Source organism: uncultured Paraglaciecola sp., assembly GCF_963977085.1.
GTDB lineage: Bacteria > Pseudomonadota > Gammaproteobacteria > Enterobacterales > Alteromonadaceae > Paraglaciecola.
Genome location: NZ_CAXBNC010000017.1, coordinates 1 through 115,343 on the forward strand (window position 1 = coordinate 1; position 115,343 = coordinate 115,343).

Sequence of the window (115,343 nt, forward strand, 5' to 3'; positions counted from 1 at the left end):
GCGTAAGAAGAGAAATGATTAAAAAGTATTAAAGTAACTCTGACCCCTTTATTCTGAAGTAACTCTGACCCCTTTATTCCTTGACCCCTTTATTCCTTTATTCCTTGACCCCTTTATTCCGACCCCTTTATTCCTATGAAAGATTTAAAAATGAAGTGGTATCACTAACAGGTAGAAGATTATATGTCTTACCTAACGGCAGAAAACCGGGCTGGCGTTAAAGGAATTCGTTTAACGTTGTTCTGACCCCGATATTTCCTTAAGTATTTCCTTAAGCATTAGTCGTCCGGGTTTTTCCTAATAAGATCTTTAATTTTTAGGGCTTGATTGTAAGCAGAAAATTTAACAAAGAAACGGGCATCCTCTTCCGATACTTTTGAAATTTCCTCGCTTGGAGGTATTTTTAACTGTGCACCAGCCCTTACCATATTAATATTGCTGTCAATAAAGTGCTCTTTGTTGTAGTTGTAAAGTGAGTAAGCTATTTGATAAGGGGTGTTACAATCTTTACTGATAAGCGCCATTATTCCCTGTCCATCAATAGGTGTAACATAGGTAGCAGTTTTGAATTTGGGTATGCATTGAGTTATCCGAGTTTCCTCCTGAAGTCTATCATTTACCCAGTCGATTACATCAGGACCAATCACCCACGAGCTTGATAAGATGCCCATAATAGCAGCGGTATTCACCAGAAAATTCGGCTGCGGTTGTAGTGAAGTAGGATTTGTATCGCTTATGTTCGCCTCGTCGTTAATACGAGGCTTGCCAAACACCTTCGAGATCCATTTTATAGAGCCTGAATGGACTAAATATGATTGCAGTATTATGTCGGTGTTCGTCTTTGATGATATGTATTTTGCTAACTCATAGTTAATGTTATCAGCTACTGCGTGCAATGCAGCGATGCGAGAAAAAGAGTTATTGTTCTCCAGTTCAAAATGACTTGAAGTAGCCTCGAGCTCTATCTCCCCTATTTCAACAAAATTCAGGATATTCCAAGTATCCTCCTCTGCTTTGAAGAGGGCTGAACTATGTTCCCTTTGACTTTCTATGATCATGATCGCGTCCTTTTGCGAGAATAAAAAAAGGATAGTTCGCTTCTTTTAAAAGATCTAACAGGCATCGATTTTGCTGATTTAAGTGCCTATATTGTATTGTTCACAGGCTAGCTTTGAAGCGAATCTTTTGGGGAACTGCGGGGTTGGGGAACTGCGTGGTCAGAGCCGCTGATATTGGTGACTTGCAAAATTAACAGGACTGTCCTGCTAATTGCTGAATCAGCAATGGATGTGCATTAGGCTGATCCTTGTGTCTAAGGCTTAGGCCAGCCAATCGGCTTTCCTGTCGATTTGTTGATGCTCACTATAACCTTAACTGCAGCACCGCTAATGCTCACGATACTATTGAGTGCATGACCCAAAACGACCATCATTCTTGGCCATTTTTTAAGAAGTATAATTCTGTAAAACCCATTTTTACAAATTCGGTATCTCTAAAATTTCTTACGGTAGCTTTGTCTTTACTGATTGAGGCAACTTGCTGTTCAGTTTGCAAAAACTGGGTAAGGTCTAGTCCTTCAGCATCGGCCACTGCCTCGTGCATATTTTGATAGCGGCTGTAAGAAAAACTTATTTCCTTTGCCACACCATTAAACTTATAACGTACTTTATGGGCCATCTTCTACTCACGTGGGTGCATCAATTGCGAAAACTATTTGGCCGCCATTATAAACTCCAATAGCAGCGTTTTATCAAGACATATATCCCGAGTTCAATGTCCAAGTACATCAACATCAACAAATTTTCATTTTTTCCGACGCACGAGCTCCCCAAACCACATGCCACAAGTCTCAGGTTTCAATCACTTCCATTAGCGCCGCGCTGCTTTTGTGAGCTGCCCAAAAGCCATCAATCTGAGTGATACGGCCAGAAACAAAAGTTTGTGCGGCCGTGCTGGGAGTAAAAGGGGTCATGGGAGTAAAAGGGGTCAGAGTCAATTTAAGTGAACTATACTTTTATTTATTAATTAAAAGAGGTTGGTTTCATGGCGAGAAGGCTGCGAGTTTCTAGTGCGGGAGTGCCCGAACACATAATACAGAGAGGGAATAATCGTCAGGCGACATTTGCTTGTGAAGAGGATATGCAAGCTTATATTGGTTGGCTCAAAACGTACTCTAAGAAATATAAAGTCAGTGTTCATGCATGGGTGCTGATGACTAATCATGTTCATCTTTTATGTACGCCAAGTAGCGCTAATGGTATTTCGCAGATGATGTAATCTCTTGGGCGAATGTATGTGATGTATTTTAATCGTAGTTACAAACGAACAGGTACGCTATGGGAAGGGCGCTTTAAATCCTGTTTGGTGCAAGAAGAAACCTACCTTATGCAAGTTTATCGTTATATAGAAATGAATCCTGTGAGGGCATCGATGGTTAATGAGCCCGCCGATTATTTTTGGTCAAGTTACCAATGTAATGCACTTGGAAAGAAGAGTGACTTGCTAACACCTCATTCTATTTATACCCGTCTTGGTAGAAACCCAAAGGAGCGTCAGTTGGTATATCGAGGGCTGTTTACAGAGCAAATCGAAGGTAAGTTGTTGGAAGATATCCGTCAAGCCACCAATAAGGGATTAGCTATAGGCAACGATGATTTTTTTGCGGATATTGAAAGCCTTACTGGGAGGCGAGTTGTTGAAGGCAAACGGGGCAGGCCAGTAGGGTGGCGTAAGAAGAGAAATGATTAAAAAGTATTAAAGTAACTCTGACCCCTTTATTCTCAAAGTAACTCTGACCCCTTTATTCTCAAAAGTACCAGTCGATGACCTCGGCACAATGATTTAAACGGGTTTTTGAGATAGAAATAGAAACCTGTGAGCAATGCTGTGGTGCGGTTAAAGTTAAATCGAGCATCGAAGACCCATTAAAGATCAAAAAGATACCAGCGATCGTGAAACCACAATATGCTTTTATCAAACTGAGAAAATAATTTTGATAATCATCTAAGTCCACTCTTGTATAAGACACAAGATATCTGTAGCTTGTTCATTAATTGTTAAAATTTAAATTTTGTAATTATTACTTAAGTAAATGTTTACCGTTTAAAACGAAAACATAATCGAGGTTATATATGTATAAACTTTTAACTATCATATTATTGTTTATATTTAGTGATTCAAATGCTGCTGATAATAGGCCAAACGTGCTGTTTATAATGGTCGATGACCTTAATACCGAACTAGGGTCTTATGGCAATGAAATAGTAAAGTCACCCAATATAGACAAGCTGGCTAAGGATGGAATTCAATTTAACTCAGCGTATGTACAATACCCTGTTTGTGCTCCCAGTCGAGCCAGTTTGCTTACTGGATTATATCCCGAACAAACTGGGGTAATAGGCATAGGAAGTGATTTTCGAGATAATATTCCGAAAGCTGTAACCTTACCTCAGTTGTTTAAAAATGAAGGTTATTATAGTGCGAGAGTCGGCAAGATATTTCATTATAACGTACCTTCACAAATCGGAACTAACGGCCAAGATGATTCTGAATCTTGGGACAAGGTTATTAATCCAATAGGAATAGACAAGGAAGTAGAAAAAAAAGTAGACACTATTAGACCTAATTTCACTGGCGATATAGGCGGTACCTTAACCTGGTTAAATCTTGAAAGTAGTGACAAGCAACATACTGACGAAAAAGTAACATCAGAGGCAATAAATATCCTGAGGCAGAAAAATCCTGAAAAAACAGGAAAACCGCTATTTCTTGCTGTAGGGTATTTCAGACCTCACGTGCCATTAATCGCGCCTAGTAAATATTTCGATTTATACCCTCTAGATTCCATCAATCCCCCCTTTGTCCCTGCAAACGATAGAGAGGATATACCGGAGGCTGCGCTAGCTGATCGCCCTATGCAAGCTAATATGACACTAAAACAAAAAAAAGAAGTGATTCAAGCCTATTACGCTAGTATTAGCTTTATTGACCATCAAGTTGGATTGCTACTCGATGAACTTGAAAGCTTAAATTTAAAAAGAAATACCATTGTTGTTTTCTTATCAGACCATGGGTTCCATTTAGGAGATCATGGATTGTGGCAAAAAGGTGATTTGTTTGAAAACTCTGTACGTTCGCCATTAATATTATCTTTACCAAATCAGAAAGTACGTGGCACAAAGACTGATTCACTGGTTGAGTTTGTTGATATCTATCCAACAATTGCCGAAATAGCTGATATTAACACACCGCCATACCTGTCAGGAAAAAGTCTAATACCAATTATAGACAACCCTAACGCCGTAATAAGAACTAGCGCATTTTCAATGGCAATGAGTACAGCTTGGTGGACCAGATCTGAGTTACAGTCACTAGAGCAAATGGGATATAGTATTCGAACTAAAAATTATAGATATACGGAATGGTCAGAAGGTCATGCGGGAATAGAAATGTATCACCATGAAACTGACCCAAATGAGCACAATAATTTAAATAATAATAGAGAACTAGCCACCAGCAAGTTACGATTAAAAAGGTTGTTAGAAAAAAGAAAATTATCCGCAAAAAAGAGAATTACTACTATAGAAGGTAACGCTGAAGCTCAGGGGCTTTAATTGCCTGATTTGTAGGTAAATAGAATGAACAAAACAACCTCGATAATTAAGTTCTATATAAACAATAGGTTAGACAATTTTATCGTGTTTTTTTGTCGGGGCGTAGGGATGATGACCGACATTGTCAGTGTGAATTTGTATGGCAGATCTGTTACTTCACAGCAGGTATTTTGGTAAACACTAAGCTGTGTTACTCCTCTTTAACTGAGTGATTAATCGCTTTATTGGCAACTGAATATGAGAACCCTTGCCCAATCAAATGTCTCAATGCTTTTTGTTTGATTTTTTCATCTTCAATTGGAAGTTCACCGAATTTTTTAATTTTGAGTGTGAGTGCTTTATCTAAATAGTCATCTTCAGTGTTATTTATTGATTCTAAACATTCATTGATTATTTGGGATGTGAAGCCTTTGGTGTACAGCTTTTGTTTTATTTTGTTGGGGCCAATATTTTTTTCTGAATAACTGAGAGTCAAGCGTTGTGCATACCGAAGATCATCAACAATTCCTCGTTCGATAAGATGGTTAAGGGCATCCTCATTAAAAGAGGTGTTTTCTTTGAATAATAGGTTTGCCTTTTGCAGCAAGGTTTTTGATGTGTAATCGCCATATTTGCCAATTAGCCACAAGAAATAACCTTTTACTCGCTCGTATGTTATCTCTTTAGGTTTTGCATCTTGTGCTTTTTTAAACATGTTTCAGCTCTATAAATTTATCTATTTTCTACTTTTTAAAATTGGTCTCTATAGCGAGTTTCATTTGCTGTTGAGCGTTGTTTTTTTGTCTTCACCCAGAAATCAAGGGGGCAGTTTTGTTAAAAACGGTTGAGTTGCATAAATGTAATTATCAAGCTATCTGCGACCTTGCCACAAATAAGGTATCAGTACTAGGTGATGGGCAGTTTACGAATAGGTTATCCATAAGAGTTAAACCATCAGGCTCAGTGCCTAGTAGAAAGTCCAAGTCGTTTAACTTATCAAAAATCAAATGTCGTATATTTTTCACCTGATCAGACCCTACATATGTTTGCCTCCACAAACTTAATGATAGATTCGACATTTGAGTCATTGGGAATTAAAACCCTACTTCTAAAGTGGTTTGAGTGTTGTTGGGAGATTACTATAAGTCTGCGAAAGTTGAGACGCTAGACTTTTGATTTTGCCACTTAGGACTTTGATTCTAGCTTTACATCTATTTGAATTCTTTGTCTTTTTTAGTATTATATTTTAAATAGGGCTTTTTAATAACGAGTCATTTTAACTAATACTACCTAGGTGTTTTTTTGTACTAAGTAGCCAATTAGTAGATTGAAACTATATCAGATCAAAACGGACGATTTATGATTCATTTAATCTATGTCAGTGATTTTGCTCGAGAACTAAATCAACAAGATTTCGACGATATTCTTGCCGTATCGACAAAAAATAATTACGAGCAAGATATAACTGGTTTTCTTGTGGTCAATGGTCAGAATTTTTTTCAGGTCTTAGAAGGTTCAGAAGAGCAGGTTTATACTCTATTAGAGTCAATCAGGCGTGATCCTCGTCATCAAAATTTGCGTGTTATTATTTCGGAAATAATAGAAAAGCGAGATTACCCCAATTGGAGCATGGGCTTTGTTTGCAACTGGACTAATTACCTTTCCGATGATATTAAATCTGTGTTGATACAATACGGTAAAACCCAAGTGTTCAATCTAAGTCATGGGAAGGGGTTGCGTGGGTTGTTGCAAGGGCTAGGGTAATTCATGGGAGTAATTCGCTCACTTTTCATAGCGTCTGGCACATTAAGACTGCGTTAGCAGTATTTAAAATGTCTCTTTAACCTGTTAATTTGACCCCTTAGGAACCATTAGCAACACAGCCACACTAACTCGCCTTGCTACTGTAGAATAGTCATTATTTACTAAACACTTTACCACCGATCATTTTAAATGCGGGAGTGCCTCTGATTAAAGTATCTCTGGCGAAGATGCTATTGCACTTTGGGCAAGTGCAGGGCGATAAAGTGAAATCTTTTGTGATGCGTTGCTTAAAACATTTAAGTAGCGATCCTTTGCCGCCCTTGCGGTATTTAAATAACTGGGTTTTACACTGGCTGCAGAAGATGTCTACGGATGACTCTGGGGCTTTTTTATTAGGCTTCGCCATTTATTTTCCCGCCCAGTCGATAATTATGCGGCCATGATTATAACATTTGATTGACCTAATGATGATTAATCAAATGACTTATGCTTCATTTTAAGTATATTCCACAACATTATTAATTTACTGGATAGAATTTATGAGAGTTAAACAATGAGCAGTGATAATTTACAACAAGAAGCAATTTTACGTCGTGATTTAGCGGCAGCATACCGACTAGCTGCGATGCTAGGTTGGGAAGATACTTTGTATACTCATTTTTCAGTTCGTTTACCTGGAGACGGAATTCCCCGCTTTTTAATCAATCCTTTTGGACTAATGTTTGATGAAATCTGTGCCAGTGATTTAGTTGTTGTTGATTCACAAGGTAAGATTTTAGAAGGTGACGCAGATTATAATCTCGCTGGTTTTACTATTCATAGTGCTGTGCATATGGCTCGTGATGATGCCCATTGTGTAATGCATACCCATACACTTGCAGGTATGGCTTTAGCGGCTTGTGATGATGGTTTATTGATGTTAAATCAGATCAGTACAGAGTTCTATGATCGTCTTGGTTATCATGACTATGAAGGTGTTGCATGGAACCTTGAAGAGCGTAAACGTATTCAACATTCATTAGGCAATAATATAGGGTTAGTCCTGCGCAGCCATGGTTTATTAACGGTAGGTGAAAGTGTCGCAGATGCATTTCAAATTATGTATTACCTTAATCGCGCCTGTGAAATTCAGTTGGCTGCTTCGCAAATGGGAAGCCTATCAAAAATGTCGACTATTTCTAATGAATTAGCTCAATATGTTAGTTCCCAGTTTAAGAAAGTAGAGCATGAACGTCATATAGTGTGGCAAGCTTGGCTAAGAAAATTGGATCGTATTGATCCTTCTTATAAAAATTAAACCCCCTCTAGTGTAAGAGCAAGATGAATATTGCCTTGACGAAAGTAGAGCGTCCATATGAGTCTAGTTAAGACTGCAATGTTAGTTTAGATTGCAATGAGCTGACCACATATCATGATAGTGTTGCTGTGTTTTATGAAGGCGGGTGTTGAGATGATTTTTGTAATCATCGGCATCCGTAAATGGACCTATTCGACAAAGCGGGCAGCATTTATCTTCACTAAAACTAAATGTTGTGAGACAGCTATTAATCGGGTGTGAATTTTTATCCGAATATACATACACCTCACTTTCTTGATGTTTTAGGTACTTATCTCTGTCTACTTTTCGCACCATGTAGTGTTTAAATAAGGATAAATTAAAGGCTTGATTACCAAGGAATTGGTAAGGCGTGTTAAAGGTTAAACTTGTTTCAATATGCCAATCACTGTAGGGCTTTACTGACTTGCTAGTGATATAACAAAGGCGCAGCCCCTCTGGGATTAATAACGCGGCAAAGCTGTGTTTTAGAAAGTAATAAAGTAAATCACGATTGGCGAGATTAGCGCGTTTATTACGCTCTTTTTGAGGTAAAACAGCGCGATCTTGGCTTGGTACCAAGGGGTGATTAAAAATCACTATGTCGGCAAAGTGTTGTGGAAGGCGCTTTACACTAGCAATATCCTTTATATCCACACTATGTTCAACTATTACCCCTGCATTTAACAAATCATCCAGTGCATTTCGCGTGTATTTGTCTCTTAGCACATTCTCACTATCGTAAGTCGTTGCGATAAGATTGTTTGGAGGAACATGTGCTAATAAGGCTCGCGAGAAACTTAAATCGCCATCGCCAATTGTTATAACACGGCAGTTTTTGGGTAAGTACATGAAGCACAAATGCAGCTGATTTTTCCAAAGTGTAGCAAAATCAACGGCTTGATTACATGGGAACTATAACGCTTTATCAATGGTAGTTCCCTTGATGATAGGCCTTGAAGACTAAAAAGTACCAAGTTGGAATATTAGCCTATGAAGAGTAGGTTATTTAGAGGGGAGTAATAGCTTTGGTGGGTGTTGATGATAAAAAATAGCCCAGCTAATTTCTTAGTGGGCTATTTTTAATTTTTGAAATGATTAAAGTGTGATCACAGTGCCATTCACTGGATTGACTACAAACTCAACAAGTTCAATTTCGCTGTCTTCAGGCATATCGCTTTCACTAGTATTGACACTGGCTTCAGATGCATCAGTTACCAACTGGTCAAGTACTACAGTAAATTGAGTAGGACCATTGGCATACCCCTTCACCCTTAATATGTAGTCCTCACCTGCCACTACAGTGCTGCCGATCTGCTCCGACGCGCCTAAATTACCTGAAGTAGCCAGTACGTTGCCGTCTTGATCTAGCATAGAGAAATCAAGATCCGGATAAGCGCCACCCACGTCAACATCTGCGGTTAAGGTCGCTACTGCACTTTTAGCACTACTCAAGGCGGTAAAGTTAACGTCAACATAATCTACCCCTTCCAGCACTTCGATATCAGTTGTGCCTATGGCCACTAAACCTTTATGTTCAGATATAGCATGGTAAGTTACTTCTCGCTCGGCGGCTGCAGAGCTATCATTTGACACTTGGCTACCATTGGCTGCTCGAGTTTGACCTTCTATTTTTGCGTACACTTTAGCTTTAAAGGTAAACATTTCGGCCAGAGGATTAGTAAAACTCAAGTAACGGGCGCTTGAATCCATGCCCGGTGCTAAAACCTCATCGTAAACAAATCTAGCTTTATTGCCACGTTGACCACTGCCATCATTATCGGCATTGTTTACTGTCACGTTAGGGCTGCTGATGGACACAATATCAAAATTGATTGGACCAAATAATTCCAATGAGCCGTTGTTGGTTAAGGTATTATCAAAGGCAAATTCGCCGATGTTAAAGGAGACATTGCTGATCTTAGCTTGCACTTGCTTAGTCACATTTTTGCTTTTGAGTTTAGTTTTGGCTGTACCAGATAAATTAGAAAAACCCACTTGACCAGAGGCATTGGTAGAAATAGCACGCACCACATATTGGTAGTCAAAGGCATCAATGCCTTGACCTGCACCACGTCCAAACCCTTGCCCTTTATCTAAGTAGCTAGGCTCAGTCACAAATTCCACATGGGTATAACCATTGGAACTGAGATCTCCTTCAACATATTCACGGCCAGGTACCCCAGCAAATAAACGTGCAGGGCTGCCGCCTTTGCGTTTTAGTACTTGGTAACCAATCACATCGTCTACTGCTTCCCAGCTCACATTAATACTGTTTTGATTAACAATATCGGCAACAATTTTTTGTGGCGTCGCAGGTGCATCTTGCGAGGCGGTAAAGTCACTCACCGCTGTCGAAATCATTTGCACGCCACCTATTGGTGCTTGGGCATTTTTGCCTAGTTCACGGGCCGCAAATACACGTTCAATCAGTGCATGGTGCTGACCCAAAGAATCGGCACCTATGGAGTTCGCCGGGTATAACATAGCGTCGGCAACCAATACCGCATCACGTGCCTTTACAAAGGTATCAGGTGCACTTACCCCTAAGACATACATAGAGCCGAGGAAAATGCGCTCCCAGGTTTCTTTGCCTAAACTGGCAAGCTGTGTTGCTTCCCCTGTCACTGGATCAGGACGGGTAAAAGAGTTGGCCGGATACATAGTGACCATTAATTCCCGTAGATCCCACATTGCCCCCGCATAGATCTCACCGTCTCTGTGTTCCTCAAAGGCATTATCTCTTGTGCCTAATTGTGAATAGCGCAGTTGACTTTGACCACTGCGAATATATTCATAAGAATCAGGATCGATATTGGCTTCACGCAATACTTGTCTTAACTTACAGGCATTCACTGGGTAAGTTCCCAGATCCGGTGTTTCACCTATGGTGTAAGCCCATAAATCGGCTTGACCTTCGTTAAGGGCACCACCTTCAGGGCTACCTTCAAAGCCAGCAATTGGGGTAATAGTGGCGTGGGTGCCTTCATGTATAGGCACAGAAAAATCTACCGCCAAATCGTTGAACAGATAGCCATGACCATAAAACGTCGGGTTAACCACCACTTCCTGGCCATTGACATCTTGTGAAAGAGGAATTGCAAAAGCGTTATCTAAGTCGAGTAGTTTGTTTAAAAATTCAGGATCGCTGGTATCTGTAGGCGCATCTAACACATTCGGAATATGCACTATTCCTACTAATGGAGTGGACTCGTTAGGGTATTGATCAGGGAAGCTACCATCACCAAAACCTCGGGCATGTACTGCATCTCCGTCTTTGTGCATGTGATCAAGGTATTCCATTAAGGTCGTAATATAAATAAACTGACTAATACCATCAAAATGTTCTGCTGGCTCGGCGGTGTGATCTTTCTCATCTGGTCGACCATAAATAGGTGCGAAGTCTTCATCAAAATAATAAGTACCTAACCCAGCTTGAGCGAATGGTAGTTTAGTAGGTAAGGCATTTTGGATATGGGCATGTTGACCCGTTAGTATTCCTTCAACACCTGTGACGCGGTTTGTGTCATCAAATTTTCTTAATTTTATCCGCAATAAACCCTCTGGTGTGCCAGTTACGCCGCCATCTGTATCCACAATTTCGCAGTTGTTTTGTAGTTCTGGGGTAATAGGTGGGAAAGTAGGGAAATAGTCAGCGTATTGATCTGTTGGCTCAGATTCTTCTGCGGTGCGCACCTGATCTTCACGATAAAGTACTTCGCCAGTTTGTGCATCAACCATATACTTAAACACACCAAAGGGATTGGTTGAATAATAATAAAACTGCCAAACTAAGCTATGGCCATCAGCGTTTTGTACAAAACGTAATTCTGGCATAGGGGTGGTAAATACGCCCAATTCAGCGGCAATGGTTGCATATGCCGGTGTCAAAACTGCTAAAGCTGACGCTGGGATGTTTTTTTGAAATTGTACTAAGTCTTGGGTGGCGGAAAAAACGGCGTCATCAGCTGATATACCTGCATAACTAGACTCAGTAAAAGTCTTCTGATAAGGCCCCATCACGCCGCGCACGCGGTTGTCGGCATCAATAATCACGCCCAAACCATTACCATCGACTTTAATGCCATTGATAATCTGATCGAAACGCACAAGTTGTCCACCAAGGGCGGCTTTGGAACGATTTGGATTGTATTGCAATTGATCATTGCTTAGTCCGGCAAAAATATCTTGATGATCGGCGATAAAATTACGGGCGATATTTTCATCCGAATCACCCGATACCTGAACGGCCATACCAATCATGGCATCTATGGTACCTGTCATTTCATTCACTGAAATCTGTGCATTGGGATGAGAGGCTTTAAACTGGCTTATGGCTTGAGTTTGTTCGGCATTTAACGCTTTTAGATTGCTTAAAGCAGCACTTTGCAATTGATTAAGAGTTGGCACAGCGGCAACATCAAAGTTTAATATTTTGTCGGCCAAGGCAGTAGCAGCAGTTGTTTGGCTACTGGCTGCTTGAATTTGGTTAGGTAGAACCAACAAAGGTGAAGCAAGTGCGAGTGCAATGGCACTGGATATCAAAGTACTTTTCATTTTAATGACCTTTTATTATTCGCATCCAAGAACTAAAAATGAGACAGCAATATCAATTGTCTTTCGGTTCAAGAACACATATTGGTAAGAAAATTATTTGTTCAATTAGGGGCCCATTGCTTAAGTAAAATATAATTAGGCTTTCCTATTGAGTGACATCAGTGTTGCAAGTTAAGGGCAGTAGGAAAATAGGGGCTTACCCCTAGAAACATAAAGAGGGGCAGAGCCACTTTCACTAAACTAAGTTGTTGAGGAGGTTTCATTTTTTTGGAATTTTTTTAAGGTTAGGATATTAAGAATGTCAGCCACAGGTGCTGCTGAGCAAGTTATTCAAAGAGGAAATAATCGCCAAATAGGGGGGAATTAAGGTTCGTTGAAAGCATAGGCAGATCGCGCCCATGCAGAATGAGGTCGTTACATGAGAGTGACATGGACGGCCTTAGTATCAATGTTTGAGGTAGCGGGTTTTATTACAATAGGTGTTTAGATAAGTCTTTGGTAACAACCAATTCATCCCTTTCCAATCACCTTTAAAAATGAAGCGCTTAGTCACAGGCACTTACCTTTGTTTTTGATGTAGACTGTTTATAAGCCAAGCATTATTCAGAAAGGATATTGAAATTATGCCTTATACCCATGTCAATACTGATTTGCTTTTTTCACTAAAGGTATGCGTTTTAGCGGCTTTGGTGCTTTTGTTGTTATTCTCGGGTTGTGGTGGCTCCATTGATTCTGATGCCACAGAGTCTAACAATGTGGGTGTTGTTCAGCCCCCCGATTCATCTCCAGAAAATCCCACTCCTGAACCAACAGATGTGAAACCTTTTCCTTCTGGTATTTATGAAAGTGCTGCGGCCATTCGCTTGCCTGAAACCGATATTGTGGCAAGTACCCCGCGTTCTGCTGGGCAAGTCGGGGTGTTAGTGAAAGTTGATTGGAATTTATGCGGTGAAGACTTGGCGTGTCTTTTTAATACTATTCAACTTAATCTAGACAGTGCTGCATCGTTGGGGTTGCTGGTGGGATTAGCTGTATCTGATGGCAACAACCTTCCTCAATCAATTAAAGATGGGTGTACGCTTTTTGAGTTCGAGTTTCGAGGTGCGCCGGCCTCAATGTGTTTACCTTGGGATCAGCAGTACCTTGAAGCAAAAGTCGCCTTGATTACTGAATTGGGGCAACGTTTTGATCAGCATCCGGCTTTGGCCTACGTGTATTTTACAGGCGCGTGTTCCACTAATGGTTTGGAAGGACATTGTCGTATCGACCAACAAACATTTACCTCTGTTGGGTATACACCAGACACCTTAAGTGCCGCCTATCTTTCCATTATGAATGCTTATGTGGAACATTTTGCTGCTACTCCAATTGTGTTTGAAGCACATGCCATATTTGACCAAACCCACTTATGGGAGGCAGTGTGGGCAGAAGTGGCATCGTATGACAAAGTCGGAGTTGCGGCATGGTGGTGTGCCGAACGCTTATCATTAAACGGCCGAGAAACCGCAACCATTTGGCCACTTATTCAAACCATTGCCTCTGAAACTTTTGCCATTTGCCAGACAGTGGCAAGTTTTAGCGGCGAACCTTTCCGTTTTTCTGACAGCACCCTAAATCTCGATTACGGCGAGCAAACAGATTGGCATGAAAGTGACGCTCAGGCAGCGTTTCAGGATACCTTCGATTGGTTGCAAGGCGTCACTGTTCATGCCGGTCAAGCACAGCCCATTGTGGCTTTTACAACTGTGGAAATGTGGAGTCAGGACTTAAAAAACCAAGCGTTTGCTTCACATTTAGCCAATTTTTAACAAGTGGGTAGTTAACTTGAATATGGCAAGGTACTGAGTGTTAAACAACAAAGTAATCAACTTACCACAATATTTTAAGTAAAACTGATGAGGCTTCAGTTGCTTTAATTATCACCAAACCATGTGTGTTGAAGCCTTGCATAAACACCATTTTCTTTAAGGGTTACCATTGCTTGGCGAATTTTTCTGAGACTTTCAGGGTTGATGTTTTTGTTTGCGACTATGCCTAATTCGGTTTGTCTGGTTATAAACACTTGTTTAAATTTGTCTGGACTGAACCCAAGCATTTTAGCAGCGACAAAAAATCCAACGTCATTGTTATAATTTAAATCTACTCGGCTTAAATTAAGCATCTTGATGCACTGTTCTTGATGTTCGACTATAAAAGCGCCTTCAGTATGGTCGGGAAAAATATTCAAGGTTGTTACGGATACATCACCCCGAGGCAAGGCGATTGAGTAGTTATAGACATCTTCTAGGGAATTAATAGTGATATCTTTTCTATCATTAAGGGCAAACACTCCTTCATTAACTAAATAAGTGGTGTCCACCCAGGTATACAATTTTTCTCTTTCAGGGGTTTTTGCCATGGTAAATAACACACTATTGGGTTGCTCAGCCACTATGCGTTTTGCTCTTACCCAAGGAACGGCTATATATTCCACCTGAATTTCTGTGAGCTTGACAATTTCCTTAAACAATTCAACAGCAAACCCAGTGTGGCCATTTTTTTCATCTAAAATTTGAAAAGGAGGGTATTCAGCTATGTATACATTTAATGTTGCACTATTTGCGGGGGCACTATTGGCAAAAAAAGTAAAAAAGCAGATAAAATATAAAATGGTACGAGTCAAAACGTTGTGTTTCACCTTTAAAAACGATTCAAAAAACTGAATGATTGGTCACTTTATATTTCCAAAATTAATGGCAGTGAACAACTAACCGACAATTCTACCTGAGTTAACCTTATTAGCAATTAACAAGACACCCTACGCAATAAACGATTAAAGCAAACGGGTGTCATTTCAACTAATATTCGCAACGCTATTATTGACTCAACTGTGTTTTTGGCATTATTGCGTTGGCGCTTCTGCAGGACTTAATGTCAATTGACTAAAGGTGACTTGAGTGTAATCGCCATTTTTCTTGTCAGTTTTCCAATCCCCTGTACCTAAACAACCCGCGTACCAAGTTGTACCAGACTCTTCTTTGGTACTGCACTGATTATAGGCTCCGGCTTTAAAATAATGGGAGTCGGCGGTATAACCAAGGCGGTGATCATGTTTATCAACGTTGCCATAGGCATCTACATTAGTTGCTAGATTAATTGAATACTTCACATCGTCTTTACCTTCAGCACTGAAAGTAAGGTACATAGTATTTTTGTGCACATTAATGGTGTAACTAAATTCTTCACCTAAGGCTATGCCGCTATCACCTGGCTCTGCGGCGTTATCCCAGGTATTTCCCCATACCGGATGGGTAATGTCAGTACGATTAGGATCATCTTTGGGCAAGTTACGTTCATAATTCCAAAATACAGAGCCTTTTTCATGATTTGGCCATTTTTTGTAATATATTTTGATGGGCTCATTTCCCCAGCCAAATCCAAGATTCTTGGCTATCAACTCTTTATCTTTAGTTGCATGAATTTGCCCGACTACTACTGAATAGGCGGCAGGGGTATCAGGTTGTTTGGCTCGAAGTGCAACATGATCCACTTTTAAGGTTGCCTGCATTTTGCCTCCAATCGCACCATACCTTATAGACAGTGGGTGGGCGGCTAAAGCAAAGTTGTTTCCTGCATAATTGGTTTTAATTTTTTTGTTGGCGCCCCGGATCATTTGACGTAATTCACTGCGCGTGTTCGATGAGTTAGCTGTGGTAATGGCTTTGTTAGGTGCCACAAATACCATACCGCCGTTTTCATCTAGATAGAAAAAATCAGGATGAGCATAGTTTTGAATATCTTCTACGCTCACCTCGTCAATTTTACCGTCATTATCTAAATCTAGTGGTACTGTGATCTTCCAATGAGATAAATCAAATTGAGTGGCAGGCATCATCTCTTTGTTTATGGAAGTCGTGCGAGTGCCAATTGTCGAGCAAGCAACTAAAAGTGAAAGTGATAAAGGGTAAATGGCACGGGATAAAATAAACGGTTTGCGACTTACTTGGTTCATTATTTTGCTATCTCTACATATACAGAATGGAAATTTTAGTAATGGAGATTGTAGTAAATTTTCAGTCTAATTAGTAATGCTAATCACTTATAGAGCATGCAGAATTGTGGTGCATAACAATAGTGCGTTTAAAAATACATTGCTGTTAACAGCAAACACAAGAGAACGGTACATTTTTATAAAAAAGTGGTGGGGGTATTTGAAACTAGGACTGAATTTTAGAAGAAGGACACACCAGACACGCTAATTATTGATGCAAATCAATTGGCGATTTCTTAGTGTGTCATTATTGGCACTCAATGGGGTAAGTTCGATAGGCGCATAAGCAACTCTAGGTTTGTTATGCTAATTTCAATCTTATAGGTTTTTGGTAAGTAGTGAAGGTGATAGCAATGAAAGAAGATTCAAGAAATATTGCCGAGTCAGATTTTCCTTTTGCTAAGGGCAGGGCTGAACAACTAAGGTTTCTAGTGAATTATGCGGTATTGGCTCCTTCAAACCATAACAGTCAACCTTGGAAATTTTGCATTCACCATGACCAAATGGATGTATTGATCGATAAAACGAGAATGTTGAGTTTTATTGATCCCCACCTTAGACAGATGAAAATTAGTTGCGGCGCTGCCATAGGTAATGTGGAAGTGGCGGCAAAATATTTTGGATTTGAGCCATTAGTGACACTTTTTAGTCATAGTGCAGACTCAGATGTAGTCGCCACTATTGCCTTAGGTCAGAAAGTGCCTGAAGATCCTCATAATAGCAGTTTGTTCAAGGCTATTTTACGCCGTCAAACCAATCGTCGATTTTTTGCAGATAAAACTGTTGCTAGGCCATTGCTGGAAAAATGTAAAAGCTTAGCTGCCGAATGTGCGGTAGATTTTACTTTTTTAACCACAGATGAAGAAAAAGAAAGGGTGGCAAATTTAAGCGAAATAGCCATTCGTTACCAACATAACCAACCTTGGTTTCGACGAGAATTTTCCTCCCGTTTAAGACGTCATACGTCAGACAAAACAGGGATGTCTAGCTTTGGATTTGCTCCCTTAAATTTACCAACACCTCTAGCTAGATTTATCATGGACTTATTTAACAGCGGTAAGAGTTCAGCCAAGTTTAATCGTCGGAAAATTCTTCAGGGTAGTCCAGCCATTGGTATTTTTACTACAAAAGTGGATGAACAACAAGCATGGTTGAATACAGGCAGAGCACTGTCTTTTGTGCTTTTAGAGTTATGTACTGAGGGGGTCAGTGCATCATTTTTGCATCAAGCTATTGAGGTTGATCATTTAAGGCCGCAGCTTGCAAAAATCATCAGCAGTCGAGGAGTTTCACAAGTGATGTTGCGAATTGGTCAAGCACCTAAAGTGAAGTACTCCAAGCGACGAAAGGTGGAAGACGTTTTTGTGTAAAGACGCCTAAAATCGAACTATTGAACGGCTTATTTAAAATTCTCAGGATGCTTGTTTTTTGTGCTTTTTGGTGGCATTGCCCGTTGCAGAGGCATCCATATGCCAGCCACTTTGAATAGGCGGATAAGTCCACCGTGCCCTCAATACGAATTTTGGTGATGTTTAGGCAATCTTTTTGGTCAATAAATCAGGGGTTAATGGCTGTGTATCTTCTAAGGTAGCTAAGTGTTGAGACTGCGGTAGTGTGGCCAAATAGGTTAGCATGCGTTGTTGTATTGTTTGAAAGTGCAAGGCCTTGGGTTTTTTCCAATCTCCTGGGATCACATAGTCATTCTGCAAAAATTGAACAAAGGCCGTTAACAAGTGTTGGTTTGTTGAAAAATCAGTTAGCGCATTGATTTGCTGTGAGAGTTCTGACGTTGAAGACGCCCTCAGTACCATAGAGTCGATGTTGTAAAAGGCTTCGCCTAAGGTAATCACTTTAGTGCCCAACAGTAGTGACTCTAAACCTACGGTGGAGTTAATGGTAATAACCGCCTCAGCATGGCTAATGATCTCGCTTAATTCACTTTGTTGATCAAAACATAGACGGGGATGTTTAGCCGCTAGTTTATATAATGATGAATACTTGGTTTTAGCGCTAGGGTGTTCTCGAAACACTATATGCAGGTCATCTCTTTGGCTTAATACTAAGGCTTCAACTAATACAGAAAACAACTGATCCATGGATTTTATCCAAGCTGAATTGTCTAATATTTGCGAATCACGGTCTTTCTGAAAAGGTACTAATAGGTATTTTGGGGGGCGCTTAAAACTGATCTTGGGTTTTTTAGTTTTTTTGTATTTACGGCCTTTTATTTTAAATTTTGACTCTAAATCCTGAGATAGTTGGCTGTCATAAAAATGGGCTTGTCGCGGCACACTGTTTAAGGCATTGATGCCGTTAAAATCCATGGTGGTTGATTTAGGCAAGACTCCGTTTTCAAAATAGCAGACGGGAATAGCAAAGTGTTGGTTGACCGCATGAAAGACATTGTCTTGCCATTTGTGGCCGTTCCAAATGGCAACAAGCTTAGGTTTGTTTGCTTGCAGATAATCAAACAGACGGGAATACAAAAGTCTAATTTGTGCCACTAAAATGGGCCGTGACAGTACTTTTATACTCTGCCAAACATCCGCCTTTGCATTGTACAACTCTAATTCGGCCTTGTGTACTATGCCTTGTAAAACATGCTCTGAGAGGACGATTGAAGGGGCATTAGGTAAACCGTGATAGGACTGTACATGGCAACTTAAGGCACTAAGTGACTGTTCTTTGAGTAAATTAAAATAGCGTTTCTTTTTTTTAGTACGATATAAAAATAACACATCAGAATGAGTCACTTGTTTCCCTGTGGCTTGGCTTGTTGTTTTCATCGTTAACCTTTCAATCCAGTTGGCTTATGAATTGGGTGTCTAAGACATCCATCATATTGATGTTGCATGCCTTATGGTGACTAGATCGTTTTACCAAATTATGACAACTGCATTAATTTAACGTTTAACAGCAAAGTGTGTGGTTTTTAGGTTTTGCCCAAAGTGTCGTATCCACGACCAAACGCTGCCTTGGGTATAACGGCCTTTTTCTTGATGTTGAATGCGGTACACACCTTTAATGGGCAGACCTTCGCCTTGTGTGCCTAGAAACCAGCGATAAACGCGATCTTCTAGTGCTTTACACCAGCGACGAGCGGGTTTCTGGTAGATCTCAGACTGTTTGCAATAACCTAAGGCTCTTGCAACATCACCCTTCACAATTTGCAACGGGCCTGTTGCTCGAGTGATGGGCGTGGCCACAAAATCCTCTGGATTTATATCCACTAGGGTGGTGTTCTTTACATCAAAATTTAGCTGATGGTGCTGTGCGGGGAGTGGGGCACTGCGGTTTTCAATTAAAGGAAAAACTAAAGGTGACTGTGTATGCGGTAAACACTGCGCCAGTGAACTGAAACAACTGTGGTGAAAAATAGAATCACAATCCGTAAACCAAATCCAATCAGCCTGAGTCTTTAAGGCCGCATGATTGCGCCCAATGGCACGGCGAAACAAATATTCTTTGGGAAAATTTTGCCAATTCCAGCGGATATGCGCTTTTTTTATTTGCCCAAAATAGCGCAGAATTTGCAGGGTTTTGAGATCACTTTCACAGTAATACACTGTCATAGTGATCATCATGTCTGCGGGAGCATGTAAAACAATAGATGATAATTGATAACGCAACAGGTGAGCGTATTGCCAACAATGGCTCACAATTTCTATTGTGAGTTGCTGATCATTTTTGGGCGACTTTGCTGGTGGTTGTTTGAGTCCTTTGTAAAAAAGTGTGGCGGGCAACAAACCACCGGCAAACTGTTTGATAATAGCGCCCTTTACCCCATCAATTTTAGAATAATAGTTTGGGTGACCGCGGTAATTGTTTTGCAACATCTGAACTTATGCCTAACTCAAAATCCTAAAAGCACTAAGTGTATAGTCTGTTTATGGCACTTTTATGTTATTTGCGGCCCCCACTTCAGGGATAAAAGCAGACACATCAGCCTAGTGTTGCAATATTTCTGTCATGTTAGGTGGTTTACACTGTCGAGATTTTTCGTCAGGAGATGTACTTTGCAACACAAAAAAGTCAAAGCGCCACCATTTGAATGGTCTTTTTTATTACCTTCATATTGGCTGGTATGGTTGAGTATAGTTCTGCTATATAGCATTTCTTGGTTACCCTACAAAGTACAGCGAGGCTTAAGCAAAGGCATGGGGAAATTACTGCAGATCTTTGCTCGCCGGCGCTATCAAATTGCTAAACGCAATCTCGAATTGTGTTTTCCAAATCTAACTCAAGAACAACGGGATAGATTGTTACGGGCCAATTTAGAACATGCTGGTATGGCTATTTTTGAAACTAGCATGGGTTGGTGGTGGCCAAATTGGCGGGTGGCTCAACAAGCCGAATTTGAAAATTATCAGCTGATAGAAGAGATCTTGGCCAAAGGGAAGGGGGTCTTGGCTTTTGCGATCCATAATATGAATCTGGAATTTGCGTGTCGCGTGGTGGGTCTTAAAAATCCATCTGTGGTGTTTTACCGTAAACACAAAAATAAATTAATGGAATACATGCAATACCACGGCCGCACACGTTCGAATAAATACATGATCCCCAGAAAAGATGTATTGGGTTTGCTTAGTGCCCTGAATGATGGCGAAGTGTGTTTTTACTTACCAGACCAAGATTACGGCCGTACTAAGTGTGAATATGCGCCGCTGTTTGCAGTGCCGCAAGTGGCCACAACTACAGGCTCGTTATTGTTTGCCGGCCAAGCAAATTGTGAATCGGTGTTTATGGTTTCTGTGCGTACAACCACAGGTTATAAAATTAAGGTGTTGCCAGGTTTAGAGAATTTCCCCAGTGGTGATGATAATTATGATGTCACACGCGTGAATCAGATGATTGAAAAAATGATCATGCTAGCGCCAGAGCAATATTTATGGATGCATAAACGTTTTAAAACTCGCCCAGATCCTAATGAACCTTCTTTATACCGTTAATCTACTCATGCTGAAGTTAGCGATTAAGTGAAACTCACTCAGTGACACATAAATTACACATGGATGTTTTAGACTGCGAAGCATCAAAATTCTGCCAGTTATCAGGACGCTACATGCAACTACGCTGCACTGACTGTTGTTCAAGGGGCTAGATCGAGTATGTTTAAATGGATAAAAGCCCAAATGGCCTTTAAACGTGCAACTCAAGCTAATGCCAGATCTAACAAATTAATTCGCTATTTAGTCTCAGCGCAGAATTGGTCCATCAACCATGACGGTGAATGTTTAATGGCCAATTTGCCTAAGCCAATTGGCGAGTTAACCATTAGCCACAGTGGCGTTCATCAGGGTATTTTTCACTTTGGTGGCATTGCCGATGCATTGTCTCACGGCAAGGTACGTTGGCCAAATGTTGGTATCGGTTGTGGTCTAACCTGGTTTCATGTGCTTAAAAATGATAAACGCCTCAAACTTGTACCTGCCTTAGATAAACAATTAGATTTTTGGCATTCCTCCTGCCAAAGCACCTTAGATACTTTAATTGCTCATGGTGCTACAGCAACCAAAACTCACTGTATTCCTTTGGGGGTGGACACTGAGGTTTTTACTGTGGCTACCCCTCAGAAAAAGTTGAAATTCAGGCAACAACTGGGTATCGACGAAGATGCGGTTGTTATTGGTTCTTTTCAAAAAGATGGCCGAGGTTGGAATAATGGCCAACAGGCAAAAATGGAAAAAGGCCCAGATGTACTCTGTGACGTACTTGAAACCTTAGCTAAGTCACATAAATTATTTGTGTTACTCAGTGGACCGGCGCGTGGTTATGTTAAAAATCGATTGCGAGGCGCCGGCATCGCGTTTTATCACACGGGTTATCTGCCCCATGCCAATGACGTAGCACCGTATTTTCAAGCACTGGATATTTATCTTATTCCGTCACGCATAGAGGGTGGGCCAAAAGCCTGTTTAGAAGCGCCAGCTTGTGGCATACCTTTGGTGAGTACCAGTGTGGGTATGGTGCCAGACATCATCAAACATGGACGGGACGCCTTAGTGGCCAAAGTAGGTGATACAGATAGTTTAATTGCGTATTGCGAGGCTATCATTCAAGACCCCAATCTAGCGGCAACCCTGGCTCAAAATGGCAGAGTTATTGCAGAAAAGCACAGTTGGAAAAACATTGCGCAGCGCTATTATGATGAGCTCTATCAACCTATGCTCGAAAGGAAAAACAGCTCACTCTAGACAGTCAACCAAGCATAAATACTGTAGCTGAATATAAATGTGTTTAGTGCGCTGGTTTCACTGCAAGCCGGTTAGCCGAAAGACTCAATTAAGCATACTAAGCTGTATTGCACTTTTGGCCTTTAAAGCAATGTCTACAAAGGTATCTACCCTGGCGTTATTGCTGGTTTGTTTATACTGAATTTGTAGTGGAATTTGTGTACTGACATTGTCTAACGCCACAAAGTGGCAGCCTTCACTATACAACTTACTGACGCAATAAGGAGCAATAGCAACACCTAAACCCGCCGCGACTTCAGTGACTAATGTCTGCATGTGTTTTGGTTGGCTGATGATGTTGGGGGAAAATCCTGCTTGCTTGCAAAGTATTATGGTTTCGTCAAAAAGCCCTAGCGCCTCGTTACGATTAAAAATAATAAAGGGTTCTTTTTTAAGTTGCGCTAAATTGATGCTTTGTTTATCTGCAAATTTATGACTTTGGTTTACGATGGCGACGAGTTTATCAATATAAATATCGTGGCTAATAAATTCATCGGCAATTGCGTTAGGCAGCTGCCTTGAAAACCCTATATCAATTTTGTCATTTTTAAGTGCTTCAATTTGTTCGGTCACCGTCATTTCAAATAAGCTCACATGTACTTGGGGAAACTGTGATTTATAAGTGCGTACTAAAGACGCCATAAAAGATAAACATGCTGCACTCAAGTGGGCAATATTAAGCCTACCCACTTTGCCATCATGGGCTCGTCTTGCCTGTGTTTTTGCTTGCTCTGTAAGGGCTAAAATGGCGCTGGCATCTTTTAAAAGTTGTTCACCTGCTTGGGTAATAGCCACATCTCGTGAGTTACGATTAAATAAAACGACTCCAAGTTCGAGCTCTAATGCAGAAATATGACGGCTTATAGCGGGTTGAACCGTATGTAACTCCCGAGCCGCTTCAGAAAAACTTTTATGTTTAGCCACGGTAATAAAGCTTTTTAATACTTTTATATCCACGTTTTCACTCTTAAAATAATAGATGCATACACAATGTGTATAGATTCGGTAATATTTTATCATTTTTGTTATTTATAAATAAGTCTTATGCTCGGCTCATGATTTATTCACTTGATATAAAAGATGTCTAACCCAGAACAGAGCCAGTCGTTAAGTCGATTTATTTTATTACTGATGACAACGGCTATTGCCGCCACTGCTGCCAACCTTTATTACAATCAGCCTATATTGCCGCTTATTGCTGACGAGTTTCATTTAAGTGACGCGGAATTAGGCAGTATTCCGGCACTCACGCAGTTAGGTTATGCCTTTGCACTGTTATTTATTTCGCCTTTGGGGGATTCGGTTGCGCGGCGGCGGGTGATCGGTATTTTATCGTGTCTGTTAGTTGTTTCTTGTGGGGTTGCAGTGATAGCGCCTAACTTGCCGATATTGCTGGTGGCCGTGTTTTTAATAGGTGTGAGCGCCAATATTACCCAACAATTAATTCCCTTTGCCGCTTCACTGGTGTCGGCTAAAAACAAAGGGGCAACCCTTGGTACTTTAATGATGGGGTTAACTATTGGGATCTTACTTTCCAGAACCCTAAGTGGATTTGTGGGTGAGCAGTTTGGTTGGCGCAGCGTCTTTATAATGTCAGCGCTGTTGGCCGCAGTATTTGGCGTTTTGCTGGGTGTGTTTTTACCCACAAACAATCCAGACACTCGCTTACGTTACTGGCCACTTATAAAAAGTACTTTAGCTCTATTTGCTCAACATAAATCCTTGCAGCAGTTCACCCTTGCAGGAGCATGTTGGTTTGCCTCTTTTAATGTACTTTGGGCAACATTGGCAATTTATGTCAGTGAGGCACCTTTTGAATACAACGCTCAGCAGGCAGGACTATTTGGTGTGATTGCATTAGCTGGGGTAATAGGTGCTAAAGTGTCTGGAAGGTGGGTTAATCATTTGGGCTCCAAAACCTTAGTAATGATTGCTCTTGGGCTCGCTGCTGCTGGTTTTGCAATAACAGGGTGGTTTGCGGGCAACCTAGTATCATTAATTGTAGGCATTATTTTAATCGACTTTGCCATCTTCAGTGCCCAAGTGGCAAATCAGGTGCGTGTATTCAGTATTGATCCCAAAGCACAAAGTCGCATAAATGGCATTTATATGTTGGGTTATTATCTGGGTGGGGCGCTGGGCTCTATTGTGGGCGTCAAAGCCTTTTCATTGTACCAATGGCCTGGTGTGGTGGCGGTTAGCATTCTATTTATTTTGCTCAGTGGAATGTTTAATTGGCCCACAAAAAAATAAACACTTTGTTTCGCTGCACTTATTGAACTTAGCTTGTGTACTAACAATCGAAAAATTCACAAATATTAAAGAGAGAACTATGACAAATTCAATAAAACTAACAACAGGTAGTCAATTTCCTACTGTAGAAGCGACGCTACTCGATGGCACTAGTGTCAATCTGGGAAAGGCACACAGTGGTGCAGATTGGCAGATGTTAGTTGTATACAGAGGCAAACATTGTCCACTGTGTGTACGATATCTGAATCTACTCGAAGCACATCAACAATCCTTAAAAGACATTGGTGTCAGTGTCTCTGCCGTTTCCGCTGATTCAAAAGCACAACTTGCTGAAAATATGGAAAAATTAACTATCACTTATCCAATTGCTTACGGCTTAACAGAACAGCAAATGAAGCAGCTAGGACTTTATATCTCGTTGCCTCGCTCTGAAAACGAAACCGATCATAACTTTGCAGAGCCTGGGTTATTTGTGATTAATGAACAGGGGGTATTGCAAGCTGTTAACATCTCTAATACACCGTTTTTGCGCCCAGAATTAGATGTGGTCGTAAGAGGTTTAAGCTTCGTTCGCAGCCAAGATGATTATCCCATTCGCGGTACCCTAGCTTATTAATTTTTAACACATAAGACAGCGATCATACTCTAAAAAGTGGATTGAGCGTTGTTGTGCTTTTAGTGGCTATTCATTTTTAAGAATTGCTGACTGGTTTGCCATCCAAGGTTTTGTAATTGTTTGGCTTGTTCTAGTGGTAAACCCGCGGTGTAGCTCAGGCCTGCGGGTGATTTGCCTTGCAGGGTTGCGTAAAAAACACAGGCAGCTAGGTACGAGCCGGCTAAGCTGGGGTGTTTTTCGAGTGTTTGATAGACTACTTGGCCGTGTTCATCGATGCCTTGTACATCTTTGCTATACAGCTCAATAGTCGGAAACTTTTCCTGACTGGCAGCAAAGGCTAGTCCAACCGGCACCACTAACATATTCAATTTATTGGCTTGTGCCACATAGGCATCACGCAATTGTTGCACCATGGCTTTATTACCTTTATAGGCCCAGGTCATAAAAAATACCGGTGTGCCATGATAGGCGCGAATTAACTTCGCAAGCTGGCCACTGGCCTGTTGAAACTCTGTAGCACTGCTGTTGTTTTTTATGGGGCCATTGCTGTATTCCTGCATTACCACCACATCCCATGACTGAGAGTTAGGTCGCGTCAGTAATTCGCTAAAGCCGGCTAGATGTTCTGCGAGGCGCCCCCCTGAAATGGTTTTCTGGCGGGTGCTAAACTCACTGTTATTCCACAAGCCAGATGATCTAACAAGATTACTGTAAAGCGTTGCGATGCCATTGTTGTAATAACTATAGCTATTACCAATAAACAACACCTTAGAAGGGGCGTCGATATCGACTACTGTTGGCGATAAATTATTTGGGGTTGCCATGCTTTCACAAGAAAATATCAGGACAGCGAACACCCCCCATAAACACTTTAGTCTGAACATATTTTTATCTCTGTTTGATTTTATTCATTGGTGTTTTGACAGCTCGATGAAACAGTGAGTTTTGCCGGATAAGCGGGTAACTTGTGACTATTGGATAAATTAGCCCGAGCAGGATTACTTTGCCATGCATAGCTGACGTGAGTGATCTTATTGGCATTTTCGACCTTTAGTAACACATAATTTTGCTGCAAGTCACCCTCTACCCAGTGATAGTTAAGGTTGTCATTACTGATGGCAAAACCCTGCACTTTATGGTCTGGGCCGCTTATTGCCAATGGTAAAAATACGGATGGTGAAAGTGCACTGTGTACTTTTATCGCATTATCACTCACACGCTCTGCGCAAGTTAATAAGGGGCCCTGATAGACCACATTGGCTTGGTTATAGTGTGTTTTTAATGCCGCATTGGCCAAGCGTTTGCCCACCGAGGCTTTATCTTTAGGATGAATGTCATTCCATTCCCCTAAGTCAATCGCCGACACCATGGCGGTATTGGGCAGAGCGAGGCCGCTGGTTTGTGCGGCGCGAATATCAGCCCAACCAGCGATGCTAGGGTCATCTTGTGCATCTAAAAAATTGGCGAGCTGCACATATAAAAAAGGCAGTTTGGGTTGCGCAAAAAGGGTTCGCCATTGGGTGATCATAGCCGGAAATAAGAGTTGGTAAACAGCTGGGTCTTTAGCATTACTTTCACCCTGATACCAAATCACGCCCTTTAACTGCGTTCGAGCTAATGGTGCTAACATGGCATTGTAAAATACTGAAGGTTGTTCATTGGTTTTGAACTGAGGTTTTGGCAGTGGTCTGGACATGCGGTAACCTACTTGGTATCGCCACAATCCACTGAGTGGGATGTGCGAATCGTCAAAGCGCACTTGATAGGGTTTAGCAGGCACAAAACCGGATTTTTTGGCATTATGAGACACAATGCGTACGCTGATTTGGTTGAGTCCTGGTTTCAGCACGCCGCTGTTTAGTGCATACACACGTTGTGGATATTGATAGGGCGTACTGCCAACTAATTGGCCATTAATGTACACTTCATCTTGATCCACAATACGCCCAAGTTCGAGACTCGCAGACTGAGTTGTTTGCTCAGCAGACACATTAAATGAGCGCCTAAACCACATGCTGCCACTAAAGGTCTCTTGCCCTTGGTTAGTCCAATAACCGGGCATTGAAAGTTGTGGCCATTGGTCGTCTTTTAGCTGTGCAGAAGACCAGCCATTGCGTAAGCCAAGATCATTAGCTGCCAACTCTTGCTGCCATTGTTGCTGTTGGTCTTTATCACTCGCCACTAGCTGCTTTATATTACTTGCTACTTTATTTCGCTGTATTAGTGCTAGTTCTCTGGGGTAGGCCGCTAGCGCTTGCTCACTTAACCAAGCTTGTATACGTGCACCGGCATAAGCGTTGTTAATGATGCCTATAGGTACGCCAGTTTTCTCTTGAAGGTGTTTGGCAAAGAAGTAGCCCACCGCAGAAAACTCTCTTAACGCTTCCCCTTGGGCAATGAGCCATTGCCCTTTAGCGACTCTAGTTAAAGGCTCTTGGTAGGCGGCATGACGCGCCACTCTGAACTGGCGGATTTGCGGCAAGTTAGCAGATGCGATTTCTGACTGGTAGTCACTGCCCAGTGTCCCGAGAGTGTACTCCATATTAGATTGCCCAGAGGCCAGCCACAGATCACCAAACAATATATTGTCTAAAACAATCATTTGGCTTTGGGTTTGCAAGCTTAATGTGTGCGGGCCGCCAGCGGCGGTTACTGGCAAAGTAAACTCGAAAGCACCTTGCTGCACCTCAAGGGATTGCAACTGAACTCCGTCCATGGAGATCTTGATACGCTCATGACTGTCAGCATATCCCTGCACAGTATTAACTGTATCCCTCTGCAACAGCATATTACTGTCAAATTGCGGGGCTAAGGTGAGCTTCGCATCGGCGGAAAATACCGCCAATACCAAACTCAGCTTTACAGCCAGTATGACACTGGCTGCTTTTTTACATTTGCTATTTAACAATGACTTCATAAAGTGCAATGGGGCAATCTTTGTGAGTTTTAAGCAGTTTAATTTGCAGCTGGTCACTGCTAATAGCTGTGGGTAAAACACAATGTACTACCCCTTGATAGTTATCAGTTTTCTCAAATAGGACTGTTCCTTGCGCATCTAGAATTTGAACATGTTCAACACAAAAGGGCACACGATCTTCTGGATGTCCATATAGCGTTGATTCGAGGGCATGATCAAAATCAGCATCCAAGTGCAAAATAATCTCGCTTATGTTTTGCGGTTGTGGCCACTCAAGTGTTAATTCAGCTTCAGTTTGGTTTAATGCTGCACACCAAACATTGCTACGTTGATACGGCCGTGTATAACCATTAGTCAAGTTAGCGGCTGCAAAACAATCCAGTGGTGGATTGATTGTGAGGGCAAGGTTATGCCCACCTGGGCGTCTTTCAGGTGTCCAAAATTCAAATTCATCTACCCCTTTGTCACCTTCTACCACTTGTTTGCCGTTATTAGACACCGCCTTATTAACGCCATTAAATACCGCTACTAAACTAGAAACACGACTCGTTGTGCAGGCAATTTCAATGTCAGGATTGGCTAAAAAGCACAACATGGCGTATTGATCTTCAGCTAATGTCTCAGCAAAGTTCACCTCTAGTTGATGTTCACCGGCGCTCAAAACAAAACTCTGCTGGCCGAGAATGACCTCTGGCGTATAGTTCGTCACTTTTTCACTGTGGCGTAATTGCGCATACAGTATGGTGTCTTTTAGGGCCCGTACCTTGACCCCAAATTGATAGGTTGTGTCTTTTTGTAATGGTAATAACTGACCTGCAGATATCTTTAGAGGTCGCCAAGGGCCATTATCTTGCATTGCATTAAGTTGCAATTCGCTAGAGGCACTGATCTTGGCTTTACTTGCCAAATTGTAGTGGGGCTGCATTGGCACATTGGGAATAAAGTGTCCTTTCTCATTGAGGTTTTGTTGCAAGTTTTTAATATGCGTAGCTTGCAGTAACTGCGCCGGTGTACACGCTTGATTCAAACAATAAGCAACCGCTTCACCTACAGCTTGCCCACCATGGCCACAGGTTGCCATTACCCTAGTGGAGCCAAAGGCGATATGGGAAACACTAATAATGCGCCCCGCAAAAAATAAGTTATCAATGTCTTTACTGATAAAAGAACCCAGAGGAATTTGATACACCCCTTTGGTATGGAATTGGGTACAAGGTGGTTTTTCACTGTATATGCCATCACCGGGATGGTGGTCAATTGCCCAGCCACCAAAAGATATTGCATCATCACAGGGTTGCTGTGTTACCACATCTTGTTGTGTCATAAACGAGTGCCCAATAAAACGTCGGCTTTCACGTTTTCCAGGAATGGTACCTACCCATTCTAATGTGAGGTTTTCTACATTTTCAAATTTACCGCTGTTTTTAATGTAATCCCATACTCCGTAGACGACTTTCCACAACTGCCATTTAATGTCTTCTGATTCACCTACTGTATCGCTGTTGCCACCGTATTCGAGCCACCATAGCCGTGGTCCTACATCTTGGCTACGAATGCGCTTCATTCTGTCTTCGGTCATGCCGTCTATGCTTGCAAATGACGGTGCAACATATTTCACGGGTTTGCCGGCGTCTTTACTATAAAAGTAAATAGAATGACCCAACAATTCTTTATCTGGCAGTTCTGGCGCCATTTTCTCTGAAAACTCGCTGCTGGCTTCTGCGCCCATTCGAAATTCTGCACCTGCCTGAAAAGCGACTATGCCATCCCCGGATACATCACAAAAATAGCTGCCATGCAGAGCATAAAACTTACTATTTTGAGAGCAAAACCCTTCAACTGAAGCAATGTTGTTATCTGCATTTTTGTGGGTGGCAAACACCGAGGTGTTTAATAATAAGGTAATGTTTTTTTCTTCCACCACTTTTTCAAGCATGATGGTATCGAAAATAAGTGCGTTACCTTCTTTATTACGAAACAGGTTTTCCAACAACAATTCGCCAATAATGCCTCCCTCTCGAGACCAGCGATTATTATTGCCCATGTGAGATGTTGCCCCTAAGACCCATAGTCTGACTTCGCTTGATGCATTGCCACCTAATACCGGACGGTCCTGCACTAAAGTGACTTTTACACCTGCTCGTGCGGCTGAAATAGCACAACAAACGCCTGCAATACCGCCCCCGATAACGACGAGATCGGACTTTACCGTTTCTACGGTGGAGGATCTGCCATGAGGTTCGGTCAGTTCGTGATACATGATTACTTTGCTCCTAAAATAACTTTATTAGTTTTTAACAAAAACCACAGCGCAGGCAGCGCAATGATAAGTCCAACACCAAGGGTCTCGGCATTGGCAGAATCGGTTACAGCGCCTAAACATATGAGTAGAATTCCTATGGCAAGAATGCCTATGCTGAGAATTTTTTTGCTGTAGGTGTTGTCACTCGCTTGTACCTCGCTATTCGGTGCATCTTGGGTTTCGCGACTTAATTGGTATTCAATGTAGTTGTCGTAATCAGGATTAGTGCTACGAGACCGGTAGTAATAGACTTCAAATCCAATCAACCATATTACCGGTGTAATAACGCCCAGCATCATTTCCCACTCTCTGCTTAACGACAGGTCAAATAGACTAGGTGTGACAAATTTAAAGAAGGCATTAATCAATAAGCTAAACAGGGTGGTAAGCAATAGGCTTTTGCCGGTTTGACGTTTGGAAAAAATGGCCCAAATAGGCGGTAAATAAAGTGATGCACCAGTGAGTGCCGCAATACTTAATACAACTTCAACAATTCCTCCCATGCTTTGTACCGCCAAAGCAACGGTAATCGCCAAAAAGCCAAAAACAAAAGTAGATATTCTCGCGACTTTCATTAAGCGTTGTGCCGGATAGTTAGGTTTTATGGATTTGAATAAATCATTAGTGAAAACACCCGCTGCAATATTGATGGCGGTGTTGACTGAGCTAGCAGTTGCAAAAACCATGGCCGCCAGTATCAAACCAAGCAGGCCTTCAGGCACCACTAGTTTACTCATAAGCAGGTACGCTTCTTCTGCTTCTGTGCCAGATAAGTCGGGATTAATTACCCGATATATCATAGGCGGTAACATCCAAATTATAGGCGCGACTAAATACAGCCCCCCAAATAATAATCCTACTTTTCTGGCATCTTTAGGTTTTGCAACACTGGTATAACGTTGCACGTACGCCCAATTACCACCGATAAAAACAGTGTTATAAATCACAAAAGCGATGAGAAAAATCCAACTGTAGTTTTCATTTTGCAACGCCATAAAGCCATCGGGTAGTTTACTTAAAAAGGTGTTTACGCCACCCACTTCCCCAAACGCGAGTGGGATAATAATCAGCACAGCGGCTGTCAGTACCACAAATTGCAACACATCAGTTACTAGTACTGCCCAGAGTCCACCTACTGTGGTGTAAGCAATAACAAATAAACCCAGTACCAATATCGCCATATTCAGCGGGATACCTGTGGACACTTCGATAATTTTGCCGACCGGATACAGAAACGCGCCAGCAGTAAATAGGTTGATAAACAGAAAGGCCGAAGAATAGATTTTTTGTACTGACTTGCCTGCTCTGTGGGTAAGATAGTCGGCAACGGTTAACGCCCGTGTTTTATTCCAAGCAGGCGCAATGATGCAACCAATAATAATACCGGCAACGGCCATAGTGGATTGAATAACCACGGCTACCAAACCATCGCTGTAGGCGATAGATCCCCAGACGACAAAAGTCCCAACAGAGAAAAAGCTCATGAACAGCGAAAGCCCGCTTATCCACCATGGAACTGCCCCTCCAGCGGCAAAGAAGGAAGTCATACTCTTACCGCTGCGGGAGAACATTAATCCTAAAAATAAAATAACTAACGCAAATGCGACAGCGACATAATAATCAAATTGGTTCATAACGTTTCTTTCAAATAATGGAGCCAGATACTTAATGATAACGACAATACACTGCAATTTGCTGCGCTATCGGTTTAACCTAAGCAGCAGAGCTTAATGTACTGGTTAGCCATAAAGCGTTAACCTCGATACGAATAATGCAAATATGTATCACTATTAGAAACATGTCAATGTAAATGTATTGTTATTTTTATATTTATAAGAAGCGTTTATAAGTCGTTTTTAACGATATTTGTTCATTTAAGTCTTTCTTGGTGAGGCTTTGGTGGTTTTGGTGACTGCGGGGGTAAAAGTATGCATAAAGTTGTTCAAATGTAAAAAATGTAAAAAATATAAAACAAAAAAGCTTGTATTGTATCTATTATAGACTTATAAATGTCCATGGAATACTAATGACATGTAAAAACCGGCATGACACTAACAAGTGGAATGTCTTGTTAATCAAGGGGGCACAAATGAATAAGTCGACTAAACAGACTCTTAAACTGAATAAAATAACCAAAACATTTATTACTATGGGCACACTGGTATTGGCGTTTTCTGGCTATGCACAGGAACAACAAGACGCAGCACAAGCAAGTGATGAAAATGTAGAACTAATCCAGGTCACTGGCATTAGAAGTCAGCTCACCCAAGCGGTAGCCACTAAACGTGACAGTGTGCAGTTTGTTGATGCCATTTCGGCAGATGATATGGGTAAATTACCTGATGCCAATGTAGCTGAATCTTTGCAACGGGTTTCAGGTGTGCAGTTGGAACGAGGAATTGGAGAAGGTAGTACCATTTCGATTCGGGGGTTAAGTCAAAATGTTATTTTGGTTAATGGCCGTCAGGTAACCACAGCCGGTGGGCGCGGTGATAAAGGTCCAGATACCTTAGAGTCTTCGTCTTATAGTATGTTGTCACTGATCCCTTCTAGTCTGGTTTCCAGTCTGGAAGTTTCAAAATTAGCCAGCGCCAACGAAATTGAAGGCGCCTTGGGTGGCATAGTCAATATCAAAACCCGTCGTCCTTTAGATAACGACGGCCAAAAATTTGTGGCCAGCGCTACCGGTTCTTACAATGATTTATCGGAAGAAGGTGGTTCAGAGATATCTGCTTATTACTCGAATTCCTTTTTAGATAATACCTTGGGTGTACAAGTCGCTGCGTCAAGTGCTAGCCAAACCTTTCAGGAAGAAGGGCTAAATACTTTCTCAGGTTATAGTTATGATACTTCGGTCACTGCTGATCCTACTGAAGAAACCTTAGTGTTTAACGATATACGTTATTGGGAAATCAATGACAAACGCGACAGGGTGGGCTTAAATGCTATGGTTCAGTGGCAAGCTACTGATTCTTTAGAACTGTACTTTGATACTTTTTATAGCAAAGTGGACTCAGATCGGGACCGTTTCTGGACCGGATTTTGGACCTGTTGTGGTTATGAAAACACCGAGATTTCAGACAATGGTGTATTAACCTCAGGTACGGTCAACCGACCAGTGCAAGCCAACACCGAGTATGCGCCTGCTTATATGGAATTTACTAGTAGTGCACTAGGCTTTAAGTGGTTTGCCGATGATTGGGAAGTCGCGGGTGAGTTTGCTTACACAGACTCAACCTCTAATTCGCAACAAGATTTTATGCGTTTTCAAACTGCAGCCAGTGCCGAAGTCGATTTTGATTTGTTAGCAGGTGATGATGCACCTGATGTGACTTTTGGCAATGCGGACTTAACTTCGCCAGAAGGGCTTAACCTAGCCATCGTTTATGACAATACCTCTTACAATGAAACCACAGATGCGGCTGCCAAAGTCGACTTTACGCGTTTTTTTGATGGGGATTTTTTAACCTCAGTGCAGTTTGGTGGACGGGCCAATACCCTTGATACCAGTCATGATTATGTGGCTCGTGCCATTACACCTAATATTGCATTAACCGATTTGCCACAAATTTATACTATGTACAGTAACACCAATTTTTTCTCTGGTGATGGCCCAGCGGTTAATAACCAATATTTGGTTGTGGACAAAAGTAAATGGCAAGGCTGTACCACTTTAAGTGATTATTATGATGCGGCAGGCACTGCAGAATGTGCCACTACTCATGATCTTTCACCTTCCTATAAGATCAAGGAAGATATTGTTGCTTTATACACTCAAGCAAACTTTACCAGTGAGTTAGGCGGTCATGATATTTCCGGTAACTTCGGTGTACGTTATGTTCAAAGGGATTTAACCTCAGAAGGTCACTCTGAAGATGTGGCAACAGGCGTCGCTACTCCTTTTACAACTAAAGTGTCGCATTCTGAATTTTTACCTTCTGCTATGGTAAAAATGGATCTAACGGATGATCTGGTATTACGCTTCGGTGCGGCTCGTACTCTGACGTTTCCTGATACCTCAGATCTAAGCAGCGGTATTTTTGTTCGCGGTGACTTTACGGCCAATGGCGGTAACCCTGAGCTAGACCCTTTTATTATCAATCAGTTAGACTTTTCTGCTGAGTGGTATTTTGGTGAAAGTAGCATTTTGTCTGCGGGCGTATTTTATAAAGACGTTGAATCTTTTATTGTGAATACAATCCAGCCACGTGATTTGCCAAATTATAGTCAGCAAGTCTTTGTTGAACAGCCAATCAATGGTGAAAGCGGCACGATCCAAGGTTTAGAAGTGTTGTATCAACAGGCATTTACAGAACTACCGGGATTTCTTAAAGACACAGGTATTATGGCAACCTATTCATTCATTGACAGTGAAACGCCTTTTGAAGATGGACGCGGAAATAGTTTACCTATTCCAGGTTTGTCAGAAAATAACATTAATTTGGTCGCCTATTATGAAGTTGATTCTTTTGGTATTCGGGTTGCTTATAACTGGCGTGATGACTATTTAGGTTATTTAGGTGCTGGGGATAACGGCGTGTTTTATAAAAGTTATCAAGATTTAGCTGTTACCGCTAACTACAAGATTAACGAGAATGTTAGCTTAAATTTCCAAGCTGTTAACTTACTCGATACCAGACAAAAACAATATGCAGCTTATGAAGAAGCTATTCAGCGTAATGTTGAGTTTGGTACCACTTACAAAATGAGTGTTTCTGTTAACTTTTAATTGCAGTTGTCTATACGCTGTCACTCAGTGACAGCGTCATTTAATTTTTGCAGTATTGCCTAGTGGCATTTCTATGTAGAATGACTGCAAATAACCATAGTTCTACAAAATAAATTATGCTCAATTCCAGCGCAAATCTAAAAAAACACGGTAGTCAGTTAAACCACAGCCTTATTGAAGGTATTAACGTTTTACAAGGCCTCGCATCCTACGATCGTCCAGTAGGTTGTCGTGAATTAGCGCGTTACCTAGAATTGGATACCACTCGTGTCAATCGTTTGTTACGCACCTTAGACTTTATCGGTCTGGTACGTAAAAATGAAGATCGCAAATATGTTACCGGACCAGCTATGTTGGTATTAGCCGCCCAAGGATTGTGTGCGTCTGGTGTCACGACAAAAGCAATTAAACCCTTAGAAGAACTCCGCAAATATGGCTTAGTAGTGGCAATGGGGGTGTTATGGCATGACAAAGTTACCTACCTTTATCACTCGTTGCCTGATATGGGAGAGGAAAGCCCACTCGGTCGTCTAGGGTATTTCCCCGCAACTGAATGTGGTACAGGTATTTCGTTGTTGTCAGATCTTGAAGATGAAGAAGTGCGTGTTTTATATCAAGATCGCGACATTCCTGGTTTTCCCGAAGGAGTGGAAAGTTTGCTAGCTGCTCTAAATCAATATCGTGAGCAAGGTTACGTTAGGATGCAAACGCACTATAAAACCCATTTACCTCACCATTCGGTCACCATAGCCGTTAACGTTAAAGGTAACATGCACAGTGCCATTGCACTCTCAGGTTGGATCCCAGAAGAGGCCACCGAAGAGCTGGTCACCTTATTGAAAAACAAAGCCAAAGAAATTGAGTAACTAACCACTTAGTACAAAGTGGTTCAACTCACTAGCTGATTGACCTTTAGCCACATGACTAAAGATTGGAACCAGTCGTAATCATGATACATACCAAAACCATGACCTCCGTCGGGTAACAACAACAGCTGTACCGGCACCTGAGCTGCCATTAGAGCACGGTAATACCGCAGTGAGTTTTCCACAGGTACATTGATATCGTCATTGGCGTGCATAATAAATGCACGAGGGGAATCTGAATTAACTTGCTTATCATTCGAAAAATATTCAATGTCTTTAGGACTTGCATCTTCACCAATTAACGAGGCTTTAGAACCCCCATGGGTGATTTTCGAGTCCATACTGATGACGGGATAAATTAAAATTTGGAAGGCGGGTTTAACCATAGCAGGACTGAGTGTTGTCAATACAGGGTCTTGATAATGTACTGCAGCACTGCTCGCCACGTGTCCACCCGCCGAAAAACCCATTACCCCTATTTTTGACAAGTCGAGTTGCCACTCAGTCGCATGACTTTTCACTACATGCAGCGCTTGTTGCACGTCTTGTAGAGGACCCCACTGACGTGTTTCCATGGTGCGATCTGCAGGCATACGATATTTAAGCACAAATGCGCTGATGCCTAATTTTACCAAGCGCAGTGCAATGGCTTCGCCTTCTTTATCTATAGATAAACCTCTATAACCACCACCAGGGCATATCACCACTGCGCAACCATTACGTAAATTTTCATCGGGCCAGTAAGCAGTCAGTTGTGGTTGACTCACCTCTATTATAAAACGCCCAGTGGCATCTTGGGACTCAACACTCTCGTTATTCACGGCCTCTTTGGCGCCTGGGATGTTGCCACTATAAAGCGTTAGATTTTCAATTATTTGTGTTTGCATATCACCATCACTGTTTACTGCGTCATGCTTTATTTGCCCCTAAATGGGGTAAATGTAATGTGCACTATTATTACTAAGGTCATTTATCATCGATAACTTCCAAGACTTGGTCGACTAATTCTTTACCACCTACTCTGAAATAAAAGTCAGGCCAAATTGATCGGGCTTTTGCTTGCCAGTCTTGCTTTTCATTGAGGGGCTCAATAAAGATCATCCCCTTACTTTTGGCAAATTGAGTCATTTTAATCTCTTCATTTCTGACTAATTCCCAACTATAGGCTTCGGCCTCTGTTGCGGCTTGTCTGACCAAAATCTGACTGGCTGCATCCAATTGGCGATAAAATGATTCTGACATCATATGAGGTGCGGTAAACATAAAATAACGAATGTTAGTGACATACTTTAATATATCCCAGACTTCTTGGGTTTTATTCACACCATCAAAGATTATATTGATGGGATTTTCTTGGCCTTGAATAATCCCTGATTCTAACGCTGGCCATATTTCAGTCCAAGGTAAGGGGACGGGTTCTACACCCCATGATCTAAAAGCTTCAATCATGAGTTGATTGCGGGGAACACGAATTCTTAGACCTCGAAGGTCAGAGGTTCTTTCGACTATTTTTTGACTATTGGCCAATAATCGATATCCACCGATAAAGAAACTTATTGGTCTAACATTTGATTCCAATCCCGCCCTATCCGCAATTTTTTCTATTAATGGTGAACGGAGTAACTTTTTAATCCCCACCTCATTCGGGAACATATAGGGTAGGGCAAGCACTCCTAACGAAGGGGCAAAAGGCGTCAAGTTATTGGTGGCCACCATTCCCATATGGCTTTTTCCTTCGGCAATATTCATGGCAATGTCATGTTCAGTTGTTAACCCAAATTCGAGTTGTACCGTTAACTTACCGTCAGAAAGACGCTCTAAGATTTCCTTAAACTTTGTCGCATATTTCCAGTACCCGCCGTCTTTGGCGGTTGAGCCTTCGAATATCATGTTAGCGGTATTGATTCTTTTAGATTCTTTATCGTAATGGAAATTTTTTTCGAGGCGTTCAAGGTAATTGCCAGAAAACGGATTTCTATGGGTAGGTGACCACGTTTCCCAGTCTGACAAGCCATAAGTGGTTAATATATTGGCAAGTTCGCCGCTTGTTCTTAGCTCTGAAATTCCCGTTGTTATGAGGTCTGCAAATTCTTGAGCCTGAGTATTGTTTGCTGAAAATCCAATGTATAAGTGGTCTGTGGGGATAGTGCCCCCTTCTTCAAGCTTGGCATCGCCAATATTTTTTGTGTGAAAATCGAGTATGTTTTTATCTTCCAACAAAATATCTATAAACCCGTTTTCTAGTAACTTTATTAAGTTCGCTGTGGAATTTTCTCCATAATGTTGATAGATAATTTGTTGGTCATTAGCATGTCGTTGAATGTAGCTGTCGACTATCCCATAAGATTTACCCACCTCAACGCCTAATACTTGGTCTTTTAGTGAATTTAAGCCGGTATAAAGCCATCCACTGTTTGCAGATGTGTACATTAGGTATTGAACCCGACCTATGCTTTTTTGGGGATAAATAAGTGTGGGTGCATTTCTTTGTAATATTCCGATAACACCGTCGAGCTGATCTTTGTCAAGCATGTGTATTGCACGATTCATCGGAAAGTGTTGAATTTCAACTTGTATCTTTTTTTTATTAAAGATGCTTTTTACTATATCAACCAGTACCCCTTGCTTGGCCGCGTTCTCAGCACAAATATAGGGGCACCTTTCTGTCACAGCTAACTTAATTTTTGTGTTTGCTTTCACATCAAAGGCCATACAAAAAACTGTTGTTAATAAACATGTAGTCAACAATTTTTTAATTGCGCTCATAGTCATTAAAACAGCTCCTGTTGGCAGGCGATTATTTACATTAACAGTTTTAATTTATATACCCTAGTTAAATTAATGGCCAAAAATTTGTGTTTGAAATCTATTATTAAAGCATAAGACTGTATTGTGAAAAGTGTTGTTTAAATGAGCTTTGGAGACAGGTTTTTTGATTTTTAAGTGGCTATGGGCTTAGTTTATTTTCTCGGAGCAGCTGTTGTTGCTGGGTTTATATTGAAATTGTAGAATTATTTTTATATTGGTTTTCCATTATTGGGATCACATAGTTTATGTCTGAATACAGGTGTCAAAATTGTCATCAGCCTATGATTGGTAAGTTTTGTTATCAATGTGGTGAGCAAAAATTTGATAAACAACATAGGCGTATCACTATTTTGTTTAGTGACTTATTTGAGTCTCTATACAGTATCGACAATCGATTTCTAAAATCTACCATTGTGTTTTTTAGCAAACCGGGTTTTTTGGCCCATGAGTTTTGTCGCGGGGTGCGGGTACCCTACGTTAAACCCATTTCATTTTTCCTGATTATTAACTTGCTGTATTTTATTGTTTCTCCCATGACAGATTTTTCCTTACCTCTTAAATCTCAGGCGCTTCAACCATACGCCGCCCTAGTTAATGAGGTAGTTGAAAAATACTTAGTGGTGAATGACGTGAGCTTTGAGGAGTTAGCCGCTCGTTACGATCCTTTGAGTCAAACTTTGGCTAAGTCTTTGGTTATATTAAGTGTCCCATTATTATTGCCCTTTGTTTGGTTGGCCAATCCAAGCCGCAGATTCTATTTAATTGACCACGCAGTTAACGCCCTTTATACCTATGCATTTGTGCTGTTATGGCCAATGATAATTATATGTTTTCTCGAAATACTCGAACTTTTTGATCTAAATGTCAGTAATAGGCAAGGATTTTTGCCCGCCCTGTTGATACCTTATTATTTCTACATAGTGCTGTCGCAACGAAATCAATATCAGGATGGCTGGTGGATGAGTAGCGTCAAAGCAACGGTTATATTTGTCGGGATTATCGTGTCACACTTTGTTTACCGATTTCTGCAATTTGGTATTGTTTGGTGGCAAATAACTTAAGCAGATTAGTAAAAAGTACTTGGGTCACTTAAAAATTAAGCCGCCCATTTATTTACTTCATGCTTGTCTAACATAAATTCGCCATTAAAAATGGGTTGAATCAACAGTGGGAATTAATTAACACTTTAGACAGTCAAGGTTGAATTTATAGTGAGTAATAGTTTTATAAAGCATGACGAACCTTTGATTTTTCCGTATATTTATTGAAATAGTTTCTTTTTAATACAACTTATTGATTGTATGTGTTATTTCCATAGAGTTGGTGAATGCTGCAGAACAAACAAATCGTAATAAAAAGTATAGCGATACAACAGATACAGGAAGTAGTCATGAGTTGGAAAAAATTGTTGCAAATTGTTGGGGTGTTAACTTTTATGAGTTACCAAACCCATGCACAGATGATTTCAAAACAAGGATTACTGCAGCTTCAGTCTAATTTTCATGAGGCTGAAAAGCAATTAGATGCACGCCTTGCCGATACCTCAAGCAATGCGCCTGCCTCAATCGAGCTTAATCTTCAAAAAGCTCAGCTGTATATGTTGTATCAACGGGCCGATTTGCTGCAATCCTTATTGAGTGAAATTCAACAGCAGGTTTTTGCGCAAGATGATGCTGTTGTGCAGAGCCATTGGCATTTACTCAATGGAATTCAATTTTATTTGTTTGGTAAATACGCTCAAGCCGATAACAGTTTTAAGTCATCTTTGGGACTACTTGAGGACCAAAACCTGCAACAAGAAAACGCCTACTTAGAAAATTTTATTTTGATGTATCAAGCCGTTAATCGAGTGTATTTACAGCAATATGAAACCGCACTCAATGCATTAACTGCAGTGTATAAAAATGCAGAAAAAAATAACTGGCCCCTTATTCAGGCCCGTAGTTTGGTTTTTATTGGCGACGTTAATTACGCCTTAAAAAACTACGAGCAGGCACTGGAGTATTATCAGAACGCCTACAATACCTACCCAAAGAATGCGTTAATTTATCGTGCTGAAACACTTATGTATGATGCACAAATGGTTAACATTGTGGGTGAGCGTAGTCTAGCGTTTGCGCAATTAGAACAAGCCATGGACGTTTTCGTTGAGCAGCAAGATGATACTCGGCTCGCCAACGCATATTTATTGAAGTCCTATTTTTACAGTAAAGTACCAGATGATGCTAAAGCGCTAGAGTGGATTGCCAAATCAGTCGAAAAACGCGAAGCATTGGGCAATCCTATTGATATAGCTAATGCCTATGTGCATTACAGTTCACAACTAGGCACAAATGGCCAAATACCTTTGGCTTTGGAGTATGCCAAAAAAGCAGCAGATTTAGCCGAAATGCAAGAGGATATTGCTGGTCAATGGGATGCTTACGGTAATTATGCCAACTTGTTAAATCAAGCAGGGGATTACCAACAGGCATTTCACTTTATGCGCCTAAGTGAGCGAGCCTTATTGAAGAAAGCCCGCTTGGATATTACCTCTCAAACTGCCACATTAAATGCCGAATTTAATCTAAAGCGCGAGCAATTAAAGAGCGAATTTTTAAATGAACAAGGCCTCCTATTAGAAGAGCGTAATACATTGTTAAATGCACAGTTGCTAATGGAGCAGCAACACCAGCGACAACAAAACTGGGTGGTAATGGTGTTGTCCGCTGCCCTAGTATTCTTTTTGATTATGTGTGCCGTTATCTATCGTCTGTATATAAAAAATAAAGTACTGGCGAGTCGCGACCCCTTAACGTCATTGCATAACCGCCGAAGTGTTTTAATGCTTGGGGAGCAGGCAATCAACAGCAGTGATCGCTATCAATATGCTGTGAGTGTGCTGATGTTGGACATCGATAACTTTAAGGCGGTCAACGACAGTTTTGGTCATGAAACCGGTGACAGTGTTATTCAGTATGTCGCTGATATTTGTATTGCTACCCTCAGAAAGCCTGACTATGTTGGCCGCGTAGGTGGTGAAGAATTTTTACTGGTTTTACCCCATACCGATGAAAGTGCAGCTTTGTTGTTGGCTCAGCGTTTGTGCAAACAAGTGGTCACGGCAGATAAAAAAAGTATTGGGCAAGTTAAACAAGTGACTGTCAGTATTGGCATTGCAACTAAGAATATCAACAGTGATCAGCCCCATAACCGTTCTGTAGACAAAGATCTTAACCAACTTATTCGTGAAGCCGATGCGGCTCTGTATGTCGCCAAAGATAAAGGTCGTAATCAGGTGCAGGTTTATCACACCGATTTAGAATTAAAAGACCACGCAGTGAATCTGGAAGCCACTATGCCAGATATGTTACGCACCTAATCTTAATCGTCATCAATTTTCTATGGGGGTGGAAGATTTCGTAGTGCAATACTAAGGCAAACTTACGAGATCGTAAGACCGCGCCTATTGACTCGTTAGTTTATCAGAAATGAAAATTTGACAATTAATTGAATCTTGATGGATGATACTCCAAGGGTAATTTAATTTATCGGTTAACTGAATGTGTAGTGAAACACAAAAACAACAACTACGATAAAAGGTTTCACCATTGCTTCGAAAGATAAAGATGACTGGCCTAGTGTAGAACGTGATTACGTAAAGTAAATGGAGGTTACGATGGCTCAATCAACTGAATCATATGAATTTTTAGAAGAAATACCCCAAGGCACAGAACCATCCAAAAGCCTCGTTAATCATTGGAAAGTACTAAGTGTTGAAGATGATTTAGATTATCAACGCGCCCTTGTTTCCAGCCTAGAAGCATTAATTTTACCCAACCACACTAAGTTGCACATTCTTACGGCGAATTCCGCTTTTGAAGCGTCAGCCATTCTAAGTACTCATAAAGATATCGGCCTCATTTTATTAGATGTGGTGATGGAAGAAGACGATGCGGGTCTGCGTTTGGTCAGTACTATCAGGGAAGAGCTTGGTAACGCACATGTTAGAATTGTATTGTTAACGGGCCAGCCCGGTTTTGCGCCCGAAAAAGAAGTTATGAGTGCCTTAGACATAGACGAATATTGGAACAAGGGCGATTTAAAACTGAATAAATTGCACTCTATTGTTTCCAGTAATATGCGCACTTGGAATTATATATCAGAGCTTGCGGAAGCCACTCAGGGGCTGAAAATAGTACTGGAAGCCGCTAGAAGTATAAATAGCCGTTATGACCTTGCTACTTTTACGCGTACGGTACTAGCTGAAATCGGCAATATTCTTGGTGTCGAAGAAGGGGGCTTATTCTGCATGGGCAATAGCCTGAACCCATTTGAAGATGCTCATGTGCTCACAGCAACAGGTTGTTTTACGCAACTAGAGGGGCTCAAACTTGGCGATTTTCAACTCAATGAGTTGTTTGATGATTTGCAACAAGCACTCAGTGAAAAGCGTCATATCCTCACGCCATTACGTTCAGTGTTTTATTTTGAAACGAATGAAATTAATGAAAAATGTTATTTAATAGTGGTGAACTCCTCTGCGCAAATAACAGATGCTCATATTAATTTACTCAAGGTATTTAGTGAAAATATCAGCAGTGGTTTTACCAATATCGCCCTTCTTAATCGTGTCACCGAACTGGCCTATACCCACAGTGATCTGAACATCCCTAACCGCAACTGGTTAAAAAGAGAAATTCAGAATATGAGCCATTTGGAATGGCAACAAACTCGTTTATTAATGCTAGAAGTGAACTATTTTGATGAAATGAAGTTTACTTTTGGGTATGAATTTACACAAAATGTACTGACTTCTATTTATCATTCATTAGTGCAGATATTACCTACTGGCTCACGGGTATCTTTGTCTGGCCACAAACAATTCGCTGTTTTATTAGGCAGTCATTTTGAATTATCTCCCGAGTTGATCGGTAAACTGACCTATAACGAAGTTGAAGTCGAAGGGGTGGCACATGTCTCTTCCTTTACTTTACTGGATATGCGGCTTGATACCTTGAATCAAAGGTCAGCTGCCATAATAATCAGTATGGCAGAATCAGAACTGAAACAAGCGTCTCTGAAGAATATTTCCTATCTGCAACATTCACAGCAAGAATCAGACTTAATCAAGCGTCGTTATAGCTTAATGGGGGAGTTACGCAATACCATACGTGAAGGCAAATTGAGTGTCATGCTGCAACCTAAAGTGTGTCTATCCACTGGTAAAGTGGTCGGTTTTGAGTCCTTAGCCAGATGGGAGCGTGAAGATGGAAGTTTTGTGTCGCCGGATGAATTCATCGCCATTGCCGAAGCATCTGGACTCATTATTAAACTTGATTGCTTGATATTTGAAAAAACCATGGAAGCCTTAAAGATTTTGGTAGATATGGGATATAGGATCCCTGTTTCTTTTAACGCGTCTTCCTTTGATTTGTTGCATCCAGATTATTATATCTTTGTCGCAAATTGCCTTGCTAGTTTTGATATACCTGCGGAGTTACTCGATTTAGAAGTTACTGAAACTCAGACCATGTCAGACTACGAGCGAATTCAACAATGCTTACAGCGCTTTGTTACCTTAGGCATAAAAATAAGTCTTGATGATTTTGGAACCGGTTATTGTTCTCTTGCTCATATATCCAACATTACTGCCCATAGTATTAAAATTGATCGTAGTTTTGTGAGTAAACTGGAAAAAGATAAGAACAGTGAACATGTCATTAATATGATTTTGAAACTAGGTAAACAATTTAATTTCAGTATTGTGGCTGAAGGAATAGAAACGGAATATCAAAAGCAGTGGTTGAGCGATGCGGGCTGTGATATCGCTCAGGGGTATTTATATTCGAAGCCCTTGGTCATTAAAGATTTAATTGCGTGGTTAACTAAATACAACAAGCTATAGAGTACTAAATTTATGTCATTATCAGTCACCAATTTAGTCAGTCAAAAGCGCAGCCTAGTGATTAAGGCATTGCTCCTGTTGATCTTTTCAGTCTTACTTGCTTGGTTGACCTATCAGCTTCTCTATACCACTAAAGTGGATGAACTAAAGAACATTCAAGCTCAAAAACTATTTATCACCACTAATCTATTTAGTAGAGAGCTTGGGGGGGTAGGCGACTTGTTAACTTTATTGGCAAGTGGTGACGCTCTTTCCAAAGAAAATAATACTAACAGCGAGACGCAAGGCTTATCCCTTAAATCTCAGCAAGAAGTGCAGAATTATTTTACTCAATTTGGCAAAGCGTCGTCTAGGATCTCACAAATGCGCTGGCTTGATAACAGCGGACAAGAAGTTGTCCGTGTTGATTTCACTGCAAATGGGGCTAGAGTATTACAAGGAAACAACCTGCAATCTAAACAGACCCGTAGTTATTTTAAACAAGGCATCCAAGTAGCCGCGCCCAACATGTATTTTTCTCCCATCGATTTGAATATTGAGCGAGGAGAGGTCGTTAAACCTTTCGAACCTACCATCAGAGCCACCATTCAAACCTCCTCTGACACACATTTAATGTCTGGTTTGCTGGTCATTAATTATCGGTTAGATCGTTTGTTGAGAACCATTAAAGATCACAGTAGTCCAGAAGCTCAAATTCATATTATTAATCAAGATGGATACTGGTTGTTAAACCCTCAATCTGAAAAAGAATGGGGCTTTATGTTAAAACAACCAAAGTTAACTCTAAAAACTGAATCTCCAGATTTGTGGCAGTATCAAAATCAACATTCCACTGGCGGCGATCGTATTGTTGATAATGCCCTTATTAGTTTTATGCCTCTCACCACTTTTTTTGGTGAGGATTCAGGGGCCCATACTAATCAATTGATGTTGTATGCCACCAGTACGCAAAAGTTGTTGTCTAAGGCGCATTCCGAGATTTTATTGTTTGCATTAGCCGTTTTTTTGTTTGTGAGTTTTTGTGGTCTATTCATCATCTGGCGAGAGTATCGTTATCAAGACAAACTAATAGAATTTTCGCTAAAGCTACAGGACGAACAGCAAGAATTAAAACGCCTTAACGATACATTAGTTGAAAATATCGCCAGACAACAACTACTGCAAGACGAATTGGTTGAAGCCAATAAGTTATCATCCTTAGGCTTGATGGTGGCGGGTGTTGCCCATGAACTTAACACTCCTATAGGCGGCGCAATTATTTGTGTTTCTAATGCCGATGATGCCAATAGTAAACTCAAAAAAGCCATGGAAGAAGGGATGTCAAAAAGCCAGTTTCGGACCTCTGTGGATTTAATTAACTCTAGCCTTCATCTTGCCACTATTAATTTGGATAAAGCGGTTAATCATATACATCACTTTAAGCGTTTAGCTATTGATAGGGTCAATGAGGATTATATTGATTGCCTGTTAGGAGACATTGTCAGTGACTTGATGATCAGTTTACAGCCCAGAGTTAAGAAGGGAAAAGTGCAGTTGCTTGAAGACATAGAGGCAAACTTAGCGTTGGTAAGTCGTCCTGGTATTATTTCACAAGTATTGGAGAATCTAGTGGTGAACAGTTTAAACCATGGATTTGAGCCTGGACAGCCAGGCAGAATTGAACTCAAAGCCCGTAGGTTTGATGCAAATCAAATATGCATTACAGTCTCTGACAACGGCTCAGGTATCCCAACGGAAATGCAAAAAAATCTTTTTGAACCCTTTGTTACTAGTGGCAGAGGTAAAGGTAATATTGGACTGGGATTGTATATGGTCAATCAATGGGTAACCAAACTCTTGGCTGGAAAACTAAGTTTTATTTCTGAACAAAATAGTAGCAGTGAATTTGCCACGCAATTTACCGTTTTGTTGCCCATCAATTCCTGTGATTCTGAAATCAACAATATAAAATAAGAAATGACAGAGATCCCATTGTAACTATTGAAAAATGATTACGATCGAGATTGGGACTCACGGGAGCAGAGTCACCTAAAGTCACTTTCCTCTGCGTAGCCAAGTGTTCTGTGTTAAACCCATTAGAAGCGAATTATAGTCAAACATCTATCCGTAGATCTGTTTTTGGAAAGGCATCGAAGAATAGATTATGTAAAAAGTGGCATCTTGTAATAACTCGAGACTCATTAGACATGTTTATACTTAATCTCTACACTGCTTCTTTCTTCAATTAAATAAGCAGGTTGCCTAAGAATGCGTGCAAAAATAATAATCTCAATTTTATTAATTATTACTGTTTATTTAGTGTTTAAGCCGACCTCTGAGGCACCTCAATCTATGAATTACACCACTGCCGCTTATGGAGCTTGGCAATCACCTATTACTGCTGCGAGTATTTTTGAAGCGTCAGATAACGTTTCTTATTTGACAGTTGAAAACGATCAACTCTATTTTGTGGAGTCAAAAGCATCTGCAAATGGTAAAAATGTGCTTTTCAAGTTAAGTCCGCAAAATACAGCTATAAAGCTAACGTCAACTGAAGTAAGTGTGAGAACTCGTGTACATGAGTACGGCGGACGTCCTTATCTAGTGGATGGAGACACTATTTATTATTCTCAATTTACAAATCAAAAAATTTACCGCGTCTCACAAAACAGCGCTGCTGAAGCCATCACCAGTGAAAAGCTGCGGTATATGGATTGTATTGCTGATCACAAAAATAACCGACTTATTTGTGTTAGAGAAGATCACCGAGGCATTGGAGAGCCAATTAATACTTTAGTGGCTATTAGCTTAAGCTACTCAAACCAAGAAAGTATTTTATTTGAAGGAACCGATTTTGTCAGTGATCCGCATTTATCACCTGATGGCAACTCAGTAGCTTTTATTACATGGTCGCATCCGAACATGCCATGGGATGATACCCAATTACGGGTGATAAATTTTGATGAAGATGGTTCAGTTGTAGCTGTTGTTGAAATTCCTCAGAGTGGCAATGTGTCAATAAAACAGCCTAATTATGCTCAAGATGGCACACTTTATTTTATCGCTGACTTTGAAAACTGGTGGACACTATATAGTGTCGAAGCACAATCTGAAAAACCTCAAAAAGTGCTCGATCAAGAAATAGAAATTAATAGTTATGGCATTGTAGATAACAGTTTCGCCATTATAGCCTACACAAAAGAGGGAATTGATTACATAGCGAGGGTTAACTTAACAACAGGCGAGATGAACAATATCGGAGAGGCATTTTCATCAGCGGATTCAATCTCGGTGGCAAATGATAGAGTTTATTTCAGAGCGTCAACGCCTCATTCAGGTAACGCCATTTATCAGTTAACTGACAATAGTTATGAAAAAATTTATCAGCCTAGCGGTCCTGTCATCGATGAAGGTTTCCTTTCTGTACCTCAGCCAATTGAATTTCCAACGGGGAGCAATGAAATAGCTTATGGCTTCTATTATCCCCCACAAAATAGTGATTTCACAGGCGCCAAAGATACCTTGCCACCCCTTATTGTTAAAGTTCATGGGGGACCTGTTGGTGCTACCGATTCCAGTCTCAATCCAGGCATTCAATTTTGGACAAGTCGAGGATTTGCGGTTTTTGACGTCAATCATAGAGGTAGCACTGGGTACGGCAGAGCTTTCAGGAAAAAACTCTATCCTAATTGGGGCGTAGTGGATGTTGAAGATGCCTCAAACGGTGTTAAATGGCTTGCTTCTGAAGGTTTGATAGATGCAGATAAGGTCGCTATTAGAGGCGGTAGTGCGGGTGGATATACCACTTTGGCAGCGTTAGCCTTTCAAAATGTTTTTAAAGCGGGTACCAGCTACTATGGCATCAGTGACTTAGGCGTTTTAGCAGGCGACACTCACAAGTTTGAATCTCGATATCTTGATCAGCTTATTGGCCCATACCCTGAAATGAAAAGTGTATACGAGCAACGTTCACCTATTAACAGTGTTCAAAATATAACGGCTCCTTTGCTTTTACTGCAAGGGCTGGATGATAAGGTTGTTCCGCCTAATCAATCTGAATTGATATTTAATGCCTTAAAAGAAAATTGTATTGCTACCGCATTCATCACTTTTGAAGGAGAAGGTCATGGCTTTAGGCAACCAGCAAATAATATCAAGGCTCTAAATTCGGAGTTAAGTTTCTATGGTCAAGTGTTTGGCTTTGTACCAGCGGGTAATATTGAAGCTGTGCAGTTGATAACATGTGAGAGCAGCAAATAAGTTGACTGACGTGTACCTATCAAGGAATTCGCGAAACACATACGTGAAAATTTGTTATTTATTTCTAATTGCTAGTTGTTGGCAATCTAGTTTCTTGATGGCGCATAATAATTCGAATAGTGCAGTTGCTTGAAGATATTGAGGCAAACTTAGCATTGGTAAGTCGTCCTGGTATTATTTCACAAGTACTGGAGAATCTAGTGGTGAACAGTTTAAACCATGGATTTGAGCCTGGACAGCCAGGCAGAATTGAACTCAAAGCCCGTAGGTTTGATGCAAATCAAATATGCATTACAGTCTCTGACAACGGCTCAGGTATCCCAACGGAAATGCAAAAAAATCTTTTTGAACCCTTTGTTACTAGTGGCAGAGGTAAAGGTAATATTGGACTGGGATTGTATATGGTCAATCAATGGGTCAGTAAACTTTTAGCTGGAAAACTGAGCTTTGTTTCTGAAATAAACACCAGCAATGAATTTACCACGCAATTTACCGTTTTGTTGCCCATCAATTCAGAAATTAAACCCACATAATGCGCAATAATCCAGTCTCACAAGGGCTTAAACAAGGCGCGTGAATGCAATAATAGTGGTGCTATTGAAACCTATGCAACAAAAGTCGGCTCTTTTAAACTTTGTCCTTCGGAAAAACAACCTTTGCGAAAATAGGCTAGCATTTTCTATGTGATTAACTTTATTGATATTGTTGTTATATTAGATTTTATTTTAGTGTTGTAGATATAGCAGCGATTGACATCAGATTTAATAAAACCATAAGGAAAGACATGAAAAAGCTCTTTTTAATAGTATGTCTGTTATTTACTGGCGTAACATTTTCGGCAAGTGAGCCTTTGTCTATACAAGCGCAAGTTCATAGTGCTAAATGGGCGGTAGAGTGGTGGATGCCTCGTCATCAGGAGAAGTTGCTAGAAAAGGAGCAAATGGAAAATGTTGATTTGGTTTTCTTAGGCGATTCAATTACCCACGCTTGGGAAGATAAAGGTAAGCAGGTTTGGCAACAACATTATGCTAAGCGAAACACACTTAATCTCGGTTTTAGTGGTGATAGAACCGAGCATGTTTTATGGCGCTTACAAAATGGTGCGGTTGCAGGCATTGACCCTAAGTTATTGGTGTTAATGATAGGCACTAATAATACAGGGCATAGGCAGGATAAACCTGAAGACACCGCCTTGGGTATTAGGCATATTCTGGCATTTTTAAAGACACAGTTACCCAATACAAAAGTATTGTTGTTAGCTATATTTCCCCGTGGAGCCAGCGTTGATGATCCTCTCCGTAAAATAAATGCCGATATTAATAATATTATTAAAGACTACGCAGACGGCAAATATGTGCACTATTTAGATATTAATCACCTATTTCTTGATGAAAACGGAAAGTTAAGTGAATCTGTGATGCAGGATTTGCTGCACCCTAATAAAGATCAATATCAGGTGTGGGCAAATGCCATGGAGCCTACAATTACTGCATTGATGGACGCAAAATGAATAGCTAAGCAATACCAAGTTCAAACGCAATTTTAGTTACTTGATTACGGTGTTGATAGGGCTCTTTACTAAAAACATAGTTACGGGGGCACTTTAATAGCGAGCGTCATTTACTCAATTTTTTCTAGTTGTAGGCTGTCATGTATTTCAGAAATTTGCATTAAGGCCGCAGAGCCATAATATTTTGTCATCTCATAATCAAATACGCCTGCTTGTACTGCTGGATCCGTTTTAACTAAGGCTTCCGCTTCTTCAATGGTTTTTACGTTAAAAATTAATAAGCCACGCTTAGGTTTATCATCCATTAATGGGCCTGCAAGTACTAATTTGGATGCTTTCGCTAATCGGTTCATGTTCGCAAAATGCCCTTTAAACAACTCACTACGCTGTTCTAGGTCAGTGATTGTTTTGTCATTCGGCCCCGTTTTTAAAATGACTAAAACATAGGATTTCATACCATAAGCATCGGCACCTAATTTTTTAGCCAGAGCAGCATTATAATTGGGATTTGATGAGGGCGTATTTTGTTGCTCAGAAGCCAAGGTATAGGTAGTTGGCATTAATAATAGGGTAGTGATTAACAGTTTTAATGGTTTCATTATTCATCTCTCGAATTAATCGTTAGAGCAAAGTATATAAATGATTATGCCATATCTAAGTGCATGACTCCTATGCTTGTGTAGCATCGAATCTTATTGCCTTAACACTCAGTCTATGTAAGAAAAAAGTGTAAAGTATCTAGTGAAATAAGGTCGCTTAGGCTGCTAGCAAATTCATAGGATATTGGATTTTAGTCGTTCATAGGCGTCATGAAGCTGTAAGGCCTGGCTATTGTTGCCACCTTTGTCTGGATGGTGAATATGCAACATTTTTCGATACTGCTGTTTAAGTTGTTGTGCTGAATAGGGCGCCTTTATTTTCATTAAATCAAGGGCTTGTTGCATGGGCATGATGTTGCCGTGAATTTGACTAGGAAGGCCAGCTAAAGCCGACCAAAAACTGTCGAGCAAAACTTCTACTTGCCCTTGGTCGGTATCATTGAGGTGTGTCCAATCGAGATAATAGGCGCGAAGTTTGTCTTGGGTGATTAATCCACTTTGTCCAGCCTTCCAAGGACTGTGACGAATGCAACTGCAGTGAATCTGCAATAACCCAGTTTTATTTCGAAGCCAAGTACCTTGTAACTGATACAAAGCATTAAACAGGATGAAATGGCTCTGGAATAACGATAATGGATGCTGCAAGGCATCGGTGTTAAACATTTTATAAGGTGGTGATTGTAAACATTTAAACAGCTCGTATTCCGACAAACCATCACTATGGGCTAATAAAATACTCTGTAATATGGGTTGCAGTGGCGCCCAGTCGTTAGGAATGTGTGGCATACAAAGTCACTGTATCATTTAAAGCAATTTAACATATAGAGCCGCTGTGGTGATGTCGAGCAATTAACAATACTCTGGGCTTAGCTATTTTAAAGGTGTAATAGATTTATTAATAAATTCTGCCTGTATATCCTCGAGTCTGCGGCCACGGGTATCGATGCCACTTTTAAGTAACACAAAGGCAAATATCAGTAATGGAATCGCAATTAGTAAGGCTGCAAAAGACAAGTTGTTAAAGGTACCAAAAATGCCTAATATTGCGCCTAAGATCCCTCCAAACTTGGAACTTGCTGCTATCATGCCTGTACCCGAACCACGTAGATGAACCGGATAAATTTCAGCTGCGTAAGGAATTAACATGGCAATGACCCCGCTAGAACTCACTAATAAACAAGCTGTGGCCATAATGATAGATTGGCTAGAAAACAGACCTAATAGTTCAAACAGCCAGTACAGCATTAAACTAACGGCAGTCAAAGCCACAAATAAAGCTAATGTTTTAACACTACTCCAGTGATGATATAACCAAATCACAAGTACTATTCCTGGTAGCGCGAACAAGCCAGACTGGGCCAAAAGTGAGTTAGTATTTTCGGCACTCATTCCCATTTCACGTAGGTTAGTTGGCAGCCATAATAAAAAGCCAAAGTTGACTACTCCCCACACTATGCCAACACCTAATAAGCCTATAGTGATATTTGAATAGGTACTCATTATGGTATGTAAAAAACCGTTGTTTTGAGTTTCCTTCTCAGGAACAGCGTCTTGGTTGTTGTTATCCATTTGACCGTTATATTGAGCCAATATTGCCCGTGCTTCTTTACGTAAACCGGCGTTCGCTAAAAAGCGCGGCGACTCAGGGATATAACGATTAAGCACAATCACCGCTATACCTGTTGGTAAACCTAACATCCACAAAATGCGCCAGCTAAATAAGGGTTCTAAAATAGCCGCCGCTCCCGAAGCGACTAAATAACCCGCTGCAGTACCGAGGCCACCTAACGCCACTAATAACCAACCACGGTGACGAGCTGGGATCATCTCTGCCATTAGAGTAAAGGTGATGGGCAACAAACCTCCAGCTGATAGACCCATGAGAAAACACATGGCTAGGTTCCATTCAAAACTCGGCATGGCGCCACAAATGGAGGTACCAATAAACATCAATGCAGACAATAAAATAGCGGCGCGTCGACCTAATTTATCAGCCATTCTCCCCCATAAAATGGAACCCAAAGCCGTACCCGTTAAGGCAACAAGGGCCAAAGTCCCCACTGTTTCAGCACTTATTTGGTATTCGGCGACCATACCCGGCATTACAAAGCCTAACGTGGCGGGTTTCATGACATCTACAACCACTGCGACCAATAGTGCTATAACGAGTTTACTATGTTGCCAATTCAGTGGACTGTGGTCTGCCACATGAAAATGAATTGCCTCTGTACAGTTATTTTGTCGTAGCAAATCTAATCTTGGCATTAAACCATAACAAGAAAATAATAGCCCAACAGGGATCAATGCCATGCCAATTATCATTGTCATATCCATAGGCATCCCCGCCATGTGGTAACCCATATGTGAGGCATGCACAAACATAGGAATATGCGACAAGACACCCAAGGTAATTAGAAGGCAACCAACCCAAAAGGCACTTGGGTGATGAAATGAATATGTTTTAATTTGCACTAATAAAAAGTCCTAGGGGCTAGCGTTATAGCAAAGGTTATAGATACCTAATATTGATATTTTAAACAAGTAAAATCCCCCAGCCTATAATTAATTCAAGGGGTAACAGCCGTGTCAGTTGTTCTAATCTTGAGTTAAAAATATACAAATTTTGCTCTTGTAATTATTCTTGGGCGAGCTAATATCAAGATTACATTTTGAGGATATCATGTTCATCATTAGCCAAATTAACATTATAAAGAGTAACCTACTCACCTTACCAAATTAAGCCGAGCGTAGTCCTTACGCTCGGCTAGTGTCCCCTGTTTTTTTCATTTTTATTAGTAATTTGTTCGGTTGGAGAGTTAGCCGTGCTTACGCGTATTTTCAGGTCTTGCAAAACCTTAATTTGTCCTTCTGATTCGATACTTCAAGACGCGGGATATCGAATCTTATTAGATCCTATGGCTCTGGGGGAATTACTGGATCGTCTTGAATTCTGTGGGAGTCAAAGCGCCAGTATTGAAAACCGTGTTCGGATTGGAAGTACTGTACTAATTAGAAATGAAGCTACTTTGGAATATTTGACCTTGCGGATAGTGAAAGACCAAAAAGCGTATCCGTCTAAAGGCATAGTGTCGTTTACGTCAGTCATTGGCTTCGCGTTATTAGGGCTACGTTGTGGCGAAATGGCCCATGTGAAAACAGCAAAAGGCGAGCTGCAGTGGCTACTTTTTTCCGTAAGTCACAATGGGGCTGCGGTCGTTAAATAAAATTTTATACAGTAACAAAAGAAGGGTACAGCCTTGGAGTAATCAATCTTTGAAGAGTATTTATACAGTTAAACGTATTTCATTTTTTTGAAGGAAGATATCTCATGTACACAGAGAAAGATAAGAAAAAGCCACAACACTCCTTAAAAGAAAAACAAAAATAGCCTATATCGCAAAAGGGCTCATATGAGCCCCTTTTTTTTAACAAAAAATAAGAGTGAAATTATGGAAAAGCAACCCGATATTATTATTTCAAAAGCCGACTTAATGGAATTAGAAAATCAATTAGAACGTTCTAAATTACCTATCGAGTTTATTTGTGCCCTAGAGCAAGAGTTAGATCGCGCCACAATCGTTTCTTCTAAAGACCTGCCAGAAGATGTAGTAGCCTTAGGCAGCCAGGTTACATTTAAAATTTTGGACACTCAAAAAACTTTCACCAAAACCTTATGTTTACCCGCAGACACCATCAAGTTTGACGACAGTATCTCTGTGTTTGCCCCTATAGGCGCTGCGTTAATTGGTTTACAAACAGGTCAGTGTATTAAATGGCAAACCCAGCGAGGGCTGCAATCAGTGGAAATAGTCAATGTGAAAGGGAAAGTGCAGTAATTGTGACCAAGTTTAAAGCTATTCATGAAGAACCTATTTGTAGGAGCCAGCGACACGACTACAGAGTTTGGGGAAGTCGGCAACTTAAGTACTTGGGATAAATATTACGGAGGGGGGCGTCGCGTCGTCGATGCTATTTTGAACTAGGAGTCGTTTAATTTGAGTGGGGGATAATGGGCAATATTAGCCTGACGATTATCTAAATAAAAATGGCGGAATCGCTGAAATAAGTGCGATTTCCGCCTTTGTTATGTACGCCCAAATTTAACACTGGAACCGACTCAAAATTCTGGCGTTACGGTTGTTTCAATAGTCGAGCTTCAAAAAAGGTAAGCATCTCTTGGTTATATTCCACCGCTTGATTACCAGTTGAGCCTATATGCACTCCTTTTTTGATAAATCCGCCGGTGGCAGCATAAGTAAATAATTCTTTTGCTGTTAAGGACGGGTCCATTTTTCCGCTTCTAGGATCGAAATATTGGCCATCTTTATTGATATATAAAGTATGAAATTTTACCACTGATGTTGCGTCAGCAATTTCAGTCGGATCAACGCCTTCTCTGTCGAAAGCATGTAGTGCATTTGGAAACATCATTATCTGGGCATCATTGCCACCAGACTGCAATGCCTGTACCGCGCCTTGGCATTTTATAGGCGAAACCCAATCATCAGCGTCACCATGCAAGACAAGGAGGGATGCGCCTTTAGCTAGTTGCGGGCGGCTAAATTGCACGCCACACCAAGGATACCCCGCAACAACTGTGTTAATTCCGTTTCCGTCACCTAGTACTACTTCGCTAAGTGGCGCTGCGATTGCCATCATTACCGCGGTACCGCCTCTACTTCCTCCGGTTGCACCAATACGTGTTGAGTCTATCCCTGCAGAGTGACGCAACTTTTGTACAGCAGCAAGCACATCATAAGTGCTAGCTGCAAAACTCATTTGACCTTGGTCACCAATAGTATCGGTAATGCCTCTGCCATAAAAAGGGTCAATTAATAGGGCGGCAATCCCAGCGGAGCTTAGCGTGACGGCTTGATGAATATGGTGAGGCCCTATGTTGCCACTTCCTGGGTTGATGATCACTGCTGGCACAGAGGGAGAGGACGCGTTCTTTGGCATAAATAACTGAGCGCTTAATTCTACTGCTGAGCCAAGTTTACCATTAATAATATTGGCGTAATCCGCAGGGGAGTGACTGGTAAATGTAACCATAGTGCCACTTATGCCATTGATTAATCTAAGTGGCTCAGTGGCAAACGTCTTACTATCCACTTGTGGTACTTTTACGGTATCCGCGAAAGTTGTCCAGCTCGTTGCTAACAGGATAAACAATACTGCAAACTGCCGTAACAGTGGTCTAAAAATAGGCTCGTCCTGGTTTAACAAAGTTCGGTGTTTCATGATTTTTTCCTACTGTTGTATTCTATTTATTAAGTGAAGTAGCGATTGAATTGAGCGAGTGTTTAACAAGCATGAAATCCTGCTTTATGGGCAGAATCGCGAGCCTTTTTTGCAACGAATCAGTTGGTTCGGTACAGGTTTCACACTGGCCATTTGTTCAATTCGCATTTTTTGTAATGTGCTTACCAATTCAGGATGATCTTTTGCAATGTCATACTTCTCGCTAGGATCAGCATTTAGATCGTAAAGAATCGGGGATTCATATTCGATGACTTGTGGATTTCCGTAAGCTTCTTTAAACAGGAAGTGGGCTTTAAATTGACCTTTTCGAACAGCATAAATTTGGTTTCCTCGATAATAAAAATACTCATTACGTATGCCAGTTTTTCCTTTCAACAAGGTGTCTGATAAATCATAGGCATCGGAATTTTCTGAGGCTTTTCCACCGGCTATACTCACAAGAGTGGGTAATAAATCGATTGTTGAACCTATATCATGTACCAATTCAGGTTTGATATGACCCGGCCACCAGAAAAATCCAGGGACCCGTAGGCCTCCTTCAAAAGTTTCATTTTTTCCGCCTCGAAATAGTCCTGCACTGCCACCCATTGTTTCAAATAATAACCACGGACCATTATCAGAACTGAATACCACTAGGGTGTTTTCTGCAATGCTTTGCTCACGCAGAGTCTCTAATACTTGGCCAACTGACCAATCAAGCTCTTCCATCACATCACCGTATAATCCTTGTGTACTGCGACCGGTAAATTCTTCAGAAGCAAAAAGTGGCACGTGAGGCATGGCATGAGCTAAATAAAGAAAAAAGGGGTGTTGTTTATTTTCCTTGATAAAGGTTGTTGCTTTGTCGGTATAACGTTTTGTTAACTCATGCTGATTTGGTCCATATTCCAATACTGTTTCATCCTGCATCAAGGGCACTTTAAAATATTCTGGTTTGGGCTCTGTCCATTGTTTGCCTTTACTCCAGTTAGCTAAACTCCAATCGTCACCATTTAACTTTTTGATCAAGCCCCAATCTTGGTTCATATCATTGGAGTAAGGTACACCAAACCAACTATCAAAACCGTGATGTGTAGGCAGTGACTCAGGCATATGTCCCAAATGCCATTTACCCACCATAGCAGTTTTATAACCCTTGGCTTTTAACGCTTCAGCAATGGTCAATTCGCTATCTGGTATACCACCAAGTGAATCTTCACGAAAAACGTTTCGATAGGGAGCGGAAGACGCCAAACCAGCTCTGATAGGATATTTCCCCAACATTAATCCCGCACGGCTAGGTGTACAAACAGGTGCTGCAACATAAAAATTGGTCCACTTCTGTCCTTCAGCCGCCATTTTGTCAAGGTTGGGAGTTTTAATTGTCGGGTGACCATTGTTACTCATGTCCCCATATCCCATATCATCGGCAAATATAATGATAATATTTGGTGGCGTCATTTTTTCGATTTCTGTCGAGTAAATGTTGCTTGTGTAAGCAATAGCTAACCAAAAGATGGCACGAGAAATTAGAGTTAAATTCAGTTTTTTCATTATGATAGTGTTCCAGTTAACTTCACTTTGTAGCCGTAACAAATTGATTTGGCCTTTACAGTAATAGTTTTACGATTATTTCAGCTTGCCAATAATAAAGGCCAATACACACACTTCTTTGGATAATGAAGTCAATTTGTAGCATCTTTTGGGTTCGGGATGCTTAATTCATTCATTGTTGACTTGGGGCTGAGGTCGGCAATCACTTCACTCACTACTTTAGATGTCGGTACTTGAAGTGACGCACTCAGTACAACCTCATTCACCGATTTAGCTAAATGAAACTGGTAGCGTCCCTTATCGACTATCCATGCTCTTCGCCTTGGACTAAAAGATGCCAGTTCATTTTTATTGACTGACAACCTCAGTGTTTGGCTTTCCCCTGGCTGTAATACTTTGGTTTTAGCAAAGTCTTTTAGTTCTTTTTTCGGTTTGGGCAGGTTGCCTCTTGGAGCTGAAACATATAGCTGGACAACTTGTTGACCAGCGCTTCTACCGGTATTAGTTACGGTAACTGGAAAAGTTATGTTATCAGCGTTTTGCAGTGATTTTCCAGCATGTGCACTGCTGAAAGCAAATGTGCTATAGGACAAACCAAAACCGAATGGGTAAGCGACATCGACTTCAAAGGTATCAAAATAACGATACCCTACAAAAATCCCTTCTTGGTAGAGTACTTCTGATGGTTTACCCCAATCTAGCCCTGCTACTATTAAAGATTCACCATTTGGGTCTTCAATTCCAGGGAAGTTATTCTGAGCAGCAGAGGGCACATCATCATAGTTAATCGGGAAGGTTGAGGGTAACTTACCTGAAGGATTAACTTTCCCCGTCAACACATCGGCTAACGCATTGCCTGCTTCTTGCCCACCTTGCCAAGGAAGAATGATGGCATCAACTTGGTCGCGCCAACTGACGGTTTCTATCACATTTCCAATATTTAACACCACCACTACCTTTTTCCCACTTTCATGGTAAGACTCAGATACTTGTTTTATCATGTTCTTTTCTGCTTGGGTCAAATAGAAGTCGCCTTCTAAGGCGCGGTCTTCAAACTCTCCTGAATTACGGCCTATTGTAATCAGACCCATATCAGTAGTAGCCACAACTTTATCAACGAGCGCTTGTTCGAGGGGCATCTCAGGTAGCATCTTTTCTAAGGCAAAGAAAAACGCTTTTTTAGGTCGTTTCTTTTCTTCAATAACACGATGTTCTACATAGCGCTCACTCAGTGCCTTATGAATATTAATACCGGTATTCTCTAAGCCTTCCACAAGTGATACGGTATAGGCTTCATTGACATCACCGCTACCTGAACCACCAGCAAAAAAAGCATAAGAGCCCGTACCAAAAGCACCAACATGCCGAATGTTGTTAGCTAGTGGTAAGGTATTGTGGTTATTCTTTAATAAAATAGTGCCTTGGGCCGCGACACTTCGCGCAATTTCTGCGTGGGCCTTTAAGTCAGGGGCATTAGAGTATTGATAATCATTTTGGGTGGGAGACTTTAATAACATGCTTAGAATCCGGCGTACGTTGATATCGATTTGTGATTCTAGTATCTCCCCATTTTTTATAGAACTTCTAAGTTGTTCAGTACGTTTTTCTACCCCAGGCATCAATAGATCGTTGCCAGCCTTAAGTTGTGCCGCTGGGTTTTTGCCAGCAAACCAGTCTGTCATCACCACACCCTCGTATTGCCACTCCTCCCTGAGTACTTCAGTCAATAATTTTTGATTTTCAGAAGCTAATGTTCCATTTACCGCATTGTACGAGCTCATTATTGCCCAAGGGTGAGATTTGTTGATGGCGATTTCAAAGCCCTTAAGATACAGCTCTCTTAACGCTCGCTCGCTGACCAATGTGTCTACTGTCATTCGATTTGTTTCTTGATTGTTAGCAGTAAAATGTTTGATTGTAGCCCCAACACCGTTCGACTCAATACCATTGACCATGGCGGCTGCCATTGATCCTGAGAGCAATGGATCTTCAGAGTAGTATTCAAAGTTGCGACCCGCTAAGGGGTTGCGATGAAGGTTCATACCTGGCGCCAACAAAACATCCACGCCGTATTCTTTGACCTCATTTCCCATGGCCTGTCCGACTTGTGTTACTGCCGCTGTATCCCAAGTAGATGCGGCAATGGTGGCGATAGGAAACGCGGTAGCATAATAAGTACGCTCTTCGCCCTCCCGTTTTGGCCAAATACGCAAACCCGCTGGTCCATCTGCAAGAGCGATTGATTTTAACCCTTGGAGTAATAATGGAGCAGTGTACCCTGCCGTACCTGGAACACGGTCGATAGCACCTAACTTTTTACCATCAAGTGAAAACCCCATGCCACTGACAATGGCCACTTTGTCCTCTATCGACATGTTAGCCAAAATCGAGTCTACGGCTTGTGTATCAACAGTGAGGTCATTCATAGGGTTTGCAACTGATTTAGGTTTTACTTCTGCGCTATCACATGCGGTAAAAAATGCAGAGGTAAAAACCATAAGCAGAATGTGATTTATTTTTAGCATAACTTGGGTCCTTCAATTAATTTACTTAATGGGGTTGAATCCATAAACGTTGCGATTTAGTTATTCAGTGCATTAATGAGGAAAATTAAATTACACGTCTATTCTCCTCATTTGACGAATGTTAAAAAGCACCAAAACGATAAGTAAACTCGACTCCCATATAACGTTGATAATCACGGGTCAGGTACATGCTAGTGTTTGAAGGATCGAGAAAACCTGGACTTAATTGAGAAACAAAGTTGTCATCTAGGGCATTTTTTGCAAACAAAGCAGCTGTCCATTGGCCATCATCCGCCTGAATTCCAAGGGTGAAATCCAGTACCCCGTAACTTGGCAATATCAGATCTGGTGACTGATTTTGATTGGTTTGCGCTTCATCTCTCCAGCGATAGTTTGCGCTGATAAACATATCCATATTCCCTTCAAGGTAGATGTCATATTTTGCAGATAAAGTGAGTTTAGTATTAGGTGAGTTAGGTACATCACCTCCATTAATATCTTGAAACCCTGAATTACAGCCATCTTCTTGCGTTTGACCAAAATAGCACTGTACCCCCAAAAACTCTCCGTAGGTGGCATCTATAAAGGCTATGCCTCCATTTATCAGTAACTCGGGTATTGGTTTCGCTGTAAATTCTACTTCTAATCCTTTGGTGATGACCTCCCCAGCACTGGTTAAAGAGAATGTGATGGTTTGTGGGTCATATGCTTGCCCTTGGAAGTGTTCAAAAGTGGTGTGGAAACCAGTGAATGACAAGCGTAAGCGGCGGTCAAGTAATTCTGAACGAATACCTGCTTCCCAGGCTTTGTTTGTTTCCGCCGGGATAGGTGTTGTACTACTTTCAGTACTAGAAAAAATCAAATCAAAAGCGGGGGCCTTATAGCCCTCAGCATAACTACCAAAAATCATGCTGTTTTTGTTTAAGTTATAAGCAAGGGAGAAACGCCCGGTTACAGCACTGTCAGTGGTGTCACTGGAAAAATCAGCCGCAGCTCCTGGTAAACCTGGCATACCGGGAAAAGGACCTGTCAGAACTGCATCACCGCGGGCGAAATCAATTTCAATTTCATCATGGGTATAGCGTAACCCTAATGATGCCGTTAGATCGTCAGTAATTCCCCATTCAGCTTGGCTAAATAGCGCATAGTTAGTGGTATCTACTATGGAATCAAAACTATTAAATCCAATGCCCGAGCCAGCAGCAGAACAAGCTTCTGTGCCAATTTCTGCATCATAAGGGTCAGCACAACGCATCACCTCCCGTTCAAAGTATCGCTCAATGGATTGCTCCCAATAGAAAGCCCCCATTGTTATGAAAATATCGTCAGTTAATTGACCTGCTATACGCAACTCTTCGGAAAACTGTGATTGTTCTTGATTACCGCCACCCGACGCGCCATTTTTAGTAAACAATACATGACCGGTTACAGGAGTGGTATAGGGATTGAGATCTGCATCTTCAGCTGATTCAAGTGTGAAACCGCGAAATGCAGAGATGGATGTCAAAGTGAAATCACCGAAGTTATGATTATATTCGGCCGAAATACCACTGGTTTCAGTATTAGAATAAACTGGGCTGCCCAATTTAACCTTATTATTTTCTGGGCCAAGATCAATATCAGCATAATCTTCGCCATACTGCAGAAAATCAAAAAAGGAATCGCGATTAACGTCCTTCAGTATCGTTGTACAACAATCGCGGTCTTGTTTTGAATAATCACCAATTAACAATAAGTTGCCGTCACTGCCCACATCAAGCTCAAGCTTACCGCGGAAACCTTTACTGTTGTCACCGTTGATGGTTTCACCTGTGGTGACATTTTCAACAAAACCGTCAAAGTCCCGTGAATAGAAAGCTAGTCGTCCGCGAACACCATCACTTAATGGTCCGGTCACTTGTCCCATGATGCCATATGCATTGTCATCGGATAAGGTCAAACGGGTTTCACCAAAAAAGAATTCTTCAGGTCGTTTTGTGTACACGCTTATTACACCACCCGATGCGTTTTTACCGAATAAGGTACCTTGGGGCCCTCGAAGAATCTCAACGCGATCAATGTCCGCTAAATCAGATAAAAACTGTACTGTTCGCCCTAAAGGCACACCGTCTATGACTGTACTTACTGTAGGCTCGACTGCTGTTTGAAATGCGGTTGTACCTATTCCCCGAATGTTTACACCTGAACCACGCATGTCACCTGATTGGTTGAAAGTTACTGATGGACTTATCTGTACTAAATCCTGAAACTCGGTTGCTTGAGCTGCCTCTAGTGTTTCACCAGAAACAGACGTAACAGCAACCGGCACTTCTAAAAATCCTTGGACACGTTTTTGTGCTGTTACTTCGATAACTTCCAACATGATGTTATCTTTGGAATTTTCATTCTGTTGTTGCGCAAATACTTGTAATGGCGATATCAAGCCTAAAGCAATCAGTAAAGCGTTTGCCAGTGGGCGTTTCTTAATCATTAGTGTGTTTCCTCAAATCAATAATTTGTAGTGTTAGAGCTTAGGTAAATTATTTTTTCATTATGTTAACTATCCATTAACAATAGCAGTAAGTCTTGATTGTTACAATCGTTGTCTTTTGGGTTTATTAATGTCGTAATAAGATAAATTGTTTAAAAACAATGATTTGGTTATTTTTGGTATATTGATTGTTATTATTTCTATCTATAAGTGCTATCGTTGTCTTTTGTTTTGATGAGCGATAGGTTCCTATTCGTAAGTTAATATATAATAAGAGTCGCGGGTCCCAATAAACGGTAAACGGAAAATGAAAGAAGAAAAAAACAGTACCATTCATGATGTAGCGAGATTGGCTAACGTTTCGATTAAGACAGTGTCCAGAATTCTAAATAATGATCCCCGAGTTCGTGAAACGAATGTTGTGAAGGTAAATAAGGCAATTAAGGACCTAGATTACAAAATAGATTTTAATGCACGACGTTTGCGGACCAAACAATCATATCTTATTGCAGTACTTTACTTTGATTACAGAGGAAATTTTTATTCGAATATGGTTATCGGAGGCGCTATATCTGCATGTGATGAACTTGGATATGATGTGCTCATTCGTCCACTTAAGTTTAGCGGAGAAAATCTTATGCCGAGTGTTGTGCATATGATCGAACGTTCAAATCCAGATGGCTTTATTTTAATACCTCCTTTGGGTGAAAATCAGGAACTCTTGGAACTATTCAATAGGAAAAATATTCCTATAATTCGTATTTCTCCGAGAGATATTAGTGGTAATGATTTGGTCCATTGTGATGAAGTGACTGCAACACAAAAAGCTATCCAATATCTTATTTCACATGGTCATACCGAAATTGGTTTTATCAGTTATTTGGTAGGGCACGCAGCGGGAAGTTGGCGCTATGAAGGATATAAAAAAGCCTTAGCAGAAGCGGGTATTGAAGAAAGATCTGAGTTGGTTGAACAGCACGCCTATCAACCCAATATAGTAGAACATGCAGCACGACGGTTATTGAAGTTGCCAAAGCCTCCCACCGCTATATTCACCATTAATGATGCCAGTGCTTCAATAGTTTACCGTGTGGCTTCTCAGCTTAATAAAAAAATTCCTTATGACCTATCTGTGATGGGATTTGATGACGACCCGTTAGCAGAATATTTGTGGCCACCATTATCAACAGTAAAACAACCAGTGACAGAGTTAGGTTATGAAGCTGCAAAATTACTTATTAGAAAATTCATTCAAAAAGAAGACGTCACTGAGATTGTTAAACCTAAATGTGAATTATTAATTAGAAACTCTTGTGGACCTTTGAACACGTAAAGGTTTATTTCTGAGCACTTTACCCAGTAACCTAATGGTTTTAGGTAATATCTTTGCGTTTATTAAGGACTAAAAATGTTTCCATAATATCAATATCATTAAAATAATATTGTAGTGAGTATCTATAAATATACGCTGGTTTTTACATCAGAAGTCACTCAGATGTTATACATTTCTTCAGGCGCAATCTTCAGTTCCGCTATTCACTAGACATTTAAAATTGAGTCCAATTCACCACAACAGTCAGGTGAATTGTTTATCTCTACTTTTCTACTAATTCAAAACTCTGATACTTATCAATACATAATGATGCTTGGTAGTTGCTGGAATTATTGGGTTTAATATTGATGCGGAGAATGTATCTAAGCCGTATTCAAATTAGATAGGGGATACCAAAGACACCATAGGTGTATGGGGAGAAAAGCTGTGCAAGTGACTTTTATAGATGCTGACATACCTGAGCCAGGCAAGCTGCAAGAAGTGGCCCCGGGTATATTTTGGTTGCGTATGCCATTACCCTTTGATCTTGACCATATCAATCTTTACCTACTTGAAGATAATCAAAATGGACAAGAGGGCTACGCATTAATTGATACTGGCATTGGCACTCAAAAAACACAGGCACTTTGGGATGTGTTGCTCGATACCTTAGGAAAACCTATCACTAAAGTCATAGTGACACATCTACATCCAGATCATATTGGCATGGCTGGGTACTTAGTGGAGAAGTTTCGCATTCCATTCTATATGAGCCAAGTGGAGTATTTTACCGCTCGAGCTCTATCTGCCGGTGCTCGCGGAGCCTCCGATTGGCAAGATGACGAGTATTTAGTGCGCTGTGGTATGTCAGAAGAGTATGTCAGCAATGCCAAGAAAAATCGTAAAGAAGGTCAAGGAGTAGGGCAAGTCATTCGGCCGATTCCATTACAATTTTATCGTTTGCAAGCTGGTGATACTTTGCGAGTTGGGGAGCATGATTGGCAAGTGTATATTGGTCGAGGTCATTCACCAGAACATGTTTGTTTATTTAATGCTGACACTAATATATTCATTTCTGGGGATCACGTTCTGCCAGGCATTTCGCCAAATATTGGCGTGTATAGCACTGAACCTAACGCTAATTCACTGAAGTTGTATTTAGATACTTTGCCACAATTTACTCAGTTGCCAGAAGATTGTTTAGTTTTACCTTCTCACAGGCAACCATTTTATGGTTTACATACCCGAGTCAACGAGCTGATTAGCCATCATCATGCTCATTTGCACAATCTCAGAACTTTTTGTGAGCAAGGCAAAACCATAGAGCAATGTTTGCCTGTTTTGTTCAAGCGTAAACTGAGTTCAAAAAATATATTTTTTGCGATTGCTGAAGCATTTTCCCACCTCAATTATCTATATTTTGCAGGTGAATGTAGTCGCGAAATCAATGCCAAGGGGCAATTTGTTTTCACCTTAAAATAAAGGTTTAAGGTGAAAACAGCGTAATAGACAGAAAACCGGGGCGCAGCAATCTTTTGGTGCGCCAGCTAGCAAGCGTTTAGAGGTCTAGTTTTTTCTGTTGTTCTTAATTCAATTGAATGCAAAAGCCGTAAAATCATCACCGCCATCTTATCGAGTGCGATTCGTTACTATAGCCACAACTATCACCGATTTTTTATTTGAGCCTATAACCTTCTTAAGTAACAGTTGTTTGATCCACATCAACTCTTTACTAACAGAACTCTCTGATACTGACGTTTTAAGCTGTTCCCCCAAAAAAACAACAAGAGGATCGTCTTATGAAAATACCACAGATAAAAGCGACTTTGTGGCTAGTGTTATTAGCAGGGATGACAAGTGTCAATGCACAAGGAAAAAGTTTAGTAACTGAACAAGCAGTATTGACTGCACCACCTATGGTGCCACCGCCTATTACTAGAGATCACAGCGCAAAGGTGGTGATCAATCTGGAAACGAGAGAGCAAGTAGGCTCAATCGCTGACGGTGTGGATTATGTCTTTTGGTCTTTTGGGGAAACCGTTCCCGGCAGCTTTATTCGTGTTAGAAAAGGCGACGAAATTGAATTTCACTTATCCAATCACCCTAGTTCAAAAATGCCACACAACATCGATTTACATGCAGTAACAGGTCCTGGAGGTGGCGCCGTATCCTCATTTACTGCGCCAGGACACACCTCCACCTTTAGTTTCACCGCACTTAATCCAGGCTTATATATTTATCACTGTGCAACAGCACCTGTGGGAATGCATATCGCCAACGGCATGTACGGTTTAATTCTGGTTGAGCCTGAAGGTGGTTTGCCAGCCGTTGACCGAGAATACTATGTGGTACAAGGCGACTTTTATACTAAAGGAGAGTACGGCGAAGCCGGCCTACAGCCTTTTGATATGGAAAAGGCGATTGATGAAGATGCTGATTATGTGGTGTTTAATGGTTCGGTTGGTAGCATTACTAATGAAAACTCTTTAACTGCTAATGTGGGTGAAACGGTTCGATTATATGTGGGTAACGGCGGTCCGAATTTAGTTTCTTCCTTCCATGTTATTGGTGAGATATTCGACACTGTCTATGTTGAGGGCGGCGATCTGAAAAATCACAACGTGCAAACGACCCTGATTCCCGCTGGTGGTGCAGCCATAGTGGAGTTTAAAGTGGACGTACCTGGTACCTTTATTATTGTAGATCACTCTATTTTTAGGGCCTTTAATAAAGGTGCTTTGGCGATGCTTAACGTTGAGGGGCCTGAAGCGCCCGCCATATACTCAGGAAAACAAGCTGATAATGTGTATTTACCTGAAGGTTCGGCGATTCAAACCATGGATGAAGATTACATTGTGGCCACTGCCAAATCAAAAGATGAGCAGATACGTTTTGGGCAGCGCGTTTACGAAGCGAATTGTCTCGCTTGTCATCAAGCAAATGGACAGGGTATTCCTTCAGCATTTCCACCACTGGCAAAATCTGATTATTTAAATGCTAATCCTCTTTTGGGAGTTGATGCCATCGTTAAAGGTTTGACTGGGCCAATTAAAGTTAATGGCAGCATATACGACAGTGTTATGCCTGCCATGCGCTTAAGTGACCAAGATATTGCCAATGTCATTACCTTTGTTCTCAATAGTTGGGGTAACAAAGGTGGACAAATGTCAGCCGCAGAAGTCGCGAATAGGCGTCACTAGGTGCTTTTAGCCACAGCTGACTCTCGGATATGAATGTTTTCAGTGAACCTACCTGGGCGTCAAGGCCTGTAAAACTGCGGATTCTAGAATAATGATAGCTTGGTTACTGACATCACTAGTATTAGTAGGTACACACGATATGGTGGAGATCCCAGCAGGGGATTACCGCCCTCTTTACATGAGTAAAGACAGTCCACAAACTAAGGTAGAGGCATTTAGTATTGATATAAGGCCTGTTACCAATCAGCAGTATTTACAGTTTATTGCTGTCAATCCAAGTTGGCAGCCAAAAGTCATTCCGCAACTATTTGCTGAGCCACAATACTTACAACATTGGAGCAATAAGGGAGGGGAAATATTACCCTCAAATGCGCAGCTAAATAGTCCTGTGATCAATGTGTCTTGGTTTGCTGCACAAGCTTATTGCCGTTCTCTGGATAGGCGTTTGCCTACAGTAGCCGAGTGGGAACGGGTAGCAAGTGCCAGTGAAACCCTTGTTGATGGTAGTCAGGAAAAGAACTATCAGCAGCGAATTTTGGCTTGGTATAGCCAACCTAGTCGTAAACAATTACCGGACGTGGGGGGCAATGTAGCGAATTTCTGGGGCGTACAAGATTTACATGGCTTGATATGGGAATGGACCCAAGATTTTAATTCTGCTTTAGTCAGCGGAGAGTCAAGGGGGGATAGCAGTATAGATCAAAAGCTATTTTGTGCGGCGGGAGCCCAAGGTGCAGCGGACCCCAGTGACTATGCAGCTTTTATGCGTTTTGGTTTTCGTTCTAGCTTACAAGCAAAATTTACCCTTCCCAACCTAGGGTTTCGATGTGCATCGTCTAAGGAGCAAATAAATGTTAAACGTTAACCCGGTAGTTTTAATGAAAGTGATTGGGCTAGTACTTTTACTTGTGGTTTTGCGGGTAAACTCGCAAAACATACCCCAAGATTCGTTGTATCAGCTCAATAACACTTGGTTAGATCAAGACGGTAATGAGCTGACACTTAACAGTTTTAGCGGTAAAAAGCAGGTGTTAAGTCTGATTTATACTCATTGTCTGCATACCTGTCCAACTATTGTTTCTACTATGCAGTCCATGGAAAATAAGCTGAGTGAAGATGAAAAACAAAATGTTGGATTTATTTTGGTTTCATTAACACCAGATTCTGATACCCCTGAGGTTATGCGGGATTTTGCGCAAAAAAGAAAACTCAATATGCAAAACTGGCGTTTATTAACCGGCAGCGCTGAGGATGTGCGTAGTTTAGCCATGGTGTTAGACGTCAAATATCAAAACGTTAAAGACAATGAGGTTAATCACTCTAACCTTATAACAGTGCTAGATAATAAGGGGAGGATCAAATTTCAAGAAATTGGTGTGATGAGTAATGCGGCAAAAGCAGTAGAGAAACTCAAAACATTTTAATTAAGTAAAGGTAATAAAAGCGTCCTAATGTTACTTAGCCTCTAATGCTAGGCACTGCATTTTTTGTTTGCTGTTCAATCTTAATGAAATACTCTTTTAAATAATCGAGTAATAGTCGTAGCTTTTTTGAGGCTGCGCTGCCAGGCGGAAAAACGCCATATATGTTAATGTCTTTTAGCTGGTAATCATCTAATACTGATTCTAATTTTCCTGCTTGGATCTTGGGCCAAGCGTCATATACAGGCACCCTACCTATGCCATGACCCCCTTCAAGAAAAGCAGTTCGAGCGGCGGCATTATTGGTACTGATCCCTCCTTTTACTGCCACACTGTATGAAAGATTGTCTTTACTTAGCTCAATGGTTCCTGCAGTCATTTTATAGACTACCCATTGGTGTGGTTGTAAATCAGCTGGAACTTTTGGCCTACCGCGTTTGTTGAAATAATCTGGCGATCCGCATAGGCAGGTCTGTAGAGTAGAAAGTTTACTTGCTTGTAAACCTGAATCAGGCAATGGAGCTCCTCGGATCGCCAGATCGATACCTTCTTGTATGATATTTACCACTTCATCAGTGAGCATGACATCGAGGTCAATTTTGGGGTATAAATCGCGAAAATTATTCAGTGCTGGCACTACCATTTGCAAACCCACATTGACCGGGCAGGTAATCTTCAACAATCCCTCTGGTTCGTTTTTAAGGTTCTCTATTTGTTGATTCGCTGTGGTGGCGCGATCGGCAATGATTCGGCATGACTGGTAATACTCAGCCCCTGCTTCAGTTAGTGAAATTGAACGTGTAGTGCGGTTGAGCAATTTCACCCCAAGCTCAGATTCTAATTTTTTAATGTGATAGCTGACCACAGCTCGGGATAAACCTATATGTTTCGCAGCTGCCGTGAGATTACCTTGCTCAATGACTTGAGCAAAAACCACCATGCTTTTCAGTTGTTCAAAATATAAGTTCATAAGCCACTATAGCAGTATTGTATCAATTGTTTGAACAATGTTGTCTAATTTCTCTGTATTGTTAGAAATTTACTGGAGGTTTACACTGATTTCAAATTCAAGACAGATAAGAGAAAAACTATGAAAACATCACAAACAGCTAAGCACATATTAATGGTGTTAACGTCACATGCTGAGCTAGGTGATAGCGGTGAAAAGACGGGTTTCTGGGTAGAAGAATTTGCAGCGCCATATTACGCTTTTATCGATGCAGGCATAAAAGTGAGTATTGCTTCTGTCGCTGGCGGCCAGCCACCTATTGACCCTAAGAGTGAATTAGAAGATTTTCAAACCCTAGCAACTAAGCGTTACGATACGGATAACGAAGTACAAAGATTGATGGCCAATACCACAAAATTACTTGATCTTGATGCTTCTGATTATGACGCAGTTTTCTACCCAGGTGGTCACGGGCCATTATGGGATCTTACCGATAACCAGACCTCAATTTCTTTGATTGAAAACTTCTTAGCGGCCAAGAAGCCGGTAGCCGCAGTATGTCATGCCAGTGCTGCATTTTTGAATATTAAAGATGCTAATGGAGAATATGTGGTTAAAGGCAAAGCGGTAACGGGTTTTACCAATAGTGAAGAAGAGGCAGTTCAATTAACTAACATTGTGCCTTTTTTACTAGAAGATGAATTGATTAAGCGCGGTGGCAATTATCAAAAGGTTGCTGACTGGAGCGCATTTGCAATTCAGGATGGCCTAGTTATTACTGGACAAAATCCTGCGAGCTCAGAATTAGCAGCAAAAAAATTATTGGCAATTTTAGCCTAGGCTTTAGAGAGCTGAAACCTTTAAAAAAGTGAGGAATATTATTCATGTTAAATTTTAGTTTTCAAAATACTACCCAAATTCGTTTTGGTGAAGGTCAAATAGCCTCAATAGGTAAACAGATCCCTAGTAATGCCAAAATATTGGTGACTTATGGTGGGGGCTCTATCAAAAGTAACGGGGTGTATGATCAAGTTGCAGCGGCATTAACTAAGCATACTTGGTTTGAATTTTCGGGCATTGAGCCAAACCCAAGTTACGATACGTTAATGAAGGCTCAAGATATTATTAAAGACAATAAGATCGATTTTATTTTAGCTGTTGGTGGCGGCTCGGTAGTTGATGGGTCTAAATTTATCGCTGCTGCGGCATTATTCGAAGGTGATGACCCTTGGGAAATAGTAAGCAAACAGACACGTATTAAAAAAGCGTTGCCTCTTGCTTGTGTCTTGACTCTACCTGCGACTGGCTCTGAGTCAAATACCGGTGCGGTAGTAACTCGTGATGGTAATAAATTACCTTTCAACAGTCCCTTGGTTCGTCCTATATTTGCTGTGCTTGACCCTGCGGTCACTCTTTCATTGTCGGACCGTCAGGTAGGCAACGGGGTTGTGGATGCATTTGTACACACTATGGAGCAGTATCTAACCTATAGTGTTAACGCTAAAGTGCAAGACCGTTTTGCGGAAGGATTATTGCTTACCTTAATTGAAGAAGGGCCAAAAGCATTGGCGCCTGATACGTCCAAAGATTTAGAGGTTCGTGGCAATATTATGTGGGCGGCAACTATGGCGCTTAATGGTTTGATAGGAGCAGGTGTGCCACAAGATTGGGCAACACACATGATCGGACACGAATTAACAGGTACTCATGGCATAGACCACGCGCGTACCTTATCAATCGTTTTACCTGCGGTAATGAAAGTATGCAAAGAAGCAAAACGTGGAAAATTATTACAGTATGCTGAGCGTATCTGGAATATTACCGAAGGTGATGAAGAGTCACGTATCGATACTGCCATTGAACTGACCGAGCAGTTTTTTGAAAAGATGCAGGTGCCTACACGTTTATCTCAGGTCGATTTAGGTGAAGCTGATATAGATCTATTAATCGAAAAATTAGTGGGGCACGGTATGCTGAAGTTGGGTGAACATGGCGCAGTAACACCTGAGGTTAGCCGTGAAATATTAGTCACTGCACTGTAATTTGAGTTATTTGAAGAATAAAAAAAGGGGCCAAGTGCCCCTTTTTTTGTGATGATTGAGTGACTCAGGTTATTTGTTTGATTACTCTGGCTGCTCAGTCACAGTCAATGTTGGGCTACCTAGATTACTGGCATCTAGCTCGAAATTGAACTCGCCGCCATTTTGTATATTGATAAGCATATTGTCGTTTGAACCTGGATACAGGGTGACAACTGTATTCAATTCTACATCCATATTGCCTCCCAGATTTACGCCGCCACTACCGCCCCAATCTTGATCGGCAATTTTGAAGTAGTAACTGCCTGCGGCGATATTAAATACTCCGCGATAAATATCGTTACCCTGGTAGCTTAGGGGGGAAGTAGTGCCCCAACCGTTCATGTCGCCTCGTAACAAAGGCACATGATTGCCATAAGGAGGTGGAATGGCATTGGGATCTTCAGGAATGATGGTGAGGCTAGGATTGGCTGTGTTGGTTGCATCTAATACAAACTTATAGTTGCCATCAGCAATCAAACTTAAACTTAAGTTATTAGCCCCGTTAGTCAGCGTCGCTGGGGAGCCTATAGGCATAGTGAATTCTCCACCAATGTTGACCGCAGCAAAGTTTTGGTCGGCGATTTTGAACTGATAATCACCTTGTAATAGGGCGGCATCTAATTCGTAGTTGTCGTTGCCTTGGTAGTTAAAGGGTAATGATGTGTCCCATGAATTAAAATCACCACGTAGATAAATAGGTTGTTCTCCATAAGGGGGCAGGGCAGATAACCCGTAACCTTGTGCGCCATCTTGTGGTTTAACAAATACCGCAGTAGTTAACGGGGGGACGCTAAAAGTACCGTCGTTAAAAGTAGCTGTTTGTACTATTGGATCGGCCGATTGTTGCTGACTTTGATGAAGTACAAAAGCATTGGCGTTATTTACGTTGACAGATTGCGTAGAGGCGCTGCCATTGATTATCACCACAATCGCGTCATTATTGCTGTCTAAATCTGCTAAACCTATACCGTCGTCGAGACTCATTACGATCAGGCCTTGCTCTTGCTGGCTACCGGTATTGTGGAATTTAATTCGTTGTGAGATATCTGCTGCGCTATTTAAACGGAATAATTTACTGGCGCTGCGAATTTGTAAAAATTCTTTAAACAAAGACGCCGTCAGATCAACATCAGTGGCAGTAAAGTCACTATTGGTGTTGCCGCTAATTGGACTAATGTTGCCCCAATTGTTTTGGTTATCTTGTGCTAAAGGTAAACCTATATTCCAGTTGTTACTGGTTTGGGTGAAATCAACCCGATTAAACCAGTCTCCGGCATCATAGGTATTTCTGTCCATGGACTTAGAACGAATTAAATCAGAGCCCATATGTAAAAACGGGATCCCTTGACTTAAAAGCGGGATAGATAACGCCACGTTTTGAATACGTACTCGGTCTTGAATTCCTAAATCGCTTGGCAAAGCGTATTGTAATTTGTCCCACAAGGTTTCGTTGTCATGTTTGGAGATGTAGTTAACAGTATCAGCGGGATCTTCACTGTATCCAGCGGGCTGTCCATTCCATTGGTAGTCGTAAGTTGATAGATAGTTATCGCTGGCTGCAACAAACTGATAGCTGCCAACATTGCCTACTAGGCCAACACGGATCACGTCTTGTTCGCTGATGCTACCGCCGGTAAACATGGCGCCGTCTCGCACTGCATCACGTTGTCGATCAGAATAGGTACCAATTTCACTGCCGGCCATGTTCAATTGTGAAGCTTGCTCAAAACGCCTGTTATTCGCCACCTCTCCAAAATTCCATCCTTCGCCATAAAAGTAAGTATCGGCGTCCACTGCACGTACTGCTTCACGGGCATCTAAAATAGCCTGTTTAGGTATATGTCCCATTAGATCAAATCGAAAGCCATCAAAGCCAAAATGTTCAGCAAAACTCACCAACGAATCATTCATCAATTTGGCCATCATTTTATGTTCAGTGGCGGTGTTTTCACAGCAGGTGGAGTTTTCAATTTGACCACTGGTTTCGTTTAAGCGGTGGTAATACCCGGGCACCACTTTGTCCAATACTGCGTTGTCGTAAAGGCCTGATGACGCCGCATGGTTATACACCACATCTAAGATCACTCTTAGCCCCATTTCGTGTAAAGACTGGTTCATGGCGCGCATTTCTAGAATACGGCTGACACCATCAGCATCGGTTGCATAACTCCCTTCAGGAGCAGCAAAATGTTGTGGATCATATCCCCAGTTGAATCCATCCATGCCACGCATAGAATCCACCAATGCTTGGGCATCTGTGGTGGCTGGATCGTAACTTTGGAGCACCTGTAATAATGTTGACTGGTTATCTTCCACGCCACATACCGGTGCTGTGTTATTCATTTGGCACAGTTTGGCAACGGTATCGGTTACATCCACTCGCAGACTGCTATCTTCTTGGATAGAGGCAATATCATTGGCCGGTAAGACATGGAAATGGGTTAACCCCGCTTGTTGCAGACTTTGTAAATGTTGCATAGGCGCTGAGTTAAGCTCGGTAAAGGCCATGTATTTGCCACGATGGGCGGCACTGGTACTTTGATCGAGAATACTAAAGTCACGAATATGTCCTTCGTAGATCACCGCGTCTTCGGGATCGATGATAGTAGGCACAGTGTGGGCATCCCAGTTAATAGGCTTTAAATCGGCATCTTGAAGGTCGACAAACTGGCTGTAACGGCCATTGATAGCCAAGCTAACAGAATAAGGGTCGGTTGTGATTAATTGTTCAATTTGTTCAGTAAGGGGGTGATAGACAGTCACATCGTAGCGATAAAACTGACGATCTAAGTCAACTTGAGTGCCGTTGTAAGTCCAGATCCCTGTTGCCGTATCTAGGCTCATAGCATGGTTGGCAACTAGCTGTTTATTGCTATTAAATATTTGAATATTAACTGCTTTGGCAGTAGGAGCCCAAAGGGTGGCGGTGACACTGTCATTGTTATAAGTGACCCCTAATTGGGCTTCATCGGCATCGTTAGCTGCGCTGGTATATAAGTTATCTAATAGTCTAGGAAGTTGTACTCTCGTGGCTTCAACGAGTTCGCCTTGGGCGTCCAGTGCTACCGCAAGTAACTGTTGTGTTGCCCATAGTTTAGCCTGCTCTGTACTGACATCCAGAGTAAACCCACTAAAACCGTTAAGTTGTGGATCTTGGACATACACAGCTGGGTCAACAATCGCCATAGTTAATTGAGTAAAGTTGGCAGCGGCTAATGTTTCATCATTAACGCTGGACAAACTGGCATCGGCAGATGTGTATAAACGATATTCAGCGGCATCGCTTGAGGTTAGCCACACTAAAGTATTGGTATTTATCCAGTGCGCTTTGGCGCCATCAACAGTAAAAGGGCGAGAGGCGAGAGGCTCATACCATAATTCTGGGTAGCCATGAAAAGTAAAGGCTTGCTGGCCATTTTCTGGTTCAAATCGACTGTTGTTATTACCCAAGGCTTTGTTGTCGCCACTGTGTACAATAAAGTTATAACAGGAAGCACCTGGGGTAATAGTGACAATATAATAGGCGCCGTAGATAGGGTGCTCACCATCAGCAGGGTAAGGATCACCCCAATTGCCAAAATGGGGACTTTCGCTAGTAGGAGCGGCATAGTCACCACAACCTTCACCGTTCCATAAATGTAAACCCCAACCTTGATAATTGCCATCGTCCCGTTGATAGAATATCGCAATTTGATTGTCTGCTAGTTGTAATCCAGTGCTAGGCGGGCCTTCTGAGGAAATATCGGCCTGAAGTCGCATTTCCATGGATAACGCCGCGCGAGTCAAGCCCAGCTTCACTGTAAACTTGTGCGTAGCTCCTGCTGCTAGCTCATTGATAGCTAGGGTAATAAAAGGTAAATCGTTGTCAACGCCATTGGCGTTCATTATTTGATGGCTGCTGGCATCAAATATCACCCGTAACGGCGCGCTGATCTCACTGCCGGTATTGGTGAGCGTGACTATTGCACTGTACTGACGATTAACACGATCATAAACAGGTCGAGCGGAGTAGCTAAATTCTCCGCTGTCTGCATCTTGCCATGCTGCATCGGCGAAAGGTGCCAACAGCAGCAGTAGCAACATATTTATTTGGCTAAATAATTTCATATCAACGAGTCCTGTTGGATTGAGAGCGCCTGCTAAACAGAGCGGCTGTGCCAAGTAGTAGTAAGGCAGACATAGGAGGCGCGGGTACCTCTGTAGGTATGGCGGTAAGTGTTACATTGTCGATTAATAAAGTTGAGGAATATGAATCAGGGGTATAGCCAGCTTCTAAGTTAAAATCTAAAAACCAACCCGTTTGATTGTGAAAGCTACTATCAAGCATCACAGAAAAGGTGCCTGCGCCATATAGACTGGTAGGTGCAATTAAAAAACCTGGGGTGCCATCAGCACCAGTAATATTACCGATGTCATCGATAAGATTAACAAAGAATAAATCCGCAATGTCGCTGCCATCATCAAACCCAGCAAAGTCCCAGTCAAAACTAAGCCATAGTTGTGAATCAGCAGCCACACTTAAGTCAAGCTCGGTTGACAAAGTATTGGCAAAAACGGCCGTTGCCCCATTATTAACATCAATATTGATCTCTGCCTGACAGTCGCCAGCATTATCAATTATATTAAAATCGCCGTCGCGAACGGCATTAGTCACTCCATCGGTATAGGTGTCCCAACTGTTAAAGTTACAACTTTGGAACGCTCCATTTGTAAGCAATGTTGCATTGGCGCCAGATGCAAACAGCAAGCATAATAATGTCAATATTTTTGGTGCAGTTTTCACGTTTTAAGCCTTTTATGTTAGAGGGTGAATACACTTGTGCAACAGCTTGTTGACAAGTTGTTTACAGAAAACTCTAATGCAAAAAAAAATATTCAACCATTGAATTTATTGCGAAAAGCCATGAATACGTATGCAGTTAAAAGGTGATATGACTAAAGGACGCTGGTATTTGGGAAAGAAGTCTTTAGGGATAGATAAAGCCTGTGATTCAATCTAACGTGTCGAAATCACTAGGAATATAGCCTTAAATTGCAATACCTATGGTGACATTACAACTTGTGTTTTTATATTTTAAGTTTGAGTATAGATAATTAAGCTTATCAACCCTGCTACAGTTAAAGTGTCACCATTAAGTGACATTTACGCAATGCGTAAGCATTAGTTTTTCTAATCCAAGTGGTTCAAAAAATGTACGTTGTATTGTGTCTATTCTATTACTAGAATCCGCGCCCTGTTTATCATCGTCGAATATGCTTGTAGCTTTTTCTTTCGGCTCCCTGTATTACGTTAATTATTGAAGTTGTTATAGAAAAATGGACAAGTTAGAGTTTATACAAATACGGCGTTTTATCCTTAGATTGGGTAAAATGTTACACAAATACGGTTCTCCCTCTTTTCGTTTAGAAGCGTATTTGACAGAAATTGCGACGCATTTTGGGCTACATGCGTCTTTTAACTCTACCCCTACCACTCTCACAATTGTGCTGTGGAGTGATCATCATGAAGATGAATATAACCATTCTGCACGGATGCAACCCGGTGAGCTGGACATGAACTCTTTGTCTCGCACCGACGAATTAGCCTTTGAATTGTTATCAGGAAAAATCTCGCTGGCTGAAGCCAATACTCAATTGGTCGAAATTGAAGCCATGCCCAGCCCTTATGGAAAAAGCTTAACTGGTGTGGCTTTTAGCATGTCTACCAGTGCATTTTCTATGTTGATGGGTGCCGGTTGGTCAGAAATTATTTACTCTGGTTTGTTGGGGGGGATGGTCTACTTTTGGACGCTTTGGGCACTTCGTTCTAAGCGAGTCAACTTGATGTTGGAACCTGTAGCGTCTTTTACAGTGGGCTTCGGAGCCTGTGCTATTAATCATTATTCATCATCAGGTTTTAATATCTGGTTGATCATTCTTTCCTCATTAATCATTTTGGTACCTGGTTTGTCGTTAACCATGGGATTAGCTGAATTGTCCTCACGAAATATGGTATCGGGAACCTCTAGGGTAATGGACGCCATCATGCAGCTATTCAAACTGTATTTTGGTGCTTTTTTGGGGGTAAGTTTGGGGTATCAATTATTTGGTCAACAAGAACTGGCCATGGCAGCTACGCTACCTTTTTGGGTCAACTGGATGGGTGTATTAATGCTGAGTGTAGGTCTGGTCGCTATATTTCGTACCCGAATTAAGCATGTTCCTTGGGCAATAGCATCTACCTTTATAGCCTATGGGGTATCTACTTGGAGTTCCGGATTTCTTGAAAACGGACTTGGTGCCTTTGTAGGTGCATTTGCATTGGGCGTGTTTGCTAATCTATTTTCACGTATTGTTAACGCGCCTTCTACCATAGTTGCTATGCATGGTTTAATTGTGTTGGTGCCGGGTTCAAAAACCTACATTGGACTCAATTCATTCATCTCAGGCCAAGATATTATTAAAGTTGATCATATTGGTCAGGAAACCTTTTTAATACTGATGTCGCTGGTGGCAGGTTTAATCTTTGCCAACGTGGTTATGCCCACTAGAAAAGCGTTGTAACAATACTGTCTTTTAAGTGAAAACTAGACGCTTTTATCAGTGAAATTAAAAGGGACATTGAAAAAGAGAGCATGAAAAAATGCGGAAAATCTTGAGAAAGCTTTATTCAAAGTGGCGTGGTGGCGTGTTTTTTGCCACTAACTCAAAACATTTTTCATAATAGTGGCGTTATAAATGGCTATTCTACTCGGTCTCAATAAATAATTTTTGAATCGTTTCTACTTCATCCATATTTTGAATGAGTGCGTTAACACAATCTACATCGAGTTTTTCTCCGGCCATTTCAAGCAAGGTATCGATGGCTTTTTTGTTACTCCAGGCTGCTTTGTAAGAACGGGCACTGGTTAATGCATCAAATACATCGGCAACGGCTACAATGCGTGCCTCGATCGGAATTTGATCACCTTTTATACCTTGTGGATAACCTTTTCCATTGATGGCTTCATGATGGCATTGCGCAATATTACGCAACATTGACATGTATTTAATATTTTCAAGTCCAAAGTTTTTAAGGAGTTCATCCACTATTTCCCTGCCTTTGTTGGCGTGGGTGTTCATGATGATCCGCTCTTCCTTATTGAGTTTGCCTGGTTTCAGCAAGATGTTATCTGGAATACTAATTTTGCCAATATCATGGAGCGGGGAAAACATAAATATATGTTCAATGTATTCGTCATCTAAGTTGTATTTACCGGCCAATGTTGTGGCAATAATACGGCTATAACGAGACATGCGATCTAAGTGGCTACCTGTTTCAGGATCGCGTACATGAGTAATGCTGCTTGCCGTTTTAACCGCTGCTGACAAGGTTTGAATCGAGGTTAATTCATTAATTACCATTAACGAAATCATATGGCCATAGACATCTATTTGTCGTAAAACTTGTTCTGTAAATACGTCATTTTGTTTGGAATTAAAGAAAACAAAACCAATAAAAATGCCATTATTAAAAATAGGCAAGGTGTAACTAGCAGCATAACCTTGGCGGCCAATTCGTTTGGTATGGGCATTATGGCTTGCTTCAAATGTAAGTAAATTATTGATAACTCTAGGTAACCCTTCTTTAAGGATGTTTTTGAGAGAAGGAGCATCATTCAAAAGAGCTTGATAGTTCTCCAGAGGATTATCTTCACCACTACTGTGTAAGTAGGTTTTCAACATAGTGGTTTGAGGATCATAAATCGCAATAGCAATCCTCTGAATAAATGGAAACAACTCACTAACAGATTTATGTGTGGCAATTAACTTTTCACGTAGCGGCGTGTATTGATTCAGTTCACTGAGGTTGTCGTAATGCTTAGACATATTTGATCCTCAAAAAGTTAATGTATTTATCAGTAAGTATCTGCAGCCAGTATAAACTTTCTAGGTTATATTCCAAAACAATGAAAAAAGATCGATGTACTAGGAGAGTATTTGTCTAAATTACGTACATTTTTTGAAATAAGCAGTTACGGTATTTATGAACACTGGGACGAAAAAAGTAAAAGCCTCCCAAAGATAAAAACCTTTACGACTAATATACCTGCTGAGCTTGAAATCGAATTTGGCTTTATTGTCAATGCGAAAAAATCTAAAGGAAAACGCTTAGATTGGTTTATTTTTCATCCCGATATTGCTGATGAAAATGGCGATGTGATGGCGCCATTTTCAGGAGTCGTATATGTGAGAAACAATGATTGGGAGTTCTATTTAGGCGACACAATATGGGCTCCCATTCACGATAAAGTAGGAGACTGGCGCATGGTTATCGAGTGCGGTGGGAAAGTCATCGCACAAAAAACCTTTAGTGTATTAACCGAGCACGGTGACGGTGAGATCCAATTTTGGAAAAAAAGAGGGTATTAGCATTGTTTCTAAATACCCCAATCAGCCACTGGGGGCTAATGATTAACTTCTTGACGATCATGTTGCTCACTGCGGCGTTCTTGCGGTGCATCCAGAATCTCTTCAGACTCTGGGTGCATAGGTAACACATTTTGTGATGTACGCACCATAGCTACATAATGGCTTTCATGATCTTCTGGTTTTTCAACTATACGCGAGCGAATTAATTGCATTATGAGCACTAAACTAAAAGCGCCTAAAACAATCAAATAGTAGGCGGGTAGAGCGCTTGCGCCCATATATTCTAGAAAGTAACCCGCAATTGTGGGGCCAATAAAAGAACCCAAACCGTAGATCATTAATAGACTGCTGGACCCTGCAACCAGATGATCTTTGTGTATCCTTTCCACAAGGTGTACCACCGAAATTGGATAGATGGCTAACACTAAACCACAAAATAGAGCGGATAAGGTTGTGATGAGGCCATGTTCAATAGAGTAATATTTAGCACACAAAACCATAGAAAATGCCAACAGGCTGCCCAAAATGAAGGTACCTAAAATAACCCGTCGACGATCCATTCGATCAGACCAACGACCCACTGGGTATTGGATCATAGCGCCACCCAGTATTGAGAGTGAGATAAAAGCAGCTAACTCTTTATCTGAATACCCCAATTCGCTAACAAATAAAGGTGTTAAGCCCCAAAAAGGGCCCATGATCAACCCTGATACTAAACAGCCTGTTACCGCGACAGGCGCTGCATCAAATACTTTAATTACACTCATAGAGGGCATATCAACAGCCATATGTGGCTGTTGTAATCTAGTCCAAGATATTGGCATAACAGCTGCAGTCACCAGTAGGCTGGCAATAATAAAGAGGGTGGAGCTGGTGACACTATCAATCAGCAAGAGTTGCTGCGAAGCGGCGACTGCTACTAGATTGATAAGGGTATAAATAGAAAAAACCCGACTACGGTAGGTGTCTTGGGTTTGCCCATTTAACCAGCTCTCAACCACTGTATACATAGCAAACACGCCAAAACCTGTTACAAAACGAATAATCAGCCAAGCGTAAGGCGAAATGAACAAAGTATAAACTAAGGTACAACAGCCGAGTAAGGCTGTGCAGAAAGTAAAACAGCGGATATGCCCCATGCGTTTAATCATCTTCGAGGCCAGTAAAGTCGCAACAAAGGCACCCAAAAAATAAACCGAAGTAAGAATACCTAAAAATTTACCTGAGAAACCTTCCGCCACCCCGCGCAAAACTAACAATGTACTAAGTAAACTGTTGCCTAATAACAGTAAAAATATAGCCAAAAACAAGGCCATAATAGAAACAAGAATTGAACGCATGACGCTTCCAAAGTGATAAGGTAAAAATAGCAAAATGCAGTATGCCATGGCATCAGTCTAAAACAATGGTTGATAACTATAATGGTTTTAATATCTGTTTGGGGTATTGGTCTTAGATCTTCCCTTAGCCTAATTGAAAACTTTTGTTTAGCATTAAGTTCTAGCACAAGCTGTGCAAACATTGCTTTTCCAACTATCAAAGATCAAGATAAGTTGTGCGCTAGTTTGTGACTTATTGATGTAGCTCAAGTCCTATTGGTTGTGAAACTTTTAGGCTTAGCCACTAATCCGAGGTCAGGTTAAATACTGCATTTGTGGGGATTTTCCGCAGGCTACATCTATCAGGAATAATATTGAAAAACACTAAAAACCATTCCCAATCGGCACGTCCTGACGAGGTTAGGCCTGAAGTAACAGCGGGATTACCTGGCGCACCTTCAGCACTTCACCAGTATTTGCGTAAAGCAGGCATCGACCCAGACAGGTTATCTATCTTACATTTAGGCCGACCAGCTTATCTTCGTAAAGATCAAGTCTCTCCTTGGGTGTTTCGGATGGCTGCGGGCTCTGTGTTTTGGTTAGTATTATTTCTTTTTGATTGGTTTTCAATTGCACTACCTCTCTATCTTGAAGCCATATTTTCACTTGTGATTGGTCTGCTTATTATTCAAGTGTCCTGTCAAGTTTTGGTGACCGCCACTGAACGTTTTGCAGCGCGAATGGGATGGACTCACTATGTGGCTGGGACAGCATCTGAGATACTATCAACCTTACCAGAATGTGTCGTGATTGCGTTCCTGGTGCCGGTGAGTCCTTTGACGGCTTTTATTGTTGCTATGATAACTATCTACAATAATGCCTTGGTGTTTAGTATTTATTCGTATTTCTTACCAAAAGACTATAAGGGTAAATTTCTTATGCCCAAACCTATAACAGATGCTGGTACCCAAGTGTTGATTGCTGGCGGAGCATTGGGGTTGGTTATGGGTATTGTTATGTTGATTTTTTCTTCTAATGGACACCCTAAACAAGCTTTTGAAGCCATTGATTTCGGGGTTATTGCATTTTTTCTACTGGCCATTTTTGTGGTGTATCTCTATAAGTTGGTGAGAGACCTTGGAAAAGAGGAAGATACCGTCCAGGCCACTCTAAAATTAACCGAAGAAGAAATGTTGGAGCGGCAACAACTGGCTTTCAAAAATGTCGAACGTAGCAGTCTGGGGAAAATTTTATCATTGCTAGCTTTAGGTATTTTAGGTTCATTTTTCGGAGGTGAAAGTATTGCTGATTTTGCAGCACTGGCTATTCAAGAAATGGGACTGAGTGGCATAGTCGCCGCGATGATCTTAGCGGGCTTTGCTGGCATGAGTGAATACGTAATATTGTGGACGTCACATCGTAAAAAAGAATATGGGATCGCCTTAGCAAATGCCTTTGGTGGCATTGCACAGTTGCTGTTTTTGATTGTACCTTTTACTTTTGTTGCCATCGCATATTATCAAGCATTTGTTAATCCCAACCACCCCGATTTACCTATTCTGTTTTCGGTGCCTAATATTTTACTAGTCATATTTCTGTTTCCTACCTTACATACTCTGGCATCACTATTAGAAAAAGATCATACAATGGATGTTCTCGACACCACAATAATGGTAGCGATGGTGGGGCTATTGCTACTGCTGCTGGTGGTCTATGGGACGACTCCTAGTTAACTTGCGTAGGCAAGACGTCTAAATAACCTTTAAACTGCTAACATTCCTCTTAAATTTAAATTCGGTTAAATTCAAAAATGAAAAATAAAGTATCACCTGAAGTGACGGCAAGCGCCCTGAAAATTGCCAAAGGCACCCAAAAAATGGGGCAAACTAAAGAACAAACTAAGTTGATTGCTCAAGGTATAGAAAAGGGTATTGCCGAATATAAAAAGCAGCAGGGTAAAAAGTTACGTGAATTAGATAAACAACGTAAACAAAAATTAAAACAGCAACAGAATGATGTGGTCACAATTGAGGAAGATGTGTCCAATGATTATCCTAGTAAGCCTCTTCCATGGATTTTGCTGATCTTAAGCTGGGTAGGATTTGTGGGGTATATTTTTCTATAGCCATTAACGGGTTAATGTTGGTGAGGTTGACGTATCGTGTTGGACAGCCTAACGTTTATAGTATGCTAAATCTCTAGAATACAAATGCCTTTAAGAGGTGACATTTTGACTAAGACTATACCCACTAAGTTTTTTGATATGCTGCCGTTACCCATAGTGGTGGTGAAACTTGTGGAAGAGACACTTAATCATCCTTTTGTATACTTAAATGCGAGTTTTAGTGAAATCATTGGCTGGAACTTAGAAGACATCCCAGATAAAGAAAGTTGGTGGGTAACGGCATACCCAGACCCACAATATCAAGAAGTGGTTACGCGGATTTGGGAGATCAGTATGGAATCCAAAGGTACCGACGAGGATAACTTCGTGACTATGAACGCAAATGTTATGACAAAGCATAATGGTACTAAGCGCTTTAAAATTTACACTGAACTTAAGAGTGCATTATTGGAAGGGTATTATGTTGTGGCTTTCGAAGAAACCAGTGAACCTATATTATAATTCCAGTTCTCTTTTAGTTAAACAATTCTTGGTGTAGCACCCAAAAAAGAACTTTCACTAATACCTCCTATCAACAGTCTGCTGAAACTATTTCGAGCTACCTTATTCAATCACCTTGTCTGTTTGGATCCCGCTAAGGTTTTCAGCGGATGTTCTTAATCCTTCATTTTATAGGATTGAAACAGCACAAAGTGTTGGCTTAACTTAGCCAAATTTTATTCGGCGCCATTAATGTAAATATTATCTCGATAAATCAAAGGTTTATATTCAATATGCTAAAGAGTGCAATCCATTTAAAACAACTAATGAACCTAGCTTGATTTTACTTTACAATCCTTGCCCTCATTTTTAGGTGACGAACGGCGGATATGGCAGCAATAGGTATAGATTATGGGACTTCGAACTCAGAGGTGGTGTATTTTGATGGACAACAACATCAATTTATTAAGCTCGATCCTAGTCTAGAAACAGCAAACAAAATCCGCTCCTCGGTGTTTATTTTTTATAAAGACGAACTGCCACGGCCACCTATCCCAATGATTGAAGCTAAAATTGCTCAATTAAAACGAGCGATTTCTGACAAAATTGAAAAAGCAAAAGAAGGGTATTACGAAGCCTCAGATCCCAGAGAAGAGCGAATTCATAGTGCTAGAATAGACGAACTTCGTGCCGAATTTCATAATTTACCCGGGTTGCAAGAACGTGCAATTGAACTGTTGTTGGAAGACATGACAGTGCAAGACTTACCGCTGCATCAACTGGTTGAAACTGGTGAATTTGCATTTGGTGAAGAAGGCTTTAAACGTTATTTAAAAATGCCTGAAAAAGGTCGCCTGATTTATTCACCAAAAAATTTCCTAGGTGCCAACTTAGTCGCGGGTCAACAAGAAGCCTTTGTAGGTTTGATTGCTAAACAATTAGAGTTCTTTCGTGTAAGTGCAGAACAACAAATAGGGGAGTCTGTTGATTCAGCAGTAATAGGTCGCCCAGTGCGCTTTCATGGTACAAGAGGTCAAGAGGGCAATAGCCAGGCCATAGATATTATGACCCAAGCCGCAAAAATGGCAGGCTTTGCTAAAGTTGAATTTCTTGAAGAACCTATAGCGGCCGCTTATAAAATCGAACGCACTCTTGATAAACATACTAATGTGTTAGTGGTCGATATTGGTGGAGGTACAACGGATATCTGTTGTATTAAGTTATCACCAGAAAAGCTTGCGAATCTGGACCGCCAACAAGATGTGATGTCGGTTACTGGGACTCGATTAGGTGGTATGGAGTGCGATAAAAATCTCATTACTAAGTCTATAGCGTCAACTATGGGGCAAGGTTTGTTGATGCGTAATGGTTTGCCAGTGCCTCCTGCCTATTTCTCTGACATGTGTGCGGTGGATGATATTCCAAAGCTGAACCGGTTTTTCTCAGATGACTACTGGTTGGATATTGCCAATACCAAATCATTGGTCAAAGAGCCAAAATTACTGGAACGTTTGCAAATTGTTCAAGAAGAAAAACTCTCTGCAAGGTTAGTTAACTCATCTCGATTAGCCAAAGAGTTACTTTCTTCAAAAGATGAAATCATTTTACCCTTGCATTACATCGAAGCTGACTATGACGTTAAGTTGAATGTTGATGATCTAAAGCGATCAATGCAATCTTGGTTAGCCAGAGTGAAAAGTTTAGTCACTGAATGCTTAAAAAACAGCGCTGAAGCGCCAGAGATGTTATTTATAACCGGTGGAATGAGTTTATCGCCAATCGTTAAAAAAGAGCTGTTAGATCTTTTACCTGGTTTGCCTGTGATGGAAGGCGATGCATTTAACTCGGTCTGTGAAGGATTAGGCATTCAAGCCGCTAAGTTAAGCGCAGTAAAGTAGTCACAAAAGAAGCAGTTCTGTAAACACTAAAGCATGTTAGGAACAAAGCTAAATTTAGCATTGTTCCTATCTAGTTAACTCCGTATGATTAGGCACACTTTCAGACAAATATAAACAACCACCATGACAGATACCCAGTCTCCATCTGCAGATTTTATGGCTCAAGTACAGGCCACTCAAACTTTATGGGCATTACAAGACCAAGCTAGCGAAGGTTGGGTGGTGCTTGACTCAGTTAATTTTGAAAATACCGACGTCATGCCGATATGGTCAAACATGGAATTAGCACAAAGCCATTGTATCGATGAATGGCAAGATTACGTGCCTAAAGCTATTACCATTGCAGATTGGCTAGAATTCTGGGTAGAAGATTTAGCTGAAGATAATGTACTCATAGGTGTAGAGTGGCGCGACGGCGGTGAGTATTTAGAGCTTGAACTCGCTGAATTTAGCCAGTTACTTGCTAAGGTAGAAACTCTTTAATCTATAAATTTAACGGGGCTGATTTATCGGCCCCAAGCATTTAAATTAAAATGTGTTATTAATCATTCAGCGGCAAAATTGATATTTTTGGATTTACTTCAACTTAATACACCGAGATTATTTTTTAAGTTAGTGTAATTAAAATGAATCTACTGGGTTGATTATTAGAAATTGAATTAACTCCTAGCTTTAAGTTAAAGACTATTTCCATCAGTGTCACTTAGCGTTGCAAGTAAATATCATCACAGTCCCTAGAATCTAGCCTAATGGTTGTATTTTGGTTGACCATAGCTTTATTCCTAGACGATTATAATGACTAACTTCAAGTATTTCTGTTGTACCATCAATATCTATCTGCCCAAAAAACTGATAATTATCCGATGGGGGAGAGCTAGGCTCTAAGTCGTCAGGCACGCCACAAAATACCACCTGAGGGCCAAAAGTATTATCTATGCCATTAGAGCTAAACGTACCGGCATGCAGTGGGCCACTGACAAACTCCCAAAATGGTTTAAAGTGTTTGTATTGAGCTTTATTAGGATCATAGAAGTGTGATGCGCAGTAATGTACGTCAGCAGTAATAAAATGCACATTGTCTATATCATTGTCTTTAATAAAACTCAGCAAATCAACAAACTCCAATTCTCTTCCTAGGGGAGGCCCATCGATATTTGCCATATTGTCAGCAATATTTGTCCCCCAATCGGTGACTTTTACACCAATAGGCATGTCAGCTGCGATTATCTTCCATGTTGTCTTTGACTGTTGCAGCGCTTTTTTTAACCACGAGAGTTGCTCGTTTCCTAAAAAGTGTGTTTTTTCAGTTTCCTGATTGTCAGTGTTTGGACCACGAAAACTTCGCATATCTAACATGAAGATATCTAATAATGGACCATACTCTATCTGTCGATAAAGTTGTTTCTGAGTAAAACCAAAGCCGATTGGGTTACAGTCCTGCATGGCCTTTTTAGAATGTTCAGCTAACCATGAAACTTCAGTCTGTTTATATCGATTGTCATCAATAATCTGTCCCGGATACCAGTTATTTTTTACCTCATGATCATCCCATTGTTGATAGGTAACAACATTTCGGTGTAAAGCAGCGAAGTGTTGATCAAGAAAATTATAATAATAACGCTCTCTGAATTCCTGAATACTTTCAGCTACTTTGCTCACTGAGTTATGCTTAATATTGCGCCACACAGTTCCATCAGTGAGTGTTTTTGTTGCAGAAATAGGGCCATCGGCATAAATCAAATCACCACAGTGAATGAAAAAATCAGGCTGTTGTTCCAAAATTCCATGATATGTCAGCATGCCGTCTCGGCTAGGATCTATACCATAACCTTGACCTGCAGTATCTCCAGACCAACAAAAACGGATGTTATCTTTAAGTGTGGGTGCCGTTTTAAATTTTCCCGCCACTTTTTGACTAAAAACACCCCTAGTCACTAAATCCTGAAAGAACACCCGATAATACCAAGTTTGCCCAGGTACTAATCCACTCAGAATCGTTTTTGCATTGTAATCTGTTGGGGCTAAAGCATAGCCTCCAGTAAATTGAGTTGTATGATGAAAAAAAGGATCAGAACTGACTTCTACATGCATAATAGCCGGGCGGTCGCATCGACTCCAAATAATAGCGCCGTCACTCGATGCTTCTCCAGAACTGACACCTGTAATAACATTGATGTTTTTAATGTTGGCTATGAATTGATTTGATAATGGGCTGCAGGCAGATCCCGCCATCGCAAGACCACTTAAAATGAAATCTCTTCTTTTCACAATTGATCCTATGTAAATTAATGTGTTACACATTTAGATAGCAAACTTAAAGTTGTCCCCATTTTCTGAAGAATTGACTTTATCGATGCTAAATAAGGCTTTATCAGCAAGTTTGTTAATTTCCCCCTTGCTAGATAGTAAGGGGGAGGTATCCAAAGACTTTTGCTATAGGTTAAAAGTTATACCGGCCCTTGAGAGTGATTATCCTTGGTGATAAATATTGGTCGCTGGTAAAACCCAAGCCGAAGGTGTCGGTATGGCGTGAAGCTATAGCCACTTTATCGAATAGGTTTTGCACATTGACAGCAACATTCCATTTTTCACTATAAGGGGTGTAATTTAAATTTAAATTGAACAAGTGATAACTTGGCACAATATCCCTTTGCGATGAATTAAATACCCTAGAGAAATACTCGTCTCGGAAGGTGTAGCCTAGGCTAGTTTCAAAAAGACCGTTATTCATTTCTACAAAGTGATTTAAACGAATGTTAGCGGCTGTTTTAGGTATTTTAGCCAACTTATTCCCTGTTAAATCTTGCGCTGTTGATTCCCTGATGGCATTGATTTCATCACTACTGGCACCATCAATAATGAGACCAACCGTTAAATTTTCTGCAACAGCGCGGTCAATGGCTTCTCGACCCTCAATGATTTTTGAATCCATCATGCTGAGACTGATATTTAGCGTTAAGTTGTCATGTATGATTATTTCAGATTCCATCTCAATTCCATAAACTTCTGCTTTAGGAATATTGGAAGCACCTGAATCAAAGCGACCTATCCCACTAGATTCGAATAAATAATCTTTATAATCATAGTAAAATCCAGCAACGTTAAGTCTTACTTTTTTATCATAAAGGTCGGACTTATTACCTATTTCATATGCAACAAGGGTTTCTTGCTCAAATACTTCAGGAAAAAAGCGTATATCAACACTGCTATTTGATCCTGCAGGTTTGACCCCATTTGCTAGGCTGAAATAAGTCATATTCTGTTGTGACCATCTATAATCAAGACCAAGCTTTCCTGTGAGATTGTTATTTGAGTCACTTGGATTGCTCGATATTGGTTCTCTCGTTGGAACACAATTATACGAACAACGTTCATCTTCAAATTGATTTTTGGTATAGCGTAATCCCGCAGTAATATTTAAGTCTTCTATCAAGGGGTAACTAAGCTGACCAAATAATGCGTGAGATTTAAAATTACGGAAGTCAGAGTTGATGAAGTCTATATCCGCATTGTTGGCAAATACGTTTGGCCCTGTAATGGATTCATTTATTGGTAGTCCGTCACGGCCATCGTCTACAAAATTAGAAGTACGACTGAAAATCTCAGTATCTAACCAGAAAGCCCCTACTACCCATTCTATGCCCGACTTATTTGGCTCGGAAATAAGATTGATTTCTGCAGTATTAGAGTGATCAATTTGTCGAAGATTACCCACAAATTGCGGAATAGGTGCTTCACCAAGTAAGTCTAATACTCCTATCATTTCAAGAGGGGCGGGATCATTAGCCGTAAGATCTGAGCGATCAATGTCAAATTTGCGACTCATATCATATTTTTGTTTACTAAAAATGGTGTTGAGCTGTGCAAAATTTAAGGTCCAATCTACGTGCAGGCTAGTTACTGCTGTACTTAAATTATAAAACTCCGCAGTATCATGATAAACCACCCTTGGGTCAGTCGATTTGGTGTCAAAGCCGCCCTTTAAAGCGGGACCATGGGTATCACTTTTGAAATATTGGTGTTGCAATAATAAGGATAAATTATCATCAGGTTGCCAACCGACTTGTGCCCTGAATGTTTGATTGTCTACATCATCGAGCCGATAATTATCTAACGCTAGGTTTTCGGTATACCCTTCATTTTCACGATGAGACACTGCCACTCTAGTGGCTATAGTGTCGCTTAAGGGCAGGTTAAGCATGGCTTTGAGTTCTTTTTGCTGATAACTGCCCATGGACGCCTCTGCAAAACCATAAGTTTCGGACATCTCCGGGCGTTTGGTTATCACATTCAAAGCACCACCCGTTGAGCTATTTCCATAAACAGTGCCATCTGGTCCGCGAGTTAATTCTACTCTTTCTATATCTTGTAAATCCGCTAACAATGCATAGTCATTGACCATGAATACGCCATCTACATGATAAGCAACGGCTTGCTTGGTTCCCGCATTATCAGGAATTTCATTTCCTACACCTCTAATACTGATAGTCGGGCGATACCCTTGCACACTCGATACAACAAAGCTCGGTATTTTGTCACTCATGTTGAATACATTATCGATGTTGTTACGTGCGAGGTTATCCCCACTTAGCACAGAGATGGATGTGGCTAAGTCTTGCATGCTTTTATCTGACTTGTGGGCAGTGACCACTATTTTTTCAATTCCAGCTCCCTTTTTTAATGTGACACCTTGTTGACTGGATGACTTTTCGTCTGCGACAATTTTTTCAATAACGATAGTATCTTGTGTATTTTCTGTCGCATGATAGCCACTGCCCGAAAGTGATGAATTTAAGGCATTTAACAAACTATCAAAGCCACTAACCTCTTTCAGGACAATACTTTTATTACCCAGATCACGAACAATAATCACTTTGCCGTATTGTTTAGATAAAGTATTAACGGCTTCCTGAATACTTATTTTATCTATTACAATATTGCCTTGTTGCGCCTGTGCAACCGAGCTCATTACTAAACCCAAAGTAATACCTTTTACCAGCTTACTGAGACTGAAATTCGTGTGCATAAAATACCCTATAGTCTTAAAATTTTAGTTAAATGTGACGAACAAAATCGTTACTCTACAAAGACGTTTGGTAAAATTGGATATCCCAGAAAACAGCTAGGTTTCACAAAAGCTTCATATAATTTAACTTAAGATTTAGACCAATTAACGATGCTTAAAAGAGTTTCCCCCTATTTATTTAGTCTCAATGTGAATGTTTCCGTACACATCTTTATGCCAATTAAAATGATGTATGCTAGATAAGCTATTTAATAACTGATCAAGTTGATCTAGTTGGAAAGCCGCGGTGATTGGGATGTCAGATAAACTAGGATCATCAATGTAAATGATACTTTTATAATATCGATTCAATTTAAGAAGCACGTCTTTAAACTGAGTATTAACAAAGTGAAATCTTTTTGAACGCCATAGTGCAAAGGACTGTGGGTCAATCTTGGAAGGCAATGGCAATACTTTGTTTTTCTCGAAATAAATCGATTCATTCATCTCAAGGTCTTGATATTGATTTTTAGCCGCAACCCGCACTTTACCTTTCGCTACATTTACGAGTATGCCTGAATTCCTTTTTTGCACTTCAAATACAGTACCTAATACTTTTATGTCTGCATCACCCGCTTGCACATAGAATGGTATTTGTGAGTTTGGATAAATGTCAAACATCGCTTCCCCTATTAGCAGTTGCGTGCGGCGCGATGATGTCCCTAACATAACCAGTAAACGACTCCCTGCACCAAGCCAAACATTAGAACCATCAAGGAGAGTAAATTGTTTAATTTCATCTTTAGCAGTTCGCAGCTCCAACGTAGATGCTTTTTCCGTTTCTGAATAGGGTATAGGTTGTTCAAGCTCAGGCATTAAGGTGATAAGCACACTTATTAACAAACAGGCAGCGACTGCATACCAAGTGTATATTTGATTTTTTTTCCGAACTTTCTTTTTTGGTTCAAGTAATTTGGGTTGTTCAGTTAGGGTGGGAGAATAAGCCAGCGTTCGCCACAATAAAGATGCTTTGCGAAATGCTGTTTGGTTATTATCTGAAGCTTTGAGCCATATTTTAAAATTTTGCAAGTCAGCTTCTGAAAATTGACCTGAATTTATTTTAGTTAACCAAAATAGCGATTGTTGTTCTGTATCACTTGTTACTTTCTTCATACTCGCTTCCTACTTAAACTGACGTTCGTTGAGTATTGGTCTGTTTGGCTCTCTTGCTCCAAAAAATCAGAAGACAATTTTTCAATCGTCAAATGAAGTGTTCTGCAAATATCGGAAGTTGAGTAACCTGTTTGCTCAGAAATTTGTTGGTAGGTTAAACCCTCTATCCTGCTGGCACGCAGCAGTATTTTCTGCTTTTTATTGAGGCTATTTACAGACTTATCAAGTTGTGCGAGTGTCTCATCCCTTAACATGATGGTTTCTGCTGAAACTTGTTCAATGGCATCTAGGTTCGCTTCTAATAATATATTATCGACTAACTTTTCATGACGAGATTGTTGTCGAAAATGATCAATACAAAGGTTTTTCGCGAGAGAAAAAAGAAATGCTTTAGGATTAGCAATAGGCTTTTGCAATTGAAGTTCTGAAACCTTCATAAAGGTTTGTTGAACAATATCTTCAGGATCCGGTGGCCCAGAGCCAAAATGGTTTCTAACTTTTTGGCATAGCTCTAGTCTGTAGCCCTTAAAAAGCGAGTCTAATAACAGAGAATTCATGACTATATTGCCAATACAACAAAATAGTGATTCTAATTGGTATTTATTACAAAGATATGAACACTGCTCAGTAAATTAATGAATTCAATTGGCTGATTTAATCTTACATAATATGAGCAACTGCCGTTTCAGTTTAATAACATCACTTCACCTAAATATGGCATATTCAAAAATGTTTCTTTGATGAATTCGATTGTTCAATAATGATGTATGGAGTGGCATTCCTTTTATCTATCATTGGTAATTTGGTTTTTCACATTTGTTTGTTTTGCTGCTCAATAAAGCCTATTTTACCACATCGGTCATTTATCTTTTTTTTTGATTTCTTTTAACCTATATCACTGACCTATCGAATTTAAATTACATTAAAGTTTATGAACAGGTTTTGGTATCGTCTAAATTCAAACTACTTTACTATCTACATGAAAAGCTTGTATTTGTAGTGTGCCACTTTAAGCGTTAACGTAAGGCTTTAATGCAAGTTTTAAAATTACTCATTTCGATGAAGCTAAGGGAAATTAATGCAGCAAAGTAATAAAGGGATAATTGTTGCGAACCATGAAAACCCCAAATTGATATGGGTGCCGCTGGTTATTTTCATTGTTGGACTTTTAGTCGCAACCTATTTAGATCAGCATAAATCGCTAGAAAATCAGCACTATATCCAAGCAAAGTTAGAGTCCAGACTCGAACAAATTGGTGACTCAGTAGTGGATACTTTAACCCTTTATCAATATGGGCTAAGAGGATTGAGAGGCGCTATCTTAGCTGCTGGTATAGATGAATTTAGTTATGCAAAAATGCAAGCCTATAGTGACTCTCGAGACATAGACAAAGAATTTCCTGGTGCCAGAGGTTTTGGAATAATTCGCTATGTTGCGCCGCTACAGCAAGACAACTTTGTTGAGCATGCACGGCAAGACCGCCCCGATAAAAATTTTGCGATACGCCAACTCAACGCGCATCAGAACAGTTTGTTTGTGATCCAATATATTGAGCCAGAGCAACAAAACCAACAAGCAGTTGGATTAGACATTGGTTCAGAGTCAGTGCGCAGATTCGCGGCAATGGAGTCGGCTAAATATAATGAGCTGCGGTTAACCGCACCTATCACTTTGGTTCAGGCAAGCAATAAAATACGCCATGGATTTTTAATCATGATGCCTATTTATGGGGCTAATCCAGTTCCGCAAAACATTGATGAAAGAATGGCCAATATTCAGGGCTGGAGTTATGCGCCCATATTAGTAGACGAAGTTCTCGACACTATTAGTCTTATTCAAAATGATGTGGTGTTTAGCATAAAAGATAATGACGCAGAGACTTCTACTACTTTTTATCAGTTTGGCGACTTGGACCAGAAAAGTTCTGATTATCAAGCGAGCCATACAATCAATCTTTTTGGTCGCCATTGGATTCTACACCTGACTGCCAAACACTCCTTTATAGAATCATTGCTACTTCCAGCAAAACATCTAGTTTTTGTAATTGTGCTGGCAGCCACGGTTTTAATCATACTGATTGTTTTTAGTATTTTATTAACCTTAGCCAAAAGAGAGCAAGCCTCGGCACACAAAGCTGAATTATCCGAAGTGACAGAGAAGGCTCTTAAACTCGCTAATCGACAACTTGAACAAGAAGTATCGAAAAGAATCAAACAAATATCCCAAGTTAGCGTGTTGCAGCGGAGTATTTTAGAGAGTGCAAGTTACGCTATCATTGCCACAGATGAGCAAGGCATTATTACTGTTTTTAACCCCGCAGCTGAAAACCTCCTAGGTTATAAAGCCGAAGAAGTGATAGGCAAGCAAACCCCCGCAGCATTTCATGTTTTGGATGAAGTAGTCGCCCGAGCTGAAGTATTAACTGATGAGTTGGGTTACAAAATTGCACCAGGGTTTGAGGTGTTTGTCGCGAAAGCACGACTTGGTGAATTTGATATTAGCGCTTGGCGTTACGTGCATGCGAGTGGGCGGCATATTCCTGTGCGTTTAAGTGTGAGTAGTTTGCTCGACGAGCAGGGAGATTTGTTTGGCTTTTTGGGTATGGCCTATGATTTGACTGAACAACTCGAACATGAAGAGGTATTGGCTAAAGCAACAGAATTGGCTGAACAAGCCAATCAAGCTAAATCTAAGTTTTTAGCTAATATGAGTCATGAAATTCGTACTCCATTAAATGGCATTTATGGTGCGTTGCAGATCATTAAAAAAGAAATCACCACTGAAACAGGACTGAATTGGTTAGATAAAGCGCTGTATTCGACTAAAAATCTTAATGTCATCATTAATGACATTCTTGATTTTTCAAAAATAGAAGCGGGCAAGCTTGAGTTGGAAAGCGCGGTGTTTAATTTAACAGAACTTGTGGAGCATTTGCGTTCTGAGTTGTCAGTGATGGCCGCACACAAAAACATAGCCTTTAACCTAACGAATAATGTTGCGCATCTTTATTGGCAAGGTGACCCGACTAGGGTCCGTCAAATATTGTTAAATATTGGTTCCAATGCCATTAAGTTCACTGAACAGGGGAGTGTGACATTTACTGTAGATTTTGATGAGGCACAAGAGGACCTTATCTTTACTATGCAAGATACAGGCATTGGTATGGAACAAAAGCAACTACAAAGACTGTTTCAGCGCTTTGAACAGGCAGATACTTCTACTACGCGAAAATTTGGTGGTTCTGGTTTGGGATTATCAATTACGCATTCCTTGGTGATGCTTATGGATGGTGAAATAAGGGTTGAAAGTGAAGTTGGCGTGGGTACCTCTGTTACCCTAACCTTACCTTTAGAAAAGACAACGGCACCCATGGTCGCTCAAAAAGACTTTGATACTGATGCAATCAATTTTAAAGGAAAAACTATTCTGATTGCTGAAGACAATGAAATAAATAGAATGGTCGTTGAAGCCATGCTTGCGCCCACTCAAGCTAGACTTTTATTTGTAGTTAATGGTTTTGAGGCAGTTGAAGCTCATAAAGTACATGCACCAGATGTCATATTGATGGATATTCAAATGCCCATTATGGACGGCATAGAGGCCTGCAGACTAATAAAATCGGCCCACTCAACTGTCCCTATTATCGCACTAACAGCCAATGCGATGAGTGAAGATATTAAGCATTATCAACTAGAAGGGTTTAATGGGCACCTTGCAAAGCCAGTGGAGCTATCCATGTTATTGCAAAAATTACAGCAAGTTTTCGAAATGGGGAACACATCCAAATAACGATTAAGATGCCCTGAGTTGAAGTGGTGTGATTTTCGAAACACAATCTATTCAGGCAGTATTTCTATTCCATTGCAATAGTTGAGGAGAACTGAGTTGACAGACAATGTCGAACTTAAACGCTATCGTCGCGCTTTCCTTACATTCAAGAAACATACTTGGAAGAGTATCTGCTTTGCGATTACCGATAAATTTTGGGTAGTTGCAAAATAATGGAACACTACAAAGCCAAACGCCCTTTAAACACGCTAGTTTGACGACGTGAGACCTCGACTTTTGCACCACTTTCCATAGTGAGTTCTAACCCGCCTGTACTACATGGCTGAACTTCTTTTACCATATTTAGTTGCACTATGTGATTTCTATTTACACGCATAAAATGCTTGTCTGGTAAACGTTTTTCAATTTGTGCCAAGGTTTTATTTAACATTGGATGTTTGTTATCAAAATGCACTTGAGTGTAATTACCTAAGGACTCAAAACGCTCTACTTGTGTAAGTGGAATTAGCCAACATTGTGTACCGTCTTTAACAAAAAAACGCTGTTCCATGGTCATTACCCCATCTACTGAGCCTATCTTGTCGACAGAATCATCTCCAGCTAATCGTTCACAGGCTTTTATTAAACGGGGTAGGGTAATAGGTTTTAATAAATAATCCACCGCATTATTATCAAAGGCTTCTAGAGCATATTGTTCAAAAGCCGTGGTAAATATCACTTTCGGTGCAGGCATTAATTCGGTCAGCAATTCAAAGCCATTGCCATCAGGCAAGTTAATGTCCAAAAAGAGTACATCAATCTTATGTTGCTTTAAATAATCTCTGGCGTCGGCCAAGTTTTCTGCCTCAGCTACCAGCTCAATATTATTAATATTAGCTAATTGAGATTTCAACTCTAACCGCCCTAATCTAGAGTCTTCAACTATCATTGCGCGGAACATTGAGTCTCCTCTAATATGATTTTCGCAGAAACAAGTTGATTGTGTTCAGTTAACGAAAAGTGTGCTTTATCTTCAAATAACAAATTCAATCGTTGCTGAATGTTGGTAATACCAAGTCGGGTTGAACTTGAGCTTGGCGCGATTTTACCTGGATTGATTACTTCAAGAGTTAAACTTTTATTGGCAATAATTTTGATAGTAATTAGCCCTCCTTCCTTGCTGTTTCCGATTCCATGTTTTATGGCGTTTTCTACCAATAGTTGCAATGATAAACATGGCACAAGCCAACGTTCTATATTGTTACTATTAATCTGCCAATCCACCACTAACCTTTGTTCATATTGCAGTATATTTAATTTAATAAAACTCTTTGTTAATTCAATCTCTTGGACTAAAGGCCATAGTTTATCTTGTTTAGTTTGTAAGGTAACTCGCAACACATCTGAAAGCTGTGCAAGGCTGTCTCTGGCCTTATCAGTATCCTCTAAAATTAACGCGCGAATATTATTAATAGCGTTAAACATAAAATGAGGGTTAAGCTGGTTGAGTAACAATTCCATTTGACTCGCCGCCAACTGCTCCTTTAACTCTGCCTCTCTGGTATATGCCAGCTTTAATGCTTTTTGACGTTTAATGAGTAAGTAAACAGCGGACCAACACAATAAAAAAAGGAAAATATTAGGGTAAGAAGCTAATAATTGCAGTAGTGCCAGATTACTTACTTCACCAAATAAAAACTCTTGATTTGGTAACAAAACCAAACCAATAATCACTATTGCAACCAAAGATGCTATAGCACTTCCTAGTACTGCTTGGCCTATGCCTTTAGGTAAAGAGTCGTCTGTACCTCGGTCTCTATAAAAACGTCGTAACACACCACTGGCTATCATCAGGGATATAAACAAGCTAAAAGAATTAATTAACTCACCTAATTTATAATGACTAAAATAACCACGAACAAATAGGTTGAGCAGCATTAGGCTGCCCCAAATTCCTAACTGCATTAACCAGAAAGTAGAAGGTGTCCTCATAATTGCGTTAGCCAAAGGTGAATATCCTTAACCACTTGAGGTGACAAGGTGGTATCAATAGATGCATATTCGGCAGGTAAACCTTTATCAGCCGGCTGCAATAAGTGATTCAAATTAGGATAAATTTTATAGGTTAACCACTGTTTATCAATAGTTTGAATGAACCCATCGATATTTTGTGGTGCTGGCACTTGTAGATCCTTACCACCGCTAATGACGAAGGAAGGTACAGTTACCTTAGCTAGGAAGGTTTTAGGGTCAGTTTTGATAAAATATTGCATCCATGGTGAGGTTAGCTGTGCGAATTGAGCATCTACTTGTGTTGGCGATAAGCCACTTTTTGCTAACAGTATTTTTAGCTCTTTAGGTGACGCGTTGTGACTTACTGCCGCAATAATTTGTCGTTGTTGCTGGTCATCTTTATTAAGTTTCAGGCTAGCTACTCCCCGTACTTTTTGAATTAAGTAGGACTGATCAATCAGTATCTGAGCACCAGAAGTGCTAGGCCCTGCTAGTGAAACAAAAAAATCAGCAGTTTGATAGTTAGTATTAGCGAGTGCAATCGCTGCAATAAGGCTACCTTCACTATGCCCTACATAACCTATTTTGCTTTGCTTTAACTCTTTATGAGAATTCATAAACAACAGCGCAGCTTCAGCATCACTAGCAAAGTCCTTACTAGTCGCTGTGGTAAATACCCCCTCAGACTCACCTACACCCCTATCATCAAATCTCAATACAGCAATACCACTTTTTGTCAGCAAGTCAGCGAGAACTGCATAAAGTTTATGACCAAAGACGTCACCATCCCTTTGAGTTGGGCCAGACCCCGACAGAATAATAACACTATGAGTTATGGGACCTCTGGGGATTGATAATGTACCGGCCAATCTATGCCCATCCCTATGGTTTTTAAAGACCACCTGTTCAACGCTATAATCGGGTGACGTACTTGGGTCTTGGGGTTTAGCTTTTCGTAAAGCTGCGGTTTGTGTTTTGACTAAAGTAACAGGTGCTTTGAATTCTCCCTGTTGATATTTGCCTTTGATTTCACCATTAACTAATTGTCCAGCATATTGAATACCCGCGGCAGTCAGCGCTAGTGATATGGTGTTACCTTTCTGATTAACTTCGTCGAAATCTAACCCAAATTGACTTTGTGATGGCACATCTAAAGACGCCACCAAACCACCTGATGATTGCTTAAAATTAAAGATAAATTCTATACTTTGCTGATCATTGACTTGCAACTTGCCCTGCCAATGTCCTACAAATAAAAGCGCATCTTTAACTGCGCTAGATTGCTCGGCTGGTGTGGATTTTAAAGTGGATTGTGCTCCAGAAGCTAAAGACTCGCCAAGGCAAGTCAACGTAATGCAACTAGTAAACAAAGTGGCGGTGATAGTTTTTAAATAACGTTTCATGTTGTTTCCTCTAGATTAAGTGGGTCTAACTTAAAATATGAAAAAAAAAACAGATCGATTTTTATATAAGCGGTCGATTAATCATGTAAACGGTCTTTTTATCAAATCTTTTCTGCAAATCCTTTTTTTCGATTAAGTAAATCGATTTTATTCAAACCACTTTTACAATTTGTTAACTAGACTACATCGCAAGTTAGTTGATTCTATTGCTTCATTAAAATTTTGTCTTTTGAAGGTGTGAGTCAGCCTTGGCGTTTATCAGAGTCGTTAACAATATGATGACTCTTCACAGTAGAGTAGGGCGAAATAAAATGAGTAAAAAACTGATGTTTTTTAAAACCACAATAGCGGCTTTTGTTAGTGCAGTTTGTATGTCTAGCATGGCAATCTCAGAAGAGAGTCAATCGGCTGAAATGACTAAACCTAAAGGCCCTGTTGGAGTGGGTAAAGTGGTTGAGGGGCAACCTAGATCCAACAAGTTTTGGTGGCCAGATCAACTGGATCTATCGGCGTTAAGGGATCACGATACTAAGTCTAACCCTTATGGTGCCAATTTTGACTACGCAAAAGCTTTTAATACCCTTAATTTGGACGCAGTTAAAGCCGATATCGATAAATTATTGACAACCTCACAAGACTGGTGGCCTGCAGATTTTGGTAACTATGGTCCATTTTTTATTCGTATGACTTGGCATAGTGCGGGGACTTATCGCACCCTCGATGGGCGCGGTGGAGCGGGGGGCGGACAACAAAGATTCGATCCACTTAACAGTTGGCCCGATAATGGCAATTTAGATAAAGCCCGACGTTTGTTATGGCCCATTAAGCAAAAATATGGTGAAGCATTGTCGTGGTCTGATTTGATTGTTTTGGCTGGCAACGTAGCACTGGATAACATGGGCTTTGAAACTTATGGTTTTGCTGGTGGTCGTGCCGATGATTGGGAGCCAGATTTGGTGTATTGGGGCCCTGAAATAGAAATGTTAGCCAGTGATCGAGAAGACCACGATGGTAAGCTACAACGTCCACTTGGTGCCACACACATGGGATTAATTTACGTGAATCCAGAGGGGCCCAAAGGCAAACCTGACCCCATAGGCTCAGCTAAAAATATTCGTGTAGCATTTTCACGTATGGCTATGAACGATGAAGAAACCTTAGCATTAATTGCTGGTGGTCATACATTTGGGAAAATGCACGGCGCACGAAAACCAGCAGAGTGTTTGGCTCCGGAACCAGCGGCCGCGGGGATTGAAGAACAAGGTTTAGGTTGGAAAAATAAGTGTGGTAAGGGCCATTCAGAAGATACCACAACCAGTGGACTTGAAGGTGCATGGACCCAAGCCCCCACACGTTGGACATCACTTTATTTAAGTAACCTATTAAACTTTGAATGGAAGCAAACGCGCAGCCCAGCGGGTGCTATTCAGTGGATACCCACAGACGAGTCTTTACACAAAATGGTGCCTGACGCACATATTAAAGGTAAGTTTAATGCTCCTGTGATGACTACTGCAGATCTCGCGTTAAAGTATGATCCCGAATACAAAAAAATTGCACAGCGGTTTTTAGCTGACCCTGAAGAATATCGCCTAGCATTTGCCAAAGCATGGTACAAATTAACCCATAGAGATATGGGGCCACCCCGTAACTTTCTTGGCAAAGACGTTCCTAAAGAGACACATATTTGGCAGGATCCTATTTCTCAAAACAGCCAATCGACTATAGATGGCGATGATGTCAAAGTGCTTAAAGGGAAAATTTTGGATTCAGGTCTGACAACTGCTGAATTAATTCGTGTGGCCTGGGCCTCTGCTTCAAGTTACCGTGCTACCGACATGCGTGGTGGGGCTAACGGTGCGCGTATCGCTCTTGCGCCGCAAAAAGACTGGCCAGTCAATAATCCTGCTGAAGTCGCCAAAGTATTGAAAGTTTTAAAGGGCATTCAAGATGATGCTACTAGTGGTTTATTTAACGATGACAAAGTGTCATTAGCTGACTTAATAGTAATGGGTGGGGCAGCGGCCATTGAAAAGACTGCAAAAGACGCAGGGTTTGACATCACAGTTCCCTTTACGCCAGGTAGAGGTGATGCGACTCAACAACAAACTGATGTGAATTCATTTAGCTTGCTTGAGCCAAGTTCAGATGCATTTCGCAACTACTTTAACCCTGAGTCTAGCTATAAGTCACCTACAGAAATGTTAGTTGATAAGGCTGACCAGTTGAGCCTAACGGTGCCAGAAATGACGGTGTTAATTGGTGGTTTGAGGGTGCTGAACGCTAATCATAACCAAGCAGGACATGGGGTTTTAACGGATAAGCCAGGCACATTAAGCAACGACTTTTTTGTTAACTTGCTTGATATGTCAACCATTTGGAAAAAATCTGACTCTGAAGGCGTATTTCAAGGCGTAGATCGTAAAAGCGGTCAAGGTAAGTGGACAGCGACCTCTGTTGATTTGATCTTTGGCTCCAACTCAGAATTACGGGCTGTTGCCGAGGTTTATGCGTTTGATACGTCTAAAGATAAGTTTGTAAAAGACTTTGTTGCCGCGTGGACTAAGGTGATGAATTTAGATAGATAACCCCAACATTACCGACATAAGGTTATGATTAAAGGAACTGATCATAATCTTATGTTTTTCAAACGCTAACCCTAGCAATAGATTCAATGTATCATTTGTCTCAATAGCCCAGCTAATTGGTTTTTTAACTGCAAAACAGTTAAACGCCAAAATAAAAAATTGAGATCTACCCATGAAATTATTATTCGCTTTAAGCTTTCTCGTGTTTTGTGCGCAAAGTGTGAAGGCTCAAAGTGTGACTGACCAGCTGATAGTCGCTTTGGTCGATAAACACTTGCCTAAAGTATTACATCAAGAGCAAGCAAGACCTTGGCAAATGGGTACCTATGATTTGACCGTTCATAAAACCGCTGGAGCAACATTTTCTAGTACTCACAACTACTTAAGCCTCACAGTACCAATAAAAGTGATGATGACCGGGCTAGTTAACAAAGCGTTTTTAGGTCAAAAAATTCTTCTAAATTGTTCGTCTGAATTTTTGACGGAAGCCAGATTGGATATTCAGCCCGAAATCAATCCACCTGAATCTAAAGCCGGAGTTGAAGTATCTGTACCTGTGCCCGAAGCAAACTTGAATTGTGATGGTCTAATATTGCCTATCAAACCATTGCTTGAGCAATTGGTCGCGACTAAAAAACAACAGTGGCAGCAGCAGCTTGAAAAAGACATTGTAACTATGTTTAAACAGCTGGGTATTTAAATTTGCGGCGGGAGTTACCTATCAAAATAAGAGGAATAAATATGTCAGGTGAAACAGATTTAAATAAACTAATTGGCTCAATGCAGCCTGTTTTGAGTGAATCAGAATATGTGTTTGCTATGGTAGAAAAGGCCACTCCAGTATTGCTTGCTAAGTTAGCGCCCCTTGGTACTTTTTACGAAAAGGAAGGGTTAACGGTTATTGTGCTAAAAGCTAATGCAGATGTTTCAGGCCTTGCTTATCAAGGCGTTTTTCAGTGTATCACACTCAATGTACATTCTAGCTTAGCGGCAGTTGGGTTAACCGCGGCAGTGTCAACTGCCCTTACTCAGCAAAATATCAGTGCTAATGTAGTTGCCGCTTATTACCATGATCATATTTTTGTGCCTATTGCTAAGGCAAAACAGGCTTTGACCTGTCTGCAAAACTTGGCCAAGGAAGCTACGTAAAGCGATCAAATACATTCAACTAGGTCATCTCCCTCTATACAGGGGGAATGAGTTGAATTAAACCGAGCTGCCCCACATAATCCCGCCATATGATCAGAAAACAAGAGCAACCAAATGACAGCAAATAATTCTTACCCAATAGGTCAAATGGGACAAAAATGGCAGGATGCTGAAAAAAAACAGTGGTTAGCAGCACAAAACGTTAAACGTTCTTATGCTGATGATGTGTTGAGCCAGTTAGCTCCATTAACCAAGCATTTTGATATTGAAGAATATGCAAAATTGGAATATGCCTCCAATGCCTTTCCTGTGTTTGTTCTTCGCAGCCTTAATTGGGATAAGTCTAAACCTAATATTTTGATAACCGGTGGTGTACACGGCTATGAAACCAGTGGGGTATTTGGTGCATTAAGATTTGCAGTATCAGCAGCGCAGGCCTATCACCACACATTTAACATTATGATCGTGCCTTGTGTCAGTCCTTGGGCTTACGAAACCATTAATAGGTGGAACCCACTTGCTATCGACCCTAATCGTTCATTTTATGCAAACAGCCCGGCCCAGGAGTCAGCTGCTTTAATGAATTTAGTGTCTGGTTTAGACTTTTTGATGCATATCGATTTGCATGAAACCACCGATACAGATAACTCTGAATTTCGCCCTGCGCTTGCAGCAAGAGATGCGGTAGATCACCAAGAATGGGCAATTCCTGATGGATTTTATACAGTAGGTGATACTGAAAATCCTTGTTCAGACTTTCAAAAAGCCATCATTCAATCAGTAGAGAAAGTCACCCACATTGCGCCTGCAGATGAGAGTGGGCGTATTATTGGGACTAAAATGGAACAAAAAGGAGTGATTAATTACCCTCTTAAGAAGTTGAGTCTATGTGGCGGTGTGACCAATGCTAGGTTTGTGAGTACCACAGAAGTGTACCCCGATAGCCCCCAAGTCAATGCTGAAAACTGTATCCAAGCACAAGTTGCTGCCATAACGGGGGCTTTAGATTTTATAACAAAAACTGAGTTTTAAGCGAATGAACTCTTCTGAATGTTTGGACGTATTCAAAGTAACTCAATAATAAAAGTGACTTTTATAATGAAACAATATTCTATGTTTTTGCTGTTTATGATGTTTTTTAGCAGTTGTGCTAATTACGATTACCCTAGCCAAGTGACCATAGGCGACACAATGGTTGCAGCAAGGGGGGAGAGTTTAGAAGGGCAAACAGTTGTTATCCCTAAAGACTTTATAGGTCAAAACACCTTATTACTGTTTGGATATAAACAAGACTCGCAGTTTGATATCGACCGTTGGTTGATTGGTCTGGACATGACCCAAACCCCAGTGGCCGCTTACGAAATTCCTACTATTCAAGGCATGTTGCCCCGTATGTTTAGTGGGTTTATTGACAGTGGTATGCGAAAAGGTATTCCAAAACAATTATGGAAAGGTGTGGTTACAGTGTATGCCGATGGCGACAAAGTGCAGCGTTTTACTGGTAACCAAAACCCTAATAATGCCCGGGTGATGTTACTCAACAAAGACGGCATTATAGTTTACTTTTACGATCAAGGGTTTTCAGTAGAGGCCTTGAACGAGGTGCGTCAAGCACTAGAAGAGTAGTGAGGCTTTTTTAAGGCTGCACAAATTGCCTGATGCAGCCTTAAATGGTGTTTAGATGCCACTGCGGAATCAAAACCTTGTTATTCATTGTGCTCGTCTTCTTCGTTCGAAAGCTTTAAATGTTTGGCTTTTAATTTAATCACAGGCGTCTGTAATATAAGGCTATTGGGGTAGGTAATAAGGTCGCCATCTGCATGTCTGATAAGCACATGAAAAGTAGTGATTTCTTCAATCATTCCGGTTAAATCAAAGTCTTTATTTGCAATTCGCACTGTGTCACCCACTCGGTACGGAAAATTAAAAAAGATCAAAATACCAGCGGTGATATTACTGAGAATAGACCACTGTGCGAATAGGGCGATACCTAAGACCGCAAAGGCAGACGATAGAAACACAATGAATTTTCCATAATCAATGCCTAGCACCATAGTCCCGATAATGATAAAAATCAGCAGGTGAGACACCAACAATATTTGGCGTACCATGAGCTTGCGTTTTAAGGTCGCATTTTTATTTTTAGCAATACGTTTGAAAGCCGACACTATCCATTTTCGCGTGATCAAAAATACTAAAATTAATAAACCAAAAAGAACCCAATTGTTTGTCATTCAGCATGTCCTTTGTGCAGTGAAATAGCGGTGGTTACCACAATGAGGAGTTAACAACTATAAAGCAATCATCAGATAATTATCTGCTTACGGCAAGCAAAGTAATGGAATATTTACCGGAATAAGACTTTTACGCCTCTTGACTCTTTATTAAAATTCCTCAAACTGCCCAGCATCATAAATTACAACTTTGTAAGAATACTGAACACCACTATGCAAACAGAAATCAGCTATCGTTTTGAACGAGCACAATTGGCCAATCGATTTTTAAATGAGCTTAAACACTGGTCAGTGGCAGAGGTCAAAGCCAAGTTGTTTCACGGTTCAGATTCAGTGAAAATTACCTATGAATTTGATGGTAAAGGTTTTGACTATACCTGTTCTGAATTAGATGACTTGGCCAGTAAATATGGCGGGGAAGAGGTGTAGAGTCAGTAGTAATAATGTGCATCATTACCACTGACTCTATTACTGACTAATAGGCAAGGTTAGCGACTGTGAAGTCTGACCTTTTGTGTTGGCTTATCAAGGGAGCATCAGTAATATTTTTTACTTGTTCTGTCGTTAATTGAATAGGTTTAACGGACACCTTACCTTGTTGAACGCGACTTAATTCATTATGTAATTGAGTTTTGACTTGTTCGAATAAAGCGAGCAGTAACATATCCTCATAGGACGCGCTTTGGTTTTGAGCGTTAAATTGTTCCGCTAACTTTTTGAAAGCACTATGATTAGGGCTTACGGCAGTCATTGCTATAGCATGCCCTAACACTAGGTGGGTTTTTGGGTCCAAAAGGGTGATATCGAATTCACCTCGCAAGTATTGTTTAGTATCAAAAGCACTTGGCATAGCCAGGGTTCCTTTTCTAACCGTTGCTCCCCCAACGTCATCTTTAGATGGGCTAAGCCCAGTGCCCGTAGCAACGGCACCTCTATTATAATTGGAACCACCTGAAGTATACTCAGGTGCATTTCTATAAATGCGATTGGCATTGCGAGAATAACGTTCCATTGACTTAACGTCGATTTGTACCACTAAATTCTGATTGTTACTCGGATTAATTTGTTCGGGGCTGCTCGGTACATTTTTGGCTAAATCTTTTGTTAAGATGTAGGTCTGTCCTGCCTGTTTTGCCAAATTCGATAAGGCCAGTGTGGTGTGCTGTTTCCATTCTAAATGTTTAGAATTTAGTTTTACTTGTTCGCTTCCTATAGGTGAATAAGTAAGATTTTTAAAATCATTCAGGGAATCAGGCGAGCTAATAATAAAGTCTTCAAATTCACTATTTTCTACCCGAAAGTATTGTGAGGCGAGGTTTCTATTTAGGTCCGAATTTTTAGTGGGGGAATTTTCCATGGCAGTCGCTAACGTCAGTTCAAGCTCTTGATTTTTAATCGCAGCAGCCACTTGGTACACATCATTTTGAAGATGACTTAGCAATATATCCCAGGCATTTTTGATGATGTCGGCATTACGTTCGGTTTGTGTCCGAGAGTTTGTAGGGCTTTCTCTATCCCTAACTAGAGAAAGTAAATCAGGCTCAACGTTAGCAGAATCAAGCCATATTGTTTTTAGTCCAGAACCCACATATTCATAGTTTATAGCATCTACAAATACTACTTCTGCGATGACTTCTAGGACAAATTTTACCTTTTTCAAATCTGCCCGTGAATGAAGCGATTCAGTAGATTCAAGTTTTTGAATAGGACTACTAATATTGTTATCAGACGGGCCAGGGGTAGATCTCCGCGAGTCACGCCATTTTGTTGCCATTATACTGCTATCAGTACTATTACGAAGTATTAGGGGCCTCGATGTCTCCTGCCCAGGGCCGAGCAGATTTACGTCTTTAATTCTTATTTGAGCGATAAGCGAGGAGTTTAAACCTGTAAAATCAGCTTCAGTGCGGTCTTTTCTATTCAAAGTAATTACCCGAGGTTTTTGGTTTTGCACTTCAGAAAAATATTGGCTGACTACATTTCTCCATCTTCTTGCACCTTGTGAAAACTCTGTGTCGCTGGTTGAAATAGGAGCAAAAATTATCTGGTCGATGTTGTCTAACGCATTGGGTGACTCTAATGAAAAACTACTAAATTTGTCAGTAGAGGCATAAACGCGTCCGGTAGGTTGTTGCGGTGTTTGTATTGTTTCTTTAATTTGTTTTACCGCTTTCTTTGCTTTTTTTACTTTTTCATTCTTGAGTGCTAAGTAATGACCTGCTGCACTACTGGTCTCTGTAGCGTTATTTTGAGCCAGCAATGGCAAGCTTTGATTATCTTCTAAGGTTTTTTGTAGAGGTTTTGCGGCAATGTTTGGCGTTGATTTTATTAGTGGCACGTTATCTAGACTGGGTTTTTGTGAGGCCTTAACCGCAATATTTAAATTGTTTACTGATTCACTGGCTATAGCCGTTTCATCATTGCTTGCCATTTCGTTATTCACACCTTTGGTTGGTTTAGCTATTTCGGCCTCAGAACTTGGGATCTCTTCGGCGATATCAGATGACGTGGCATCTTGCTTTACGGGAAAATTGACAGTCTCAAGTTGTGTTGGTGTGGCTTCAAACTCAGCAGGCGATGGTTGATTTTTGGCATTAACGTTCAGGGTTAAACCGAGTAATCCTGCACAGATAAGGGCTATCAACCTTTCGGTAGACGTTGCTAGTTTTCCGTTATTTGGAAATAAGCGTTTCACACGTTCTAATAACAGATATTTGTCTTTACTTGCGGCCATTGCAGACTGGCTGACAGGTGTGACGTCAGCGAATTGACTAAGGCTATTTGCAAAGGTTAACGGATCACCACAGGCCTTAACTGCTATATCGTCGCAGATATTTTCTCGTTCGATACTAATTTTTTTGCCGATAGCTAAAACTGAAGGGTTGAAGAAGAACAGCACTTTAATTAAACACAGCAGAATATTTGTCAAATAATCGTGACGTTTCACATGTGCTAATTCGTGTAGCACTATGGCTTCAATATGGGCCTGTGGAAGCTGCACGAGTATGCCAAGTGGTAATAAAATGACAGGTTTAAAATGACCAATAACGCAAGGCACATTTATCTTGGTTGAGTGCATAAAAGCCACAGACTTAGTAACGCCAAGTTTCTGGACTAGACTTTGCAACCTTTTATCCCACTGCTGTGGTAAGTGAGATACAGATTGGCTTTTTAATTTTTGAGTTAATCTAATGTCGTACCCGTAGCGAATGCCCTGAATGATAAAACCGACACACCAACACAACACAATCGTATCTAACCAAGGGTTGATGGTGGTGAAGGTAGTCACCCACCAGTTCTGAATTTGTGGCGTGTTTAGTGTGGTTTGTAATTGGGTAAATAACTGGCTGGCTTGAGCCACATCTTGGTAACAATAAACAAATGTTTTTACGCTAATAAGTAGGCAACAAATAAGGGCAACAATAGATAATCCATAACGGATCTCAGGTTTAGAACGTTGACACATTAGTAGACTCAAGCTTAATAAAGTAAACACTAGCAACGACTGCCAAAATGAGTGGACTATAGTCCAACCCAAGGCATAGACAAACTGGCTATCGAATAGGGAAGTTAATCTATCCATGGCTTTTATCCTCCATTTCTTTAAGAAAAGTTTTGATTTGAGTTAATTCATCTTGGCTGACGCTTTTGTTACCAAGCAATTGCATCATCAAATTACTCGCCGAACCACCAAAAGTGTTATTAACGAATTTTGTGAGTAGGTTGTCTTTTGCTACGGATTCTTGGATAAGTGGAAAATAAACGTGGCTTTTTCCTTCTTTACGTCTATCTAACAAACCTTTTTCAGCCATAACTTGCATGGTTTTTAAGGTGGTTGTGTAGCCTACCTTGCGCTGTAAATTGAGGCGGTCATTTACGGTTTGTGTATTGGCTTCTTTTAATCCCCATAAAATATTGAGAACTTCAAGCTCTGAAGGAGTAGGGTTGATCATATTCATCCTTAACTACGATAAGTTTCGTATTTAATATGTACGAGTTTTATCGTAGTTGCAAGTTTTTTATACAAAATTTTGTGTTTAAACCTAAAAGTATAGTTAAATAATTAGTCTAAGATATTGATTTAAAATAATAATATTTACATGTGAACATGATTGGAAATCGATCAATTATCGAGACCCTCATTCTAATTATTGATATTCGATTCTCCATGACGGATTGAATTGCTAAGGAGCCCTCGTCTTAAAAGTATTAAATGTTATTTGCTTTGGTTTTAGTTTGGATTTTATTTGTACCTATTTGCCATTGATTGAATTTAGATAATAAATAGCCCTTATGATTTAAATTCTTTCCAAAATTGATTTTGGTCATTCGCGCTCATATTGCGATTTTGGTATTGTTGTTAGGTTAGTTGGATAGGGTTTAGCCTTAGCCTTAGCCTTAGCGTATAGCAAACTGCAAACTACATTGAGATCGCTAAAAGTCCCCTGTGCTGCCGATTTTGTCTCATGCTTGGTTGAAATATCATAACTAAAGATCAATTATCGCTCTAAATTAGGAATTAAACACACATGAACCTGTTACAGCTAAACACATATTCAACGCATAGTAAGATAGTGGGAGTCATCGCTATTATTATTTCAATAGTGGCGTGGACATCAGATCTTTCGGGGATGGTTTACATATGCCCTTATTGCCGAGCACAACGCACAGTCATTGGTATTTTAGGGTTAATTTTAATTTCTCCTGCTGCCACCCACTGGCTAGCAAAATACATAGGTTTAGTGATTGGCTTTTTCGGCGCAACAGTTGCAGCAAACCAACACTTTATGGGATGGAAAAAGATATCAGCGGGAACATTCGAATTCAAAGAGAATATTGTCATCGATCCCTTTCTTTTATCTGGCTTAGCCTTGTTTGGCATCTTAGGCCTAACCTACTTGTTGTTATTTTCAGGTAAAAAAGTCATTACAGACCTTTAAGAAATTAACGTGGAAATGCCAAGACATCCATTCTAATTATTGGGAAATAAATCTGCATAACTGATTAGATTAGTATGGATGGGGTGCTAACGTCGCCTTACGCCGTTTAAACATGTGATTCTTTATTCCTCTGTTATGAATTTACCAGTGCTGCGCTTTGGGTACTGTTTGTTTAATAAAGTTGCATAAAAGCTGATTTAGAAGTACTTCACTACTCAGTCCCTCTCTCCTGATGGCATATTTGCTTTAGTGCGGCTATGAGTATTAAACATAGTCCTTTGGCTTCTAGTTACCCTCCAGATTCGATCGAGTTTAAAACACTAAAATTTCTCTCTTAAGTGCCAACCTAAAGCAATTAAACAATATTCATAATTTGATGTGTATTTTGTAGACACATAACGTTACAAACTACTACTAAACTTAGCACTTTTATTAGGATCTCAGGTCGAGTGACTTTCTCAAGGATTAAACTATGAATATGAAACTTTCACTGCACAAATTCGTAAAAGAAAAAGGGGCATTTTTAGTGCTTGTTTTGGTTTTGTTTACCTCCCGCAGCAGTTTTGCTGATTGGTATGTGGTGCCTACTGGGTCAATGTTGCCCACCATAGTCGAGGGCGACAGAATATTCGTGGATAAAATGGCCTACCGTTTAGAAGTGCCTTTTACTGATATTGAAATTATGCAAACCGGTCAGCCAAAACGCGGCGACATAGTGGTGTTTAATTCTGAAAAAGCCGGGAATAGATTGGTGAAAAGATTGATTGGCGAGCCTGGCGATAGGGTCGCTATGTTTGACAATCAATTGATTATCAACGGCGAGTCAATCTCCTATAAAAACAGCGAAAATACTCTGCAAAAAACTGAATATCTAGGCAATGTTGCGCATATTGTGCAATTTATACCAGTGGCAGACGCCCGTGATAATTTTGCTGAAGTAATAGTACCAGAGGGGCATTATTTGGTTTTGGGTGACAACAGAAATAACAGTGCAGATTCTCGCTATTATGGCTTTGTACCTGCCATTGAAATTCAAGGTAGAGCCAAGAAAGTGTTAGTCTCCCTTGACCCTGAAAATTACTATTTTCCTCGTTCAGAACGCTTCAATAAACCTTTAATTTAGCTTAGATATTTAGGTCGTTTCAATTTGCAAATCATAACCTGAGTATTTGCGGATATTGATCACGCGGTCGCCGTCTAACATGAGATATTGGCCTTTGATACCCAGTAAGGTGCCTTCGAAGGTCAGTTCTTTATCTAAGTTAATCGACTTCACTTTTTCGGGGTATTGCTCAACAGGGTAGTGAATATCAATGGCTGGGGTATCAGTAATATCAATCGCCTGAAAGCCGTACTCTTCAATAATTTCGTCGAGATCACCTTCAACTTGTTCTAACAAGGACTCCTTTAATGCGCCCAAGTCCACTTGTTCAGGCTGACTCTTGAGCATAGTGCGCCAATTGGTTTTATCGGCAATATGTTCTTTAAAGGCCATTTCAACCAAGCCACTGGTTAACCTGTTTTGCACCCGCATGATAGCAATGGCCTGAGTGGCGCCTTGATCAATCCAGCGACTAGACACACCATCAGTAACGTGACGAGTGATACCTACTTTAATGGTGCCAGTGTTGGCTAGATACACAAAGTGGTTTGATAGGCAGTTAGCTTCGCCCCAAGCTGGCTCGCGGCATGTACCTTGCTCGTAATGGCATAATTCGGGTTTAATAATACAGGTATCACACTGCGCCAGCTTCATTAAGCAGCGATAGCAATAGCCTTGGTTGAAGCTCTTTTTAGTTTTTGTTCCGCAGTGCACACAATGAATTTCACCGCCATAGCTCACCTTTAATGTTTGGCCTATCAACGCATTCATGTTGATTTCGTTATCGCCAATAGGCAGAGCATATTGGGCTAGGTTAGCTGAATTAGTGCTGACTCGCATTTTGCGAGTATTGCCTTGGTATAAGGTCATAAAATTTTATCCCAGAATTAATGTGGTAAATTTACCATAAAACTGAGATGGTTAGCCCCTTGGTCAACGAAAAATATCAACGAGTATGATTTTTTATATTGGTTGTTCCTTGTTTTCTTGGCAACATGACCCAAGCTGTATAAGTAAGACTTAAAAAACGTAAACCAGAGCAAAAAGGAAAATCTATGAAAATAAATGTTTCAGGTCACCATTGCGATATCTCAGAGTCAGTTAAAGAGGATATTAATTTAAAGTTTTCTAAAGTAGCCAGTCATTTCCCTACCCTTATTGCATTAGACATTATTGTGACGAAAGAGCACGGTGAGTTTAGCGCAGAAGTTTCTACTAAATATGAAGGCACTAGTGTTGCGGTCAAAGGCAAAGGTGCCGTGATGTACCCAGCATTAGCTCAAGCAAGTAAAAAATTAGATGCAGCACTTAAACATCGTAAAGGACAGTTAAAAGGTGATTTGCATGAAAAGCCTAGTGTTACTACACCAGAAATCGCCCATGAAATTATTCAGGGAATGGATTTAACCTAGCCACCAATAGTCTTATCTAATGCGCTCAGGTTATCATTTATAATCTGAGCGCCACCTCTCACTTTCAAATTTTTGCTGTCACACTGTTTAGCTGCCTTTGTCAGTCTTTGCACCTTCTTTGCACAATTTTTACCCGTTTCTTGCACACTGTTTAAGTGAATTGTGGGTAAGCTTTACTGGAACTTAAATAAACAAGCAGGTCATATTATGAAATTAGTAAATGGGGTAAAAATCAAATGTTCGGTAAAGTTGTTAGCACTTTGTTGTTTGATTGGACTTTCGTTAAGTCTATCGGCTCATGCTCAAGAACGCGGAGGACGGGATATGCCAAAACGTGAACGTCCACAATTTTCGTCGTTAGATTTAGATGGAAATGGCAGTGTTAGCTTTGCAGAGTTTGAGCAGAGTGACGTACCAAACAGCGAACATGCTACTATTTTTGGCCATATCGATGCAGATAGTAATGGGGTTTTGACCGAAGAGGAATTTAACAACCATAAGCCACCAAGCCGCGATAGATAGACGGTGATATTGCAAAAAGCGACTTTAAACGAGTCGCTTTTTTGTTAGTGCTTTTTAGGCGTTTCTGTTTACGGTAAGATACTTTAAACATTTAGATATAGCTGCTTCCGAAAATCAACGTTTTAGCCCAACTACAATCCCAGTTTTCTGATCCAGACCTGAGTAAATTGCATAAGGTGCAATCACTATGGAGTGGTTATGGAGAGATTGCTCGTTATTATAGCCCTAGACTCAATCATTCGATTATTGTTAAACATATCTCACCCCCCTTAGAGTCAATTCATCCTAGAGGTTGGAATACGCACACGGGGCACCAACGTAAAGTAAAGTCCTATCAAATAGAAGCCAATTTTTATCGAGGTTATGCATCTTTATGTGATGATAATTGTGTGGTACCGCAATTATTGGCTGAGTTTTCAGACAAGCAACAACAATTATTGGTCTTGCAAGATTTAGATCAAGCGGGCTTTTTGTTGCGCAAAGACCAAGCTTCTATGACTGATGTGAAATCTGCTATCAGGTGGTTGGCGTATTTTCACGCTAGGTTTTTACAACATCAAAGTGATGACCTTTGGCCCGTTGGTACTTATTGGTATTTGGCGACGCGCCAAGATGAGTTCGATGTGATGCAGCCAGGTAAACTAAAAAATGCGGCTCAGGCGATAGACACTGCATTGAATACTGCCTGCTTTCAAACCCTGGTTCATGGTGACGCTAAGTTGGCAAATTTTTGCTTCACTGAAGCCAATGAGATTGGCACTATAGCAGCGGTTGATTTTCAGTATGTAGGCAAAGGAGTAGGGGTGAAAGATCTTGTTTACTTTTTAGGTGGCTGCCTAAATCAGGATGACTTAGTTAAGTATGAAGCAACCCTTTTGGATGACTATTTTTCTTTGTTAAAAGGTGCATTACAGCACTATCAAATAAACGTAGACTTTAAACATTTGCAGCAAGAGTGGCGCAGCTTATATGCATTTGCTTGGGCTGACTTTTACCGGTTTTTGTTGGGCTGGAGTCCCAGTCACTATAAAATCAATCCACATATGCAAAAACAAACACAGAGTGCACTCGCCAGTTTATCAATCTAGCGACTTAATCTAATTACAAGCCAGTATGGCTAATCCATTACTCAGGTGATTCAGGAAGACATTAAATGACAACCAAGCAAACTAATGGTGTGCGACTCGTTAGTAATATTAAAAGTGCCATAGGTGCCAATTTAGTGCCTGGCTTATGTTTACAGCTGTTTGCAGTAACCATTGGCTTAAGTTATTTTTATTGGCCAGCGTCACAACACACGTTTCAATTTTTTGCTGATTTAAAGGCACAGTATGGTGCTTGGTATGCGGTCATTTCTACTGCATTGTTTGGTGGCCTGCTACCTTTTTTGTATTTGTTTATAAGCGGTAAAATTCGCTTTTTACCTTTTTATCAACTGCTTTTTTATGTGCTGGTGTGGGCAGTGTTGGGTGGGATAATTAACGGATTTTATGCTTTTCAAGTGGTGTTATTTGGCGATGGAAATGACTGGCTAACCATAGTCAAAAAAACCGCGTTTGATCAGTTTGTATTTTCTGCTTTTTTGACCGGGCCTTTGATTGCCTTGGTTTTTTTATGGAAAGATCAACAGTTTAATTGGCAGAAAACTAAAATACACTTTGCTGATCTTATCAAAGTACAAATACCAACTACTGTGGTGACCACTTGGATTATTTGGATCCCTGCCGTTAGCGTGATTTATATGATGCCCAGTAATCTACAAATTCCATTATTCAATCTAGTGTTATGCTTTTTTGTATTGATATTGGCTATTTTAAATGTGGATGACAACGCCAACTAAGTTGGCATTT

The 115,343-nt window shown here is 40.7% G+C and carries 92 protein-coding genes (1 of these 92 running past the window's edge); 49 read left to right on the forward strand and 43 right to left on the reverse strand.

Annotated elements, in window-relative coordinates; translation table 11 throughout:
* Positions 1–278 precede the first annotated feature (278 nt).
* From AAC000_RS17090 to AAC000_RS17100, 3 genes are all read right to left on the reverse strand, one after another.
* The gene (locus AAC000_RS17090) at positions 279–1,058 is read right to left on the reverse strand and encodes a hypothetical protein (RefSeq protein WP_339724345.1); all 780 of its coding nucleotides are present in this window, start codon (positions 1,056–1,058) and stop codon (positions 279–281) included.
* 370 nt (positions 1,059–1,428) lie between these two features.
* Positions 1,429–1,677: a DUF2960 family protein gene (locus AAC000_RS17095; protein WP_339724347.1), complete on the reverse strand. Its 249-nt coding sequence runs from the start codon at positions 1,675–1,677 to the stop codon at positions 1,429–1,431.
* Positions 1,678–1,849: 172 nt separating this feature from the next.
* Positions 1,850–1,996 carry a hypothetical protein gene (locus tag AAC000_RS17100; protein WP_339724348.1) on the reverse strand — a complete coding sequence of 49 codons (147 nt, stop codon included), beginning with the start codon at positions 1,994–1,996 and terminating at the stop codon, positions 1,850–1,852.
* Positions 1,997–2,043: 47 nt separating this feature from the next.
* Between AAC000_RS17100 and AAC000_RS17105 the strand changes: the two genes are divergently transcribed.
* The 3 genes from AAC000_RS17105 to AAC000_RS17115 all read left to right on the forward strand — a co-directional run bounded on the left by AAC000_RS17105 (position 2,044) and on the right by AAC000_RS17115 (position 4,613).
* A complete protein-coding gene (locus AAC000_RS17105; protein WP_339724350.1) occupies positions 2,044–2,277 on the forward strand; it encodes a transposase in 234 nt (77 codons plus the stop codon).
* An 18-nt stretch (positions 2,278–2,295) separates the two neighbouring features.
* Positions 2,296–2,748 carry a transposase gene (locus AAC000_RS17110; protein ID WP_339724352.1) on the forward strand — a complete coding sequence of 151 codons (453 nt, stop codon included), beginning with the start codon at positions 2,296–2,298 and terminating at the stop codon, positions 2,746–2,748.
* A gap of 383 nt (positions 2,749–3,131) precedes the next feature.
* Entirely contained in the window at positions 3,132–4,613 is a 1,482-nt protein-coding gene (locus AAC000_RS17115; protein WP_339724354.1) for a sulfatase, read from the forward strand.
* Positions 4,614–4,803: 190 nt separating this feature from the next.
* Here the strand turns inward: AAC000_RS17115 and AAC000_RS17120 are convergent, their stop codons facing one another.
* A complete protein-coding gene (locus AAC000_RS17120; protein WP_339724356.1) occupies positions 4,804–5,307 on the reverse strand; it encodes a regulatory protein RecX in 504 nt (167 codons plus the stop codon).
* A gap of 151 nt (positions 5,308–5,458) precedes the next feature.
* Complete coding sequence (locus AAC000_RS17125) at positions 5,459–5,617, reverse strand: hypothetical protein (protein WP_339724358.1); 159 nt, start codon at positions 5,615–5,617, stop codon at positions 5,459–5,461.
* Between the two features lie 334 nt (positions 5,618–5,951).
* On the opposite strand from AAC000_RS17125, the gene AAC000_RS17130 reads away from it, so the two are divergent.
* Positions 5,952–6,356 (forward strand): BLUF domain-containing protein, encoded by a 405-nt coding sequence (locus AAC000_RS17130; protein WP_339724359.1) that lies wholly within the window; start codon positions 5,952–5,954, stop codon positions 6,354–6,356.
* A gap of 154 nt (positions 6,357–6,510) precedes the next feature.
* Here the strand turns inward: AAC000_RS17130 and AAC000_RS17135 are convergent, their stop codons facing one another.
* Positions 6,511–6,762, reverse strand: a complete 252-nt coding sequence (locus AAC000_RS17135) for a hypothetical protein (protein ID WP_303475648.1) — start codon at positions 6,760–6,762, stop codon at positions 6,511–6,513.
* A 147-nt stretch (positions 6,763–6,909) separates the two neighbouring features.
* Between AAC000_RS17135 and AAC000_RS17140 the strand changes: the two genes are divergently transcribed.
* The gene (locus tag AAC000_RS17140; protein WP_339724362.1) at positions 6,910–7,653 is read left to right on the forward strand and encodes a class II aldolase/adducin family protein; all 744 of its coding nucleotides are present in this window, start codon (positions 6,910–6,912) and stop codon (positions 7,651–7,653) included.
* Between the two features lie 81 nt (positions 7,654–7,734).
* Here AAC000_RS17140 and AAC000_RS17145 read toward each other — a convergent pair whose 3' ends face one another.
* Together AAC000_RS17145 and AAC000_RS17150 are read right to left on the reverse strand one after the other, a co-directional pair.
* On the reverse strand, positions 7,735–8,523 hold the full coding sequence (locus tag AAC000_RS17145; protein ID WP_339724364.1) for a Rossmann-like fold-containing protein: 789 nt from the start codon (positions 8,521–8,523) through the stop codon (positions 7,735–7,737).
* A gap of 246 nt (positions 8,524–8,769) precedes the next feature.
* Complete coding sequence (locus AAC000_RS17150; RefSeq protein ID WP_339724366.1) at positions 8,770–12,228, reverse strand: M36 family metallopeptidase; 3,459 nt, start codon at positions 12,226–12,228, stop codon at positions 8,770–8,772.
* 623 nt (positions 12,229–12,851) lie between these two features.
* Here AAC000_RS17150 and AAC000_RS17155 point away from each other — a divergent pair.
* Positions 12,852–14,036, forward strand: a complete 1,185-nt coding sequence (locus tag AAC000_RS17155) for a hypothetical protein (protein WP_339724367.1) — start codon at positions 12,852–12,854, stop codon at positions 14,034–14,036.
* Between the two features lie 104 nt (positions 14,037–14,140).
* Here the strand turns inward: AAC000_RS17155 and AAC000_RS17160 are convergent, their stop codons facing one another.
* Together AAC000_RS17160 and AAC000_RS17165 are read right to left on the reverse strand one after the other, a co-directional pair.
* Entirely contained in the window at positions 14,141–14,890 is a 750-nt protein-coding gene (locus AAC000_RS17160) for a transporter substrate-binding domain-containing protein (RefSeq protein ID WP_339724368.1), read from the reverse strand.
* Positions 14,891–15,109: 219 nt separating this feature from the next.
* Positions 15,110–16,219 (reverse strand): polysaccharide lyase family 7 protein, encoded by a 1,110-nt coding sequence (locus AAC000_RS17165; RefSeq protein WP_339724369.1) that lies wholly within the window; start codon positions 16,217–16,219, stop codon positions 15,110–15,112.
* 392 nt (positions 16,220–16,611) lie between these two features.
* Here AAC000_RS17165 and AAC000_RS17170 point away from each other — a divergent pair, with 392 nt between their 5' ends.
* Entirely contained in the window at positions 16,612–17,628 is a 1,017-nt protein-coding gene (locus tag AAC000_RS17170) for a hypothetical protein (RefSeq protein WP_339724370.1), read from the forward strand.
* A 162-nt stretch (positions 17,629–17,790) separates the two neighbouring features.
* Here the strand turns inward: AAC000_RS17170 and AAC000_RS17175 are convergent, their stop codons facing one another.
* Positions 17,791–19,044: a hypothetical protein gene (locus AAC000_RS17175; protein WP_339724371.1), complete on the reverse strand. Its 1,254-nt coding sequence runs from the start codon at positions 19,042–19,044 to the stop codon at positions 17,791–17,793.
* Between the two features lie 117 nt (positions 19,045–19,161).
* Positions 19,162–20,094, reverse strand: coding sequence for a glycosyltransferase family 2 protein (locus tag AAC000_RS17180; RefSeq protein WP_339724373.1), 933 nt, complete (start codon positions 20,092–20,094; stop codon positions 19,162–19,164).
* Positions 20,095–20,274: 180 nt separating this feature from the next.
* On the opposite strand from AAC000_RS17180, the gene lpxL reads away from it, so the two are divergent.
* Positions 20,275–21,207, forward strand: a complete 933-nt coding sequence (gene lpxL, locus AAC000_RS17185; RefSeq protein WP_339724374.1) for an LpxL/LpxP family Kdo(2)-lipid IV(A) lauroyl/palmitoleoyl acyltransferase — start codon at positions 20,275–20,277, stop codon at positions 21,205–21,207.
* A 159-nt stretch (positions 21,208–21,366) separates the two neighbouring features.
* On the forward strand, positions 21,367–22,452 hold the full coding sequence (locus AAC000_RS17190) for a glycosyltransferase family 4 protein (RefSeq protein ID WP_339724375.1): 1,086 nt from the start codon (positions 21,367–21,369) through the stop codon (positions 22,450–22,452).
* A gap of 84 nt (positions 22,453–22,536) precedes the next feature.
* Here the strand turns inward: AAC000_RS17190 and AAC000_RS17195 are convergent, their stop codons facing one another.
* Entirely contained in the window at positions 22,537–23,448 is a 912-nt protein-coding gene (locus AAC000_RS17195) for a LysR family transcriptional regulator (RefSeq protein ID WP_339724377.1), read from the reverse strand.
* 123 nt (positions 23,449–23,571) lie between these two features.
* On the opposite strand from AAC000_RS17195, the gene AAC000_RS17200 reads away from it, so the two are divergent.
* Positions 23,572–24,744 carry an MFS transporter gene (locus AAC000_RS17200; protein WP_339724379.1) on the forward strand — a complete coding sequence of 391 codons (1,173 nt, stop codon included), beginning with the start codon at positions 23,572–23,574 and terminating at the stop codon, positions 24,742–24,744.
* Between the two features lie 79 nt (positions 24,745–24,823).
* The gene (locus tag AAC000_RS17205; protein ID WP_339724381.1) at positions 24,824–25,360 is read left to right on the forward strand and encodes a redoxin domain-containing protein; all 537 of its coding nucleotides are present in this window, start codon (positions 24,824–24,826) and stop codon (positions 25,358–25,360) included.
* A gap of 59 nt (positions 25,361–25,419) precedes the next feature.
* Here the strand turns inward: AAC000_RS17205 and AAC000_RS17210 are convergent, their stop codons facing one another.
* From AAC000_RS17210 to AAC000_RS17225, 4 genes are read right to left on the reverse strand one after another with little or no spacing between them, the layout of a single operon-like run.
* Positions 25,420–26,244: a hypothetical protein gene (locus AAC000_RS17210; RefSeq protein ID WP_339724382.1), complete on the reverse strand. Its 825-nt coding sequence runs from the start codon at positions 26,242–26,244 to the stop codon at positions 25,420–25,422.
* Between the two features lie 20 nt (positions 26,245–26,264).
* Positions 26,265–28,268: a sialate O-acetylesterase gene (locus AAC000_RS17215; RefSeq protein ID WP_339724383.1), complete on the reverse strand. Its 2,004-nt coding sequence runs from the start codon at positions 28,266–28,268 to the stop codon at positions 26,265–26,267.
* The gene (locus AAC000_RS17220) at positions 28,258–30,537 is read right to left on the reverse strand and encodes an FAD-dependent oxidoreductase (RefSeq protein ID WP_339724384.1); all 2,280 of its coding nucleotides are present in this window, start codon (positions 30,535–30,537) and stop codon (positions 28,258–28,260) included. Before AAC000_RS17220 ends, AAC000_RS17215 begins: the two co-directional genes overlap by 11 nt.
* A gap of 2 nt (positions 30,538–30,539) precedes the next feature.
* Positions 30,540–32,213, reverse strand: coding sequence for a sodium:solute symporter family protein (locus AAC000_RS17225; protein ID WP_339724386.1), 1,674 nt, complete (start codon positions 32,211–32,213; stop codon positions 30,540–30,542).
* A gap of 455 nt (positions 32,214–32,668) precedes the next feature.
* Here AAC000_RS17225 and AAC000_RS17230 point away from each other — a divergent pair, with 455 nt between their 5' ends.
* On the forward strand, positions 32,669–35,308 hold the full coding sequence (locus AAC000_RS17230; protein ID WP_339724388.1) for a TonB-dependent receptor: 2,640 nt from the start codon (positions 32,669–32,671) through the stop codon (positions 35,306–35,308).
* 116 nt (positions 35,309–35,424) lie between these two features.
* Positions 35,425–36,174, forward strand: coding sequence for a helix-turn-helix domain-containing protein (locus tag AAC000_RS17235; protein WP_339724389.1), 750 nt, complete (start codon positions 35,425–35,427; stop codon positions 36,172–36,174).
* A gap of 23 nt (positions 36,175–36,197) precedes the next feature.
* Here the strand turns inward: AAC000_RS17235 and AAC000_RS17240 are convergent, their stop codons facing one another.
* Positions 36,198–37,061: an alpha/beta hydrolase gene (locus tag AAC000_RS17240; protein WP_339724390.1), complete on the reverse strand. Its 864-nt coding sequence runs from the start codon at positions 37,059–37,061 to the stop codon at positions 36,198–36,200.
* 79 nt (positions 37,062–37,140) lie between these two features.
* Positions 37,141–38,940, reverse strand: a complete 1,800-nt coding sequence (dctP, locus tag AAC000_RS17245; protein ID WP_339724391.1) for a TRAP transporter substrate-binding protein DctP — start codon at positions 38,938–38,940, stop codon at positions 37,141–37,143.
* Positions 38,941–39,227: 287 nt separating this feature from the next.
* Between dctP and AAC000_RS17250 the strand changes: the two genes are divergently transcribed.
* From AAC000_RS17250 to AAC000_RS17280, 7 genes are all read left to right on the forward strand, one after another.
* A complete protein-coding gene (locus AAC000_RS17250) occupies positions 39,228–40,043 on the forward strand; it encodes a DUF3667 domain-containing protein (RefSeq protein WP_339724392.1) in 816 nt (271 codons plus the stop codon).
* Between the two features lie 329 nt (positions 40,044–40,372).
* Positions 40,373–42,343 carry a diguanylate cyclase gene (locus tag AAC000_RS17255; RefSeq protein ID WP_339724393.1) on the forward strand — a complete coding sequence of 657 codons (1,971 nt, stop codon included), beginning with the start codon at positions 40,373–40,375 and terminating at the stop codon, positions 42,341–42,343.
* Between the two features lie 297 nt (positions 42,344–42,640).
* Positions 42,641–44,869: an EAL domain-containing protein gene (locus AAC000_RS17260; protein ID WP_339724394.1), complete on the forward strand. Its 2,229-nt coding sequence runs from the start codon at positions 42,641–42,643 to the stop codon at positions 44,867–44,869.
* Between the two features lie 12 nt (positions 44,870–44,881).
* Positions 44,882–46,822, forward strand: coding sequence for an ATP-binding protein (locus AAC000_RS17265; protein ID WP_339724395.1), 1,941 nt, complete (start codon positions 44,882–44,884; stop codon positions 46,820–46,822).
* A gap of 378 nt (positions 46,823–47,200) precedes the next feature.
* Positions 47,201–49,108 carry a S9 family peptidase gene (locus AAC000_RS17270; RefSeq protein WP_339724397.1) on the forward strand — a complete coding sequence of 636 codons (1,908 nt, stop codon included), beginning with the start codon at positions 47,201–47,203 and terminating at the stop codon, positions 49,106–49,108.
* Between the two features lie 125 nt (positions 49,109–49,233).
* Positions 49,234–49,641: an ATP-binding protein gene (locus AAC000_RS17275; protein ID WP_339724399.1), complete on the forward strand. Its 408-nt coding sequence runs from the start codon at positions 49,234–49,236 to the stop codon at positions 49,639–49,641.
* A gap of 251 nt (positions 49,642–49,892) precedes the next feature.
* Entirely contained in the window at positions 49,893–50,618 is a 726-nt protein-coding gene (locus AAC000_RS17280) for a GDSL-type esterase/lipase family protein (RefSeq protein WP_339724400.1), read from the forward strand.
* 110 nt (positions 50,619–50,728) lie between these two features.
* On the opposite strand, the gene AAC000_RS17285 is transcribed toward AAC000_RS17280, so the two are convergent.
* From AAC000_RS17285 to AAC000_RS17295, 3 genes are all read right to left on the reverse strand, one after another.
* Positions 50,729–51,217: a YciI family protein gene (locus tag AAC000_RS17285; RefSeq protein ID WP_339724401.1), complete on the reverse strand. Its 489-nt coding sequence runs from the start codon at positions 51,215–51,217 to the stop codon at positions 50,729–50,731.
* A 174-nt stretch (positions 51,218–51,391) separates the two neighbouring features.
* Positions 51,392–52,003, reverse strand: a complete 612-nt coding sequence (locus AAC000_RS17290; RefSeq protein WP_339724402.1) for a DNA-J related domain-containing protein — start codon at positions 52,001–52,003, stop codon at positions 51,392–51,394.
* Positions 52,004–52,087: 84 nt separating this feature from the next.
* Positions 52,088–53,689, reverse strand: a complete 1,602-nt coding sequence (locus AAC000_RS17295; protein WP_339724403.1) for an MFS transporter — start codon at positions 53,687–53,689, stop codon at positions 52,088–52,090.
* A 350-nt stretch (positions 53,690–54,039) separates the two neighbouring features.
* On the opposite strand from AAC000_RS17295, the gene AAC000_RS17300 reads away from it, so the two are divergent.
* Both AAC000_RS17300 and AAC000_RS17305 read left to right on the forward strand, forming a co-directional pair.
* Positions 54,040–54,441: a GreA/GreB family elongation factor gene (locus AAC000_RS17300; protein ID WP_339724404.1), complete on the forward strand. Its 402-nt coding sequence runs from the start codon at positions 54,040–54,042 to the stop codon at positions 54,439–54,441.
* 225 nt (positions 54,442–54,666) lie between these two features.
* Positions 54,667–55,053, forward strand: coding sequence for a GreA/GreB family elongation factor (locus AAC000_RS17305; protein WP_339724406.1), 387 nt, complete (start codon positions 54,667–54,669; stop codon positions 55,051–55,053).
* A 295-nt stretch (positions 55,054–55,348) separates the two neighbouring features.
* On the opposite strand, the gene AAC000_RS17310 is transcribed toward AAC000_RS17305, so the two are convergent.
* The 4 genes from AAC000_RS17310 to AAC000_RS17325 all read right to left on the reverse strand — a co-directional run bounded on the left by AAC000_RS17310 (position 55,349) and on the right by AAC000_RS17325 (position 63,007).
* Positions 55,349–56,458, reverse strand: coding sequence for a prolyl oligopeptidase family serine peptidase (locus AAC000_RS17310; protein WP_339724408.1), 1,110 nt, complete (start codon positions 56,456–56,458; stop codon positions 55,349–55,351).
* An 84-nt stretch (positions 56,459–56,542) separates the two neighbouring features.
* A complete protein-coding gene (locus AAC000_RS17315) occupies positions 56,543–58,012 on the reverse strand; it encodes a sulfatase (RefSeq protein ID WP_339724410.1) in 1,470 nt (489 codons plus the stop codon).
* A 131-nt stretch (positions 58,013–58,143) separates the two neighbouring features.
* Positions 58,144–60,537, reverse strand: coding sequence for a glycoside hydrolase family 3 N-terminal domain-containing protein (locus AAC000_RS17320; RefSeq protein WP_339724412.1), 2,394 nt, complete (start codon positions 60,535–60,537; stop codon positions 58,144–58,146).
* A 121-nt stretch (positions 60,538–60,658) separates the two neighbouring features.
* The gene (locus AAC000_RS17325; protein ID WP_339724413.1) at positions 60,659–63,007 is read right to left on the reverse strand and encodes a TonB-dependent receptor; all 2,349 of its coding nucleotides are present in this window, start codon (positions 63,005–63,007) and stop codon (positions 60,659–60,661) included.
* Positions 63,008–63,314: 307 nt separating this feature from the next.
* Here AAC000_RS17325 and AAC000_RS17330 point away from each other — a divergent pair, with 307 nt between their 5' ends.
* The 5 genes from AAC000_RS17330 to AAC000_RS17350 all read left to right on the forward strand — a co-directional run bounded on the left by AAC000_RS17330 (position 63,315) and on the right by AAC000_RS17350 (position 68,943).
* Positions 63,315–64,340: a LacI family DNA-binding transcriptional regulator gene (locus tag AAC000_RS17330; RefSeq protein ID WP_339724414.1), complete on the forward strand. Its 1,026-nt coding sequence runs from the start codon at positions 63,315–63,317 to the stop codon at positions 64,338–64,340.
* 426 nt (positions 64,341–64,766) lie between these two features.
* Positions 64,767–65,801, forward strand: coding sequence for an MBL fold metallo-hydrolase (locus AAC000_RS17335; protein ID WP_339724416.1), 1,035 nt, complete (start codon positions 64,767–64,769; stop codon positions 65,799–65,801).
* A gap of 317 nt (positions 65,802–66,118) precedes the next feature.
* Positions 66,119–67,519 carry a copper-containing nitrite reductase gene (nirK, locus tag AAC000_RS17340; protein ID WP_339724418.1) on the forward strand — a complete coding sequence of 467 codons (1,401 nt, stop codon included), beginning with the start codon at positions 66,119–66,121 and terminating at the stop codon, positions 67,517–67,519.
* A gap of 91 nt (positions 67,520–67,610) precedes the next feature.
* Positions 67,611–68,384: a formylglycine-generating enzyme family protein gene (locus AAC000_RS17345; RefSeq protein ID WP_339724419.1), complete on the forward strand. Its 774-nt coding sequence runs from the start codon at positions 67,611–67,613 to the stop codon at positions 68,382–68,384.
* Positions 68,371–68,943, forward strand: coding sequence for an SCO family protein (locus AAC000_RS17350; protein WP_339724420.1), 573 nt, complete (start codon positions 68,371–68,373; stop codon positions 68,941–68,943). Before AAC000_RS17345 ends, AAC000_RS17350 begins: the two co-directional genes overlap by 14 nt.
* Positions 68,944–68,977: 34 nt before the next feature.
* Here AAC000_RS17350 and AAC000_RS17355 read toward each other — a convergent pair whose 3' ends face one another.
* Positions 68,978–69,910: a LysR substrate-binding domain-containing protein gene (locus AAC000_RS17355; RefSeq protein ID WP_339724422.1), complete on the reverse strand. Its 933-nt coding sequence runs from the start codon at positions 69,908–69,910 to the stop codon at positions 68,978–68,980.
* Positions 69,911–70,030: 120 nt separating this feature from the next.
* Between AAC000_RS17355 and AAC000_RS17360 the strand changes: the two genes are divergently transcribed.
* Together AAC000_RS17360 and AAC000_RS17365 are read left to right on the forward strand one after the other, a co-directional pair.
* The gene (locus tag AAC000_RS17360) at positions 70,031–70,729 is read left to right on the forward strand and encodes a type 1 glutamine amidotransferase domain-containing protein (protein ID WP_339724424.1); all 699 of its coding nucleotides are present in this window, start codon (positions 70,031–70,033) and stop codon (positions 70,727–70,729) included.
* A 44-nt stretch (positions 70,730–70,773) separates the two neighbouring features.
* Positions 70,774–71,931, forward strand: a complete 1,158-nt coding sequence (locus AAC000_RS17365) for an iron-containing alcohol dehydrogenase (protein WP_339724426.1) — start codon at positions 70,774–70,776, stop codon at positions 71,929–71,931.
* 81 nt (positions 71,932–72,012) lie between these two features.
* Here AAC000_RS17365 and pulA read toward each other — a convergent pair whose 3' ends face one another.
* Both pulA and AAC000_RS17375 read right to left on the reverse strand, forming a co-directional pair.
* Positions 72,013–76,077 carry a pullulanase-type alpha-1,6-glucosidase gene (gene pulA, locus AAC000_RS17370; protein ID WP_339724428.1) on the reverse strand — a complete coding sequence of 1,355 codons (4,065 nt, stop codon included), beginning with the start codon at positions 76,075–76,077 and terminating at the stop codon, positions 72,013–72,015.
* 1 nt (position 76,078) lies between these two features.
* Positions 76,079–76,753, reverse strand: coding sequence for an MYXO-CTERM sorting domain-containing protein (locus AAC000_RS17375; protein WP_339724430.1), 675 nt, complete (start codon positions 76,751–76,753; stop codon positions 76,079–76,081).
* A 533-nt stretch (positions 76,754–77,286) separates the two neighbouring features.
* Between AAC000_RS17375 and AAC000_RS17380 the strand changes: the two genes are divergently transcribed.
* Complete coding sequence (locus tag AAC000_RS17380; RefSeq protein ID WP_339724432.1) at positions 77,287–78,513, forward strand: threonine/serine exporter family protein; 1,227 nt, start codon at positions 77,287–77,289, stop codon at positions 78,511–78,513.
* Positions 78,514–78,696: 183 nt separating this feature from the next.
* On the opposite strand, the gene AAC000_RS17385 is transcribed toward AAC000_RS17380, so the two are convergent.
* Positions 78,697–79,818 carry an HD domain-containing phosphohydrolase gene (locus tag AAC000_RS17385; protein ID WP_339724434.1) on the reverse strand — a complete coding sequence of 374 codons (1,122 nt, stop codon included), beginning with the start codon at positions 79,816–79,818 and terminating at the stop codon, positions 78,697–78,699.
* Positions 79,819–79,929: 111 nt separating this feature from the next.
* Here AAC000_RS17385 and AAC000_RS17390 point away from each other — a divergent pair, with 111 nt between their 5' ends.
* A complete protein-coding gene (locus AAC000_RS17390; RefSeq protein ID WP_339724435.1) occupies positions 79,930–80,361 on the forward strand; it encodes a DUF3859 domain-containing protein in 432 nt (143 codons plus the stop codon).
* Between the two features lie 35 nt (positions 80,362–80,396).
* Here AAC000_RS17390 and AAC000_RS17395 read toward each other — a convergent pair whose 3' ends face one another.
* Positions 80,397–81,701, reverse strand: coding sequence for an MFS transporter (locus tag AAC000_RS17395; protein WP_339724436.1), 1,305 nt, complete (start codon positions 81,699–81,701; stop codon positions 80,397–80,399).
* 353 nt (positions 81,702–82,054) lie between these two features.
* On the opposite strand from AAC000_RS17395, the gene AAC000_RS17400 reads away from it, so the two are divergent.
* From AAC000_RS17400 to AAC000_RS17420, 5 genes are all read left to right on the forward strand, one after another.
* On the forward strand, positions 82,055–83,413 hold the full coding sequence (locus AAC000_RS17400) for a hypothetical protein (RefSeq protein WP_339724437.1): 1,359 nt from the start codon (positions 82,055–82,057) through the stop codon (positions 83,411–83,413).
* 77 nt (positions 83,414–83,490) lie between these two features.
* Positions 83,491–83,805, forward strand: a complete 315-nt coding sequence (locus AAC000_RS17405) for a DUF2956 domain-containing protein (RefSeq protein WP_339724438.1) — start codon at positions 83,491–83,493, stop codon at positions 83,803–83,805.
* A 105-nt stretch (positions 83,806–83,910) separates the two neighbouring features.
* The gene (locus AAC000_RS17410) at positions 83,911–84,306 is read left to right on the forward strand and encodes a hypothetical protein (RefSeq protein ID WP_339724439.1); all 396 of its coding nucleotides are present in this window, start codon (positions 83,911–83,913) and stop codon (positions 84,304–84,306) included.
* 368 nt (positions 84,307–84,674) lie between these two features.
* Complete coding sequence (locus AAC000_RS17415; RefSeq protein ID WP_339724441.1) at positions 84,675–86,183, forward strand: Hsp70 family protein; 1,509 nt, start codon at positions 84,675–84,677, stop codon at positions 86,181–86,183.
* Positions 86,184–86,306: 123 nt separating this feature from the next.
* Positions 86,307–86,666 (forward strand): DUF2750 domain-containing protein, encoded by a 360-nt coding sequence (locus AAC000_RS17420; RefSeq protein ID WP_339724443.1) that lies wholly within the window; start codon positions 86,307–86,309, stop codon positions 86,664–86,666.
* Between the two features lie 258 nt (positions 86,667–86,924).
* Here the strand turns inward: AAC000_RS17420 and AAC000_RS17425 are convergent, their stop codons facing one another.
* The 4 genes from AAC000_RS17425 to AAC000_RS17440 form a co-directional block, all read right to left on the reverse strand.
* The gene (locus tag AAC000_RS17425) at positions 86,925–88,451 is read right to left on the reverse strand and encodes an alkaline phosphatase D family protein (protein ID WP_339724445.1); all 1,527 of its coding nucleotides are present in this window, start codon (positions 88,449–88,451) and stop codon (positions 86,925–86,927) included.
* A gap of 172 nt (positions 88,452–88,623) precedes the next feature.
* A complete protein-coding gene (locus AAC000_RS17430) occupies positions 88,624–91,209 on the reverse strand; it encodes a TonB-dependent receptor (protein ID WP_339724447.1) in 2,586 nt (861 codons plus the stop codon).
* A 174-nt stretch (positions 91,210–91,383) separates the two neighbouring features.
* The gene (locus AAC000_RS17435; RefSeq protein ID WP_339724449.1) at positions 91,384–92,361 is read right to left on the reverse strand and encodes a FecR domain-containing protein; all 978 of its coding nucleotides are present in this window, start codon (positions 92,359–92,361) and stop codon (positions 91,384–91,386) included.
* Complete coding sequence (locus tag AAC000_RS17440; RefSeq protein WP_339724451.1) at positions 92,358–92,918, reverse strand: sigma-70 family RNA polymerase sigma factor; 561 nt, start codon at positions 92,916–92,918, stop codon at positions 92,358–92,360. The genes AAC000_RS17435 and AAC000_RS17440 overlap by 4 nt, the downstream gene beginning before the upstream one ends.
* Before the next feature lie 521 nt (positions 92,919–93,439).
* Between AAC000_RS17440 and AAC000_RS17445 the strand changes: the two genes are divergently transcribed.
* Entirely contained in the window at positions 93,440–96,151 is a 2,712-nt protein-coding gene (locus tag AAC000_RS17445) for a CHASE domain-containing protein (protein WP_339724452.1), read from the forward strand.
* Positions 96,152–96,371: 220 nt separating this feature from the next.
* Here the strand turns inward: AAC000_RS17445 and AAC000_RS17450 are convergent, their stop codons facing one another.
* Genes AAC000_RS17450 through AAC000_RS17460 form a run of 3 tightly spaced genes read right to left on the reverse strand, consistent with a single transcriptional unit; the run spans position 96,372 to position 99,546 of the window.
* Positions 96,372–97,091 carry a LytTR family DNA-binding domain-containing protein gene (locus AAC000_RS17450; protein WP_339724454.1) on the reverse strand — a complete coding sequence of 240 codons (720 nt, stop codon included), beginning with the start codon at positions 97,089–97,091 and terminating at the stop codon, positions 96,372–96,374.
* The gene (locus AAC000_RS17455; protein ID WP_339724456.1) at positions 97,076–98,137 is read right to left on the reverse strand and encodes a histidine kinase; all 1,062 of its coding nucleotides are present in this window, start codon (positions 98,135–98,137) and stop codon (positions 97,076–97,078) included. Before AAC000_RS17455 ends, AAC000_RS17450 begins: the two co-directional genes overlap by 16 nt.
* On the reverse strand, positions 98,119–99,546 hold the full coding sequence (locus tag AAC000_RS17460; protein WP_339724458.1) for an alpha/beta hydrolase: 1,428 nt from the start codon (positions 99,544–99,546) through the stop codon (positions 98,119–98,121). The genes AAC000_RS17455 and AAC000_RS17460 overlap by 19 nt, the downstream gene beginning before the upstream one ends.
* Positions 99,547–99,857: 311 nt before the next feature.
* On the opposite strand from AAC000_RS17460, the gene katG reads away from it, so the two are divergent.
* The 5 genes from katG to AAC000_RS17485 all read left to right on the forward strand — a co-directional run bounded on the left by katG (position 99,858) and on the right by AAC000_RS17485 (position 104,909).
* On the forward strand, positions 99,858–102,134 hold the full coding sequence (gene katG, locus AAC000_RS17465) for a catalase/peroxidase HPI (protein WP_339724460.1): 2,277 nt from the start codon (positions 99,858–99,860) through the stop codon (positions 102,132–102,134).
* A gap of 172 nt (positions 102,135–102,306) precedes the next feature.
* Positions 102,307–102,834 (forward strand): hypothetical protein, encoded by a 528-nt coding sequence (locus AAC000_RS17470; RefSeq protein WP_339724462.1) that lies wholly within the window; start codon positions 102,307–102,309, stop codon positions 102,832–102,834.
* Positions 102,835–102,875: 41 nt separating this feature from the next.
* Positions 102,876–103,283 carry an ACT domain-containing protein gene (locus AAC000_RS17475; protein WP_339724464.1) on the forward strand — a complete coding sequence of 136 codons (408 nt, stop codon included), beginning with the start codon at positions 102,876–102,878 and terminating at the stop codon, positions 103,281–103,283.
* A 114-nt stretch (positions 103,284–103,397) separates the two neighbouring features.
* Positions 103,398–104,315: a M14 family metallocarboxypeptidase gene (locus AAC000_RS17480; protein ID WP_339724466.1), complete on the forward strand. Its 918-nt coding sequence runs from the start codon at positions 103,398–103,400 to the stop codon at positions 104,313–104,315.
* Positions 104,316–104,381: 66 nt separating this feature from the next.
* A complete protein-coding gene (locus AAC000_RS17485; protein ID WP_339724468.1) occupies positions 104,382–104,909 on the forward strand; it encodes a hypothetical protein in 528 nt (175 codons plus the stop codon).
* Between the two features lie 80 nt (positions 104,910–104,989).
* Here the strand turns inward: AAC000_RS17485 and AAC000_RS17490 are convergent, their stop codons facing one another.
* Complete coding sequence (locus AAC000_RS17490) at positions 104,990–105,517, reverse strand: mechanosensitive ion channel domain-containing protein (RefSeq protein WP_339724470.1); 528 nt, start codon at positions 105,515–105,517, stop codon at positions 104,990–104,992.
* A 213-nt stretch (positions 105,518–105,730) separates the two neighbouring features.
* On the opposite strand from AAC000_RS17490, the gene AAC000_RS17495 reads away from it, so the two are divergent.
* Positions 105,731–105,946 (forward strand): hypothetical protein, encoded by a 216-nt coding sequence (locus AAC000_RS17495; protein ID WP_339724472.1) that lies wholly within the window; start codon positions 105,731–105,733, stop codon positions 105,944–105,946.
* 46 nt (positions 105,947–105,992) lie between these two features.
* Here AAC000_RS17495 and AAC000_RS17500 read toward each other — a convergent pair whose 3' ends face one another.
* Positions 105,993–109,100 carry a M56 family metallopeptidase gene (locus tag AAC000_RS17500; RefSeq protein WP_339724474.1) on the reverse strand — a complete coding sequence of 1,036 codons (3,108 nt, stop codon included), beginning with the start codon at positions 109,098–109,100 and terminating at the stop codon, positions 105,993–105,995.
* Complete coding sequence (locus AAC000_RS17505; RefSeq protein ID WP_339724477.1) at positions 109,093–109,470, reverse strand: BlaI/MecI/CopY family transcriptional regulator; 378 nt, start codon at positions 109,468–109,470, stop codon at positions 109,093–109,095. The genes AAC000_RS17500 and AAC000_RS17505 overlap by 8 nt, the downstream gene beginning before the upstream one ends.
* A 576-nt stretch (positions 109,471–110,046) precedes the next feature.
* Between AAC000_RS17505 and AAC000_RS17510 the strand changes: the two genes are divergently transcribed.
* The gene (locus AAC000_RS17510) at positions 110,047–110,457 is read left to right on the forward strand and encodes a hypothetical protein (protein ID WP_339724479.1); all 411 of its coding nucleotides are present in this window, start codon (positions 110,047–110,049) and stop codon (positions 110,455–110,457) included.
* Between the two features lie 472 nt (positions 110,458–110,929).
* A complete protein-coding gene (lepB, locus tag AAC000_RS17515; RefSeq protein WP_339724481.1) occupies positions 110,930–111,580 on the forward strand; it encodes a signal peptidase I in 651 nt (216 codons plus the stop codon).
* Positions 111,581–111,589: 9 nt separating this feature from the next.
* Here the strand turns inward: lepB and AAC000_RS17520 are convergent, their stop codons facing one another.
* The gene (locus AAC000_RS17520) at positions 111,590–112,429 is read right to left on the reverse strand and encodes a DUF2797 domain-containing protein (protein WP_339724483.1); all 840 of its coding nucleotides are present in this window, start codon (positions 112,427–112,429) and stop codon (positions 111,590–111,592) included.
* A gap of 185 nt (positions 112,430–112,614) precedes the next feature.
* Between AAC000_RS17520 and raiA the strand changes: the two genes are divergently transcribed.
* The 4 genes from raiA (at position 112,615) to AAC000_RS17540 (ending at position 115,333) form a co-directional block, all read left to right on the forward strand.
* Positions 112,615–112,971: a ribosome-associated translation inhibitor RaiA gene (gene raiA, locus AAC000_RS17525; RefSeq protein WP_339724485.1), complete on the forward strand. Its 357-nt coding sequence runs from the start codon at positions 112,615–112,617 to the stop codon at positions 112,969–112,971.
* 207 nt (positions 112,972–113,178) lie between these two features.
* A complete protein-coding gene (locus AAC000_RS17530; protein ID WP_339724487.1) occupies positions 113,179–113,493 on the forward strand; it encodes an EF-hand domain-containing protein in 315 nt (104 codons plus the stop codon).
* Positions 113,494–113,669: 176 nt separating this feature from the next.
* A complete protein-coding gene (locus AAC000_RS17535) occupies positions 113,670–114,581 on the forward strand; it encodes an oxidoreductase family protein (protein WP_339724489.1) in 912 nt (303 codons plus the stop codon).
* Positions 114,582–114,646: 65 nt separating this feature from the next.
* Positions 114,647–115,333 carry a hypothetical protein gene (locus AAC000_RS17540; protein ID WP_339724491.1) on the forward strand — a complete coding sequence of 229 codons (687 nt, stop codon included), beginning with the start codon at positions 114,647–114,649 and terminating at the stop codon, positions 115,331–115,333.
* Between the two features lie 8 nt (positions 115,334–115,341).
* Here the strand turns inward: AAC000_RS17540 and AAC000_RS17545 are convergent, their stop codons facing one another.
* A protein-coding gene (locus AAC000_RS17545; protein WP_339724492.1) for a DUF1353 domain-containing protein crosses the window boundary here: on the reverse strand, positions 115,342–115,343 show a 2-nt sliver of it. 832 nt of this gene lie beyond the right edge of the window; only 2 of the gene's 834 nt are visible here; the start codon falls outside the window, past its right edge; its stop codon straddles the right edge of the window (only 2 of its three bases are visible, at positions 115,342–115,343).

Bases quoted from the DNA above. Each gene is read 5' to 3' on its own strand.
- AAC000_RS17090 (WP_339724345.1), bottom strand. From the start codon at position 1,058: ATGATCATAGAAAGTCAAAGGGAACATAGTTCAGCCCTCTTCAAAGCA.
- AAC000_RS17095 (WP_339724347.1), bottom strand. From the start codon at position 1,677: ATGGCCCATAAAGTACGTTATAAGTTTAATGGTGTGGCAAAGGAAATA.
- AAC000_RS17105 (WP_339724350.1), top strand. From the start codon at position 2,044: ATGGCGAGAAGGCTGCGAGTTTCTAGTGCGGGAGTGCCCGAACACATA.
- AAC000_RS17115 (WP_339724354.1), top strand. From the start codon at position 3,132: ATGTATAAACTTTTAACTATCATATTATTGTTTATATTTAGTGATTCA.
- AAC000_RS17120 (WP_339724356.1), bottom strand. From the start codon at position 5,307: ATGTTTAAAAAAGCACAAGATGCAAAACCTAAAGAGATAACATACGAG.
- AAC000_RS17130 (WP_339724359.1), top strand. From the start codon at position 5,952: ATGATTCATTTAATCTATGTCAGTGATTTTGCTCGAGAACTAAATCAA.
- AAC000_RS17135 (WP_303475648.1), bottom strand. From the start codon at position 6,762: ATGGCGAAGCCTAATAAAAAAGCCCCAGAGTCATCCGTAGACATCTTC.
- AAC000_RS17140 (WP_339724362.1), top strand. From the start codon at position 6,910: ATGAGCAGTGATAATTTACAACAAGAAGCAATTTTACGTCGTGATTTA.
- AAC000_RS17145 (WP_339724364.1), bottom strand. From the start codon at position 8,523: ATGTACTTACCCAAAAACTGCCGTGTTATAACAATTGGCGATGGCGAT.
- AAC000_RS17150 (WP_339724366.1), bottom strand. From the start codon at position 12,228: ATGAAAAGTACTTTGATATCCAGTGCCATTGCACTCGCACTTGCTTCA.
- AAC000_RS17155 (WP_339724367.1), top strand. From the start codon at position 12,852: ATGCCTTATACCCATGTCAATACTGATTTGCTTTTTTCACTAAAGGTA.
- AAC000_RS17165 (WP_339724369.1), bottom strand. From the start codon at position 16,219: ATGAACCAAGTAAGTCGCAAACCGTTTATTTTATCCCGTGCCATTTAC.
- AAC000_RS17170 (WP_339724370.1), top strand. From the start codon at position 16,612: ATGAAAGAAGATTCAAGAAATATTGCCGAGTCAGATTTTCCTTTTGCT.
- AAC000_RS17175 (WP_339724371.1), bottom strand. From the start codon at position 19,044: ATGAAAACAACAAGCCAAGCCACAGGGAAACAAGTGACTCATTCTGAT.
- AAC000_RS17180 (WP_339724373.1), bottom strand. From the start codon at position 20,094: ATGTTGCAAAACAATTACCGCGGTCACCCAAACTATTATTCTAAAATT.
- AAC000_RS17190 (WP_339724375.1), top strand. From the start codon at position 21,367: ATGTTTAAATGGATAAAAGCCCAAATGGCCTTTAAACGTGCAACTCAA.
- AAC000_RS17200 (WP_339724379.1), top strand. From the start codon at position 23,572: ATGTCTAACCCAGAACAGAGCCAGTCGTTAAGTCGATTTATTTTATTA.
- AAC000_RS17205 (WP_339724381.1), top strand. From the start codon at position 24,824: ATGACAAATTCAATAAAACTAACAACAGGTAGTCAATTTCCTACTGTA.
- AAC000_RS17210 (WP_339724382.1), bottom strand. From the start codon at position 26,244: ATGTTCAGACTAAAGTGTTTATGGGGGGTGTTCGCTGTCCTGATATTT.
- AAC000_RS17220 (WP_339724384.1), bottom strand. From the start codon at position 30,537: ATGTATCACGAACTGACCGAACCTCATGGCAGATCCTCCACCGTAGAA.
- AAC000_RS17225 (WP_339724386.1), bottom strand. From the start codon at position 32,213: ATGAACCAATTTGATTATTATGTCGCTGTCGCATTTGCGTTAGTTATT.
- AAC000_RS17230 (WP_339724388.1), top strand. From the start codon at position 32,669: ATGAATAAGTCGACTAAACAGACTCTTAAACTGAATAAAATAACCAAA.
- AAC000_RS17235 (WP_339724389.1), top strand. From the start codon at position 35,425: ATGCTCAATTCCAGCGCAAATCTAAAAAAACACGGTAGTCAGTTAAAC.
- AAC000_RS17240 (WP_339724390.1), bottom strand. From the start codon at position 37,061: ATGCAAACACAAATAATTGAAAATCTAACGCTTTATAGTGGCAACATC.
- dctP (WP_339724391.1), bottom strand. From the start codon at position 38,940: ATGAGCGCAATTAAAAAATTGTTGACTACATGTTTATTAACAACAGTT.
- AAC000_RS17250 (WP_339724392.1), top strand. From the start codon at position 39,228: ATGTCTGAATACAGGTGTCAAAATTGTCATCAGCCTATGATTGGTAAG.
- AAC000_RS17255 (WP_339724393.1), top strand. From the start codon at position 40,373: ATGAGTTGGAAAAAATTGTTGCAAATTGTTGGGGTGTTAACTTTTATG.
- AAC000_RS17260 (WP_339724394.1), top strand. From the start codon at position 42,641: ATGGCTCAATCAACTGAATCATATGAATTTTTAGAAGAAATACCCCAA.
- AAC000_RS17265 (WP_339724395.1), top strand. From the start codon at position 44,882: ATGTCATTATCAGTCACCAATTTAGTCAGTCAAAAGCGCAGCCTAGTG.
- AAC000_RS17270 (WP_339724397.1), top strand. From the start codon at position 47,201: ATGAATTACACCACTGCCGCTTATGGAGCTTGGCAATCACCTATTACT.
- AAC000_RS17280 (WP_339724400.1), top strand. From the start codon at position 49,893: ATGAAAAAGCTCTTTTTAATAGTATGTCTGTTATTTACTGGCGTAACA.
- AAC000_RS17285 (WP_339724401.1), bottom strand. From the start codon at position 51,217: ATGAAACCATTAAAACTGTTAATCACTACCCTATTATTAATGCCAACT.
- AAC000_RS17290 (WP_339724402.1), bottom strand. From the start codon at position 52,003: ATGCCACACATTCCTAACGACTGGGCGCCACTGCAACCCATATTACAG.
- AAC000_RS17305 (WP_339724406.1), top strand. From the start codon at position 54,667: ATGGAAAAGCAACCCGATATTATTATTTCAAAAGCCGACTTAATGGAA.
- AAC000_RS17310 (WP_339724408.1), bottom strand. From the start codon at position 56,458: ATGAAACACCGAACTTTGTTAAACCAGGACGAGCCTATTTTTAGACCA.
- AAC000_RS17315 (WP_339724410.1), bottom strand. From the start codon at position 58,012: ATGAAAAAACTGAATTTAACTCTAATTTCTCGTGCCATCTTTTGGTTA.
- AAC000_RS17320 (WP_339724412.1), bottom strand. From the start codon at position 60,537: ATGCTAAAAATAAATCACATTCTGCTTATGGTTTTTACCTCTGCATTT.
- AAC000_RS17325 (WP_339724413.1), bottom strand. From the start codon at position 63,007: ATGATTAAGAAACGCCCACTGGCAAACGCTTTACTGATTGCTTTAGGC.
- AAC000_RS17330 (WP_339724414.1), top strand. From the start codon at position 63,315: ATGAAAGAAGAAAAAAACAGTACCATTCATGATGTAGCGAGATTGGCT.
- nirK (WP_339724418.1), top strand. From the start codon at position 66,119: ATGAAAATACCACAGATAAAAGCGACTTTGTGGCTAGTGTTATTAGCA.
- AAC000_RS17345 (WP_339724419.1), top strand. From the start codon at position 67,611: ATGATAGCTTGGTTACTGACATCACTAGTATTAGTAGGTACACACGAT.
- AAC000_RS17350 (WP_339724420.1), top strand. From the start codon at position 68,371: ATGTTAAACGTTAACCCGGTAGTTTTAATGAAAGTGATTGGGCTAGTA.
- AAC000_RS17355 (WP_339724422.1), bottom strand. From the start codon at position 69,910: ATGAACTTATATTTTGAACAACTGAAAAGCATGGTGGTTTTTGCTCAA.
- AAC000_RS17360 (WP_339724424.1), top strand. From the start codon at position 70,031: ATGAAAACATCACAAACAGCTAAGCACATATTAATGGTGTTAACGTCA.
- AAC000_RS17365 (WP_339724426.1), top strand. From the start codon at position 70,774: ATGTTAAATTTTAGTTTTCAAAATACTACCCAAATTCGTTTTGGTGAA.
- pulA (WP_339724428.1), bottom strand. From the start codon at position 76,077: ATGAAATTATTTAGCCAAATAAATATGTTGCTACTGCTGCTGTTGGCA.
- AAC000_RS17380 (WP_339724432.1), top strand. From the start codon at position 77,287: ATGGACAAGTTAGAGTTTATACAAATACGGCGTTTTATCCTTAGATTG.
- AAC000_RS17385 (WP_339724434.1), bottom strand. From the start codon at position 79,818: ATGTCTAAGCATTACGACAACCTCAGTGAACTGAATCAATACACGCCG.
- AAC000_RS17395 (WP_339724436.1), bottom strand. From the start codon at position 81,701: ATGCGTTCAATTCTTGTTTCTATTATGGCCTTGTTTTTGGCTATATTT.
- AAC000_RS17405 (WP_339724438.1), top strand. From the start codon at position 83,491: ATGAAAAATAAAGTATCACCTGAAGTGACGGCAAGCGCCCTGAAAATT.
- AAC000_RS17415 (WP_339724441.1), top strand. From the start codon at position 84,675: ATGGCAGCAATAGGTATAGATTATGGGACTTCGAACTCAGAGGTGGTG.
- AAC000_RS17420 (WP_339724443.1), top strand. From the start codon at position 86,307: ATGACAGATACCCAGTCTCCATCTGCAGATTTTATGGCTCAAGTACAG.
- AAC000_RS17430 (WP_339724447.1), bottom strand. From the start codon at position 91,209: ATGCACACGAATTTCAGTCTCAGTAAGCTGGTAAAAGGTATTACTTTG.
- AAC000_RS17435 (WP_339724449.1), bottom strand. From the start codon at position 92,361: ATGAAGAAAGTAACAAGTGATACAGAACAACAATCGCTATTTTGGTTA.
- AAC000_RS17440 (WP_339724451.1), bottom strand. From the start codon at position 92,918: ATGAATTCTCTGTTATTAGACTCGCTTTTTAAGGGCTACAGACTAGAG.
- AAC000_RS17445 (WP_339724452.1), top strand. From the start codon at position 93,440: ATGCAGCAAAGTAATAAAGGGATAATTGTTGCGAACCATGAAAACCCC.
- AAC000_RS17450 (WP_339724454.1), bottom strand. From the start codon at position 97,091: ATGTTCCGCGCAATGATAGTTGAAGACTCTAGATTAGGGCGGTTAGAG.
- AAC000_RS17460 (WP_339724458.1), bottom strand. From the start codon at position 99,546: ATGAAACGTTATTTAAAAACTATCACCGCCACTTTGTTTACTAGTTGC.
- katG (WP_339724460.1), top strand. From the start codon at position 99,858: ATGAGTAAAAAACTGATGTTTTTTAAAACCACAATAGCGGCTTTTGTT.
- AAC000_RS17470 (WP_339724462.1), top strand. From the start codon at position 102,307: ATGAAATTATTATTCGCTTTAAGCTTTCTCGTGTTTTGTGCGCAAAGT.
- AAC000_RS17475 (WP_339724464.1), top strand. From the start codon at position 102,876: ATGTCAGGTGAAACAGATTTAAATAAACTAATTGGCTCAATGCAGCCT.
- AAC000_RS17480 (WP_339724466.1), top strand. From the start codon at position 103,398: ATGACAGCAAATAATTCTTACCCAATAGGTCAAATGGGACAAAAATGG.
- AAC000_RS17485 (WP_339724468.1), top strand. From the start codon at position 104,382: ATGAAACAATATTCTATGTTTTTGCTGTTTATGATGTTTTTTAGCAGT.
- AAC000_RS17490 (WP_339724470.1), bottom strand. From the start codon at position 105,517: ATGACAAACAATTGGGTTCTTTTTGGTTTATTAATTTTAGTATTTTTG.
- AAC000_RS17495 (WP_339724472.1), top strand. From the start codon at position 105,731: ATGCAAACAGAAATCAGCTATCGTTTTGAACGAGCACAATTGGCCAAT.
- AAC000_RS17500 (WP_339724474.1), bottom strand. From the start codon at position 109,100: ATGGATAGATTAACTTCCCTATTCGATAGCCAGTTTGTCTATGCCTTG.
- AAC000_RS17505 (WP_339724477.1), bottom strand. From the start codon at position 109,470: ATGATCAACCCTACTCCTTCAGAGCTTGAAGTTCTCAATATTTTATGG.
- AAC000_RS17510 (WP_339724479.1), top strand. From the start codon at position 110,047: ATGAACCTGTTACAGCTAAACACATATTCAACGCATAGTAAGATAGTG.
- lepB (WP_339724481.1), top strand. From the start codon at position 110,930: ATGAATATGAAACTTTCACTGCACAAATTCGTAAAAGAAAAAGGGGCA.
- AAC000_RS17520 (WP_339724483.1), bottom strand. From the start codon at position 112,429: ATGACCTTATACCAAGGCAATACTCGCAAAATGCGAGTCAGCACTAAT.
- raiA (WP_339724485.1), top strand. From the start codon at position 112,615: ATGAAAATAAATGTTTCAGGTCACCATTGCGATATCTCAGAGTCAGTT.
- AAC000_RS17530 (WP_339724487.1), top strand. From the start codon at position 113,179: ATGAAATTAGTAAATGGGGTAAAAATCAAATGTTCGGTAAAGTTGTTA.
- AAC000_RS17540 (WP_339724491.1), top strand. From the start codon at position 114,647: ATGACAACCAAGCAAACTAATGGTGTGCGACTCGTTAGTAATATTAAA.